Source organism: Exiguobacterium sp. s70 (genome assembly GCF_018618315.1).
Lineage (GTDB): Bacteria > Bacillota > Bacilli > Exiguobacteriales > Exiguobacteriaceae > Exiguobacterium > Exiguobacterium chiriqhucha.
The window spans coordinates 513,774-629,116 of the sequence record NZ_JACSLV010000001.1 but is presented as its reverse complement, the minus strand read 5'-3'; the positions used below and the strand labels follow the sequence as shown (position 1 = coordinate 629,116).

Sequence of the window (115,343 nt, the reverse complement as noted above, 5' to 3'; positions counted from 1 at the left end):
GTCCGACTTTATCGCCATCCTCTATCTCCGGCTCGACCGCCGCGAGATCGATGAACACATCACGAAGCTCGCCTATACGGATGAACAGACCGGGCTCATGAACTTGAACGGGTTCATCGAGCGGGTGGACGCGCTCCGCGAACAGGCACCGCACCAGCTCGGCTCATTGATTTATCTCCGGGCGGACGAGTTCCGTTCCGTCGAGACGGCAATCGGCATCCAGCGCGCGGACGACATCGTCATCGAACTGTCGGAACGCCTCCAACAAGTCGTCGATGCGTCGCTCTTGGCGCGCGTCTCTCAATCTGGCTTTCTACTGTGGACGCCTTACGGCGACCGCATCAAAGTGAAGGCGCTCGCCGATTTGATTTGTGAGACGGTGACGAGCGAGCCGTTCGCGGTCGGAGAGCTCGACGTCGTCTTGACGATGAGCGCCTTCATCTCGATCGAGGACAAGTCACGCTCGACGCTCGAGATGATGGACACGACCCGAATCACGGCCAATGATCGCCACGTGCAGCGCGGGGGGATCGCCTTCTACGAGGAAGAGATGGGTGAGAAGGCGACGGCCCGTCTGACACTCGAGATGAATTTGCGAAAAGGGCTCGCCTTGAACGAGTTCACGCTCTATTACCAACCGAAGATTGAAGCGGCGACTGGCAAGTTAAAAGGATTCGAAGGGCTGATGCGCTGGATCCATCCGAAACAAGGATTGATTCCACCGCTCGACTTCATCCCGCTCGCCGAATCGACCGGCGTCATCATCGCGCTCGAAGAATGGGCGCTCGAGGCCGCGTGCCGCCAGTTGAAGACGTGGCACGACGAGGGCCGGATGTATCAGCTCGCCTTGAACTTGTCGGCCCGTCATTTCCTATCGGACGGGGTCGTCGAAAAGTTGGGCCATATCGTCAAGGAGATGGGCGTCTGCCCGAACTACTTGACGTTCGAGATCACCGAGAGCGTCGGGATGGAGAATCAGCAGCACGTCATCGAGCGGTTCGTCGCGTTCCGGGAACAAGGCTTCTCGATTTCAATCGACGACTTCGGGACCGGCTTCTCGGCGTTCGTCTATTTGAAGCACTATCCGATTCATGAGATTAAAATCGACCGGCAGTTCATCCAAGTGACGGACAACGATCCGACCGGCAACGTCATCGTCCAGTCGATTATTGAGCTCGCCCGGGGGCTCGGGTTGAAGACGGTGTGCGAAGGGATCGAGACGACGGACCAGCGCGACACGCTCCGGTCGCTCGGCTGTGATGAGATGCAAGGCTACTTGTTCTCGCGTCCGCTCCCGATTGATGAGCTCGAGACGTGGATTGAGGACTATGACACGACGAAAAAGGATTCGCTCCGCTGAGCGAATCCTTTTTGTTATGCCGGTAACTCGATGCGAATCGTCGTCCCGGACCCACGCTCGCTCGTCACGGAAACGGTGCCGCCGTGCGCTTTGATGATGTCCCGGGAAATGGCCATGCCGAGCCCGCTGCCGAGCGCGTCGGTCGTGTTCGTGCCCCGGTAGTAGCGTTCGAAAATGTATGGCAGTTCGTTCGCGTCGATGCCGATACCGTCGTCTTGAATCGTGATCACATCATGTGCGACGGACACATGGACGGCGACCGTCTCATCGTTATGGAGCAGGGCGTTATACAAGAAGTTGAGGAGGGCCCGCTTCATGAAGTGCCGGTCGATGGGGCGCGTCTCGGCGTTCGTGCTCGTGAACGTGATGTCCCGCTCGGAGAACCGGGCGTCGTTCAACACGTCGATGACGAGCTCGCGGACGAACCCTTCGAGCCCGGTCTCGACCGTCTCGAGCGGGAAATCGCCGTGCTGGAGCCGCATCGTCAAATTGAAGTCGTCGATCAATTCCCTCATATACAACGCCTGTCGCTCGATGACCTCGGCGTATTGGCGCCGTTCGGAATCATTCAGCTCCTGGTCGTCGAGCAGCTCGGCGTAGCCTTGAATCGAGGCGAGCGGCGTCTTCAAGTCGTGCGAGACGTTGCTCATCCATTCTTTCCGGCGCAGTTCGAGCTCTTCGCGTTCCGACTCGTACGTCGTCAGCGTCTCGGACACGTCGTTCAAGTTGGCGAAGACGGGCCGATACATGCCGGGCCGTTTCGGTTCGACGGTCGAGAAGTCACGCGCCTTCAACTGGGCGATCCGTTCGGTCAGTCGATAGACCGGCTTCGTCAAAATCGAGCTGAACGCAAGGCCGATCAGCGCCGCGACGGCGAGGTCGACGATGAGCAGGATGAGACCGGCCTTTGAGACGTAGGCGAGCACGGACTGCGGGTCGAACATCGTGACGATGCGGCCCTCGGTCGCCTCGGGGAAGCCGACGAGATAGCTATAGTCCTCGAACTCCCCGATGAAGTAGAGGACGAGGTCGTCGTCCTTGTATTTGTAGATCTGAATCAACTCGATCGGTGAGTACGCGTCCGGTGCCGTCGCCGGCGCATCGATGTCACTGACGACACGGCCGGACGCATCGAGCACTTGCAGGAAGGCGTTGTTCGCCTCGAGTGCTCGAACCCCGTCCGGACTGATGACCGGTTCGCCGTCCTCGAGCGTCATATATTGATTGAACGTACGCGTGAACGTCTCGCCGGAGTTGCTTTCGACGTCATCGATGCCGGTCCGTTGATTGACGAGGAGAGCTACGAGAATAACGACGTTCAAGATGACGACGATGGCCACGATGGCCAGAATCGACACCAAATAGTTACCGGTCAGTTTCCATTTCACGTGTGACCGCCCCCTATGCCTCGAACTTGTAGCCGAGCCCTTTGACCGTCTTGATATAGGTCGGTTGGGACGGATTCGGTTCGATTTTTTCGCGGAGCCGGCGCATGTGCACCATGACGGTGTTGTCGGCCCCATAGAAATCTTCGCCCCACACTTGCGTGAACAGCGTCTCTTTGCTGAGAATCCGGTTCGGGTTGCGCATGAAGCAGGCGAGCAGGCCGACTTCTTTGGCCGTCAGCTCGAGGCGGACGCCGTCACGATCCACCTCGGTACCGTCCGCGTTCAACCGGAACGGACCGACGACCGTGTCAATCGGGAGCTCGGGTGCGTCATAGAGCGACACGCGGCGAAGTTGCGCCTTGACGCGGAAGGCGACTTCTTTCGGGCTGAACGGCTTCGTGATATAGTCGTCGCCGCCGATGGCGAGGCCGAGAATCTTGTCGACCTCGTCGGACTTGGCCGACAGAAACAAAATCGGGATGTTCGACGTGTTCCGGATTTGCCGGCACAGCTCGTAGCCTTCGCCGTCCGGCAACATGACGTCGAGGATGGCGAGATGGGGCGCGAACGCCGTGAACGTTGCGAGTCCGTCTCGAATCGTGTGGGCCGTCCGAATCTCGCGGAAGCCTTCTTTCTCTAACGCTTTTTGGATGAGCGTACATAAGTCTCTCTCGTCGTCGACGATTAAGATACGTGGTTGTTCCATGATCATCACCTCTCGTTCAAGCATAACACTTAAGCTTTTTGTAAGGTACGCGTGATTTTCAGTTAAGGTATGGCCTGTATCGTAATGGATAGAAAGAGGTGCTCATAATGAATCCATTACTACAAGTTGATGCTATCCAAAAGACATACACGACCGGAGGCCATGCCTTTAACGCGCTCGATGGCGTGTCGTTCACGATTGACCACGGCGAGTTCGTCGGAATCATGGGGCCGTCGGGAGCCGGGAAGTCGACGCTGTTGAACGTGCTCGCGACGATCGACACACCGACGGACGGGGACATCTTCGTCGACGGAGAGAATATCGCCAAGCTCGAAGAAGAGGCGCTTTCGGACTTCCGACGCGACCATCTCGGTTTCATCTTCCAAGACTATAACCTGCTCGACTCGCTCACGGTCCGAGAAAATATCCTGCTCCCGCTCGCCGTCACGAAGACGCCGATCGACGAGACACGGTCACGCGTCGACGCGCTCGCGCATCGGTTCGGGATCACGGCGATCCTCGACCAATACCCGTACCAAATTTCGGGTGGACAGAAGCAGCGGACGGCGGTGTGCCGCGCGCTCATCTCCAATCCGAAGCTCATCTTTGCCGACGAACCGACGGGGGCGCTCGACTCGAAGTCGGCGACGGATCTGCTCCAGACGCTCGCCGGGTTGAACGAGGCCGAGACGACGATCATGATGGTGACGCACGATGCCTACGCCGCGAGTTTTTGTCGACGGGTGCTCTACATCCAGGACGGACGGTTGTCGAAAGAACTGATTCGCGGCACGACATCGCGCGACGCCTTCTATCAGACGATTCTCGACGAGCTGAAAGGCGGTGCGTCCGATGACGCTGTTTGATCTCGCGAAGAAGAACGTCGCCCGCAACTTGTCACGCTATGCGCTCTACGTCGGGACGACCATCTTCTCCATCATCATCTATTTCACGTTCGCGACGCTCAAGCATAGCGATGAGATTAGCGGCATGGCCGAGACGTCAGGGCAGATTCGAAGTTTAATGAGCGCCTCGACGTTCATTCTGCTCGTCTTCGTCGCTCTGTTCATCGCCTACTCGAACGCCTTCTTTTTGAAAGGGCGTAAACGAGAGGTCGGGCTCTATTCGCTCCTCGGGGTACGCAAGAAACAAATCGGGACACTTTTGTTGTTCGAGAACCTCGTCATCGGCGCGGTGTCGCTCATCGTCGGAATCGGGCTCGGTTTGCTCGGCTCGAATGCGCTGTTACAGCTGTTGCTCCGCTTGATGAACAGCGACTTGTCGATTGGCTTCACGGTCGCGACATCGGCCCTCATCGAGACGACGCTCGTGTTCGTGGCCATCTTCTTGTTCACGTCGTTCCAAGGCTATCGGGTCATCTATCGCTTCAAGCTGATTGAACTGTTCCATGCTGATAAGAAAGGTGAGGACGTCCCGGAAGCGAGCCCGTTCATGGCGCTCCTTGGAGTGTTCGTCCTCGGCGCGGCCTATTGGCTCGCCTTGCAAGACTTGGCGACATCACCGCTCTGGGGATATCTCACGGCGGCGATGCCGCTCCTCATCATCGGGCTCACGATCGTCGGGTCGGGTCTGTTGTTCCATAGTGTCCTCATCTTCATCCTCGGCCGCCTGAAAGCGAATGAGCGCTGGTCATGGCGCCGGCTCAACTTGTTGACGACGTCACAGTTGTTATACCGAATCCGTGGTAACGCCAAGACGCTCACGCTCATCAGCATCATCAGTGCGACGGCAATCACGGCCGGCGGCGCCATCTTCAGCGTCTATTATTACGCCGAGCAACAAGTCACATCGTACGCACCGTACACGTTCGCCTGGCAAGGTGAGGCGCGTGATATCGATGCCGATGTGCTTCGTCAGACGACCGTTCTCGAGAAGACGGTTCGGGTCGCTGGGGAGATGGGGGAACGCGAATATGGCGTCATCGATGAGTCGACGTTCCGAGCCGTCGCGACCGATCTGGGCTGGGATACACCACCGGCACTGACACAAAATCAGGTCTATTTGATTGATCCGTTCTATGACGAGCGATTCTCAGAAAATGTGACCGAGGTCGGGCTCGATGGTGTGACACATGAAGTCGCTTCTCGCTACGACGAGACACCGCTCAACGTCATGACGTTCGGCGGCTTGCTTCTCGTGACACCGGATGACGTGTTCACGGCACTGTCGGAACCGGCAACGACGTATCAAGCCGTCTCCGTCGCCGATTATAAAGAACAAACCGCCTTGTCGGAGTCGTTGTCGAACGAAACGAATTTCTCGAGCGCGACGGCCTTATATAGCGAAGCGATGGCCGTGCACGGCGCACTGTTGTTCGTCGGCAGCTTCCTCGGACTCGTCTTCCTCGTCGCCACCGGCAGTATCATCTACTTCAAGACGATGACCGAAGCGGAAGAGGACCGGGCCAAATACGCGGTACTCCGAAAAGTCGGCATCTCGAAACGTGACGTGAAACGAACGATTCGCCAACAGATCGCTGTCGTGTTCCTAGCGCCATTCTCGCTCGGCATCGTGCACGCCTCGGTCGCGCTCGTCGCATTCTCGAGGTTGCTCGGAATGAATTTCACGGTGCCGGTGCTCGTCTGGATGGCTTTGTACAGCGCGATCTATGCGCTCTACTACGTGCTGACCGTACGTCGGTTCACGAAACAAATTTTATGAAGGAGAGAGAATGATGAAAAAAGGAATCATTGCGAGCATCGCGCTCATCATTGTTGTCATCGGTCTCATCAATCTCGATTGGCAACGGCTCGGGAAAGATCATGTCTACGTGCAAGTCGGGGAGGTCACGGAAGTGGAAGAGACGACGCTCGATTCGGGTGACGTCGTCCGCCGCTACGTCTACTCGACCGAGGGGCTGACGAAGGACGGCGATCCGCAAACGGTCACGTTCACGGCGGCGAAAGAGCTTCGGAGCAGGGCGTACTTGAAACTGTACGTCAAAAATAAGGATGAGGTCACGTCATACGACGAAGTGTCGGTCGCGGACGTCCCCGAGGCGGCACGGGAGAAGTTATGAAAATAAAGCACGATGTATCACACATGTGTGGGAATGATGTATCGTGCTTTTTCGCATATGTCACGAAGTAAGGCGCTCCATCGAAATCGACTTGCTCAGGGAAACAAGCGTATAATGAAATCACGAACACTTGAGAGAAAGGAAGCGGGTTATATGTTTGAGCAACTGACGATGAAAAAAGAGCAACTGGATCAAAACCGACCGCTGCCGACGTATACGCTTCAAAGTTTGAGAGCAAAACTCTTTTTAGAATGGACATACAACTCGAATGCCATTGAAGGAAATACGTTGACAATCAACGAGACCAAAGTGGTGCTGGAAGGTATAACGGTTGGCGGGAAGACGATGCGAGAACATCTAGAAGTGATTAACCATCAAGATGCTATTTCCTACGTCGAAGAGATTGTCCGACGTGAAGAGCCGCTGACGGAGTGGCAAATTAAAAATTTGCACCGTCTCGTCTTGAAAGGCATTGACGATTCGTATGCAGGCGTCTATCGGGATCAGCAAGTGTTTATTGCGGGGGCGGTCCATACACCGCCGCCCCCGTATCTCATTCAAGATCAAATGGGGCAGCTGATGCGGTGGTATGAAACTGAGACGGATACGATGCATCCAGTTGAACGGGGTTCTTTATTGCATGCTAAGTTTGTGGGAATTCACCCGTTCATTGATGGAAATGGTCGTACATCTCGGTTGTTGCTCAATTTAGAGTTGATGAAGTCCGGTTATCCGCCGATTGTCATCAAAGTCGAAAATCGCCTGAGTTATTACAATGCGTTAGATCGAGCGCATACGACAGGAATGTACGACGACTTTATCGCCCTTGTCGCGACCGAGGTCGAAACATCACTGGATTTATACTTGAGCGCGATTGCCCCTCATCCATCCAAGAACAGCCCTTCCTGACGATTCAGGAAGGGCTGTCTCATGTCCGCTTATCCAAGCGGGAGTTCGGTTTTCAATTCCAGTTGGAGTATGTACGCCAATTCTTTATGGGCTAGCTCGGAGAAGTTCGTCTTTTTGACGTGTGTCCGGGGCCGTAGTCCGCATTCCAATGCGATGTCGACGATTGTCCGAATCTGATTTTCCGTATAGAAGCGCTTGCGTCCCATCGTGAACGGGGTCGGTGGCAAGACGCCGTCGGTTTCCCATTTGATCAGCTGTTGCTGGCTACGGGGAATCCCGGCGACATGAAACGCACGGCTCAGTTCTTTGAGTGGATAGACGGTCAATGGGCGTTCGTTGTACAGGAACGGCTTCGCGTTTTCCGGGCGATAAGCATCCCAGTCAGTCGCATAAAACGTCAGGTCGGTGTGGTCGAAGTCGAGTTGAGCGGAAGGAATAGAAGTGTTGAGTGCGAAGTCTAAGCTGTTCATCTAGAGTATCTCCTTCTTCAAGTCAAACTGGTCATTTCGAAAATGCCCTCCTACGTATAGTAACCCATTTCTAAGCAATTAACTGCCAGTTTTTTCAAAGTGGGGAAATGAATTCATGGGACTTTAGGCGTGTTTTCGAAATTCGATTGACGTCTATTAAGATACCCTAATTGGTATGAGAATTCAAGGAATAAAGCCGATTTCGACCGATGAATGCGTCTTCATTCAGAATAGGTCTATAGTCGTTACGAAAAGGTTACAAGGCAATATGAGCAAACATTCACCAACTTCGGTTAATAGGGGCGAAGGAGGTGAGACATATGGCAGTGTATCGAGAATACGCAAGCGTCTTTTATCTCGACACGAAGCGGCTCGTTGACGACAAGGAAAAGCGTCAGCTCGTCCGGTTCGGTCCACTCGGTGCGCGGATGGAGACCGAGGAGATCAAGCAGTTCGGTGATCTGTTGATTCCGCTTCTCGCGGTCGAATCCGCCGCATACGTCGTGTCGCGTGAATTCCACGTGACGTTCTAATTGGAGGAACCCCTGATGCGTGTACCGAAGCGTCCCGCCGGAGCCTTGTCCGATGAGCGGGTGGGCCCATGAGCTGGCCCGAACTTATCTCGAACCTCGGCTTCCCGATCGTCGTCTCGCTCTATCTGCTCCACCGGATCGAGACGCGCCTTGAGCGCATGATTCAACTGCTCGAACGTCTCGACTCGACCTATCCATCTGAATTGTAATCCATCCCCGAAAGGAGCCATCCCCCATGGCCGTATTGACTGAAAAGAAAGCCACGCTCGTCTTGACGACGCACCACGATTTGAACAGCTTGAAACCGACGAAGAAAACGCAGCGCTTCGGTCCAATCCGGGCGGCGCTCACGGCTGACAATGCCGAGGCGTTCGGTCACCTCATGCTCGACTTGACCGAGCAAGAAGATTTCACCGTGTCGGTCGTTCGCGAATACGACGTCGTCTAATCACACCCACATCCAAGGAGGACTAACCCATGACTGAGACTAAAGTAGAAATCGCATTTTTGGACATGTTCAATAAAGTATCGCGCTTCCGTTTGAATAACGTGAAACAGCCGGTCGACGCGTTGAAAGTGCAAGCGCTCGCCGACTTCATGGTCGCCAACGACCCGCTCGGCAAGAGTGTCGTCAAATGGACAGAAATCAAGATGATCGAAGGTACACAGACCGTGTTGAACGTCCAATAATCCAAAGGCATCGTCTCTCAAAAAAAGAGACGGTGCTTTTTTCCTGTTTTGCTTCTAAAAATCACAAATTGAAGGTATATTTTTAATATATTGAATAAAAGGAAGGTATTGTAAATGAAGAAATGGCACTATGCAATTTTATTCGTCGCGCTGTTGTTCGTGATGTTCCCGATGGATCAAGCGAACGCGACTCCGAAGTTCGAGCTGGGCACGCTGCTCGAGCAAGAAGTGAAGACAATTGAAGGGTCTCCCTTCTATTTGGACTATCAAGACGGAGCCACGCGGCTTCATGATGTAGAACGACAGACCGTCGTACCCATCGATTACAACGGCAATCTGACGGCGGATCGGTCGCATGATGAAGATGGGGCGTATGGAGATTTCTATACGTTCAAGCCGAGCTTAGACGGTGAATCATTCATGGCGACGCATCATCGGACGGGGGATATGATTCATGTTAACCGGGATGGGTCGACGCGTACATTCAGCCCGCCGTTCGACACAGAGTCGATTCGACTTATCACGTACGATGCGAGTCGCGACATCATGTTGTGGGAGAACAAAGGCTCGAAGCAACTCGTGACGACTGATTCGGATGGCGTCACGAAGTGGGAGCGTACTCTCTCCGATCGTGAACAAGTGATATTGGCGACAAACACGAACGAACTCGTCGTTGCGGACACGTACTCGGACGTCCTGCTCCATCTGAATCCAGATACAGGCGAGATAATCGAGACAATCAAGATGCCGAATACGGTGACAGCGGTATTTGCTGAACCTACGACAGATCACATTCTGTTAGAAGGGTTTAGTGACTTACACGTGTACGATTGGAAGCAACGTACCATCACGACGCTTGATTTGAAAAATCAGTCGCTCTATGAAATCGAGTCGTTTACCTATCAGAATGGCACGTACTACGCGATGACTGAGTTCGATTATTTGGTCACCATTGATTTAGCCACAAGGACATTGACCAAACTACGACTGGATTCGTTCAATTCACGGCTTGACTATGAGTTGTTGCACGGGGGCTACTTGCTTCGAAACGACCAACGCTTATTGGCGGCAGAGCGTGCACATCTGATTCCAGGTCAGCTATACACATCGCTGAAAGCCACGAAACCGACTGGAGACGACAACTACTGGTTAGGCGAGTCGTATCAATTGATGGCGACTGTCGTGACAATCGATCGCATCTATCATAAGATCCCGGTTGCGGATTTGGGAGCGGATGTAGAAGTCATCAACGCGACGCGCTCATTCGACGAAGGATACACGATCCCATCGTTCGACGAGTCGTTCAGTTATGCCGTTCGATTCGGAAACCTCACAAGCAGCAGGGTCACCTTGAATCCGGTAACGAAAGTGCCGCTTCAAGTCGAGACGTCGTTTGCCAACGGGGCGGTCGGTGAGATTACAGGTATGACTGCGCCGAACATGACGGTGTATGTGACATGTGAAAACAACAAATACGCGAGCTGTGACGGGTCGGTCACGGCCGATGAGGCAGGACGTTTCACATTCTCACGCGGCATTCTCTGGGGAAATCAAACCATTACGGTTTGGGCAGCAGATCACGCGACGTATGACCAAGCCACAAAAGCATCGGTCAAACAGACGTTCCAGATGAATGAACCGACCGACACGAACATCGCCGAAGTGTTGACCGAGACGGCGATGGAAGGTGTGACGATTCGGACAAAACCACATGCCCGAGTCGAGGTGCGTCAATTGTTCTCACCGACAAACTATGAAGTTCGTGAAGTCCAAGCAGACGCATCGGGAGTCGCGAAGTTAACGGAGTACAATCGAGACAAGCCGATGTACTACCGTGTCATTTATCGCATTCTCGACACGAACAGTCAGTATGCGAATCTTTACGTATCAACAGATTATCCGGTGCCTGACGTCACGTGGACAAAACCACCGAAGACAGGTGATACGACTGTGACTGTTCATTATAACGGGACACTCTCTCCACTGCTCGCGGTGGCGCGAAATGGCCGAGATGAATCAGCAAAACGTCTCGTTCCTGGAACGAACGTCATCGCGTTGAAAGGACCACTCTGGGAAGGACAGACGATTCGACTCATCGCGAGTTTCCGCCCTGAACTCAGTAAAACGTTCGAACAAAAAGTGACGAGTGACGCACCGAAGACACTCAGCATCAAAGATGTGCTCGTCACATCGTCTACTTCAACGTTTACAGTGTTGAAAGATACACCGGCATACTTGAACTTCATCGTGAATGGGAAGCCAATCTCATACACTGAGGTTGGAAAAGACCGCTACCGGATCTCGGTGAAACCAGGCACTTCGGTCGTCGTCGAGTCGACGATTGGGTCGAAGAAGAAGCGGACGACGTACAAAGTCCCGACGGCTTCGTTGACGTCGTTCGCGCCGTCTGACGAAGTGAGCACGTGGAAAGGGAAGACACTCCCGAACGCCACAGTCACCGTGAAGGCGGGGACGAAAGTGATTGGACGGACGAAGGCGAACTCGACCGGTAGCTATCAAGTGAAGTTTGCCCGTCAGCGTGCCGGCACGAAACTCGTGTTCGAGGCGAAAGTCGGTGTGGCCCGTGACGCGAAGAGTGCGACCGTCAAAGCAGGCGTTCGTCCGACGGTGAGCACCGGCACAATCCGCTCGACGACGAAGTCGATTGCTGTTCGCACGAACGTCCCGTACGGCACGGTGACGATTTATAACGGAAAGACGCTCGTCGCGAAGAAGACGATCACATCGACTTCGACGAACGTGTCCATTAAACCGCAAAAACGTGGCTCGAAGTTGACGATTAAAGTCGTGACGCCGGCCAACCGAAGCGGCCAGACTGTAAAGTCCGTATTATAATGTAGAGAAAAGGTGACTGATTTTTCAGTCATCTTTTTTTATTTTGGTCAATCCCCTTTAGATTCCTCGACGTCAAGACGATATAGGAAGAAACGTTGCATGCGAGAGGGGAATATACATATGTCAGTGAAACAGAAGTGGATAGCGTTACGGAACCGGTTAAACGTCCGGCGCTTTCAATGGAAACCGAAACGACGAAAGCCAAGCACGCGTGAAGGAAAACGAGTGACCGGCAAGAACCTGACCATCCGTCAAAAGCTGTGGGGACTCGTCATTCTCGCGCTCCTCATGGTCGCAGGTGTCGGTGGCTACTCGCTCTTGTCGCTCGCCGATGCGAACCGTCAAGGCGATGACATTGTCAACAACTGGAACAAAGGGCTCGACTACGCCCACGAGTTGAACACGCTCGCGGCGAACTATCGCGCGCTCGAGCTTGAACACATCGTGACGGACGACGCGGCCGCGAAAGAAGAATTGATGACCGCGATGAAAGAGATTCGGACACGCATCAATGAAATCGCCCCGAAATATGAACAGACGGCGACGGGTGAGACGGACAAAGAACTGTTCGCCAACTTCAGCAAGCAGTGGGAGATGTATCAACGCGTGTCGGACAATATGCTGATCTTCAGTACGTCTGGCAACAACGGCATGGCCCGCTCGTATTACGATGCCCAGTCACAATCGACATACGATAATTTCACGCAACGCCTGACCGAGCTCGTCGACTACAACTCGGAAGGTTCACAACGTGTCGGCGCCGACATGGAACGTGAGTTTCAACAGTCGCTCATCGCGCTACTTGCGGTGACGATCGGTGCGGTCGTACTTCTGTTGTTCCTCGGACTGAGTCTATTGCGCTCCATCATCAAACCGATGCGGGTGCTCCAAGAGAAGTTCGACGAGTTGGCCTCACAAGGCGGTGACTTGACGATGGCGATCCCGGTCACATCGAACGACGAGATCGCGCAAGTGAGCCGCTCGTTCAACACGTTCCTCGCGACGCTACGCGACATCATGATCGACGTTGACAAGACGGCAAAAGTCGTCCTCGTCTCCTCAAAAGAAGTGGCAGCGGAAGTCATTGAACTGAGCCGTTACATGGAAGAGACGTCAGGCACGGTCGAGGAATTGACAGCCGGTATGGAAGAGACGGCCGCATCTTCGCAAGAGATGAGCGCGTCTACGACCGAGATGGGCAGTTCCATCGATTCCATCGTCGACTTGTCGAACGACAGCGCGGCGACAGCGGGCGACGTCGAACGTCGCGCCCACGCCATGCGTGAACAAGCCGTTGCATCGAAGACGGAAGCGAACGCCATCATCGAGCAGAAACGCATCGAGCTCGACGAGGCAATCAAAGGGGCGCAGTCGGTCGAACAGATCCGGGTCTTGACGAGCGCGATTCTCACCATCGCCGACCAGACGAACTTGCTTGCCTTGAACGCATCGATTGAGGCGGCTCGGGCCGGAGATGCCGGCCGTGGTTTCGCGGTTGTCGCTTCGGAGATTCGAAAGCTTGCCGAGAACTCGCGCCAGACGGTGAACGAGATTCAAGCGGTATCGCACACGGTCATCGATTCGGTCGCCCGGCTCAATACGAGTTCGGCCGATATGCTGACGTTCCTCGACACGAAAGTGCTCACCGATTACGACCGGCTCGAGGAGTCGGCCACTCAATATGAGGCAGATGCGACCGTGTTCGGACAAACGGCAGAGACGTTCGAGACGAACGCGCTCCAACTCCGTCATATGACCGATAGTATCCTCCACGTCATCCAAGAAGTCGCGACGACCGTGACCGAAGGGGCGGACGGGACCCAATCGATTTCGGAGAAAGTCCAACTGTCCGTCGAGCGGTTCAACGACGTGCAGGCACGGATGCAGGAGACCGAACAACGTGCGGTCGAACTATCGAATCGCGTGTCACAGTTTAAACTATGATGCTAGACCGTAGCCCACAGCTACGGTCTTTCTTGTGGCAAAAATGTGGAGTGGAAACTAGGAAATGAGGTCAATGTTGAAATAAATGTGCGAGAAGATTGGAAAACCGGTTCCGACATCCGATAAAACCCATGTAGTTCCAAAAAAAGAGAGATAGAGGTGGGAGAGGACACGTTCCTCGAAAGATTATGAAACGATTCAATCAACTGTCATTGACACAAAAACTGTTTAGCGGCATCGGATTGATTTTGCTGTTCGTCACGCTCGGCATGGGCTATAACCTATGGACGCTGCAAAATATGACGAGCCAATACGAAGACATGATTCGTGACGACGTCATGAAGATGAAAGCGGCCGACGACTTGTCGCTCGGGATGACACGCCAAGCGTACGGCGTACGCGGATATATTCTCGTCCAAGATGACGAACGGCGCGCCCAAATCGAACGCGGCGCCAAAGAAAAGAAAGAGGCGATCGAACAATTGCTCGCGCTGTCGAACACGGATGCCGAGACGAAAGAACTCGAGAGCATGCTCTCCTATGCGACCGGCTATGATGATTTGGCGCAAGAAGTCATCGTCGCGGCCGATAATAACGATCAGGACAACATCGACCGATTGACGCTCCGGCTCATGCCTGACGTGACGGCATCGATCTCGGAGACGGGCGAACGGTTGCAAGCCGAGACCGAAGCGACGATCGTCGAGAAACAACAGGAGCTCGAGCGGCTTGGCGGACAGGCGTTCCTTTACTCGACAGGGATTGCCCTCCTCATCTTGCTGCTCACGCTCGGGGCCGGCTATATGCTCCAGCGCATGGTGACGGTACCGCTCCGTCAATTATCGGACGAGGTCGGCATCGTCGCCGACGGCGATTTGACGCGCGCCGACCTTCAAGCGCTCACGCGCGATGAAATCGGTGAGCTCATGATTGGTTTCAACCAGATGAAAGGCAACCTTCGCGAACTCATCGACGAAGTGAGCCGGAACGCCCAAGAGATTACGGCCCAGTCGGAAGAACTGTACGCGAGCACGGAAGAGATGTCTTCGCAGACAGAAGAGACGACGCGGATGATCGAACAAGTCGTCGGGGAGACGGTCAACCAGGCAGCGGCTGCCTCGAAGAGTGGGCAAGCGGTCGCAGTGGCTGATGAAGGTGTCGAACGGATTGCCACATCGATTGGAACGATTAGTCAAGACGTCCAGACGAGTCTGAAGCTCGCCGAACGCGGCGAACAGACGATTCAACAAGCGAAGCAAGAAGTGCTCGCGCTCGAATCGGAGACGGTCACGACCGGACAGTCGATTACAGCATTAAAACAGCAGTCGGACGAGATCGCCCTCATCACCGAGGTCATCCAATCAATCACCGACCAGACGAACCTGCTCGCCTTGAACGCGGCCATTGAAGCGGCCCGGGCCGGGGAGCAAGGAAAAGGTTTCGCCGTCGTCGCTGAAGAAGTGCGGAAGCTAGCGGAACAGTCGAAACAATCTGCGTCTCAAATCGCCGGCTTAATCGAATCGATTCAAGTCCAGTCGAACGCGGTGCTCGAGCGTCACGCCATCAGCGCCCGCCGCGTTGAGACGAACACGGCGCTGCTCGAAGAAGCGACAGCGTCGTTCCAACAAATTGTCGGGCAATTGCACGCCTCGGTCGAGAACACGGAACAAATCCGGGTCGCCTCGAGCGAGATTGCGATGACGACGAAACAAGTCGCGACAGCGGCGATTCATATGGCGAGTGACAGTGAAGGCACGGCCGAGACGATGCGCAGCGTCGGAGAGACGGCCGACGCCCAGCTCGCGATGATTCAAGAGTTGAACGGCGTCGCCGAGTCGCTCGGCAATATGACCGGTGACTTGCAGACGCTCATCGGACGTTTCCAAACATAAGACGGACCGTCCTTTCCTGTTCTAGGGAAAGGACGGTTTTTGCGTGTTGTCAGGATTGACGAGAGGGTGTTACGGGAATTGCGGGAGAGAGACAACATCTCGACTAACATGAAAAGGGGACACATTATGAAATATACCGTCATCACAGGAGCAAGTTCAGGTATTGGCTATGAAGCAGCGAAATTGCTCGCCAAGCAAGGGAAGTCACTCGTACTCGTGGCACGCCGCCACGACGAGCTTGAGAAGTTGCGGAGCGAAATCAAGGCGATTGCACCGAAGAGCGATGTCATCATCAAGGCCAAAGACTTGTCATACAGCGAGAACGTATACGGGCTGTATGAATCGCTCGCCGATCTCGACATCGAGACGTGGATCAACAACGCAGGGTTCGGGGACTCGAATTTCGTGAAGGACGTCGAGGTCGGGAAAATCGAGAACATGATCCGCTTGAATGTGGAGGCGTTGACGGTGCTGTCGAGCCTATACGTCCGCGACTATCATAACGTCGAAGGGGCGACGCTGTTGAACGTCGCATCGGTCGTTGGCTATCACATCGCCAAAAAAGGCGTCACGTATAGCGCGACCAAATTCTTCGTCAGCACGTATACGGAAGGGCTTGCCCGCGAGCTCATGAACGATGGGGACAAACTGCGGGCGAAAGTGCTCGCACCGGCTGCGACGGAGACGGGCTTTGCGAACCGCGCCCGCGAAGAGGACGACTTCGACTATAGCCAAAACGTCGAGAAGTATCATACGGCCGAAGAGATGGCCGGGTTCTTAGTGCAACTGCTCGAAAGCGATCAAGTCGTCGGCATCGTCAACCACGAGGACTACTCGTTCGAGTTGCGTGGACCGATTCATCCGTATATGTGATCAAGTCAAACAAAAAAACAAACAGGGGTCCCGTCACCGACATGTGGTGGCAGGACCCCTGTTCAGATTTAATCAAGACGAGCGCATCGAATCCCCGTAGCCTCCGGTCAACCGGTGCGTGAGCCGGTGATACCAATAGCGGAGACGCAAACGGTATACATACAGTTTGGACGTGTTCGGCAAGACGACGTTGTCGATATAATCGGCGAACATGGCGCGGAACATGTGGTCCTCACTGTCGTCATACGTCGCACTCCACATGCCGTGCTCTTCGACCTCGAGCAACATCGCGATTGTCTCGTCATCGAGCTGATGGTTGTCTTCCGGCAACCGTTTGACGAGCATCTCGACCCGATGGCTGCAGATGGATGCATAAAGCGAGTGGGCGCGCGGGTTGCGCGGGTTGGCGTTCAAGTATCCGATGGCCACCTTGAGGAGCTCATCGTTCATCTCGAGTGGAATCTCATCATATACTTGGAAGAATTCGAGTAACATCGGCACCGTCTCTTCGTTGAATCCGGCGAGCCGGACGTAATGCATCAAGTGGAGACCGGCCTCCCCATAAAACTTACGATTGAAGTAATGGACGGCGATGGTGCGTTGGACGATCGGCACGTTCGGATAGCGTTCGACGGCCCGAAGGAAATGCTGCTCGGCCTCGAACAAGAAATTCGTATCGTCGCTCAAGATGCCATGGAGACAGTGGATCATGTAATGGTCGCCTTTTGCGCTCGCGGCTTCGAGCACGTCGCGGGCCCGGCCGAACTCACCTTCACGGATGAGCGGATACGCCCGCATCGCCGGAAAGAACGGGTCGTCCGGAAAGTTCGTCTCGCCGCGGACGACGAGCGATTCGATTGCTTCGGCGTTATAGTCGTCAATCATTTCTTCAAGGAGCATCATCTCGAGGAAGGTGCGTTGAAAGTCTGGATGGTGTAAATCGATGGTGTGTTTCATGAAGGTCCCTCCCGGCGTAAATGAGTGTTGCTTCATTATACCGAGCATTCGGACGGACGAGTAGAGTTATTTCAAAAAATGGGAAAAGAATAGGGAAGGATTTCCGAGGAAATGGAGGGATGGAGATGGTCACGTTCACGGGTTATATTGTCGAGCTCGAACCGACGCGGATGCGGGTCGCGACGAATCTAGATGCCGAGCCGTTCGATGGTATCGTGTTTCACTGGGAAGAGCCGCTTCGAGAGGATGAGACACCGCTCGCCGTCGGGCAACAGGTGCGCGTCGAGCACGATGAGAAGATGACCCGCTCGCTGCCGCCTCAGGCGACGGCGTATCGGGTCGATGTGCTATGATGAGACCGAGGTGAACGAAATGGGACAGTCGAATTTCTTATGGATGGGTGTCGTCATCGCCATCAGTGCGCTGATTGTCTGGTTGTTGCAGGACGTGATGCCATTTTGGATGTTGTCGATTATCCTGCTCCTATTCGGGGCCGCGGTCGGCAACTTGCAGCGACGCTCTCGAAACGACACGTAAAAAAAGCACGTCATCATTCCGATGGCGTGCTTTCTTCATCTTCAGTTTCAACTGCAGGCGGCTCGTCTGTGGCTTCTTCGGTCGCGTCATCGGCGACCGGTTTCTCCTTGACGACGGGCGGCGTCTCTTTCTTGTCAGGTTTAGCGGTGGCTTTCGGCTTGTCTTGTTTCTTGACCGGTGCCGCCTCCGCTTCTTTTTCTTGAACTGCCGGCTGTTCCGGCTCGACCGGTTCGGCCGGTTCGGTCACGGGGACGTCAGGCTCGGTCGGTTGCTCCGTGACGGGAGGGGCCTCCGATTCTTCAGCAGGTTGTTCCGGTTCGGCCGTAGGCTCTTCCTCGACCGGTGCCGGTTCTTCAACTGAAGGCTCGGTCGGTTCCGGTGTGTCTGGTGCTGCCTCGGCTTCCGGTGCTGGTGTCGGTTCGGGCGCGGGTTCCGGTTCAGGAGCTGGAGCTGTTTCGACCGGGTCCTCACGTTTCGGTACCGGTGTAATCGGTGCGACCGGTGCGAGTTCAGCGGCCGGGGCACTGCGTTTTGTCGTCGGTGGCGGGGCCGGTGTATCCGACTCGAGGAACGACAGTACGTCTTGTTCGAACAAGGCGACCGGGAGCGTCTTCGTCACCAAGTGAAGGCCGAGCACTCGTCCATTGGCCGTGACGATCGGGCTGCCGATGGCGCGGTTCGGTAAATCGAATTCGCGGCGATAGCTGTCTTCTTCGAACGTGAGCGTTCCTTCAATCTGTTCGTCCGGTGCGAGTGTCAACACCGATTCGTCTGGTCCGACAATCGCGTGACTGAACGAGAACGGGGTCGCTTTTACTTTTTCGATGCGGATGACGGCGATGGCGTCAGTCCGGCCGATGACCGTTCCATTCACCGTCTTGTCACCATGTTTCATCGTGACGCGGGTGATGCCGGCGACGTTATGGGCCGCCGTCAATATATCTTGCGGGCTAATCAAAAACCCGGTACCCGTGCCGACCGTATACAGGCTATCTTGCAACGTCTCGAGGTCGACGGTGGTGGCACCATCGGCTGAGACCGTGTCTTTCGTGATGTTCAAATCGACTTTGTCGGCGAGTGAATCACTCGAGCGCGGGCTGTCGGTAAGATAGGCGTTCGTTAAAAACGAGACGAATGCGATGAGTGCAATGACGATGGGGACAGCAATCCATTTCAAGCGACGTGGGCGATGGCCACACGTCGGACAAACAGTGGTTTTCGAGCGGGTCTTCGCTCCGCAGCGTGGACAAGTCACGGGATGACACCTTCCTTCATACACATAGATGATATGCCTATTCCTCATATGAAGCAGGGGTAAACAAATATTTGTTGGGGGCACACACATTTATCTGGATTTGGACTGACTTTTTTTAAAACGGGAATGGGTTAGAGTAACGTTTCAGAAAGGGGAAACCGACATGCAGCCCTTTTGGACGACCCGTGCCTTCCGTTCCTATTCGATGAGTCGAGCAATATGATATGCTGTTGAAAATGACAGTAGGGATGGGATTAGATATGAAGTTCGTCGTATTATTCGGTCCACAAGCCGTCGGTAAGATGACGGTCGGACAAGAGCTCGCCAGCATCACGGATTTAAAGCTGTTCCATAACCATATGACGATTGATCTCGTCAGTCCGTTCTTCAGTTATGGGACGGACGAAGGCCGCCGCCTCGTCCAGCTGTTCCGCCATGAGCTGTTCGAAGCGGTCGCGAAAAGTGACTTGGACGGAATGATTTTCACGTACGTCTGGGCGTTTGATTTAGTAGAGGACTGGGCGTATATCAAACAAGTGACCGACCTGTTCGAGTCGAACGGGGCCGATATCTACTACGTCGAGCTCGAGGCGGACATCGAAGAGCGGCTGATCCGCAACCAAACGGAGAACCGGCTGACACATAAGCCGACGAAGCGGGATATCGCCTGGTCGGAAGGTGAGTTGAAGCAGACGGCGACGCTCTATCGATTGAACTCACAGCACGGGGAACTCGACGTCGACAACTATTTGCGCATCAACAACACGCATCTCGATGCGGCGACGGTCGCTGAACGAATCAAACAACATTTCCAGCTATGACAAAAGCGAGTCCCGCATAAGGACTCGCTTTTGTTATGCCCACCAATCGGGGCGGTGATAGGAGGTGAGCAGGTCTTTCTCGACGAGATGTGCATCGAGGTAAGACGTGACGCTCGGGAGTATGGGATCGAGATCGGCCGGGTGGACCATGACCTCAATCGAGTCTCCAGGTTGAATCGCATCGAGCGTCTCTCGTGTGACGCCGTCACCGTAGAACGCGTCCTGAGACGCTTAGAGATGCGAAAAACATCGCCTAAATAAGTTGAATTGTGGTAAACGCGCTTCATACGCATCGAATAGCTGAATCAATCTTTACTCATCTTGGATGAGTGGATTCATCAAGCCGGCGGGATAGGCGTCGTGGTGCGAACCTGAGATAATCTCTTGAATCGCGAGTTGTTCAAACGTCTTCAAATTTGTGATGAATCCTTTGATTGGCAGCGGGAGTGACCCGATGGTGATTGGAAGCGGACCTGACTTCGTGATGATGGCGTCGTCAGGTGAATTTTGATGACGATACGGGCAAGATTCGTGAAGTTAACGAGCCAAGCGTCCGGGCAAATTACGGCCATCTCATTGGCGAGCTCAATCAAGACCAGAATCGTACGGAACGCTTTTACCAAGCCGGCTGGCACCGTTCATCGCCGTACAAGGGAAGCGCGGTCGAGTATCGTTCATCCCATGGCAGGTCGCACCGGGCATCACGAAAAACCAGGCCGAGCACTCGCTCTTTCAGACGTTGTCACAAGTCCATGACGTCCATGTCGCCAAGACGACGGAGGCGCTCGAGATTGCCCTCGCTGATGAGAAAGTGAGTGGGCTGCTCGACTGTCCACTCGGTACGCCGTGTTTCTATATCGAGACGGTGACCGAGGACGCCTCTGGACGTACGATTGAATATTCACGTTCCTACTTTAGAGGGGATAAGACGAGCTTCGTCATCGAGCGGAGCTATTCTTGAACACGCCACAGTCTGGCGTGTTTTTTTGTATGGATTAAAGGGGTTTCGCATCCGGCAGCCATGGATGTCTCTCATTCATTGAAACGAGAAGCTATGTTGCGTACAGTTAGAAGTAGAAAGGTGGGGGTAGGATGTTATTCAAAAAGAAAACAGCAGAAGAAGCGGCAGGAACGAAACGGTTTCACGTCAAGTTGACGGAACAACTGCCGGAACTCGGGCAAATCACCATCCTCGTCGATACGGCCACCGGCGTGAACTATATCCAGACATGGGTCGGGACAGGTGGTGGCATCACACCGCTACTCGATGCGAATGGTGATGTTGTCGTCGAGGAAGGGTACCGATCGTGATGTCACTCAGCACCAATCGGCTGACGTTACGGCGGGTGATAGCGGACGATGCGCCGCACCTGTTGGCGTATTTATCGAAACCTGAGGTCGTCCGCCATATGGGACTCGACCCGTTCACGTCGTTAGAGGATGCGTTAGAAGAGATTGCCTGGTACGATTCGATTCTCGAGGAAGGGACAGGTGTCCGCTGGGGCATCACGTTGACCGGGCAAGACGAGGTCATCGGCAGTTGCGGATTTTTGAACGTTTCAGCGAAGCACCAGAGGGCAGAAATCGGGTTTGAGCTCAGCTCGGATCATTGGGGAAGAGGTATTGCTGGTGAGGCGCTCCGAGCGGTCGTTCGTCATGGGTTCACACAACTCGGGTTCCATCGTATCGAGGCGCTCGTCGAGCCGGCGAATACCGCGTCACAACAGCTCCTCGAACGGGTCGGATTTACGCGAGAAGGGTTGCTACGGGGGTATGAGTTAACGCAAGGGAAATATGACGATTTGTATATGTATTCATTGCTTGAGACAGACAGCATGACATGATGGGGGACGACACCGATGCAGATTATTGAATTCAAAAACGTGAGTCATGGAGACATTTTACATAACGTGTCCGGTTATTTCCGGGAAGGACGCATCACGACGTTCGTCGGCCCGAGCGGTGCCGGCAAGACGACGTGCCTGAAGCACATCAATGGTCTGTTATCACCGGACGCCGGCGCGATTTACTTCAAAGGGGAGAACATCGATTCGATCGACGTTATCGAACTGCGCCAGCGAATCGGCATGGCGTTTCAAAGCGCGCCGATGATTGACGGGACGGTGTACGACAACATGAACTTGCCGAAAGCCATCTTCGGTGAGACGCTCGAACGGGAGCGGGCGGCGGACCTGTTACAGAAAGTCGACTTGGGCGGCATCTCGCTCGACCAACCGATCAAGACGTTGTCGGGCGGGGAACGGAGTCGTGTCGCCATTGCCCGGACGCTCGTCAACAAGCCGGACGTGCTGTTGTTGGACGAGATTACGGCGAGCCTCGACTATCGGACTGTGAAAGAGATTGAGAGGTTGATTGTGAGACTGCAAAAAGACTTCGGGGTCACCGTCGTCTGGATCACGCACGACTTGGATCAGGCCCGGCGTGTCAGTGATGACATGTGGTTTTTGCGAAACGGGGAATTGATTGAATTCGGCGACGCGACGTTCATCGACGAGTCCGACAATCCGATGATCGGTCGTTTCGTGAGGGGGGAAGAGCTATGACGTTCATCGAACTGATGACCTCATTGATTTTCGTCGCCATCCCGCTCGGTTTGGCACTGTTCTTAAAACTCGGGCTCGAACGCGACATCTTGATTGCGACGGTGCGGTCGATTGTTCAGTTGCTCATCATCGGCTACATTTTGACTTTCGTCTTCGAGAGCGACAGCCCGGTGTTCATGCTGCTCATGATTCTGTTGATGATTGGGGCGGCGACGCAGAACATTATCAAGAAAGGGGACGGCATCCCCGGCATCACATGGATGATTCTGCTCACGCTCGTCACGGTCGAGACGCTGACGATGGGCCTCATGCTCGGGCTCGGCATCATCCCGTTCGAGCCGGAGAAAGTCATCCCGATCAGCGGCATGGTCATCGGGAACTGTATGGTGTTGTCGCTCCTGTTCTTGAACAAGTTCAAAGACGAGGTCGAGCGGAGCGATGAAGTGATTGAGCTCATCTTGTCGTTCGGCGGCACACCGAAAGCAGCGATCGAGCGCAGTTTGAAGAGCGCTATCCGCACGAGCATGATTCCGACGGTCGAGGCGCAGAAGACGATGGGGCTCGTCCAACTCCCGGGTATGATGAGCGGTCTCATCATCGGCGGGGCCGACCCGATGGAGGCGGTGCTCTATCAATTGCTCATCTTGTTCCTCATCTTGACGACCGCATCCATCTCGGCGGTCATGGTCGGCTATCTCGCGTATCCGCGCCTGTTCAACCAAAAACTTCAGTTCGTCGGGTTGACGTATCGAAAGGGGAAAACGACATGATTCAAGGCATCCATCACGTGCAAATCACGATTCCGAAAGGGGAGGAAGCCCGTGCCCGTGCATTTTATTGCGGCGTGCTCGGTCTTCCAGAAATCGAGAAGCCGGTGTCACTTCAAGGACGGGGCGGGTTTTGGCTCGAGGTCGGCGACCGTAGCGTCCACGTCGGGACCGAGGACGGGGTTGACCGACTGTCGACGAAAGGACACGTCGCCTACGCCGTGACCGATTTGGCGGAATGGGGACAGAAGCTCGAGGCGGAAGGGATTGAGCGGCTCACGGGTATCCCGATTCCTGGATTCGACCGGTTCGAGTTCCGCGACCCGTTCGGCAATCGAGTCGAGATGATTCAAGCCCTCTGAATGGAGAGTGCCCGCTGTGGGTGCTCTTTTTTCGTTCAAGAGATGCCGAACAGTTCGATGACAGCTTTCCAATTGGAAGGATAGGCGTTGCTACCCCCATGCTGATGCAACAGTTTGCCGTGACGGTTCACAGTGAAGTTCCATTGTGTCCCGTCCATCGTGAAGTACCCTTTTTCCTCGAATACTTCAGGCCAGCGATGTGAGACGAGCGACACGAATCGCTCATGGACGCGGAAAGCATCTGTTTCGTTGTACCAACCGGAATGGGGAATCGCCGTGCTTAAGTCGAACTCTTCACGCCAGATGACTTCTCGTTTGACCGCGCCATCTTCAAAAAACGTGATGGTGGACTCGTTATGGACGCCGAAGCCGCCGACCGTGAACGTGACGGTGATGGTTGGTCGTTTTTTACGGATGGCATCGAGCGGGATGGTCGGCTCGAACGTCAATTTCGCTTCCCGGGATGCCTTGATGGCCAGCTGTTCGTCTACGGAACGCCTCGGACGTACGGATTGAAGCCATTGCTTTTTTGTTTGTTGATCCATGTTCATCATCCTTTCATCTCATCGGATGGGTTGATTATAAGCAAAATGAACATGAGGGGTATGTACAAAAATGAATCAGGTACGACGAAAGGGAGTGTCGATTGGGACACTCCCTTTTGAGGTGACGATTTAGTTTCAAGAAGGCGGAACGATTGTCCCTTGATGGAAACGCATCTTCCATTGGCCATCAACGTTCACCCAAATCGAACTGCGCAAGGCGATGCGTCCGGTGGAGTGGTCTTCGGTCCGATACGTGGCCAGGACGACGTCGTCTTGAACGGTCTCCAGTGAGAAGTCGGATAAGGTGATGTGAATCTCGCCGAGGTCCATCGTGGCGGCAGATGCCGTCCGATATAACATGCGTCCGGAACTGCCGATTTCAAAAAAACATCCGTGAGTAGACGGCGCAAATGCTCAGACGATGTGCGCACGTCGGTCGTCAGTAATGCCCGTTCCTGTTGTTCGATTAAGTCAGCCAGCATGTGGTTGCTCCTCCCGTTTTCCAAGATTCATGACGATGACGCCGAGCACGATGACAATCAGGCCGATGCTGTTCAAGGTCGACAGCACTTCCCCGTACACGAACACCCCAATCAGCCCGGTCGCGACCGTACCGAGCCCGGCCCAGACGCTATAGGCAATGCTGAGCGGGATGGTCTTCAAGACGATGCCCATCAACGTGAACGAGATGGCGAAGCTGATTAAGAGAACAAGACTCGGGAACAGATTGGTAAATCCGTCCGACAGCTTCAACATCGACGTCCCGAGCACTTCGAATGCAATCGATACTAGTAAGATTCCATAGGATTTCATGATTTCCCTCCTCATAGTTTCATCAAGACGAGCCCGATGATGACAAGCCCGATGCCCATGACGGTCTGAATCCGGACTTGTTCCTTGAAGACGAGGAAGCCGATCAGCGCCGTCGCTGCCGTGCCGACCCCGCTCCAAAACGCATAGGCGAAACTGAGTGGGATGGAAAGAAGGGCGAGCGACAACAAGTAAAATGCCGTCACGTAACCGAAGGCGACACCAAGGACGGGCAGGCGGCTCGTAGTCGTCGCGTTCAGCTTCAACATGCTCGAACCGAACAGTTCAGAGACGATGGCACCGACGAGATAGACGAAGCCCATATTACGATTCTCCTTTTGACAGCGCGTCGCACTTTTGTCGGATGATGCGGGCAGCCCGATTTTTGAACGCAGCGCTATAGCCATATGTCAACGCGAACCAAAACCCGTCACAGAGCAGTCGAAGCTCGAGCACGCGATTAGCGTCAGGACCATCCGCGGCGAACTGTTTATCCCAACGTTTGGCGGCGTCGTTCCAAAGCTTTCCGCTCGCATCTTCTTGTGATGAGATGAAGACGGCAATCAAGTCGGCATCACCATCGCTATAATCGAGCGTCGCGAGGGCGTAGGCGCGTGTGAACGGATAAGGACCATCTAACCCGGTTTGATGATGGACGATCCGATTTTCAAATTCATCGAGCGCCATTCTATTCATCTGCTGCAACAGGTTGGCCTTGCTTTCAAAGTGGTATAAGACGCCACCTTTCGTGATACCGGCGCGTTTGGCTAAGTGGTCCATCGACAGTTGTTGAATGCCCTCGGTTTGAATGATTTGTGCGGCGGTCCGCAGTAACAATTGTTTTTTACTCATGTGTGTCCTCCTCACTATACTGAACGGTCAGTATAGTGAGCGTATCAGAATAGAGTTGGGTTGTCGAGATGAATACATGAATGGGATAATTAGGAAAAGGGGGGAGAGATGATGGGTTCACATTTGATGCATTTCGTCATCGGGAATGAGGTGTTGGCGCATTTGACAGATGTCGATCGCACGGCTTTTTTGTTGGGAAATCTTGCGCCCGATGCGACGACGTCTAAACAAAACACCCACTATTACGCGGGACGGCATGAGGATATGACAAGACGGCTCGACCTTGATCAATATTGGGTGGACAGTGTGGACGAGAATCAATCGTTCCGCCTCGGCTATTATTGCCATCTCGTCGCGGACGAGATTTGGTTGCAGGGGTTTTATAAAGCCTGGCTCAAGCAAGTCATTACGAAAGACCCAGAAAAGCAGGCGATGTATTATACCGATTTTGATTCATATAACGCTCGTTTAGTGCAGCGATTGGACGCCTTCGATTTCGACGTGTTAACCAATGCCGCACAAGGCGAGCTGCTGGCACTCATCCTCAAAATCAAGCAAGATGCGAAGGCGAAAGAGGAAGGGACGTACACGATGTTTTTGCCACACCAGTTCGATGGCTACGTCGAAACGTGCATCCTTCGATGTCGACAGATGGTCCAACAGAAGAGTGGGGTGATTATATGATTCAACGACGTTATGCACCGCTTTACGTGACGTTTGGACTTTCTATTTTGACAATCGTGGCGCTGTTCACTGTGAACGGCCGCTTTTTCCCGGATTTGAACTTGATGACGGCCATATGGGTCTACATTGTTCTAGATGTCGCCCTGATTGCCACATTGATTTGGGGCCTGTTCTCAAAAGACAAGACGGTGCGTGTGTTCAGTCTCGTCGGGAATCTTGGATTGATTGTGCCGCTATCGATTTGGATTTTTTTGTTGGTGCTCGCTAACGGGATTTCGGAAGCGTAATCGGACAAATGAGAGTTACCGAATGAACTCTATTTACTTAGAAAGTGGACGAACGGTCCGCTTTCTTTTTTATTGGCATTAGATAGAAAGAATAATATTTCCATTTCCAATTTGAAAATTTGGCATTGCACAACCTATTTTTGTTTGTTATGCTTCTCAATGAAAACGACAATGATAATCATTATCAGTGAGAAAGCATCAGTATTCCTTACATAGAGCAGAAACGTGGACTAGTCGCGGACTCACTGAGAAGGTCGTCATTCAAAAACAGATACATAGGGAGATGGAAAGAATGGGGAAATGGAAAGCAGCAGTTATACTCACATCACTCGTCTTCACGCTAGCCGCATGCGGTAGCACGGACGAAACGAAAGACGAAGGAAGTGCGGAAGCCGAGACGGCACCGAAGACAGTTGAAATCACAGACGCACATGGAACAATCGACGTACCGGTCAATCCGGAGAAGGTCGTCGCGCTCGACAACCGAACGTTCGAGACGCTCTCGGATTGGGAAATCGACTTAGTCGCGGCGCCAGTTGGATTGATTCCAGCGGACTTGCCTTATAAAAACGATAAAGACATCGTAGACGTTGGGATGCACAATGAGCCGAACTTAGAAGCGATCGCCGGTGTGGATCCGGATGTCGTCATCGTCGGACAACGATTCGCCGACTACTACGAAGACATTAAAAAATTGGTCCCAGAAGCGGCCGTCATCAACTTGGACATCGAACTTCCCGAAGATGCGGGCACGCCAGGAGAAATCTTGGTCGAAGGCTTTAAGACGACGACACGTTCACTCGGCCAAATCTTTGAAAAAGAATCGGAAGCAGATGAACTCATCGCGAGCTTCGAAGCATCGATCGACAGTGTGAAAACAGCATACAACGGTGAAGATAAAGTGATGTCAGTCATTGTTTCAGGTGGCGATATCGGCTTCTCGGCGCCGAACACAGGTCGTGTCTTCGGACCGATGTATGACATCTTTGACTGGACACCTGCCCTCGAAGTAGCGAAAACGACAGGTGACCACCAAGGGGATGAGGTTTCGGTCGAAGCGATTGCTGAGAGTGACCCGGACTGGTTGCTCGTCCTCGACCGTGATGCGGCCATTTCAAGCATGGAAGATGCTGTACCTGCAGCGGACGTGATTGATAACGCACCGGCACTCCAAAAAACGAAAGCCGTGACAGACGAAAAAATCGTGTATGCGCCGAACGATACGTACATCAACGAGTCGATTCAAACTTATTCTGAACTCTTCAACGACATCGCAGCCGCGCTTTCGAAATAAGGGAGTCACGTTGTGCAAAAACCAATGACAGCAAGGGTTGAGACATTGTCTCAGCCCTCCTTTTCTAACATATGGACGAAGTCCTTTATCGTAGCAATGCTAGTGGTGTTCATATTGGCGGGCCTTTCGCTCGTGACCGGCGTCTATGACATTCGTCAAGAAGGTGGGTCGGACATGTTTTGGATCACTCGCGTCCCGCGTACGATTGCAATCATGTTGACCGGTGCCGCCATGGCGATGTCGGGACTGGTCATGCAACTGATCACGCAAAACCGTCTCGTCGAACCGACGACGACCGGTACACTCGAATGGGCGGGGCTCGGCCTGCTCGCTGTGTATCTGCTCGTCCCGGCTCCGACGCTCATGATGCGGATGACGGGGGCGATCGTCTTTTCATTCATCGGAACGATGGTCTTCTTCTGGTTTCTGCGCTCGGTCAAACTCCGCTCGTCGTTGATTGTCCCGATTATTGGACTCATGCTCGGGGCGGTCGTCTCGGCCGTGTCAACGTTTCTCGGTCTATTCTTTCAAGCAAGCCAGACGATTGAAGGTTGGTTCGTCGGGTCGTTCGCATCGGTGCAGATCGGACGTTATGAATACTTGTGGCTCATCATCCTCGTCACGTTCTTCATTTTCATCCTTGCGAATCGCTTGACGCTCGCTGGACTCGGAGAAGACATCGCGACGAGCCTCGGCGTCAACTACAACCGCCTCATCTTGATTGCGACGGGACTGATTGCACTCGCGGTCGGGGTCGTGGCGACGGTCATCGGCAATCTGCCGTTTCTCGGGCTCATCGTTCCGAACATCGTTTCGATGTTTCGCGGGGATGACCTGCGCAGCAACTTGCCGTGGGTATGCGTCATCGGGATGGGAACGGTCCTCGTCAGCGATTTGATTTCGCGGACGATCATCATGCCGTTCGAATTGCCGGTATCACTCATTCTCGGGACGGTCGGATCAATCGTGTTCATCGCGATTCTCATGAGACAACGGAAGACGGGAGGGGTACGATGAGCACACTTATTGAAAATAAGACGAAGCCACGGGAAGCGTATGATGTCGATGGTCGATCCGTGCATACAGAAGAACGGTGTGCGACGGCGTTCCGTTCGAAACGAGAACAGCGCCGCTACTGGCTATTCCTTGCCTTCTTCATCATCGGCGGATTGCTCTGTGCGTTCGGATTACTCGTCTATAACAATCCGGTCCCGTTCGACTCGCCGTCGTTCGTCCCGGTCGTCGAGCGTCGGATTGTCGCCGTCATCACGATGGCGATTGCCGCGCTCTGTCAAAGCATGGCGACGGTCGCGTTTCATTCGGTGACGAACAACCGGATCATCACGCCATCATTACTCGGGTTCGACGCACTCTACTCGACGATTCAGACAAGCATGATTTTCTTCTTCGGGGCAGGGGCGTTAATCGGTTTTTCGGGAACCGGTGCCTTTTTGACCCAGGTGGGCCTCATGGTGCTCATGAGTCTGCTCTTGTATGGCTGGCTCTTGTCAGGGAAATATGGCAATCTGCAACTCATGCTTCTCATCGGCATTATCATCGGGACCGGCTTGAACTCGGTGTCCTCGTTCATGCGCCGCATGCTCGCGCCGTCCGAGTTCGACGTCCTGCAGGCTCGCCTGTTCGGTTCGGTGATGCATGCCGATGCCGCCTACTTCCCGATTGTTATCCCGATTGTGATTGTCGTCGGGACGTTGTTGTATAGCTTCTCCAATCGCTTGAACGTCGTCGCACTCGGGAAAGACGTGGCGACATCGTTCGGGGTGAACCATCGCCGGAGCGTCATCTTTACGCTCGTCTTAATCTCGCTCCTTATGTCGGTATCGACGGCGCTGATTGGACCGTTGACGTTCTTCGGATTCTTGGTGGCGACGCTCAGCTATCAAGTGGCAGCGACGTACGATCATAAGTACGTGTTTCCGCTGGCGTTCGCGCTTGGGTTCTTCGTTCTGACGAGCGCGTACTTCTTTATGTATCACATTCTCAATACACCGAGTGTCGTGTCCGTCATTATTGAACTGTTCGGCGGCGTGATTTTCTTAGCGGTGATTTTACGGAAGAGGTCATTATGATTCAACTTGAACAAGTACAAAAAACATATACGGATGACGTCCAAATCGGACCGATCAATCTCGACATCCCGAAAGCTGGATTCACGTCGTTGATCGGACCGAACGGGGCAGGGAAATCGACGACGCTCATGATGATCGGCCGGTTGCTCGACTTGGACGCGGGTCAAATCCATGTCGCCGGCCTGGACGTGTCGAGCGCGAAATCGAAAGACTTGGCGAAAATCGTCACGATCTTACGGCAAGAGAACCATTTCGTGACGCGTCTCACCGTCCGTCAGCTCGCGGGCTTCGGACGCTTCCCGTACTCAAAAGGGCGGTTGACGCAAGAGGATGAACGGATTATCTCGAAATATATCGACTTCCTCGACTTGACGTCGCTCGAGCATCGCTATCTCGATGAATTGTCGGGTGGACAGCGCCAACGGGCGTACGTCGCGATGGTGCTCTGTCAGGAGACGGAATACGTGCTCCTCGATGAGCCACTCAATAACCTCGATATCGCTCGATCGGTCCAGATGATGGAGTACTTGCGCCACGTCGCTGACGAGTTCGGACGGACAATCGTCACGGTGCTCCATGACATCAACTTCGCAGCGAAATATTCGGACCGCATCTGTGCGATGAAAGACGGGAACATCGCCGCCTTCGGTACGGTCGAGGAGATTATGGATGCAGACATCCTATCTGACATATTCGAGACGAAACTGGAGATTATTCAAGGGCCATATGGGCCAATCGCAGTCTATTAAAGAAAGGGTGGGATTCGATGCAGATTTACTGGACACCAATTCAACAAGTCGTGGAGGAATCAAAAGACACCTACACGTTCAAACTTGAACTGCCGGCTGGCTTCACATGGGAAGAAGGGGCGCACACACACTTCGCGCTCGAGGGATTTAACAAGGAAGATCGACCGAACCGGACGTTGATTCGCCATATGTCGATCTCGACGTTGCCGCATGAAGGCGCAATCGGTATCACGACCCGGGTCAAACCGGAATGCTCGACGTTTAAATCAATCTTGCGTGACATGAACATCGGGGACAAGGTCGCCATCTTCAAGACGCATTCGAACGTTCCGTTGAAACGGGAGGGGAAGAACGTCTATCTGTTGTCGTCGGGTGTCGGCATTGCGACGTTCCGTCCGCTCGTGCTCGCGTATTTGGCGAATGGGGAAGGCGTGCCGCACCTCCACTCGTTGAACGTCGACTCGTCGAAAGAATATCTGTTTAACGATGTATTCGCGTCAACAGACGCCTTTACGGCCGAGTTTGTCGACAGTCGTCCAGACTATTACCAGAAGGTCGAGGCACTAGCGGCAGACCGGAATGGGCTGTTTTATGTGGTCGGCAGCGATGATTTCTTGCATGCGACAATTGCTGCGTTGCGTCAAAGTGGTGTTACGCCAGATCAAATCATGCTCGACAAGCATGACTTTCAATTTGAAGATTTCTTGAAAGCCTGACGCTCAGACCGAGGACACGTTCCTCGGTCTTTTTGTATGGCAAATCTCAACGAAGCGCTCGAACAGGTCGCGTCCGTCCGGTGTGCCAATCGACTCGGGATGGTACTGGACGCCATACGTCGGGTGTTCGGGATGCTCGAGTGCCATGATGACACCGTCCGTCGTGCGAGCGGTTACGATGAGGTCCGTCTCTTGGACGACGAGCGAATGATAGCGCATGACCTCGCTCGGATTCCCATCGAACAAGACGCTCGGTATTGTCTCGATCACGGACGTCTTCCCATGCATGACCTGCTCGGCCCGTCCGACCGTCCCCCCGAACGCTTCGGCGATGACTTGATGACCGAGACAGACGCCGAGGATGGGGATGGTGCCAGACAAAGAGCGGACGACGTCGAGCGACACACCGGCATCCAGTGGGCCACCTGGACCCGGAGAGATGATGATGCCAGCCGGATTGAGGTCGCGGATCGCGTCGATTGTCAGTTCATCATTACGGATGACCGTCACGTCGCTGAACCGGGCGACATCTTGATACACGTTGTACGTGAACGAGTCGTAGTTATCGATAAGTAGAATCATGCGAACACCTCCAAAAGGGATTTGGCTTTATGCAACGTCTCTTCATATTCTGACACCGGGTCCGAGTCGTAGACGATACCGGCGCCCGCTTGGACGTAGGCCGTATCTCCTTGAACGACCATCGTCCGGATGGCGAGAGCGAAATCATAGCCGCCCCGGACGTCGAGATACCCGACGGCCCCGGCATATACTTCGCGTTTCACCGTCTCCAATTCGTCAATCAGCTGCATCGCCCGAATCTTCGGGGCGCCGGAGACGGTACCGGCCGGGAGACAGGCACGTAACGCATCAATCGGATTCAAGTTGTCACGCAGTTCGCCCTCGACCTCGGAGACGAGATGCATGACGTTTTTGAAGCGCTCGACTTCCATCTGTTTCGGAATCGTGACCGAGCCGACTTTGGCGACCCGGCCGATGTCGTTGCGACCGAGGTCGAGCAGCATGCGGTGCTCGGCGAGTTCTTTCTCGTCTTGAATGAGATCAGCGGCGTGACGCACGTCTTCTTCGATTGTCTTGCCGCGGGGGCGCGTGCCCGCAATCGGATTCGTCGAGACGCGATTGCCCTCGACGCGAACGAGACTCTCCGGGGACGCCCCGAGGACGATTGCCTCGCCCAGATCGATATAGAACAAGTACGGACTCGGGTTCTGTTTCCGGAGCGTCCGATAGAAGTGGAACGGGTCGCCGGTGAACGTCGCATCGATCCGTTGGGACAAGACGAGCTGGAACACCTCACCGGCGAGGATGGCTTCTTTCGCCTGCAAAACGCGTTCGACGAACTCATCCTTGCCAGTCAATACGCGTTCACTCGTGCGGACGACAGGGGCGAGCTCGTGTGTCTTCGCCGTCTCGAGCGACCGTTTGACGTGGTGGAGTCGCTTCTCAGCATCAGCATCCCCGGTGTCGATCACGATGACCTGCTCCTCGACGTGATCATAGAGAACGACCGTCTCATATCGTTGGAACAAGGCGTCCGGCAAACCGCGAGTCTCGCTAGGTGTGTTCGGAATCGGTTCATAGACGCGTTGCATGTCATAGCCGATATAACCGACGGCACCACCGATGAACGGATAGGGGGCATCCGGCGTGTCTCGCGAAACCAGTTCTGATAACAAGGCGAGCGGGTCGTCCGTGTGCATCGTGCCGGATGCGTCGGTCACTTCGTTGCCATTGGCGCGAATCGTCTCGACCGGATTGGAGGCGATAATCGAGTAACGGCCATGCTTGCCTTCGGCGCGGCTCTCAAGTAACACTTTCCGTTCGCCTTCTAATCGATGAAAGATGGCCACCGGTGTCAGTTCGTCGCCGTTGATGATGAGTTGTTTCATGTGATCTCCTCCTTGAAATAAAAAAAGTCCCCCGCCCGACATGTCTAAAAAAGACATGAAGGACGGGGGACCCGTGGTGCCACCTTCGTTGGGGGAGCTCCCCCCACTCATCGCGAACAATCATTCGCTATCCTCGGTAACGGGAGGACCCGTCAGAGCCTACGTATCGGTCTGAACGCTCAAAAGCCCATTCACGTGAGACACGTCACCGGTTCGCATCGACCACCGGCTTTCTGGAGACGAATCTTCACGCTACTCTTCTTTCTCATCGCGAGTTCGTATGAATGTTATCGTTACTTTAACGGGCTGAAGTCAGAATGTCAATATTGAAACTGTCAGAATGATTAGGGCTCAGGAATGTTTTTCTGTCTGGCGCTCAGTTTTCCGTTTACTGAGAAACGTATAGGCTACGAGAAACGAGGGAATCGGGAAAAGCCAATTCCAAGACGATGGAGAAGTGAGCGTCCCGTAGTACGCGAGGCCCATCGTCATTTCAATTGCGAGATTGAGCACCAACGTGATGAGCGGGGCGATATAAGACTTTTCGAATCGTAATGCAATAAGGACACCGGTCCCGATGGTGAGGATAGGGACGATGACGAGTTGCCAGATGAACGGGTCGATCAAATCCATAAGCATAGTCCTCTCGAAATGGGATTAACTGTATATTGATAAGTATACAGGGAATAGAGGATAAGAAAAAGAATACTACCGATGTGGTTACATTCAATCGAACAATGAAGATGACCATTACAAGTGAGACGACTCGAGCATACGAGTATGTTATGATGGACGCGAAAGGTAGGTACATCAATGGAAACCATCAACTTAAAACAACTTTCTGACGAACGGGCCGAACTTCAAGTCAAGGGCGACCTGGACGCGATGCGCGGCATCATGCATGACGAGTTTCGTTACGTCGACTCGAGCGGACGTCAGTTCGATAAAGAAACATTTTTAGACCAGTTCGTTGACCCGGCGTCTGTCCAGTGGATTACGCAGGAGACCGTCACGTTCGACGAGACGGTGGCTGGTGAGATCGCGCTCGTGCAACTGTTGCTCGAGGAGCGTTTCATTCTCGGGACGAACGCTTACGAAGGCCGGTTCTGGGTGTTGCATGTCTATGTGAAACAAGAAGACACGTGGCTCTGGCAAGGCGGCCAGTCAACAATGATTCATGAGGTGTGAGAACCGTGAACTGCTTTGGGAAACCAAAGCAGTTTTTTTGTGAAATCATTTACCTGATTTATTAAAAATCCGTCATTGTATGAAGTCGAATTATTACAATAGAATTTGGTATTCGACCAATTAACTGTAAAACCTACATAATGGAGGAAAGTCATGAATCATTCATCGTATTTGAAATTGTTCTTAGCCGGTTCACTCATCGTCTCGCCACTCTTGCCGCTCCAAGCGCAAGCAGAAGGATCAACAGAAGAACCACCAGTCGTCGAGACGGTCGACGTCACAGCACCGCTCGCACCTGTCGTCTCGACGCCACTCCATACGTCGAAGTCACTTGTAATTGAAGGAGAGGCTGGCACGACAGCATTGATCGGCATCAACAGCAAAGTGTACACGCGTGTCGTCACGGAAGCGGGGACGGCTCAATTCAACATGAGCCCGCAATCGGTCGGCAAACGGATCTCGGTCAGCTTGCGTGATGCCGCGGGCAACGTCAGTGAGACGACGGAAGTCGTTGTCGCCGTCGATCCGGCCGCCCGTCCGGCGACGCCGAAAATCGGAACGGTCAATAACTCGGCTCGTCAAATCGTCGTGACAGGAACGCCTGGCGCGAAAGTGACACTCCAAGTCGGTGCAGCTTCGTACACGGCGCGCTATGATGCGAAAGGCGTCTATCGCCGCGCGACGGTCGCCCTTCCAATCGGAACGGTCATCCGTGCGACGACGGTCGATGCGAAAGGCGCGACAAGCGTCACGCGCTCGACAAAAGTCATTAAAGACGGTGTGGCTCCAGCGCGCCCGCGTGTCGCACAGAGCGTGACGACGACATCGACATCGATCACAGGGACGGCCGAGGCGTACGCGACGGTGTATGCTCAAATCGGGACGAAACTTTATAAAGCACCGGTCATGTCGACTGGGAAATTCGCGATTAAAATCCCAAAACAAAAACGAGGGCAAGCGATCTCGTTGTATGCGATTGACGGCGCTGGCAATAAAGGCGGCACGCTCAAACTCGGCGTCCAACATGCGCTCTATAACAAGTTCTATCGTTTCCCAGGTCCGGTGACGGTCCATCGTGAAGTGCTCGATAGCTATGGGGAGTTCCGTTATGCGGAGACGTTCGCGCCGGTCTTCTACGGTTCACCGTCGAAAGCGAGCATGCAGTTCTTCCTCAACATCGAATCGGAAGGTGGTTTCCTTGAAATGGACACGCTCCGCCTGAAAGTCGGCAGCAAGTCGTATAAAGTGAACCTTGATCAAGACGAGATCGAGTACATTGAATACGAGGATGGAACGGTCGCGGAATACGTTGAGTTCAAACCGGATGCGAAGCTCGTCCAATTCGTGAAAGCGAATGTTCGTCCCGAGAACCGAATCGTCGTGACGGTGGAAGGCAGTGAGGACGTCATCGAATGGCCACTCTATGCTGCGGAGAAACGTGCATTCATGGAATCACTCAGTTTCGTCGGTTATTAATCCCCATCAGTTTTAATCGCCCTTCATAGGAGAAGGGCGATTTTTTTTGTTCTCAAAAATAAGGAGCGTCGGTGTTGTGTGCAACAACAATCCCCGTAATTCAATATCCATTTACTGGATAAAATCAAACATTTCTGCGAAAAGCCCGTCATTTTTTTGTGTATCGTCCATTGGACTCACCTTCAAAAGTCCTATTCGAAAAGCGTAATCATTTATTTAAGAATCCAATAAAGAGATAACTGGTAACGAAATGGTTTATTAGAAAACGTTACTTGCATAATTATTTGGTTATAAATGGTTATTATTTATCTTATGTTGTAAAAACCAATAAAATAATTGGTAATTATATTTTAATCATCCGATTCATAAAAATCTAACCTGATGACAGAAGTCTGATCATAAGTTCGAATGCTGGTAGCGCTTACTTTGTTGATTTGATGCGATTTTATTACGCTGGTAATTAATCGAACGCAGAATATTTATTCTAAATAAAATCATGAAAATGCATTATCATTTCCCTTTTTCGCTAAAAAGTCGCTTGTTTCAACTGGAAACGTTATGTATATTATGGATGTAAGCAATCTGGGACGATGCATAGGCTAAAAGTCAATGTATGGTTTTAGATACCTGTTTTTGTATGACTCGAGTCCTATCGATGCTATACATAACTCGGGCAGTAAGGGTGTCTGAGGAGTGATCGAGAAGACCGAGAAAGTCGAAGACGCAGAAATCGCATTTTACCAAAGGGAGGATTTAAACAAGATGGCAAACAAAAAACAATTTGTCACAGCTGCGGCAGCGTTTGCAGTGACAGCGGCAGCAGTCGCACCAGCAATGTCGGCTTCAGCAGCAATGCCCGTCGTCAAGCTAGGTTCAGATTATGTACGCCAAGGCAATTTGGATGCAGCGCTTGACAAGAAGTATCATGGATCAGAGATCCACTGGTACAAGTCTTCAGTCAACATGAACAAATTGGGAGTCTTCCAAACGGCGGTTGGTTTCGTCAAAGGGAAAGGCATCAAAGTCGAGAAACGCATTCGCGTCTTGAACTATGCCCAAGAAGTGGTCGGACCGAAAGAAATGCTCGTCTTCGAAAAAGGGGAAGCCGTTTCAGGAATCCGCACACAGCCGGTCAAGTTCGCAGATCGCGTCTATATGAAACCAGGTTCATGGTCTGGTATCGACACATCGAAAGTCGGCGAGTTCATGGCGACTTTCACGTACACGAACAAAGCGTACGGAACGGTCTCAAAATCGTTCAAGTATAAAGTTGTTGAATCAGCTCCGATGGTGTCGAGCGTCAAGTTGCTCAATGCGAAGGAACTTGAAATTAACTTCTCGAAACCGGTAGACGCGAGCACACTCCTTTATAACGGCATGCTCAAAGATGGAACGGTCGAAATCGATCACATTCCAGACGCGCAACGCCTCAAAGGACTTCGCGGCACACTCTCGAAAGACGGCAAAACGCTCGTCGTTCGCGCCGAGAAGACATTCGATGGCCGCTACGCTGTGCTTGCTAGCTCGAAGATTGAAGGACTCGACGGTAAAGCGCTCGTACCGTTCAAAGAAATCTACACGTTCGAAGACAACGTACGCCCGGTCCTTAACGACCCTGAGTACCTTGAAAACAACCGCGTGAAGTTCACGTTCTCCGAGCCGGTAAACGTTGACTCGGAAGATGAGCTCGAGAAGAAACTCGAATTGAAAGATGCTTCTGGCGCTGGCTACAAAGTAGACGTCGACAAACTCTCATGGGACGGCAAATCGTTCATCCTTGACTTGTCAGATGCGCAATTCGTCGCAGGCAAAGACTACAAGTTGACGCTCGTCGGTCTCCGTGACTTCGCTGGCAACTTCATCTCGCCAAACCCAGTGACGAAGATCGTTCAGAAGAAAGTCATCGACGCGGTCAACCCTTCAGTCGTCGGCATGTCTTCGTCGAAACCAGGCTACCTCACAGTCACATTCTCTGAGGCTGTCTACGTGGACCGTTACAACCACGTCGCGAAAATCACGCTCACAAACGGCGAAATCGAAGCTGACCTTGATGACAACGCATGGCTCGATGAGTCAGGCAAAGTCCTTACTGTCCGCGACCACTCGTTCATCGGTCAAATCGACGTGAAAGTTTCTCACTTCCGCGACCTCGCTGGCAACTACGGCGCTGCGTCAACGAAATTGGTTAACTTCACGAACGATGAAATGGCTCCGACTGTGACAGACGCGAAAGTGGAAGTCATCGACGGCAAGAATCACCTCGTCCTCACGTTCTCTGAAGAACTCAAGCATGGTGCTTACAGCGACGGTAAGATGTACGGTTCGTACATCACGCCGAACGGTGTCGAGAAGAAAGTGGCGGCATGGACTGACGCTTCGTACTACTCGAAGAACCAAATCAAGACGCCAATCTCGGATCTTGAGCTTGGAAACTACTCGGTCAAACTTCCGGCTAACCTCGTGAAGGATGTCGTCGGCAACGAGAGCCTTGAGCAATCAATCAAGTTCTCAATCGTCTCAAGTCCAATCGAGAAAGAGAAGCCAACGTTCGATGGCTACTACTTCCAAGAGAAGGACAACAGCACGCTTTACCTCAAGTTCAGCGAGAAGCTCGACCCATCGTCACTCAACTTGGGCAACTTCTTGATTGAAGGCAAGGCAATCGCCGAGAAAGCTGTCTTCACGGATGAAGATCGCGACGTCATCAAGTTGACACTCAAAGAAGGCGCGATTCAAACGACTGGTAAATATGCGTTCGTGATCCAAAACATCAAGGATGTAGTGGGCAACGTCATGGATACAGTCTCGTTGAACGAGAAGTTCGCGGAGAACGACCTTCCAGGCTTGACGTCTGCGGTCCTCACGTCGAACAACGTATCGGGCGACTACGCGGTCATCACGCTCACGTTCGATGAGTCAATCGCGAAGTACTCAATCGAAGATGGCTACGAAGACTTCAAAGTCCTCGTTGGCGACAAAGATCTCTCGAAATCTGCGACAGTCACAGAAATCATGGGATCGCAGTCGAACCAAGTCCAAATCACGATTGACCGTGTGTTGACTCCGGCCGAGACAGCTCAAACGCTCACGCTCAAACCAGGCGCTGCGTTCGAAGTCCTCGACCTCGAGAACAACAAACACCCATTGTTCACTTCGGTGAACATCGCTAAGTAATTAGCGTTGACCTTCATTGACCCTCCCTTAGGGTTAAATAGAGCAAGGCCTTCGGGCTGCGCCATCTTGAAACCGGTAGCGTTTGACGCTACCGGTTTTACTATGTATGAAACTGCAATAAATACATATTAATCCCAATTTATTATGGAAATTTAAAACAAGTGCGGTATGATTATATTGTACTAGTTTTGGGTGAACACTTTATAATTTGGAGGGGGATTATGAGTCGATCACAACGGAAACAGAGGCAAAAGTTTCAAGTTTTCATCAGGACGTTTGTCCTGGTTTTTCTGGTCATGGCGGGCATCATTTACGAACAAAAACAAGAAGCCGAGGCCGATGAGGTGTTGCTTCCGTCCGTAACGGGAAGTGAATTAAGATTCAGCGGCATGGCGTTGCGGCTTGATCCGCAAGGGTTATACATACACGCGAACGGGAGCCATAAACCGCTTGGCTTTACCCAAGCCTATATTGAACCAACGCGGGGCTACATCGTTGTCCGACGCGATCGGGCCGATTCGGTCGTCTCCATTATCGCCGAACCGGATGAGACGCTCACGAAGCGGGGCATCACAATCGGGGCGTCCGGGGGTGGGACGGTGACGCATTTGTTTGTCTATCAGAACGGCGTCCAACTGAACATGGCTGATCCTGTGGATTATGCCAAGACGGCTGGCGTCTTCTCCAATATTTGGATGACCATTATCAGTCAGAGTCGATGAGTCGCCGGCACGACCGGTGCTCGTCTTTTTTAGAGTCAAAGAACGAATTTTCTATAGAATGAGGGGACAGCATGCAAGCTTATCAACGTGGATTTTTAATGACCGCTACCCGGCTACAACGTGAAGGATGGGAAACAATCACTTTGCCGAACGGCGATTTCTTTTATTATGACCCGCTCAGTCCGGTCGACTTGATTCAAGACGGTGCCCGCTGGCTCCTCGCTTTCGGGGACATCCTCGACATCCGAGCGCAACAGCGTGACCGACAGGGAGTGCTCGAACGATTGAACGAGCAAGACGTGGACGCATTTCATGAGGCGCTCGATTTCATGGGTGGCCGCTACATGTTGATTCGGGGTGACGACACGTCAGTGCGCCTCTATCATGACGCGACCGGGATGCGAGGTGTCTACTTCACGACGGACGCACCGCTCCGAGCGGCGTCGCATCTCGAACTGTTACAAGAAGACGTCCAGTCTGAGGCGCACCCGCTCTGTTCGGACGAATTGCGACAACATAACCATTATCACTTGCCAGGTCATTTCACGATTTATGCGTCGATTCGCATTCTCGTCCCGAACCATTTCGTGGACGAGACGAACCGGATGACACGCTATTATCCACGGCGTCCGCTCGATGCGTTGCCGGTCGAGGCGGCCATCGAACCGCTACGGACATGGTTCGACAATCAGCTCCATCAACTACTCGAGTCGGACGAACGCATGATTTTCTCGCTCACGGCAGGGATTGACAGTCGTCTATCGTTGGCGCTTCTCAAACCGTTCCTCTCGAACATCGAGACGTTCACGTATCAGAACGTGGCGGCAGGTCATCACGTCGAATCGCTCGATATCGATGTCGAAGTCGCAGCGATGATGGCGCGTGACCTTCAGTTTCGCCATCGCGTCATCCCAGTCGATGACCGAGCGTTCGAACAAGCCGAGGAGACGCGGGCATTCCGTTCGATGTTGCGGCAAAGCGTGACATCACGTCACGGCCATGCCCACGCGTACGAATATATGAAACTGTACAAAGACCGTCCGACGCGCCACTTGCGCTCGAACATCCTTGAAATCGGGCGAGCGTTTTATCGGAAGAACCGGACGCTGCCGGCCGAGTTGACAGTCGAAGGGGCGATTCGTTGCTATTCATGGAAGTCGCGGGAAGACGAGCGTGTTGTCTCGCTTTGGACGTCCTACGTGGCCGCGGTCAATTTGACGACTGAGACGCTGCACGGTTACGACCCGTACGACTTGTTGTATTGGGAGTATCGGATGGGCGTCTGGCACCAGCAAGTGCTCGCCGAGAGCGATGTCGCGTTTGAGACGTATATCCCATTCAACGCCCGCGCCATCTTGGAACTGTTCTTGACACCTGATTATGGGGACCGGTTATACGCCAAACTATTTTATGAAGTGATCGGGCACGAATGGCCGGTGCTCGCGTTCTGGGGTGTGAACAAGCGGGACACGATGCGTGACTATATGCATCCGACGCTCGACCAAGGGTGGATGGCGCTCGATGGGGTCATCACGAGCGGCCGTTTGGACGAGACGACGATCCCGTTGACCGTCCGGCGCTTGACGACGAACGTGTCATACCACCTCGAGGCGAACACGATGCAAAAAGGCGACCATATGGCGTACTCACAAATCCTGACGACGAAACCGGGACAGACGTATCGTTTGAATTTGAACGTGCTCAACCCGTTCGAGAAGCGGTCGTCGCTCGGCTTGGGACGGATGCGCTATGAGATTTGGGTCGACGGTGTGCTCTATTTATCCGAAGATATCGCCGCTTGGGGCGGACCGAACCAAGTTTGGGTCGAGTTCGCTGCGACGGCTGACGCGACGGAACTCATGGTCCGGACGGTCGCCCTTCGTGATTGTGGGCCGAACAAATGGGGCGCGGCCTCGAAGATGCAGCTCGAGGCGCTCCGTCTCCAAGAAATCGAGCACGGGCATTTGAAGGCAGGGGCGTCGAGTCCGTTCACCCAGCTTCATGAACTGATTGAAACCGAATAAGGTCTTTTTGCCTAACGTATTTAAATTTCCATGGAATCCCTCGATGTTGCAATCGGGGGATTTTTTGGAAAAGATACACGGAATTAACGAAAAATTAATTGTATTTACTAGTGGAATTGGATATGTTTAGAGAGGAAAGTGGTCTCTGAAACGATAGGTCTGAAGACGGAATAGGGAGCAAGGCCGATTATGATCCGTCAGACATTGTAAGCGCTAACATTCGTTTTAGTTCTGCTTCACCACATTTGAAAGGGGAAAATCAAATGCTCACAAGTAAAACGAACAAGTTGTACGCTTCACTCGCTGTGGCGGCCATCACCGCTTCATCGATCGTTCCGGCAGCGACAGCTGACGCGGCACCAAAAGTTAAGACGGTCAAACTGAAAGCCGACTTCGTCCGCGGAGGTGACCTCGAAGCGTCACTCGATAAGACATATCAAGGTGCCAACATCCATTGGTACAAGTCATCGGTGAAGTTGAACAAACTCGGTACATACCAAACGGCGAAAGGGATCGTGGTCGGCAAGGGGATTAAAGTCGAGAAGCGTGTCCGCGTCTTGAACTATCCGGTTGCTATCGAGCCGGCGGAAGCACTCTCGTTCAAACAAGGGGAGAACGTACCGAGCGCACTTCGTCTCGATGTTCGCTTCGCGAACGGAACGGTCGAGCGTCTCGTCCGTGTTCACGACATCGATACATCAAAAATTGGTTCGTTCACGGCTCATGCGAAATTTACGAGCAATGGCCGCACAATCGAAGCTGAACTTCCATATTCGGTCGGTGGGAACACGGTATCGTTCATGCACACGAACGACACGCACGCTTCACTCGACTTGGCGCCAAAACGCGCAACAGCGGTTAAACAAGTCCGCGCCGAGAAGCCGAACGCACTCTTGATTGACGCTGGGGACGTATTCTCAGGTTCACTTTACTTCAACAAGTTTGAAGGAATGGCTGACTTGAAACTCATGAACTACATGAAGTACGACTTGATGACACTCGGGAACCACGAGTTCGATCTCGGTGGCGACGAAGACGGCAACGCCGAACTTGCCAAGTTCATTCGCTACGCGAACTTCCCGTTCGTCAGCTCGAACCTCGACTTCTCAGCAGACACAGACTTGAACCCGCTCTTCCGTGACGCGGTGACAGACAAGCCATATAACGGTCGTCTGTATGAAGGTGTCATTAAAGAAGTAGACGGCGTCAAAGTAGGATTCTTCGGTCTCACGACAGAAGAGACGTCTGAAATCGCAAGCCCGGGCAACGCCCAGTTCCAAGACTACATCGCGGAAGCGAAAGCGGCTGTCGCAGCGTTCGAAGCAGCTGGCGTCAACCAAATCGTCGCTGTCACGCACTTAGGTTACGATGACAACCCAACAGTCGATAACGACCAAATCCTCGCGGAAGAAGTCGAAGGCATCGACGTCATCATCGGCGGACACTCGCACTCGCTTCTCGCAGCACCGGTCGTGAAGAATGCGGATACGGACAACCCGACGTTGATCGTCCAAGCGTATCAATATAGCCAATACCTTGGCACACTTGACGTCACGTTCGACCAAGACGGAAAAGTCGTCGCCCATGAGGGTGCTTTAATCGATGTGACGAAACTTGAAGCGGACGCGAAAGCGACTCAACTCCTCGCACCGTTCAAAGAAGAAGTCGATGAGTTGAAAAACCAACCGACTGGCGCCACGGCAACAGCTGCCCTTACAAACCCACGTACGAGCGACCCAGGCAACACGACTGGCGAGAGCGTCCGTAAGAATGAAACGGCACTCGGGAACTTGATCACGGACGGCATGCTCGCGAAAGCGAAGACATTCAGCCCTGACGTCATCGGTGCGATTCAAAATGGTGGCGGCATCCGTGCAGCCATCAACGAAGGTGAGATCACAATCGGTGAAGTGCTCACGACGCTTCCGTTCGGGAACACGCTTGCGATCGCTGACCTCACAGGGACAGAGATTTATCAAACGTTCGAACGCAGTGTCGGACCGCTTCCGAACGAGAACGGTGGTTTCCTTCACGTCGCTGGTTTGAAAGTGACGTACGATAGCTCGAAACCGTCAGGCGAACGCGTGACGAAAATCGAGTACATGAAAGACGGAGCACCGGTACTTGTGGAAAACGGACCAACGAAATATAAAGTTGCAACGAACGCCTTCACAGCGAAAGGCGGCGACGGTTTCGCGGAGCTCGGTGTTGCTTACACTGAAGGCCGAGTCCAAGACCTCGGTCTCTCGGACTGGGAAAACTTGCGCGACCACGTGGCAAGCCTTGTCACGGTCGAGCCGAAAGTGGAAGGTCGCATCGTCGACGTAGCAGCCGAATAAGCAGTCAAACTCTCCTGATGATTCAGGGGAGTTTTTTTGTTACAGGGAAGGAAAGTCGGGTATTACAAAAGAGGGGAATGGCAAGTCGTCCGATTGTCATCTGACTGAAATTGCTTGCCTATCTGATATTTGATACTATGACAGAGGGTGTAGGTGTGAAACCTACGATACGACATGATGAAAGAATGAGGCGAATTGAATGGATGTAAGACGATTATTGTCCGACGTTCAAGAGCACGCGAAATGGGTACGTGCAGAACGGGAACGGATTTCACAAAAAGAACCGCTAGATGAAGGCGATGTCATTCTCATCAATGACTTGCCGTCGTTGACGAAAAAAGCACAACTCCCATATTGGGATGACCAAAAGCTTGAGACGTATAACACCGGTCTCAAACAAGAATGGGATGCGGCGACCGCGCGTTTCCCGAACGACTTACCGGAATATCCAGCATCGAACGGGAGTGCTTATTATAAGAAGAAACTCATCGATGTGGCGTTCGTCGGACCGGTCGAACGGGCCGACATGTGGAATCACGTCTGTAACGTCCATACGTTCAAGACGGTCACCGAGTTTTTAGAGCTCGTCAATGCAGGTGTGAACATCGAGTTCCTCATGATTAGCCCAATCCTTCCAGGTGATGAGGCGACAAGTTTTGAACACATGGCGACACCGCGCTCACACTCGCGCCAATGGCTCGAAAAATTGATTAAGCAAGCCAACTATCGCGACATCCCGGTCGTGTTCCATACCGAGGCCGACACGAATCATTACGCGCGTTACGCATCACTCGCAGCGAAGTGTGACATCGTCTTTACGGCCAATGAAGAGCGGGTCCAAGATTACACCGAACTGTGCAAACATGACCGTGTCTTCGTCATCAAGCCGTTCGTCAACCAATTGCGTCACAATCCGATCGGCATGACACGCGCCCGTTTGAACGACGTGCTCGTCACGAATGAGTTCCCAATGCGAAAAGCGTTCATGGAAGACGTCGACAAATTGATGGATGGCGTCTTAGAGACGGACCACCGTCTCCACGTGATTAAATCAGACCGTGACAAAAACGAGGAAGTCGGCGAAGCGTACCGTCAATATCTCGTCGCGAGCGAGACGGACATGGACCGTTTGAAAAAGTCCGTCGATTGGGTCCTTCACGTCAACGAAGTGAAGAACAGCCCGACGTATAGCGCACAAGCGATTTACGATGCGCAAGCACGCGGTAACCTCGTCTTGACGAACTATAATATCGCCGTCAACAACGATTTCCCGAACGTGTTCATCGCGACGGGCCGTCTCGACGCCAAACAGATTTTGAACATGTTCAAGACCGAGGACGAGAAGTACCGCCAGCAATTAGCGGGCGTCCGTACGATCATGGCCGGACATACGATGCATGACCGGTTCGAAGAGATGTTGTTCGCGCTCGGACTTGAGACGGAAGCACTCGGGGCCCGTCCGGTTCTCGTCGTCGGCTCAGGTGTCGAGTCGCGTCTTCAAGCTATGGTCGACGACCAGACGTACGCCAACGTCCGTTTCCGGATGGCAGATGCCGTGACGGAGACCGATTTGCAGGAAGCGGCGTTCGTCGCGTTCTTTGACTCGGCTTATACGTATGAAGCCTATTATTTAGAAGACTTGATTAACGCTTTCAAATATACGGACGTATCATTCGTGACGAAAGCGGCCTACTTCGACGGCGAGACGCTCGTCTCGGGTCCGGAACACGATTTCGTGACGGACGTGACCGATGTCCATCGTTCCGTGTTCGTCGCGGAGCAACTGTCGCTCAAAGAAGTCGCAACACGGACGCTCAAGAGCCGGACGTTGCCGGGTTATGCCGTCGACCGGTTCGAACTCGTCAAAGGCGAGGTCGTCTTCCAACCGAACGCACCGCGCGACTACAAATTGTCTGTCGTCGTGCCGGTCTATAACAATGGTCGTTACTTGTACAACAAGTGCTTCTTCAGCTTGAAGCGGAGCACGATGTTTGACGATATGGAGATTTGGCTCGTGGATGACGGTTCGACCGACAACGAGACGAGCCGTTACGTCGAGCGCTTGGCGCGCGAACATGCGAACGTCTACACGTACTCGTTCGCAGACGGCGGCAGCGGCAGTGCCTCACGCCCTCGTAACAAAGGTGTCGAGCTGGCGACGACTCCATATATCGCTTTCCTTGACCCGGACAACGAGGCGGTCAACGATGGTTATCATGAGCTGTATCAGTTGATGACGCGCGAACCGGGACTCGATCTCGCCGTCGGCAGCATGTTGAAGCTGTCGAACCGCGAAGCGATGATCGAACTTGAAGGGCTCGAGAAAGGCGGCATCCGCATGATTGAAGACCCGCGTGCCTACCTGCTCGAGCACAACTTCAAAGTGCAAAGCATCCAGGCGATGGTCATCCGTCGCGACTTCATCGTCGACAACGGCTTGAAACAAGTCATCGGGGCGGTCGGTCAAGATTCGCTCTTCTTCCAAGAGATGTTCTTATCGGCCGAACGTGTCGCACTCGTCGACTTGACGATTCACGATTATTACGCGGCCGTGGCGGGATCGACCGTCAATACGATTACCCGTCGTTACTTCGAGAAATGTGTGTTGCGCGAGACGGCCCGGGCGAAGGCGTTCGAGCGTGAAGGTGTACTCGATGTCTATCGTGAGACCCGCTTCGAACGGTTCTTTGAGCTATGGTATCTCCAGTTCATCCGCCGGTCGCGGGACGAGGACTTCTTCGGCAACGCCGATTTGTTATATGCCATCTACGAGCAGTTCAAGCCGCTCGAACCGAAGAGCCCCCGCTTTAAACAGTTCATCGATCTGTATGAGAGCGGTCAAAAAAATGAATTGAAACGTCTGTATTTCGACGTATTCCGTTGAGGTGACAACATGAGTGAACAATTGAAACAAGAAAAGAACCTTCTCGAGATGCAGCTCGCTGAACAAATCGAGGAAAATAAACGACTTCAACGTGAATACCGCATCACGAGCCAACAATATCAACGTCTGTTGCATCGGTACGCCGAACTGCTCTATACGGTGGAATGGATTTCAAAAGAAGTCGATAAGGCCGATAAACGCTATCGCCAACTTAATCGTAAATATCAAAGTTTGACCCAGTCGAAAGTCGGAAAAGGATTGCTCGCAGCGCGTGCCGTCCGAAGCCGTGTCGGCAAAATCGTCAAACGGAAATGACCAGCCGGGAGCGACATGTGATGTGTCGCTTCCTTATTAGTGAAATCGAGGGGAATACCCCGTAGTTTGGAGGAAAGACATATGGGTTGGCAAACGAAAGCACGTCGGGCGGCACATCTCGGTGTCCAACGCTCGCGTCGCGTCGGGAAACGTATCATCAACAAGGCGCTCAACCGCGTGACATCTCGTCAAGCGGGACCAATCGTCCCGAATTGGTACACCGCCTCGGATGCGGTCCATCTAGAAGGGGCCGACGTCGTCATCTCACGCCCGGAAGCGGTCGTCTTGACGTATCGTCCGGACGAGAAAGAAGACACGATCGACATCAAAAAAGTGTTCTCAAAATCGAATCGGACGATGCACGTCCAGTTCCGCGCGAAGGCGGCCGGTGATGTCACACCTGCCATCAAAGTGTCGCTCTATCAACGGAACAAACATTCGCGTGACGTGTTCGTCTACAATCAGACACCGACCGATATCGCCTTGCTCGCGAACGAGACAAAAGTCCGCTTCACGGTCGAGACGGAAGGAAAAGGCTCGTATAGTGTCATCGAACTGAACGTCAACGGTGTCTCGCTCTGGGACGTCGAAGGAATGGCTTATCACATGCAGGATAGCGATTTCGACTATCGCATCGATTTGACGCCGAAACAGCTCGAATTGATTTCGGCCATCAACCGTGTCGTCGATTTTGAAGATGACAAACTGTTGTTGCACGGCGTCGGTGGCCAATACGTCCACTTCGGTGTCGGCGAATCGGCCCTCCCGCACGTGAATACGAAACGCGCCATCGACTTCCCGCTCGGGGATATGGATGATGACGTCTATCGTTTCTATTTAAAAGGGACGGTGACGGGCACGGCGAACGCCTCACTGTTCGTCGTCACGTATACGGCCGATGGACAAGATCAAATGATCGAGGTCCCGCTCGGACTGAGTGGCATCATCCGTCTGACACCGAGTCATACGACGGTCCGTTATTTCGTCCGCTTGTCTGGCCACGGTGAACTACATGGTTTGAAACTCGGCATGGTCCGCGAGAAGAGCGTCCGCCGTGAAGAGATTTTATCGCTCAAACCGTCGATGTGGACGGTGCCGACACCGGACACGATCAAATTGAAACATAAGCACGACCAGCTCGTCGTCAAGTTGAAGACCGGGGAAGGCAATCGCCGTTACATCTCGTATGCCGAGACGAATAACAGCTTCAAGCTGTTACCGGTCGACTTCTTGTTCGACGTCAAATCGAACAGCCGTTACCGGGTCACGCTCGACGGCGAGATGGGCGAAGGGACGAACGTCGTCCTCTATATCATCACGTACTCGACGGAAGGCCGCTTGAACATGCAGCAAGTCCAACTCGGCTCGGAGAAGATTTTCGAGTTCGAGAAAGAGGCGCGTCGTCTCCGCTTCGCGCTCCGTGTCGACGGCGACGGGGAAGCGGTCATCGACCGGATTCGCGTCACTGAAGAGATCATCAGCGACCGCACACGGAGCCCGGAATGGCTCGATGTGCGCGAGGCCCGTCTCTTCCGTGCCGTACCGCGTGAGCTACACGAATTGAAAGTCGCGGCCATCTTTGATGAGTTCACGACGGCTTCGTACCGTCCGGAATGTGACTTGATCACGTTCACACCGGATAACTGGCCGGCCGTCCTCGCCGATGAGCAACCGGACTTCTTGATGGTCGAGTCGGCGTGGAAAGGGAACGCCGGGGCGTGGGAGAAGAAGGTCGTCAAATACGGTACGAACACGTGGGAAGAGCTCGACGGCCTGCTCGAATGGTGCCGTCACAACAACATCCCGACCGTATTCTGGAACAAGGAAGACCCGATTCACTACGACCGTTTCATCGAGACGGCGAAACGGTTCGACTACGTCTATACGACGGACGAGAACCGGGTCGAGGATTACATCCGCGACTGCGGACACGACCGTGTCGGCGCACTCCCGTTCGCCGCACAACCGAAAGAACACAACCCGATTCGTTTACCGGGGACACGTGAACCGTACGCCTCGTTCGCGGGCTCGTATTACGCGAACCGACACGAGTCACGTCGTCAAGACATGGACCGTTTGTTCGCCGCGGCGGACCGCTACGGCCTCGTCATCTATGACCGCAACTATGAGATGAACCAACGCGGCGAGACGGATCAGCTCCAATTCCCGGAACAGTTCCGTGACTCGATTCGCGGCAGTTTGAAATATAACCAAATCGCGAAAGCGTATAAAGGCTTCAAAGTCATGCTGAACGTCAACTCGGTCAACGACTCACCGACGATGTTCTCGCGTCGTGTGTTCGAAGGCCTCGCTTGTGCGACGCCGGTCGTCAGCACGCGCTCCATCGGTGTCAAACAGATGCTCGGCGATTATGTCTTCCTCGATGAGGGTGACGCCATGCTCGACGAGACGTTCAAGAAACTGTTGACCGATGACGCGTTCTATGAGGACGTCGCCATGCGCGGGATGCGTCACGTGTTGACGTATCATACGTACACGCAACGTCTCGCCCAAGTCGTCGGGGCAATCGGTATCCCGTATCGTGTCGACCACGCCCGTGTGGCCATGGTCGCCATCGTCCGCTCGAAAGAGGAGATGGAGCGGGTCGTATCGATTTATGAAACGCAAGACTACAAGCATACGCACCTCGTCGTGTTCCTCGATAAGTTCGACGGCTATATCGACGTCTATAACGAGTACAACACCGAGACGATCTCGACGTTCATGCTCAGTTATTTGACGCAATATAACGCCTTATCTGAGATTTTGGACGGCTTCGAATGGATGGCGTTCGTGAACCGGGACGACTATTACGGCCCGTCGTACGTGTCCGACTATATTTTGGCGGCGCGTTATGCCGACGCCAACATCTTGACGAAAGGCGACCACTATACGTTTGATGGAGCGCTCGAGAAACAAGATGTGGATGCGAGCTATCGCTACGTGTTCGACGCCGTGCCGACGCGTTCGCTCGTCAAACCGGCGGCGCTCCGTTTCTACAGCATCCAAGAGGCACTCGACGTGCTGACGAACGATGCGTCGCTCCAAGAGTTGGCCCAGTCCGGCGAGCGGATCTTTAGCATCGACCCGTATCAATACGTCAAAGGCGGAGCCAATCTCTCCGACGAGATGGCCCAGGAGGTAACGTTATGACGAAAGCACCGCTTCGCGTCCTCGTCTATGGGGACGTGAACTTGAACTTGATTGACGGGTCGGCCATCTGGCTGACGTCCGTCGTCCATATGTTGAAACAAGACCCGTCGATTCACGTCGACGTCTTATTGAAACGCTCGATCGTCAAACCGGAAGTGACGGCGTCGATTCGTGAGTTGCCGAACGTCCGCTTCCTCGACGTATTTGGCGAGACGTCACCGAAGAAAGACGAACCGTACTATGAGAAGAAAGTACTCGAGCCGTCTGAAGCGGCCCAACTCATCCATGAGCTCATGATGAGCGGCTCGTACGACTTGGCCTTCATCCGTGGCTTCCAACTCGCCTATAACTTGTCGGCGTATAAGGACACGATGGCGAAGACGTGGACGTATATCACCGACTTCACCCACGACCATACGCAGGCGTCGGACGAAGAATTGGCCCGCTTGAAGCAAATCGCCTCACGCTCGGCCCGCATGCTCTGCCAGACGTCGGCGATGAAAGATTATTTTGAGACGTTCCTCCCGACGGAGCGACCGTTCCTCATCTTGAACCCGATGATTCCGAACGTGAAAGAGGCGACGCCATCGTTCACGAAACCGAACGACCGTCTCGTCTATACAGGCAAGTTTGCGCCGCTCTGGTATTCGAGCGAGATTTTGACGGCGTTCGCAAAACTGCGCGCAGCACATCCGACGGCCGAGCTTCATGTCGCCGGTGACAAGTTCAATCAAGACCCGAACAACCCGAACTTCCGCAAAGACGTGACACATCGACTCGGTCACGATCCAGGCGTGACATGGCTGAAAGGAATCCCGCGTCGCGACGTCGAGACGTTAATCGAGTCGAGTGCGGTCGGAGTATCTTGGCGCCATCCGGAACTCGACGCCTCGCTCGAACTGTCGACGAAGCTGCTCGAGTATGGTGCGCTCGGAAAGCCGGTGCTGCTCAACCGTAATCCGATGCATGAGCTCATCCTCGGGGCGGACTATCCGTTGTTCGTCAATTCAGAGTCAGAGTTCATCGACAAGGCGCGTCTCGCGCTCACGGACGCCACCATCTACCGTGAGGCCGCCAAGCGTCTGTATGACATGGCCCAGTATTATACGTTCACGAACACGCATGCGCGCCTCCGTGACGAGCTGTGGGCGATGAAGAAGTTGACGATCGTCTTCGCGGGCCACGACTTGAAGTTCTTGAAGCTGTTCATGCAGAAGTTCTCGGAGAACCCGCGCTTCAACGTGCTCGTCGACCAATGGGACGGCCATAAGATTCACAACGTCAATCACAGTAAGGCGTGCCTCGAGCAGGCCGATATCATTTTCTGTGAATGGGGACTCGGCAACGCCGTCTGGTACTCGGAACACAAGTTGCCGCATCAGAAGCTGATCGTGCGGATTCACCGTCAAGAGAAAGAGACACCGTTCCCACGTCAGTACAACTTGCATAACATCGACAAAATCATCCTCGTCTCGCCGTATATGCTCGAAGAGATGTACCGTCTGTTCCGCATTCCGCGCCACAAGATGACGATGATTTATAACGCCGTCGACGGGAAACGTTTGGCTCAGCCGAAAGTGAAACAAGATTTGACGTTCCACCTCGGTATGATCGGCGTCAACCCGAAACTAAAGCGACTCGATTTGGCGCTCGATTTGCTCGAGCAGCTGTTGCAACAAGATCGTCGCTATAAACTCTTCATTAAAGGACATCATCCAAACGAGATTTATTGGATCAATAAACGGGAAGATGAAAGAGCGTATTACGACAAGTTGCTCGCCCGACTTGAAGAGCCGCAGTTCCAGTCGAGCGTCCAGTTCGATGGACACGGCGATGATGTCGCCGAATGGCTACAAAAGATTGGCTTCGTCCTCTCGATGAGCGATCTCGAGAGCTTCCATTTGGCACCGGCCGAAGCGATGACGTCGGGCACGTATCCGCTCATCCGTCACTGGACGGGGAGCGAGACGATTTATCCGGACGCGTTATTATTGGAAGATGTGTCCGACGCCGTCGGCATCATCCGTTCGTACGCCGACGATTCCGATCGTCTGCTCGAAGCGGCAAAACCGCTTCAAACCTATGCATTTGAGCACTTCGCGGTCGAAACACTTGCTAAAAAGCTGGAACAGCTTATACTAGAGGCGTTGTCCGAAACTGAAAAACATTGATTTGTCATTAAAATGTAATTGCCCGGCTGATTTGTTCAAGAGTATAATGAGTATTGTTTTATTGTCGAAACTGAAATAAAATGATGGACATGCTCGCATCGAGAAATCGCAGGGCACACACACACTTGGAGGTTACTACAAATGAAAGTATGTACAGTAGGTCTTGGGTATATTGGTTTGCCGACATCGGCAGTCTTCGCTAAATACGGCGTCGACGTCGTTGGGGTAGACATCTCTCAAAACGTCGTAGATAAATTGAACCGTGGTGAAATCCACATTGAAGAGCCAGGTCTCGGCGAAGTCGTCGCAGACGTCGTCGCGCAAGGTAAATTCCGTGCGTCACTCTCACCGGAGAAAGCGGACGCATTCATCATCGCTGTCCCGACACCAAACAATGATGACGAGCACAAGTCGTGCGACCTCACATACGTCTTGGACGCGACACGTAAAGTCCTTCCATTCGTCGAGAAAGGCAACGTCATCATCGTCGAGTCGACGATCGCACCACGTACGATGGACGATTTCGTCAAGCCACTCGTCGAAGAAGCTGGATTCGTCGTCGGCGAAGACATCTTCCTCGTTCACTGCCCAGAGCGTGTCCTTCCTGGACAAATCTTGCATGAGCTCGTGCACAACAACCGCATCGTCGGCGGCATCACGCCTGCTTGTGCGGAAGCTGGCGCACGCGTCTACGGCACATTCGTCGAAGGCGAAATCGTCAAGACGGACGCGAAGACGGCTGAAATGTCTAAACTCATGGAGAACACGTTCCGTGACGTCAACATCGCCCTCGCGAACGAACTCGCTAAAGTTTGTAACGACCTCGATATCAACGTCCTCGACGTCATCGAAATGGCCAACAAACACCCGCGCGTCAACTTGCATAGCCCAGGTCCTGGCGTCGGTGGTCACTGCCTCGCGGTCGACCCATACTTCATCGTCGCGAAGTCACCTGACCTCGCTCAAATCATCAACTTGTCGCGTGAGACGAACGTCTCCATGCCAGCCTACGTGGCCGACAACGTCGAGAAGCTCGTTGCGGGCATCGAAGACGCGAAAGTCGCTGTCTTCGGCGTGACGTACAAAGGAAACGTCGACGACATGCGTGAAAGCCCAGCTGTCGACATCTGTGAGCTCTTGCTCGACCGTGGCGTGAACATCTCGGTTCATGACGGTCACGTCGAGAAGTCGACATCGAGCCGTTTCGACCTCGTCTCGAAAGAAGAAGCGATCGCAGGCGCGGACCTCGTCCTCGTCCTCGTCGACCACAACGAGTTCAAGACACTCGATTTCGCTGAACTCAGCGGAGCGATGCGTCGTCCGATGATCTTTGATACGCGCAACATCGTGAAGCCAGCTGGCGAAGATGTGGCAGTCGTTAACTACGGCAACTTGTACAAATTTACAAAGGAAACGAATCTCGTACGTTGATTCAAGGTGAATTCACATGTTTAAATCCGCGAAAGCTATTCTTTCAGAACTGCAGTCGAGTAAGTATCTGATCATGCGTCTCGCGACGTATGAGACGAAGAGCAACTATTCAATGCAGTACCTCGGATTTTTATGGGAATTCGTCACGCCATTGCTGCAAATCGCAGTCTATTGGTTTGTATTTGGATTTGGTATTCGAAGCGGCAGGCCGATTGATGGCGTGCCGTTTCTGCCATGGCTCGTTGCAGGGATTGTCGTCTGGTTCTTTATTGCCGCGGCAATCACTTCTACGGCTCGGTCTGTCTATTCGAAGATTGGGTTAGTTTCCAAAATGAGCTTTCCAATCTCAACGATTCCTGCTTACGTCCTGTTATCGTTGTTTTATCGCCATGCCATTTTAGTGGCGGTATCCTACGTGTTAATGTGGGCGTTCGGCTATCCGATGGGGCTCCATTCGCTTTGGTTCATATACTTGGCGATCAGTGCTCTTGCCTTACTTTACTCGCTAGCGTTAATCACGTCCGCACTGACGACCATCGTGCGCGACTTACAAAACTTACTGCAATCGCTCATGCGAATGCTCATGTACTTGACGCCGATTTTTTGGGTTCCGACCGGCCGTCTCGCAGAGGTTCTTCAAATCAACCCGTTGTACTATTTGATTGAAGGGTATCGTTCGATGTTCCTCGGGACCGATTGGCTCGCGAACAACTGGGCGTATGGTCTCTACTATTGGGCGATCGTGCTCGTCCTCTTCTTTGTCGGTTCGATGATCCATATGCGCTTCCGTCGATATTTCATCGATTACATTTGAGGAGGCTATCATGTACCAAGTTAAATTTGAGAACGTGTCAAAACGTTATACGTTATACAACAAGCCGACCGACAAATTGAAGGAGATTTTCCTCAATAAAACGAACGGTAAGCAATTCTACGCACTCCGGAACGTCACGTTTGAAGTCCCGCCGGGCGAAGTCGTCGGCATCATCGGCATCAACGGGTCAGGGAAATCGACGATGTCGAACCTGCTCGCGGATGTCATGCCGCCAACCCATGGTCAAATCGAGCTGAAAGGCAAGACGGCGCTCATCGCGATTTCGTCTGGCCTGAACGGGAACTTGACCGGGATGGAGAATATCGAATTAAAAGGGCTCATGCTCGGGATGACGAAACATGAGATTGCCGAGTTGACGCCAGAAATCATTGATTTCGCCGATATCGGTGACTTCATTCATCAACCCGTCAAGACGTATTCGAGCGGGATGAAATCACGCCTCGGGTTTGCGATTTCGATTAACATCGATCCGGACATCCTCGTCATCGATGAGGCGCTCTCGGTCGGGGACCAAACGTTCACCGACAAGTGTCTCGCCAAGATGAACGAGTTCAAGGATCAAGGTAAGACGATTTTCTTCATCAGCCACTCCGTGTCTCAAGTCCGACAGTTCTGTACGCTCGGACTTTGGCTCGAGTTCGGTGAGGTCCGTGAGTACGGACCGGTCGAAGAAGTCGCGCGTGAATATAACAAGTTTTTAAAATGGTTCCGTAACTTATCAAAAGATCAGCAAGACGCGTTTAAAGCGGATAAGTTGAAACGCCGGACAACCGTTGTCGAATCTACAGAGCTCGGCGAGACGTATATCTTGCCGCCGCTCACAGAAGAGGAGTTAGCGAATCGATGAAAAAAGTAATGACTGTCTTCGGGACACGCCCAGAAGCGATTAAAATGGCACCACTCGTTCTTGAATTGAAGAAACGTGAAGGGGTCGAACCAATCGTCGTCGTCACGGCGCAGCACCGTCAAATGCTTGACCAAGTGCTAGAGTTGTTCGAAATCAAGCCAGACTACGATTTAGATATCATGAAAGACAAACAAACGTTGTACGACGTGACGTCACGCGTCCTCAAAGGAATGGGAGAAGTCATCGCTGAAACGAAGCCGGACATCGTCCTCGTCCATGGTGACACGACGACGACGTTCGGGGCATCGCTCGCGGCGTTCTACAATCAAGTCGCGGTCGGGCACGTCGAAGCCGGTCTTCGCACGTACAACAAGTACTCGCCATTCCCAGAAGAGATGAACCGTCAGCTCACAGGTGTCATGGCCGACCTTCACTTCGCTCCGACGGAAACGTCGAAAGAGAACTTGCTTCGTGAAAACAAGCCGGAAGACAAGATCTTCGTCACCGGCAACACGGCAATCGACGCACTCAAAACGACGGTCCGCGAGGACTACTCGAACGAATTGCTCGATTCAATCCGTGAATCGGGACGCCGTCTCGTCTTGCTCACGGCCCACCGCCGCGAGAACCTCGGCGAGCCGATGCGCAACATGTTCCGCGCTGTGCGCCGTTTGATTGAGAAGTACGACGATATCGAAGTCGTCTATCCGGTCCACATGAACCCGGTCGTGCGCGAACTCGCCAACGAGATTTTGCACGATATCGACCGTGTCCACTTGATTGAACCGCTCGACGTCTTTGACTTCCACAACTATGCATCGATTTCGCACTTGATCCTCACGGACTCGGGCGGCGTGCAAGAAGAAGCACCGTCACTCGGTGTTCCGGTCCTCGTCCTTCGTGACACGACGGAACGTCCGGAAGGCGTGGCCGCTGGTACGTTGAAACTCGCTGGTGTCGAGGAAGAAGTCATTTTCGGTCTTGCCGATGAGCTTCTCTCGGACGCAACGGCTTACGAGAAGATGTCGAAAGCCTCGAACCCATACGGTGACGGGGAAGCGTCACGTCGCATCGTCGACGCCATTTTGGCAACAGACTTCTAATAACTTAATGTAAAAGAATAAGAGTTGTCTCGTACATGCGTACGGCAACTCTTTTCTTATAAAACGGAGGAAACGATATGGCAGTCAAAAGAATCCGCCCTGCGATTTATCATTATTATCCGCGCGGTTACCAAAAGGATCACTTACGGATGCGCGAAGAAGGGTATAAGACAGAGGTTACGTTCATGCCGGAGAGTGAGTCCGACTCGATTTACGTGCAACTGTTCGATTTGAAATTCGAGATTCCGCCGTCGCAAATGTTTTTGCCGGACGCGCAGATGGACCCTTGCCAAACGATTGGCCTCGATACGCATATTCACGTGCTCAGTGACAAGCCCGTGAAGCTCGAGATGTATTTCATGCAGTATACGAAGAAAGAACGCGTCTCGAATAAACGCTTCAAGTTGACGCTCAACCCGGGCGACAACCACATCGAGGAGTCGATTCCTCAAGTCGAAGGGGCAGAGTACTTCAAACTCTCTTACAAATATGTGATTGAGACGACGGAGCCTCAGACGATTCGACTCGATGATCTATACCTCTCGTTTGAGGAGTAATCTTGTAGGAAGGGACTAACTGATATGCTATTTAGTTCAACCGTCTTTTTATTTTATTTCTTGCCGATTGTACTCGGCCTGTACTTTATCTCACCGCGTCCCATTAAAAACACGATTTTGCTCGTCGCGAGTCTGTTTTTTTACGCCTGGGGTGAACCGCGATTTGTATTGATTATGCTTGCGTCGATCGCGATGAACTATGTCTTCGGACTGCTCGTCGACCGCGACCGTCATCATGAAAAGAAAATCAAGCTATGGATGACACTCATGGTGCTCGGGAACCTCGGGATGCTCGGAGTATTCAAATATACGAGTTTCTTTATCGAAAACGTCAACAGCGTCTTCGGTTTCTCGTTGAACGATCCGGAAATCCCGCTCCCGCTCGGTATCTCGTTCTTCACATTCCAAGCGATGAGCTACGTCATCGACGTGTACCGCAAGGATGGGCAAGTCCAGCGCAACATCTTTGACTTGGCCTTGTACGTCTCGTTCTTCCCACAATTGATTGCCGGACCGATTGTCCGCTATCAAACGGTCGCCGATGAGATTGTCGACCGTCGTGAGACGATTGATGACTTCGTATCTGGGATTCAGCGCTTCGTCATCGGTCTCGGGAAGAAAATGATTTTAGCGAACAGCGCTGGCTACGTCGCCGACCAGATTTTTGGCATGCCGGCCGGAGAGATGTCGACGACACTCGCCTGGATCGGGATTATCGCCTATTCGCTCCAAATTTACTTCGATTTCTCAGGGTATTCAGATATGGCCATCGGGCTAGGGCGTATGTTCGGGTTCCACTTCTTAGAGAACTTTAACTACCCGTATATCTCTCGTTCTGTTTCGGAGTTTTGGCGCAGATGGCATATGTCACTCGGTAGCTGGTTCCGTGACTACGTCTATATCCCGCTCGGCGGAAATCGCCAAGGCGAATGGAAGACGTACCGCAACTTGGCTGTCGTCTGGTTCTTGACTGGGATTTGGCACGGGGCGAGCTGGACGTTTATCGCCTGGGGTGTATACTATGGGGTATTCATCATGCTCGAACGTGCATTCCTCGGGAAATGGTTGAAGGCGATGCCGTCTTGGCTGTCGCTGTCATTCACACTGTTCGTCGTCATCATCGGTTGGGTCTTCTTCCGAGCTGACGATTTCCCGTATGCGATTGCTTACTTGCAGACGATGTTCGGCCTTCACGGCGGACCGCTGTTCGATCAACAAGCGCTCTACTACTTGGTCCAATATGGGGTCGTACTCTTGATCGCCATTATTGCGGCCACACCGATTCCACGTATCGTTGTCGGGAAGTTCTTGAGTCAAGAACTCGATGACACGAAAACGACGGCGACCCGCCGTATTGTCGGGCTCGTCCGGGTGAGCGGTGTGCTCGTGCTCTTCTTCTTGTCGATTTCGTATATCGTATCGAGCACGTTCAACCCGTTCATCTACTTCCGCTTCTAAAGAGAAAGGAGCAATATGATGCAGAAGCCATTAGATTCTAGAAAACCTAGCCCACGGCCGATTGAGAAAAAGCCGAAAGGGCTCGAACAATCCTGGTTCGCCGATTTTCTGTTGCTCGGTGTCTTTCTAGGCGTGCTCTTTCTCGGACTGGCCACGTATTGGTTCGGTCAGGATCGGGAAGTGTCGGTACTAGAAGGGCGTCAGCTTGCACAGCAACCGGACGTCTCGGTCAGTGCCGTGCGGGATGGTTCTTATATGGAAGAGTTCGAAAGCTACTCGAGCGACCAAGTGTTTCAACGTGACCGTTGGATGGGTCTGCAGGCAGGCTTCCAAAAGAACGTCTTCCAACAAAAAATCAATAACGGGGTACTCGCCCTCGACAACGGGGTGCTCATCGGTCCTGATGAGCCTGTACGCGGGTTCGATAACATGAAGCGTCTGTTCCCTGAGTTCGGGGCAGCGATGCAAGAACAGGATGTCCCGGTCTACTTCGCCTCTGCGCCGAGTAAGCCGGTCCATGCGGCGCAAAACGAGATGATTCCGGACTACGTCATCAGTGGCGACTTAGACAGTCGCGGCAATCTCCATGACGCGGTCGAAGGGGCCGACTTTGAGCTCATCGACCTCGGAGAGACGCTCTTTGAACAGCCGATGGAAGACATCTATTTCTATAACGATCACCACTGGAACGTGCAAGGCGCATTCCTCGGGTATCAGCAAATCATCGAGCGGCTCCAACAGGACTATGAGGACGTGCCAAAATTAGAGGCGTCCGATATGGAGACGTTCAAAATCGATCAGCCTTACTACGGCTCATACGCTCGTGAGATTTCCCTTCCATACGTCGAGAAGCTCGACTACTTGGAGTGGATGGAACCGAAAGACGGTTTCACGACCGAGGTATGCCGGAACGGGGATGATTGCGGTCATTCGGTCATCGCCCGCGAAGAAGCGGAAGAGACGAACCGATTCGCTGATTTCTATAAAGTGTTCATGAAAGACAACTACGCACAGTTGCGTATCGAGCAGAAAGATCCGGTCAACGACTTGCACGTGCTCGTCTTGAAGGATTCGTATGCAAACCCGGTGCTCGGCTTCCTCGGGGAGTCGTTCGGAACGGTCTCGGCGATTGACGTCCGCTACGCGGAAGGCAAAGTCGATATCACGGACTACGTCGAAGAGAACGATGTCGACCTCGTTTTGTTCATGCATAACGACCGCATCTCCGGAATGTCTGGGGATTACGAAGATAGCTTTTAACAAACTGCCAATCATCCACGCGATGATTGGCTTTTTTTGACGAGAACTCGCTATACTAACAAGTAGGCAGGTGAGAGAGATGAAACGACGAACCGCCGACGGGACGTATCGGTACGTCCTCGTCCTCGGCGCCAAAGTGAATGGCATCCGACCATCGAGCGCTTTGCGCTATCGGATTGAAGCAGCCGCTGCCTATGCGAACCAGTATCCGCACGTCGAACTGATCGCTTCCGGTGGGCAAGGTCCCGATGAAGGGATGGCGGAAGCGCGCGTCATTGCCCGGGAATTAATGGCCCGAGGGATTGACGAGACCCGCATCCATATCGAGGCGGAGTCGACGTCGACGGTGGAGAACTTTCAGTTGAGCCGCCCGATTTGGGACGGCGCGCCCGGGCTGACCATCGTCACGAACGACTTCCACGTCAGACGAGCCCGGCTCGTCGGGCGCCTGTATTTTGGACTCTCGACCGACGCGCTCTATGCGAAGACGCCGACGGCCACGAAACTGAAATACGTCGCCCGCGAACAGCTGGCGTACGTGAAACTGTTCATCAACTATATGCGCTGGAAATGGCGAGCATGACAAAAGGGACTTCATCGCGAAGTCCCTTTTTCGTGTTATAACGTACCGATGATCATCCCACCGATGACGCCGACGATGACGAGCGCCCACGGCGGCATCTTCCAATACGCAATCATGGCGAACAAGAAGGCGGCGAAGACGAAGTCGACCGCACCGTTGACGGTACTTGTGAAGATTGGCTGATAGAAAGCCGCAATCAAAATTCCGACGACAGCGGCGTTAACACCGATGAGTGCGCCCGCGACTTTCGGGTTTCGACGGAGCGCATCCCAAAACGGTAAGGCCCCGAGAATCAACAAGAACGCCGGCAAGAAGATGGCGAACGTCGCGAGCAGTCCGCCCGGCACACCATTGATGACCGTTCCGAGGTAAGACGCGAATGTGAAGAGCGGTCCTGGGACGGCTTGGGCAGCTCCGTAACCGGCGAGGAACGCCTCTTCGCTCAAGAAGCCGGTTGGCACGAGCTCACGCTCGAGGAGTGGCAAGACGACGTGACCGCCACCGAAGACGAGCGCCCCGGCCCGATAGAAGCTATCGAACAAGGCGATTGATTGACTTTCAATCGTCTCACGTAAAATCGGCAAGATGACGAGCAACGCACCGAACAGACCGAGTAGCGTCGCCCCGAGTCGTTTCGAGAGCGGGAACGACGCTGATTTGACGTCCAAGTTGTTCGGTTTGAATAGCAAGAATCCGGCCAGACCGGCGAGCAAGATGACGAGCACTTGGCTATAGGCGGTTTGCCATAACAGCACGCCGGCGAGCGCGAAGAACGCGATTGTGCGAGTCTTCGCATTCGGCGTTAATTTGCCGGCCATACCGAGAATGGCGTGGGCGACGATGGCGACGGCGACGACTTTCAATCCATAGAGCCAGCCGGCATCGGAGACGTCGAGTCCTGAGACGAGCAAGGCGAATAAGATGAGTGCGATGACGGACGGTGACGTGAAGCCGATGAACGACGTGATTCCACCGAGAATCCCACCTCGGACGATACCAATCCCGATCCCGACCTGACTACTGGCTGGGCCAGGTAAGAACTGACAGAGGGCGACGAGGTCGGCGTAGGCGCGTTCGTCCATCCATTTGCGGCGACGGACGTACTCCTCATGGAAATAGCCGAGGTGGGCGACCGGTCCGCCGAACGACGTCAGTCCGAGGCGGGTCGAGACGAATAAAATCTCTAGTAACGTCTTGAACGTTACCCGTTGTTTAGACATGTGATTCACTCCTTAATCTCTTTAAATAATTCATACGCTTTTTGACGGGCTTCCGCCAACACGACGAGACCTTTTTCGGTCGTCGTATAGTTCTTCCGGATATGGCCTCCGACGAGTTCATTTGTCCGGACGAGCAGGCCATCCTGCTCCATCGTGTGTAAAATCGGGTAGAGCGTGCCGGCACTGATCGAGTAGCCGTGCTCTCGAAGTTCTTCGACCATCCACGCGCCATATACCGGATGTTCGGCAGCATGATGCAAGATATGAATATGAATAAAGCCGAGGAACAGCTTGCGAAGGACGCGTTCTTCCACGTACATCATCTCCTTGAAATCGATTTTCGATATCGAATGTCGAAATCAGTGTAACAACCTAAGCAAATTTATGCAACCGTCGAACGTGTACCTTTACAAAAACTTCATGTAACCGATTCACAAGAATCGATTCGGCAAATATAGGGAATTCATAAAAAATGAGGTAAACTGAATAATAGAAGTAAGCAGAGGAGGAACCGACGTGGCAGACCTAAACCAAACCAAATTCCAATCCTTGTTGCGCCATATGCCCCAAGGCTACGTCGAATTTAAAGTGCTCTACGATGAGGCGGGGGAGCCCGTCGATTACGAATTCCACGAAGTGAACGAGGCGTTCGAGCGCATCATGAAGGCGAAGCGCGAACACTTTCTCGGGGGGCGCATCACCGACAAGTTGAAAGACTTTGAGTACAGCGAGCGGGAGTGGATCGTCCAAGTCGCACGGGCCGTGGATAGTGGGGAAGCGATCACGTTCGAACATTTCTCACGCCGCAACAAGGCTTGGTATGAGTTGTCCGTGTTCAGTGAACGTCCGGGGTACGTGTCGACGTTGTTCCATGACATTACGCCACACGTCCAAGAGAACAATGCACTGAAGCAACTCGTCAACGTGTCACACCGGTTCGTCACGACCGGGCGCGAACTATTGATGAACCAACATTTTCTCGATCAGATTCGTGGTTTCACCGGGGCCAAGGCCGTGACACTCAATCTAGTCGATGACGATGGCAATACGTACTCGACCGTTGCCTTGTCGGGCATCGATGAGCTGCTCGAACGCAGTCTCGACGTACTCGGCTTCCATCCGGTCGGACGAAAATGGCCGATGAGTCCAAAACGATTGAAGTTGTTAGAAGCGCCGAGCCCGATTATCTTCGACGATATTTTACCGCTCGTCGAAGGCGTGCTGCCGAAGCGACTCATCAAAAATATTTTGCGCATCTTTGACCTCGGTCAAGTCATCTTATTCAAAATCGAGAAGGATGGCGTATTTTATGGAGATTTGACGATCGTCATGCAAGGAAATAAACAAGCGAGCCGGCTCGGTCTCGTCGAGTTGTACATCGTGCACATCCTTGAACAGATGACGAAAGCAGACCGGCAAATCGGAGATGCGAAAGAATCGATGTTCGAAGGGTTTGCGACTGTCGATTTGGAATGCATCATGTCTTATAAAAATCATGAGATTTTCCATTTGAACGTGGCTTGGGAGCGCGTGCTCGGGTTTCCACTCGAAGAGCTCGAGAATATGGACTTCACGAGCCTCGTCCATCCCGATGACGTCGAGAAGACGAATGAAGCGTTCGCCTTGCTTGAGGAAGGGCAAGACATCTTCCGCTTTATCAACCGATACCGGACCGTCGACGGGGACTATCGCTCAATCGAATGGCATTCAAAGGCACAAGGCAATTATATATATGCCGTCGCCAAAGACGTGACGGAGCGGGTCCAGCTCGAGGAAGAACTCGCCGAGCGGGACCGTTTGCTCACGAAACTATCGGATCAAGTCCCTGGTGCCATCTATCAGTTTGAGCGCCGACCGGACGGCAGTTTCCATTTTCCGTTCTTTAGCCGAGGATTCGAAGTGTTGACCGGGATCACATTCGAGGAGATGAAGGACGACCCGGAGCTCGTGTTCTCGAAGATTCATCCCGATGACTACCCGAACGTGATGGCGAGCATCGAGGCGTCGTATGAGAATTTGACGATTTGGGACGCGGAGTTCCGTGTCATCACACCGGACGGGGGGACGACGTGGATTTTAGGATCGTCGCGTCCAGAGAAGCTTGGTGAAGGTCACGTCCTCTGGCACGGCTATATCGGCGATGTGACCGAGAAGAAAAAATATGAGATGGAAATCGAATACTTGAGTTATCACGATCAATTGACCGGGGTAAAAAATCGTCGATATTTCGATGAGGCACTGATCACATACGACGAACCATGCTATTATCCGCTCGCTTTGATTGTCGTTGATATTAACGGATTAAAGTTGACGAATGATGCGTTTGGTCATCTTGTCGGGGACCGTTTGTTGATTGAAGCGACGATGACGCTCAAGCGTGAGATTCGTGGCAAGGATACGGTCGCTCGAATCGGAGGTGATGAGTTCGTCATCATCATGCCGAACACGTCGCGCGACGAGGCAATTCTTCTATCAGAACGTTTGAGTCAGCTGTTTCACGATAAAGCGATTGAAGGCTTGCCGATCTCGGCATCGTTCGGGGAAGCGGTGAAAGTCGACGACTCGCTCTCCATTTCCGAAGTGTTCAACTTGGCCGAAGATCGAATGTACCACCATAAGGTTTCCGAGAAACAGAGCCGGCGACATTACTCGATTCAACTCATCATGCGGACGCTTTATGAGAAGATTCCGCGCGAGGAGGCCCATTCACAGCGCGTCGCCGAATTGTCACGACAACTGGGGCAAGCGATGAACTTCACGAGCGCCGAAGTGAACGAGCTCGTTACGGCCGCAACGCTTCACGATATCGGCAAGGTCGCGATTAGCAATGAGATTTTAGACAAGCCTGGGATGTTGACTGAGGCCGAATGGCGTGAAATTAAACGTCATCCCGAAGTGAGTTATAACATCTTGAGCACGGTGCCGGAGTATGGGCCACTATCCGAGATTGTACTCGCCCATCATGAGCGGTGGGACGGGAAAGGATATCCGAAAGGGATCAGCGGCGAGCAGATTCCGCTCGCGGCACGAATTATCTCGATTGCCGACACGTTCGACGTGATGGTGACGGGACGCCCGTATCGGAAAGCGAAGACGCTTGATGAGGCGCTCGCGGTCATCGAAGAAGAAGCGGGCAGGCAGTTCGACCCTGAACTCGTCGAGGTGTTCTTCAAGAAAGTCGTGCCGACGTTGCAGCGGTGATTGAAGCATTAGAAAAAGGAGAGCCATCGCGGCTCTCCTTTTTCATGTGAGCGGTCGCTTCTTCAACGCCCAGGCGACGACGAGGAAGACGACGAGCGCCATCCCGAGCAATATGAGAACCGAGTTGACCGGGAAACGGTCCTCATACATCTGGGCGACCCCGTAGTTGAACCAATACGTCGGCAAGAAGCGCCCGACGACTTGGAGCGTCTCCGGAAGCCACGTCAGACTGATGAAGGCGCCTCCGGTGATGGCCGCTGCCATCGTCACGGACGTCTGCCAAATGTTCGCTTTCTCCCGATTCGTCGCGAGGATGGCGATGAGCGACCCGATGGCGAGACAGACGAACAAATAGACGATGAACAACAACGTCAGGACAGGCAGATGAGCCAGAATGTCTTGTCGATAGAGAACGGCACTGAAGGCGAGCAACATGAGCACGTAGAGCAACCCGACCGCACAGAACGATACGAACAACGAACCGATGTAACGCCGCGGTGTGACCGGGGCGGCGAACAAGCGGGAATAGATTTTCTCGTCCCGGTCGTCGGCGACGAACAACGGGATGAACTGGAGAAAGGCCGACATCATGACGAACGACAGGAGACCGAGGAACGCCTGCGTTCGTGCCGTCGTCGCCACGCTCTGTTGAAACGGCTCGCTCGAGAGCGTATAGCCATTCTCCGTCTCAAGCTCGGTCAGTTCGTTGAAACGCTCTTCGTCAAAATCACTTGCAATCAGTAACTGCCGTTCACGAGACAGGTGCGAGTTGAGCGCTTGCTCGATCAACGCGGCGTCACTTCCTTCGGTCGCGCTGAACGAGAGACGCGGCGTCTCGCCATTCAAGAGCGCCTCGGTGAATCCGTCCGGAATCGTCAGGACGACGTCTTGTCCTTGCAGTAACGCTTCATCGGTCTCGTCCGTCTCGAGCGGTGTCACCGAACCGAACCGTCCCGCTTCTTCAATCACACGATTGGCGAGTGTCCCGCCATCCCGGTCGAGGATGCCGATGGAGACGTTCAACGCCGACGTCGAGCTGAGGAACGATAGAATCAAGGCGAAACCGAATACGGAGACGAACGTGAACACCCATAGCCCTTTTTTCCGCAGCATGCGCTTGGCGACATGTCTAAATAGCACCACGACGGTTCACCCCTTTCCAAAGCAAGAGACTGAGGACGGCGAACACGAGGAGATGCAAGGAGAGCCAACCAAGGCTCTGCCAAAACACGGTCGTATCCCCACCGCGCAGAAGCACCTGGAGCATGCCTTCCCGCATAAAGATCGGCATGAAGACGTATTGGGCCCACGGTGCCACGCTCAGCGTCACTTGATCGAAACCAGGGACGTAACCGCCGGAAAGGATCATGATGATGGCGACGAACCCGTTGACGATCGCATCTTTCGTACCGCGCGAGAGACGGGGCAGACTCGATACGAGAAAACCGAACGCGGTACCGTATAAGGCGAGGGCGAGCCAAGCGATAAACAAGAGCCCGAACTCGACATAATCGAGTGAGAAGCTGCGATAAACGAAGTGGCTGAACCAAAACACGAGCACGAGTTGCAGGAAGATGAGTGTGTATCGGCTCAAACTGCGAGCCAGGCGATATTCGATCCGTTTGACGGGAGCGGCTTGAATCCGGAGATAACTCCCGGTCATCGGCTTCTCCTCACTGAGCATGCCGGTAATGTAGAATGCACCGAACAGTGCCGTCATGATGGAAATCGTGACGGTGAAATATTCGAGTGATGTCGGGGTCCGACCCGACAAATCGACGCTCTCGCTGTCGATGAACGTCGTGGGCTCGAACGGGGCGGAAACACCTGCCTCAGCGAGCATAATCTGCTGATTGGCGACGTCCGTATATTGCCGGAGAATGGCCTCGATGACGTCAAATTCGATTGTCGACGGTTCCTCGTACAGCAGACGGACGTCGGGACCGTACAAATGGAGGATGACGTCGGCGTCGCCATCGTTCACGCCGGTTTCAGCAGCGGCGATACTATCGTACGGGACGAGATTGATGAATGCTTTGATGTCGTCGTCGGCGAGAAAAGTCTCGAGCGGCACCCGATAATCATCCGTCGACTGTTCGACGTAGGCGACGTCCGTGACCGGGAGCGAGAAGTTGCTATTGAAGATGGCCGACAGCATCGTTCCGAGCCCGAAGATGAGAATGATTGGGAAGATGAGCATCCAAAACAAGGTCGAGCGGTCCCGCAGTTGCTGTTTGACATCATATTTGATGAACGTCCATAGTTTCATCGTCATCACTCCCTAAGTGTCTTACCGGTCAGGGCCAGGAAGACGGTATTCAAGGATGGACGGTCGACCGTAATCGAGGTGAAGCGAACCCGCTCGTCATGAAGGACGTCGAGCAGCGGGGCGAGCGGGGTGTCTTTCTCGAGCGACACGTCGAGGAACGGTTCCTCGTAATCGACTTTCTTCACCCGTTCGAGCGATTCGAGTCGTTCCAAGAGGCCCGGAGTGAGGGCGTCGACTTTGATGCGGGCCGTCTCGAGCGTCATGACTTGATCTTTCAGCTCATCTTGCGTGCCCTCGGCGATAATCCGTCCCTCATCGACGATGGCGACACGGTCGCAGAGCATCTCGACTTCCTCCATATAGTGGGACGTATAGATGATCGTCGCCCCGCGTCGATTCAACTCACGGATGTTCTCGAGGATGGTGTTGCGTGACTGCGGGTCGATGGCGACGGTCGGTTCATCCATGAAGATAAGTTCTGGTTCATGCACGATGCCGCAGGCGATGTTGAGACGACGAAGGAGCCCCCCGGACAGTTCCGGCGGACGTTTCTTTTGGTGCGCGGTGAGTTCGACGAAGTCGAGGGCGGCCACGGTCTTTTGTTTGGCCTCGGCCGGTTTGAACCCGTACAGCTCGGCGAAAAATTGAATGTTCTCGAACACTGTCAGCTGGTCGTACACGGAGACGTGCTGCGGGACGATACCGACGTGCCGTTTAATCGTCTGCTCGTCTTTTGGCATCGAGTGGTCGAAAATCTGGATGGTACCGCTGTCCGCAGGATATAAGTTCAGCATGACAGAAATGGCGGTCGTCTTTCCGGCCCCGTTCGGTCCGAGTAAGCCGAACAACTCGCCGGCCTCGACGTGAAGTGAAAAGTCGTTCAAGGCAATTGTCTCACCGAACCGTTTCGTGACATGGTCGAGCGCGATGATAGACACGTGGACGCAACTCCTTTCAAATCAGGAACGTGAAAAAGCATACAATCTTTTGTTCCCGTTTGCAGGAACTTCCGAACCCAATGACGAATGAATTATAATAGTCGAATTATTCAGACAATTAATGGAAGTTGAAGTGAGGGATCGCGATGAAAGGGTGGCAGTTCAACAAAGAAGAGTCGAGCGAGAAGTTTCCAGATGAGATGGCGTGGGCGTTGTTTTGTACCGTCGAGCCGAAGCGGATGGATACGACACTCCCGTTTTATTATGACGAGTCGGTGTTCCGTTTCTCGAACGGGGCGGAGTCATTTTATTTTAAAATCTCCCCGAGCTATCACGAGTTCGAGGTGAACGTCAAGGACGCGTCGGGGGAGTTGTTGTACTATCAGCTGCTGCGAACGGTCGGGAAAGTCGAGGTGCTCGAGGATCGACGCGATCACGGCGAACTGTTGATCGTCATGAACGAGGACCGGAACCGCACGGTGACGACGATCGAGTTGACCGTCCGACCGCGTTTCCGGGTTCTTGTCAAAGAGCATTACGTTTGAATTTTCCTCAGAGTGGTACATGAATTAGACATGATACCACGAGGAGGAGATTCACATGAAAGACGGACTAAACAAAAAAGTTGATGGTTTGATTGATAAAGCGGCAGGCAAAGCGAAAGAAGCGGTCGGCAAAGCGACGGACAATCAATCGCTAAAGCGTGAAGGCCAGAAAGATCAAGTGAAGGGTACGGCCAAAGAGAAGACCGGCCAAGCCCAACAAAACCTCGAAAGCCTGAAAGACGAACGCCGCTAATACAAAACGGGAAGTCGCGACAACTGCGACTTCCCGTTTTTTCATTTGGTCAAAAAGACTTGGACGTGAATCGTCGAGCCTTGCGCGTTCTTGGCCGTGCCGACACCGAGGTGCGTGAAGTTCCCGTTCAAGATGTTGGCGCGGTGGCCGCTCGAGTTCATCCAGGCGTTCACCGCTGCGCCTGGGTCGTTCGACCCCATATAGATGTTCTCACCCCAACCACGATAGCTGACATCGTAGGCATCGAGCGTGTCACCTGGGCTCCCGTTCTCACGGAGCTGATGCGAGAACTGGCCCGTCCGTGCCATCTCGTCGGCCCGGACTTGGGCGACACGGTTCGCTTCGCTCGACGCTGCGAGTGCCGATAAGCCAGCCGTCTGACGCTCTTCGTTCGTCTCGGCCAAGACACCGCTCGCCGGGGCTTTGAACGTGATGTGTTTCGCCAAAATATACCCCGTCTTCGTGCCGATGTTCACTTTATACCAACGCGTCGTGCCTGTGTAACGATACGAGATCGTCTCAAGCTTCATTCCTTGGCGAAGAAACACGACGTTCGACGAGGTCGTGAGCGGACGCGATTTTAAGTAGACGCTCGATGGGGCGACGTACGTCGCCTTCGTGAACGCGACTTCGGCTGTCGATAGCTTGATATACGTGGCCGGAACGTAACCGTACCCCGTGCCCCATTGGATTTTGTACCAGCGGGCCCCGTTCGTCGTAAATGACGTCCGGACCATCATCGTGCCGTCGCGAACAATTTTACCTACACTCGTCGCTGAGCTTGACGGTGTTTTTCGGACGTTGATTTGACTGATTCCCGTAACGGAACCTTTCGTGTTGACGGCCGTCTCACGATATGAGGCTTCGACCGTGGCCGGATTGACGGTGAGCGGGGACGTCGGGGTAAATGTGAACGCAGTCGCTAAGGCGGCAGCGAGCAAGACTGAGGCAGATTTTTTCAAAATGGGAAGCTCCTTTTTCGATCATATAACCATATAATATATTGAATAGGGCGATAATGGGTATTAACATTTGATTACAAAAAGAGGCAGACTCCAGTGAGCCTGCCTGCTCCTTATTTATACAACAAATACTCTTTCCGAATCGGCAAGAACGCATCGCGCTCGGCATCGACTTTCGTCATGATCGCCTCGAGCGACTCGCCGGCGAGAATCATGTCTTTCACGTAGGCGTTCCCGGTCAGCTTCGTGATGAAGTCGTTTGAGAGGAACTCGAACTCGTCCGGATACAGGTCGTGCGCCGTCTTGACCATGGCGATACCGGTCTTGACCGCTTCGAACTTCGTCGGCTCTGTGACGTACACCTCGACGCCGTGCGACAGTTTGCCCGCGTTCTTCGAGAACGTCGGCGTGAACGAGGCGGCACGGAACGTGACGCCCGGAAGCTCGAGCGCGTTCAGCGTCTTAGCATAGTCATGCGCCTTCACGTAAGGGGCGCCAATCAATTGGAACGGTTTCGTTGTGCCGCGTCCTTCTGACAGGTTCGTCCCTTCGAACAGACCGGTCGCCGGATAGACGTTGACCGTGTCCGTCGTCGGCATGTTCGGTGACGGCATGACGAACGGGAGTCCCGTATCCTCGTACAGCATCGAGCGCTTCCAACCCTTCATCTTGACGACTTCGAGGTCGGCTTGAATCTGATACTCCGAATTGAACAAGCGTGCGAGCTCACCGACGGTCATCCCATGCTTGAGCGGAATCGGATAGAGACCGATGAAGCTCGAATAGGCCGTGTCGAGCACAGGACCTTCGACGCGGAGGCCACCTTGCGGGTTCGGCCGGTCGAGGACGACGAACGGGATGTCATTCTCGGCTGCTGCTTCCATCGCATACGCCATCGTATAGATGTACGTATAGAAGCGCGTGCCGACGTCCTGAATATCGAAGACGAGCACATCGACGTCTTTTAGCATCTCGGCCGTCGGTTTTTTCGTCGCCCCATACAGACTATAGACGGGTAGTCCCGTCACTTCGTCGATATATGAACTGATCGTCGATCCGGCTTGCGCATCACCGCGGACACCGTGTTCTGGTCCGTACAGTGCCGTCAATTCGAAATCATCGGAGTTATGGAACAAGTCGACGATGCTCGTCATGTTAGCATCGATTCCGGTCGGATTCGTGATCAGTCCGACTCGTTTACCGGCCAAGATTTCAGGATTGTCCATCAACCGGTCGACCCCGAGTTCGACTTTCGGTTTCTTCGGCTCTGACTTGGCATCGGCATCGAGCAACATGACAGATGACGTGACGAGCGTGAGGGCGGCGAGGCCGCCAATCCATTTCTTCATAACTTTTCCTCCTTCACGAATGTAAGCGCTTTACTACTTATTGGAAAGTGTACCATTCTGTATTTTTAATTCAATATAAAGTGAATAAAATAGGAAATTTTATTTCTGAATTTGATTCGTTGTACCTAAAAAGCCACCGGATTTCTCCGATGGCTGGTCGATTATCGTACGGCAAGTGCTTTCCATCCCGTCGCGCCCATGACAGAGCTAACTTGGCTTTTCGGGATGACAAGGCGACCGCGGTACGGGTCGTTGATGTAGAAGTTGTTCTTGTCATAGCCCGTCGCGAGCATGACATGATAATTGACGAAACCGGTGAATTTTTTGTTCGAAGCGGTATACCAATTGAAGTGACCGTAAGGCTGTTTAAAGTCGACGCTTGCCCAGACGATGACCGGATTGCCGAGTGACAGCTCGCGCTCGATTGAAGATAATCCTTGGCCGGACAAGTCTTTCACAGGCCGGTATTTGCTCGAGAAATTGATCATGCCTTTCGGATAAATGCCGTAGTTGCGATATTTGCTGAGCTTGCCTTTCGGGTCGCCTGTGAACATGACGTTCGGGTCGACCCAGCGGTAGAGCCGATTCTCATAGCGGGCGTTCCACATGCTTTTCGGCATCTCCCGATATAGCGTCTCGGCGCTGACGACGCGTCCTTTTTTCTCGAGCGCCATCTTGAGCGAGAAGAACTCGCAGCCGGACGGGTAGCCCATCTGGAACTGACGATAGAGCGGCACGCTCATCTTATAGGTGGAGAGCGGGTTGCTATAGGCGCCCCGGGCATCGAACGTGGCGTTGCCGATGCGTTTGTTCTTATACATGACGCCCGACAGATCGAAGAAATACCACTTGCCGTTGATGACTTGCCAATCTGTCTTCTTCGTCAAGGTCGGTGCAAAATATTCGTATTGCGTCGTATATTTCCAACCAGTCTCACGGACGCCGGTCGAGTGGAAGTAGTAGTAGCGAGTCCCGATTTTGTGTTTTCCTTGCAAACGATAGCCGTAAACGGGATGGAACCCGTACACTTTGCCGTCAATCGTCTGCAGGCCGTAGCGACGTTTTCCGTCCGTCCCGAAATAGTAATAGCGAGAGGCGACTTTTTGGACGCCGGCCAACCGATAGCCGTACGTCTCATGGAAACCGTAAACGGTCGTCCCAATCTTTTTCAGCCCGTGCTGGCGTACACCGCTTGTACCGAAGTAGTAGTGGCGCGTGCCGATTTGTTGCCAGCCGGTCGCGACCTGTCCATCTTTCAAGAGCAAGTATTTCTTGCCGTTAATCGTGTACATGCCCGACCGGATCGTTCCGTTTTCGAATATGTAATGCTTCACGCCATTGACGGTTTGCCAACCGCTCAACCGTTTCCCTTCAAGAGAGAACAAGTAGCGTTTCCCGTCCACGGTCAAAAAGCCGGTCGCCATGACGCCGTTCGATTTGAAGTAATAGAGACCGTCCGTGAGTTGTTGCCAGCCTTTCAGCTGCTTCCCGTCGGCGGCGAACAAGTAGGTCGCCCCGTCAATCGAATAGCGCCCGGTGACGAGCGCACCGTCTGTTTCAAAATAATATGTAGCGCCATCGATGGCTTGCCAACCGACGGCCATCGTCCCATCTGCTGCGAAATAATAGGTCTTGCCATCAATCACTTGCCAGCCGGTCAGCACCGTGCCGTCTTCTGTCGTATAGACTGTTCCCGTCGCCGTCGTTTGAAACCCGGCCGCGGCATGGACGTGGTCGTTACTGAGGATGATGCTCATACTGATGGCCAAACCTGCAACTACATGACTCCACTTCATAGGCGTCCCTCCGCAATCATTTTGCAAAATTGGTATTATTTTGTAAATTAAGTATACATGAGAAAAGCCGCCCTGACTCGGCGGCTAAAGGACTATTTTGAGAAATTGCTACATCAGGACGAACGGCTTATGAACAACAACCGTTTCGAGGCGACGAAGAGCGTCACACTGACCAGCAACAGGCTACTGAAAATCGGCCAGACAAGTAAACTCTCACCCATGAGCACTTCGGCCGATAACGAGCCGAGCCGCCATGGCATCCAATCCCACTCGAGCCAGCCGATGAGGAGTGACATGATGAAATGGAGCGCGAGCGTGATGACGAGGGCGACGAGACCGCTCTCGAGCAACGCCGCGAACAAGAAGAAAATTGACAGCTGGACGACGAAATGAAGCATGAGCAGTCCGGTCGCTACCAAGAAATCGCTGACGTCGAACGAATCGAACAGAACAATCGTGTAATAGGCAGCGCTCAATTGGGCCAGTCCGATCGCGACGACGGCAAGCAGTGAATAGTGCCCCCATTTGCTGAGGACGATGCGTGTGCCCGGAATCTTGAGCGACTTGAGCCAGGCGAGCGTACCGAGCGACCGTTCGTGACTGAACGTATGCATCGCGGACAACAGCACGACGAGCAGGCCGATTTGTCGCAACTGTTCGCTCGCCGACATGAGCACTTCTTCTGGTGACGGGGTCGGAATCTCGATGACCGCCCCGTCCGGCAGGTTGCCACCCGAGGCCAAAATGTCCGGGAGGAAATAGAGCGTGAGCGGTTGCATCGCCGCGAGCAACATCAAGGCGATCGGGACCCAGACGAGTCGCTTGTTGCGCCATGACTCTTTCCACTCTTGTTTGAAGATGGCCAGTCTCATCAGGCGTTCACCTCCAAGAATAGTGACTCGAGAGATGGATGCCCGACATGGAGCGATTGGAGCCTTAGGCCGCGCTCGAGCAACAGCTGCAGTAGCGCCCGTTCCGTCACGTCTTTCGCGTCCGTCTCCAGTTCCCATGTCGTCCCGGAGCGGGTGACGTGGCTGACACCCGGGAGCGTTCGCCACTCATCCTCCGTCACGACGTCATTGAACAGACGGACTTGAATCGAGGACTTCGAGCCGAGTAAATCGGTCACGGTCCCTTCCATGAGCAGGCGACCTTGTCGGAGCAGGAGTACCCAGTCGCTCGCTTCCTCGGCATCGGGGAGCACGTGCGTCGAATAGAGAATCATCCGCTCTCGTTTCAAATCGCTTAAGAGGTCGAGTACTTCCCGGCGGCCGCGCGGGTCGAGCGCCGAGACGGGTTCATCGAGCAGTAACAGCTCCGGGTCATGCACGAGCGCCTGGGCGATGCCGAGCCGTTGCCGCATGCCGCCGGACAAGTGTGCCGCCGGTCGATCGACGGGCTCGAGTCCGACCCGTTTCAACAAATGGACCGGGTCGACATTCGTGACGCCGGTCAACTCGGCCGCATAGCGAATCGTCTCGACCGGTGTGAGCGATGGATAGAGCGCCGGTCGCTGTGGCAGATAGCCGATACGGATGGCGTCATGCCCGACGATCTGTCCGGACGTCGGTGTCGTCACGCGGGCAATCATATTGAGCAGTGTCGTCTTGCCGGCCCCGTTCTCACCGAGGAGCGAGGTACAGCCGGGGCGGAGTGAGAAGCTGACGTCGTCGAGCGCGGTGAACGTGCCGAATCGTTTCGTCAGTTGAGTGACGTTCATCGCTTCGTCCGTCCCCATAGGAAGTAGACGATCGGCCCGAGAATGTTGATGAATAGGATGACGAGGAGCCATACCCATTTCGGTCCATTCGTTTCTTGCCGTTTGAGCAAATCAATCAAGGCGACGACGAGCAAGATGAGTTGCAGCACGAGCAATGGCAAGAGGATGAGCAATAAATTTGAGTCATTGGTAATGTCCAATTATGTTCCTCCTTCATAAATGAGTTCACTACTTCATTCCACATATAGGACCTATTTCCTGTATGGAACAGAAAAAAGCCCTTTCTCCGTAAAGAAAGGGTGACAATCATTTGACGATGATGACCGGGGCGAGGGCGCGCTTGGCGAGCTTATGGCTGACGCTGCCGAGCACGAACTCTTGGAACGTGTTCAGTCCGCGTGAACCGACGACGACATACTCGTATGGTTGATGGTTCGCATATTTGACGAGCTCGATGTCCGGCTCCCCACGAAGTTCGATATATTCATACTCAAGCCCGGCTGCAACGATTTGATCGAAGAGCGGTTGCAACATCTGCTGGCGCTTCGTTTCAAGATCGATTTTTCCGGTCGAGTTGAGTGCGGCTTCTTTCGATTCTTTGGCGCTGACGACATGGACGATGTCGATGGATGCGTCTGATGCCTTGGCGAGCTGGATCGCTTTCTCAAGTGCCCGCTTCGAGTGAGCAGATCCGTCTGCCGCTAAAAATACCTTTCCCATTGAAACGTCCTCCTCTTTCACACAATCTACTTTTAGTATATGCGATTTACTAGAGCCATGGATATAAAAAAGGGAGCGAACGTGAATGTTCACTCCCGAAGAAATTGAATTAATGGCCGGCGCTTGTTTCTTGTTGCTTCAAGTGTAGCGCGAGCGTATTGAGCAGTTTCTCTGAATCTTTGTTCAAGTTCAACAGTTCCGGCTCGATCCCGACTTCACGGTACTTAAAGACAACTTTATCAATGGCGCCGATGGCCGAGTCGTCCCAAAGATGCGTGTTCGAGAAATCGATTGTGACATGTTTGACACCGTCTTCGGCGTCTTCGGTCACATCGAACTGATTGACGAACTCGGACGTCGAAGCGAAGAAGAGCTGACCGTTCACGATGTAGCGGGCACGGTCGGCGTCCACACTGCGGTCAAGTTCGATTTTCGAGATTTTTGCGGCGAAGAGGATGGCTGCCGTCAAGATCCCGGCGAACACACCGAGTGACAAGTCGTGCGTGACGACCGTGACGAGCACCGTCACGAGCATGACGACCGTATCCGATTTTTGAGCAGTGCGCATCGCTTTGAGCGAGCCCCAGTCAAACGTCGCATACGAGACAAAGAACATGACACCGACAAGGGCGCCGACCGGGATGAGCATCAACACGTCACTCATCGTCATGATCATGATGAACAACGCGAGTCCGGCGACGAACGTCGACAGGCGCCCACGGGCACCGGACGAGACGTTGATGACCGATTGACCGATCATCGCACATCCTGGCATCCCGCCGAAGAGACCGGCGATGATGTTGGCGATACCTTGTCCTTTTGATTCTCGGTTCTTGTTCGAATCCGTTCCCGTCATGTCATCGACGATTTGTGCCGTCAACAGCGACTCGATCAATCCGACGAAGGCGAGGGAGATCGAGTAGGGGAGGATGATCATCAACGTCTCAAACGTCAACGGGACGTTCGGGAATAAAAATTCCGGGAGCGTTGCTGAAATCGTACCCATGTCGCTAATGTTTTTCGTCTCGAGCCCGAGCGTGACCGCCAGAATCGTCATGACGACGATGGCGACGAGCGGTGCCGGGATGACTTTGTTGATGCGTGGGAACAAGAAGATGATGGCGAGCGATCCAATGACGAGCGCCCAGATAATCCAGCTCTCACCTTCAAAGTTCGTCAATTGCGCCTGGAAGATCAAAATCGCCAAGGCATTGACGAAGCCGACCATGACGGCGCGCGGGATGAACTTCATCAAGCGGGCGATGCCGAAATAGCCGAGCGCAATTTGAATGATTCCGGCGAGAATCCCGGCAGCGAGTAAATACTGCAACCCGTAATCGGCGACGAGCGAGACGATGACGAGCGCCATCGCACCGGTCGCAGCCGAAATCATGGCCGGACGACCGCCGGCAATCGAGATGACCATCGCGATGATGAACGACGCATAGAGCCCGACCATCGGATCGACCCCAGCGATGAGCGAGAACGCAATCGCCTCAGGGATGAGGGCGAGTGCGACGACGAAGCCGGCTAGGACGTCGGCCCGGACGTTGCCGAGCCAATCTTGTTTAATCGTATTCAATTTTTCCAAAAGAACACACCTCTCTATATATTTTTTGACTTTGATCTCCGAGTCTCACGAAGATCAAACGCCGCATTATATGAGAGAAGTCGTTCGACCGACACATGTTTTCACAACGTGTTCCATCATACCGAACTTTTTATGAGAAGACAATTGCTCCGCATGAGAAACTATGGTATTTTCATAACGTAAAGGTTATATAACGGATTTGTTATACAGAGAAGGAGAATGACGATGCATACGGTAGATGATTTAAGTAAAGTGCTCAAAGTGCTCGCCGACCCGACCCGTTTGACGATGCTCAAACAAATGCAAGGCGGGGAGCAATGTGCCTGCAGTTTTGTTGACTGTTTCGACATTTCGCAGCCAGCCATTAGCCGCCACTTGAAGATGATGCGGCAAGCAGGGCTCCTGTTAGAGCGCCGCGACAAGCAATGGATTCACTATCGATTGAACGAGACGAGCCCATTCTACTCAATCGTCATCGATTTGCTCGACAAAATCGAGACGGTCGAGGCGAATTGTGACTGCGAAACGGACTGTGCGATTTAAGGAGGAGTCAACGATGAAACTTGAAGTATTCGAACCAGCCATGTGCTGCCCGACCGGACTTTGTGGTCCTTCAATCGATCCGGAGCTGACGCGGATTGCGACCATCCATTACGTATTAAAACAACGCGGCTTTGATGTGGCCCGCTATAACCTTGCCTCCGAGCCGAACCGCTTCGTCGAGAACGTCCATGTTCAAGCTGAAATCGCGAACGGCCTTGAGACGCTCCCACTTACGGTCGTCGACGGTGCCGTCGTCAAACGAGGCGCTTATATGACGAACGAGGAGATTGCCGAGTTGACAGGACTCCCTGTCGAAGCGTTCGCGAAACAAGATGGCGAAAAGCCGAAAGTCCGCATCACGCTTAAAAAATAAGGAGGCGGGTCATGATGAATCGCTTTGATTTCACGACAATCGAACCAACGCGCTATGTGTTTTTGACCGGTAAAGGCGGTGTCGGCAAGACGTCGACGGCTTCGAGCCTCGCGTTGACGCTTGCTGACCGCGGTAAGCGAGTCTTGCTCGTGTCGACCGACCCTGCGAGCAACCTTCAGGACGTGTTCGAGATGGAGCTCGACAAGACACCACGCCTCGTCCCGGGAACCGGTCTGTTCATCGCGAACTTCGACCCGGAAGAGGCGGCGAAGCATTACATGGAACGGATGGTCGGTCCTTATCGCGGTGTCCTTCCGGACGTGGCCATCCAGTCGATGGAAGAACAGCTGTCCGGCGCCTGTACGGTTGAGATCGCGGCGTTCGACCAGTTCACCGAGCTGTTGACGTCTGAGTCGGCACGTGAGACATACGATCACGTCATCTTTGACACGGCACCGACTGGTCACACGCTACGGTTGTTGACGTTGCCAAGTGCGTGGGACGAATTTTTAGAGACGAATACGACCGGTGCGTCTTGTCTCGGTCCGCTTGCTGGTCTGGCCGACAAGCAACTGCAATACAAACGGGCTGTCGAGACGCTCACCGACGGCAGCGAGACGACATTGTTGCTCGTCGCCCGTCCCGAGACATCGACGCTCGTCGAGGCGGCGCGTGCCGCGACCGAGCTTCACGCGATTGGCATCGAGCGGATGCAACTTGTCATCAACGGCGTCGTCGCATCAGACGAAGGGACGGACCGCTATACGAAACGGTTCATCGAGCGTCAACAACAGGCGCTCCGTGAACTTCCGAAAGGTGTCGCCGACCTCGAGACGTTCACGCTGTCATATGCGTACGAGAACCTCGTCGGTGTCCCGGCGCTCCGACGCTGGGTGAACGGGGAGACGGCCACCGTCCCAAATACACGTTATGACACGAGTCATTATGGCTCAATCGACCGACTCGTCGATGAAATCGAGATGGATGGCCCGAGCGTCATCATGACGATGGGGAAAGGCGGGGTCGGCAAGACGACGCTCGCCTCGCTCGTTGCCGTCGCGCTCAGTGAGCGAGGCCACGCCGTCCATTTGACGACGACAGACCCGCCCGCACATGTGGCTTTCACAATCGGCTTGGATGTCCCGGATACGTTCACTGTCGATGCGATTGACCCGAAAGTCGAGATCGAGAAGTACCGGATGGACGTGTTCCGGGAAGCGGGGGATCTGAACGACGAGCAGCGCATGATGCTCGAAGAGGACTTGCGTTCGCCGTGCACCGAAGAGATCGCCGTCTTCCGCGCCTTCGCTGATCAAGTGGCGAAAGCGAAAGACCGCTTCGTCGTCATCGATACGGCGCCGACGGGTCATACGCTTCTTTTGTTGGATGCGACTGAAAGTTATCACCGTGAACTCGAACGGTCGACCGGGGTCGTCCCGGAAGCGGTCCGCGACCTGTTACCAAAACTGCGCGATCCGAAACAGACGCACGTCATCATCACGACGCTGCCTGAAGCGACACCGGTTTATGAAGCCGAGCGACTCGTCGCTGACTTGGAACGGGCCGAGATTCAACCGTTCGCCTGGGTCGTCAACCAATCGTTCACACCGCTCGATGTGACAAGCAAGCTGCTGACGGCGAAAGTCGCGAGCGAGGCGCCTTGGCTCGAGCGTGTGAACGCCTATCCGCGACCGACGTTACTCGCATGGCAAGAACAACTGCCGGTCGGTTATCCGGCACTGTCACAACTACTCAAGGAGGAAGTTACATGAACATCACGAATGAAGCCATCGATTTTATGAAAGACGCACTGGTTGAAGAGGAAATCAAATCAGTTCGTATCTGTACGGAAGCCGGGTGCTGTGGACCGACGCTCGGTCTCCTCGTTGCGGCTCCAGAAGCGACGGATGACGTCAAAGACTTCAACGGCCTCACGTTCGCCGTCGCGAACGACGCCGAAGCGATGGCGGAAAACGTCACGCTCGACGTCGAGTCGACGGAAGACGGTGTCAGCCTCGTGCTTCGCGGCTTGCAACAGACTTGCTAAAAAAATAGAGAATTATTGGAGGAACTCATTGTGCAGTGGATTGCTAGTATTATCTTTTTGGTGACGCTCTTCCTCATCATCAAGCAACCGAAAGGCCTCGGCATCGGTTACTCGGCGATGGGGATGGCGGTCATCGCCCTTCTCACCGGGGTCGTCAATTTGGATGACGTCGGTACTGTCTGGGGCATCATTTGGAACGCGACGTTCACGTTCATCGCCATCATCATCATCTCGCTCATTTTAGACGAGATTGGATTCTTTGAATGGGCTGCCTTACATATGGCCCGCATCGCCAAAGGCGGCGGCGTCAAGCTGTTCGTCTATATCACGTTGCTCGGTGCGCTCGTCGCGGCGTTGTTCGCGAATGACGGGGCGGCGCTCATCTTGACACCGATTGTCCTCGCCATGGTGCGGGCGCTCAAGCTTCCGGATGCGGTCGTCTTGGCATACGTCATGGCGTCTGGGTTCATCGCTGATACGGCGAGTCTGCCGTTCGTCGTCTCGAACCTCGTCAATATCGTCTCGGCCGACTTCTTCGGCATCGGTTTCGCCGAATATGCGGCACGGATGGTGTTCGTCAACGTCTTCGCCGTCGCCGGAAGTTTGCTCGTCTTGTATTTGTATTTCAAAAAGGACATTCCGAAGCAGTACGATTTATCGAAACTCGTCGAGCCGGCCTCGGTCATCAAAGACCATAAAATGTTCCGCTTGTCGTGGGTCGTGCTCGCACTTCTCGTCATCGGATACTTCACAAGCGATATCGTCGGGATCCCGGTCTCGCTCGTCGCTGGGATTATCTCGTTATTCTTCCTTATCATGGCGAACCGTTCACCGGTCGTGCCGACCCGGTCCGTCCTACGCGGTGCGCCATGGGCGATCGTCTTCTTCTCGCTCGGGATGTATATCGTCGTCTACGGACTGCAAAACGCGGGACTGACGCAAGTGCTCGCCAACTTCATCGACTGGTTCGCCGTGAACGCCTTCAGCGCTACGTTCGGGATGGGCTTCTTGGCCGCCATCTTGTCATCGGTCATGAACAATATGCCGACCGTCATGATTGACGCGCTCGCCATCGATTTGACGAATACGACCGGTCAGATTCGGGAAGCACTCATCTATGCGAACGTCATCGGGTCCGATCTCGGTCCGAAAATCACACCGATTGGGTCACTCGCGACGTTGCTATGGCTCCACGTGCTCCGTACGAAAGGGCTTAAAATCGGTTGGGGTCAATACTTTAAAGTCGGGATCATCTTGACGATTCCAACGCTCGCCATCACCTTGCTTGGACTATACATCAGCCTACTACTTTACTAAGGAGTGTTTAATATGAAATTGGTCATCATCGGTTCAGTCGCCGCCGGTACATCGGTCGCGGCAAAAGCACGTCGTAACAACGAAGATGCACAGATTACGATTTACGACCGCGACTACGATATCTCGTACTCGGGTTGCGGCATTCCGTATTATGTTGGCGGCGAAGTCGAGTCGCGCGATGATTTGACGCCTCGCGATGCGGCATTCTTCAAGAAACGCTACAACATCGACGTCATGACACGTCATAACGTGACGGCAGTCGATGCCGACGCACAGACGGTCACGGTCGAGAACCTTGAGACGGGTGAATCGTTCACGGACAGCTATGATTCGTTGGTCCTCGCGACAGGTGCCTCGAGCATCATCCCGCCGATTCCGGGTGTCGATTCGGACAACGTGTTCCCAATCCGTAACATTCAGAACGCGGAAGCGACACGTAACTTCGTCGATGCGACGAACCCGAAGCATGCAACGATCATCGGCGCCGGGTTCATCGGCCTCGAGATGGCCGAGCAGCTCAAACTGCGCGGCGTCGAAGTTACGGTCATCGAGCGTTTCCCGCAAGTGATGCCACCACTCGATAAAGACATGGCGTGCCGCGTCGAGGATCACCTCGAGAAGAACGGGATCGAGCTCATGCTCGGGGAGACAGTGACAGAACTCGTCGGTGATGGTCATGTCGAACGCGTTGTCACGGAAAGTGGCAAGACGATTGATACGGACCTCGTTATCCTCTCAGTTGGTGTCCGTCCGAACACGGAACTCGCGAAATCGATCGGTGTCACAATCGGCGAGACGGGTGCGATCGCCATCAATGAGCGGATGGAGACGAACGTGAAGAACGTCTATGCGGCTGGCGACGTCGCCGAAAGCTTCTCGCTCGTCACGGGCAAACCGATTTGGCGTCCGCTCGGTTCGACGGCGAACAAGATGGGGCGTGCTCTTGGTGACCTCATCACAGGAGGCGACCTTGAACATCGTGGCATCCTCGGCACAGGCATCTTCAAAGTGTTTGGCCAAGCCGTCGCCCAGACCGGTCTATCGGAACGTGAGGCCCGTGACCTCGGGTATGACGTCGAAGTACTCCATAACACGAAGTCGGACAAGCCGGCTTATATGGGCGGGAAAGACTTGACGATTAAAGCAATCGGCGACCGGGCGACACGCCAATTGCTCGGCGTTCAAATCGTCGGCTTTGAAGGTGTCGACAAGCGCATCGACGTATTCGTCACGGCTATCACGTTCAAGGCGAAGGTCGATGATTTGTTCCATCTCGACCTCGCATACGCTCCGCCGTTCTCGACCACGAAAGATCCTGTCATGTACACGGGCATGGCGCTCGCGAACAGTATGAACCAATCGGCGCGACTCATCACACCGGGTGAGCTGCAGAAGCGGATCGATGCGGGTGAAGACATGCAGATTATCGATACGCGTAAAGCTTCGCAGTTCGAAAAAGCATGTGTCGACTGTGCGGTCAACATCCCGCTCGGTAACTTGCGCGAAGCCGCCAAGGACATGGACAAAGACAAGCCGACCGTCGTGTACTGCAATGGCGGGGTGACGGGGAACGCGGCCCAAAACGTGCTCCGCAACCTCGGATTCACGGACGTCTACAACTTGTCAGGCGGTAACAAGAACTATCAATTATTCAAAAAATACGGGAACTAACAAAACGGCGGCCTGAGTAATCAGGTCGCCGTTTTGTCATGGGATTCTAGAGCTAGCAGTCATTCCCTGTTCTTGAAAAAAACATTGTATTCCGAAAAGGAAACGTTTACAATTTTTGTGTAAGCGTTTTCCTAAAATCATGCTACAAGGAGGGACCCATATGGTCAACAAGCGATGGAAACAGGCATGGGCAGTTGTGCTAACGTTTGCACTAGTGCTCTCAATGTTTCCGATGTCATCGTCCGCTCTCGATAAAGGCAAGTCGACGCTCGTCGTCGTTCACTATCAAGAGGCGCCGGACAATCAAACAGATTGGAACTTATGGCTTTGGGCGAATAACCCAGATTATTTCCCGAATAAAGCCTTCGCCTTCAACGGCGAGGATGACTTCGGAAAGGTGGCGGCCTATGAATTTCCGGTCGATTCACCTGAAAAGCTCGGTCTCATCGTCCGTACGGACAACTGGGAGAAAGATAAAGGGTCGGAGAACGACCGCTTCATCACGAGCGATATGATTAAAGACGGCGTTGCCGAAGTATGGATCAAGTCAGGGGACTCGAAAATCTATACGTCGAACCCAGACGGGGAGACGGCAGCAACGGACGTGGATATGAAAGTTCATTACTTCCGTTACGACAATACATACACGGACTGGGGTCTTTGGACATGGCCAGACGGTGGCGAAGGTCAAAACATCAACTTCGATGAGACGGACGCCTTCGGCGGTGTCGCGAACGTGAAGTTTGCGAACCCGGACGCGAAGAAACTCATCGGACTCGTCACGAAAAAAGGCGAATGGGCCGAAAAAGACGGTACAGACCGTTTCGCGCTCAGCACGGCGAAAGAGATTTGGCTCGTCGAAGGAGATTCGACGATTTACTACTCAGAACCAGAAATCGATCGTTCACCGAAAATCGTCTCATTTGAGGCGGACACGTTCCGTCAAGCGGAGCTCATGCTCAACCGCGTCATCGATGAGAAGTTCTTGAGCGAATTGACGGTCGAAGGTGCGACCGTTGAATCGGTTGAGAAGTCAGGCGACAAGTCGGTCACCGTCCGTTTCAGTGCCGACATCGATTTGGCGACGGTCATTACGGCGAAGCATCCGACGTTCGGAGATAAAGTGCTCCAAGCAGGCGACGTCCTCCGGTCACCGGAGTTCGATGCGAAGTATGCCTATGATGGCAAACTCGGCGTGACGTACAAGCAGTCAAAATCACAATTCGTCCTTTGGGCCCCGACGGCACAAGACGTGAAGCTCGAACTATGGAACATGCCGAAAACGCGTCCAGCTTCGGATAAAGACTTGAAGAAGACGATTTCGATGAAGCGTGGCGAGCGCGGCACATGGGTCGCGGACGTCCGTGGCGATTTGGACGGCATCGGCTACACGTACAACGTCAAGCACGCGTCAGGCAGCGTCCGCGCGGTCGATCCGTACGCGACAGCAGTCGGTGTGAACGGGGACCAAGGGGTCGTCGTCGACTTGAACGAGACGAAACCGAAACGTTGGAACTCGATGAAGCCGAAATTGGCGAAACGGACAGACGCCATCATCTATGAGACGCATGTTCGCGACTTGTCGATTTTCGACGTCACGTCAGACAAGTACGATTCAGGGATTAAAAACAAAGGCAAATATCTCGGCGTCGTCGAGCCAGGCACACGCCTCCTCGTCAACGGCAAGAAGACAGCCACAAAGACTGGCCTCGACCATATGAAAGACCTCGGTGTCACACACGTCCAGTTCATTCCGGTGTACGACTATAACACGGCCTCGGTCGATGAGACGAAACCGGATGCATCATACAACTGGGGGTATGACCCGAAAAACTATAACGCGCCGGAAGGCTCGTATTCGACGAATCCATATGACGCGAAAGTCCGGATTCGTGAGATGAAACAAATGATTCAAGGGCTCCATGACAACAACTTGCGCGCCGTCATGGACGTCGTCTATAACCACATGTTTGATGCGCAGGCCTCGAACTTGCATAAAATCGTCCCAGGTTACTACTACCGTTACACAGAGGGCGGCGACTTCGCGAACGGAACGGGCGTCGGCAACGACACTGCGTCTGAACGCAAGATGATGCAGAAGCTCATCGTCGACTCGGTCGTCTATTGGGCGCAAGAGTACCATTGGGACGGGTTCCGTTTCGATCTCATGGGCATCCATGACGTCAAGACGATGAACCAAGTCCGTTCGGCGTTGAACAAAGTGGATCCAACTATCCTCGTCTTCGGCGAAGGTTGGGACCTCAGCACGCCGCTCGACCCGGCGAAGAAAGCGAACCAGAAGAACGCATACAAGATGCCAGGCGTCGCACACTTCAACGACAACATCCGCGACGGCTTGAAAGGCAGTGTCTTCATCGACACGGACAACGGCTTCATCAATGGTAAAGCCGGCCTTGAGAACCGCATCAAGACAGGCATCGTCGGTGAGATTGACTATAGCGCCGACATCAAAGGCTTCACGAAAGAACCGACGCAAGCGATCACGTACGTCGAAGCGCACGACAACCACACGCTCTGGGACAAGCTCGAACTCACGAACGCGAAAACGTCGGAAGCGGACCGCACGAAGATGCACCGTCTCGCGTCGAGCATCCTCTTGACGAGCCAAGGAACGACGTTCATCCATGCCGGTCAAGAGTTCATGCGGACGAAAGAAGGCGACCACAACTCGTACAAATCGCCAGACCGCATCAACCAAATGGACTGGAAACGGGCAGCCGACCGTAAGGCGGACGTCCAGTACATGAAGGGCTTAATCGAAATGCGTAAAGACAACCCAGGTCTCCGCATGACGAAGGCAGTTGACGTGAAGAAAAACTTGAAATTCTATAAAGCTGAAGCGAACGTCATCAGCTACTCGATCGATGACAAAGCGCCAGGCCAGAAGAAAGACTTGTTCATCACACACAACGCCAACGCTAAGACGGTCAAAGTAAAATTGCCGAGCGGGCAATGGAACCTCATCGTCGATGGCAAACAAGCGGGCACGAAGACGATTAAACGCGTCTCGGGCTCAATCGATGTACCGGCCTACGGCTCGGTCGTCGTGAAACAACGTTAAGCAACTTACCAGAGGTCAAACGACCTCTGGTTTTTTTATGTGTTCAAACGGTTCAATGTGCAATTCAGAAAAATCATTCCCATGATTATCCAATAAACAGGGAGATGTGATTATACGATTTTATATAATTTAAACAATTAGACACGTTTCAGCATGACATTCGTCACATGAAAGGGTGAAGTGCATGGGCTTTTTCCGGAATTGGAAACCAGTATTGGAAGTAAACGTTGAACAAATCGATCGAAATGAACGAATCAACCTTGACCCCCTCCTGATTGATCAATATCCTGACGCGGTCTACGTGCTAGACAGTGACATGAATTTAATAGATTCAAACGAGAAGCTATCCCTTTTGTTCCAAGGAAAAGAAGCACGCTTTTTAAAACCAGACACTTGGCTGAGCAAGCAGGAAATGGAGCGTGTCATCTCGTTTCATCAACGAGCTCTTCAAGGCGAGACGGTCCATTACGAACTGAAGGCCGTTAATGAGGACCAGAAACGAATCCACCTGTCCGTGACGAATACACCGCTTTATACGGGGCATGTCATTACCGGATTGTACGGTATCGTCAAAGATTTGACGACCCAGACGGAACTGCGCGAACGTTACAATAAGATGATTGTCAGTCGGGCATTATTTGAGCGGATTCCTGGGTTGATTTTGGTTGAACTCGACCTTGAGACGGGTGAGTTCTATCACTCTCCGCAAACGGGAAAGTTGCTTGGATTGTCACAACGGCAACTTGATATGATGGAGCGTGAACATTTTCGCAATTTGATTCACGAAGACGACCGGCCGACGTTTGCTGCAGCTGTCAATCGATTGATTCAAGATCCGAACGAGTTCGAGTATGAGACACAATTGCGTGTCTTCAATCCGAAGCGACAGAGCTGTTTAAACATGATTGTGAAAGTCGGAATGTCCAAAGATCGGAAAGCAATCACATGGGCGATGTTCGACGTGACGAACTTGACGAGCGTGGAAGCGGAGTTGACCGAGGAAAGGTCGAAAGTAAAACAGTTGTGCGAGATTGTCGATTCGGTCATTTTCGAGCGCTATTTTGAATCAAAACAGTTCAAGTTTTTGACGCCGGGCTTTGCGCACGTATTCGGGTATACGGAAGAGCAGTTCAATGCCCATCCGGATTACTGGCAAAAAGTCGTCGTCCCGGATGATATTCCAAAAATTCATCAGGCGCGGGAAATGACGCTGAGCGGAAAGTCTTCTACGTTCTCCTATCGAATATTTGCCAAAGGGGAAGTAAAGTGGATTGAAGAGAACCGTGAACCGATTTTTTCAGAGTCTGGACAAGTCATCGGGCTACGAACTCTCGTTAAAGACATCACACAATTGAAAGAGCAACAGGAAGAGATATTCCGTCTCGCCTCGCTCGACCCAATCACGAACATGCCGAATCGCGAGTCGATTACGGAGACGGTATACGAATTGACGCAAAAACAGGCCCCGTTCACGTTGTTCTCGCTGTCGTTTAATCGGATTGCGGAGATCAACCATACGTTCGGATTTGAGCTCGGGGATCAATGGCGCGTCGTGACCGTCAACCGTTTGAGTCGTTTATTACCGAAGGATGCAGTGCTCGGTCATTTGGATGCGGACAACGTATTGATCGTCATGCCGCGGCGGATGGAAGATGAGGACGTACTCGCGCTCGGCAATAAACTCGGTACGCTCTCGAAACACCGGTTCCGAGTCGATGTGTACGATTTGTTCGCCCGAATTTCCATCGGGGTCAGCCGCTATCCGGACGACGGGGCGCAAGCGAGTGAATTGATTCAACGGGCCTGTATCGCTATGAACCGGTCGGATCGCAAGGTGGGGAGCCAGCTCGAACTGTATTCGTCACAAATGGACATCGAGTCGCTGAAGCGCTATGAACTGCTTCGTGATATGCGGGGCGCTCTCGAGACGAAACAGTTCTATCTCATGTATCAGCCGAAAGTGAACGCCTGGACGGGTGAAATCATCGGGGCTGAGGCGCTCATGCGTTGGACGCATCCGACGTGGGGCTCCATCTCGCCGGCCGAATTCATACCGCTTGCTGAGGAGAGCAGCCTCCACCTCGACTTGACGAACTGGTTGATTGAAGAAGTGTGTCGCTACGTGATGATCCTCCCCAAAAAAATCCCAATCTCGATTAACGTGTCGGCTAAATATTTGTATCAAGAGCATTTCGAACGCGTGCTCGAAGATACACTTGACCGGTTCGATGTCCCGAAAGGCGCACTTGAGGTCGAAATCTCGGAGACGTCACTGCTAGAGGACGCCCAACAAATCACACAAGCGTTCGAACGATTGAACCGACTCGGCATCCCAATCGCCTTCGATGATTTTGGTAAAGGCTATTCGTCACTCGCTTACTTACAAGCGTATAGCGCCCAAACGATTAAAATTGACCGCGTCTTCGCCCATCGCGTCAGTCAGAATCGGAAAGCGCAAGGGATTGTTCGTAGCCTGCTCGTCATCGCCGAGGAGTTCGGCATGGATGTCGTCGTCGAAGGTGTCGAATTGATGGAGGACTTGCTGTGCCTGCGAAAGTTCGGATGCCATGTCATTCAAGGGTTCATCTTCAGTCGTCCACTCAAAGAGGTTGATTTTGAACAGGCGCTCGCGAGCAACGTGCTGACGCCGGTCGAAGAGACGATCGAAGTGATCCAACCATCGAATCGATTGATTCACGCCGGCATCACCATCACCCGTCTGCGCAATCGAGACGTCGCAGTCGGGACCTCTCCGATTCTGATTATGCGACGCGGCTTTAAGACGATTGCCTTTTACGGATCGATTCGGCTTCCAATCGATAGCGACCTCGGCTTGGTCATCATTCTAAACGACGGGAAAGACCCGTTCTCGATTCGGGTGAACCGACTGACGGAACTGGCCAACGGACTGTACCAGTACGAGGCGTCTTATGAACAGACGGTCGAACTCGAAAACAGGCTGACCAATCTCGAGAGCGAGAAACCGCGAGACTTTACGATTGAACAACCGAAAGACTTGGTCGTCGAGATCGAATGAGACGAGCGGACCGCACATCGGTCCGCTCTTTTTATGGCATCCGGGTAGAAAACGAGGAAGGTTTCCCTTAAGATGGGAGGGACAGAATGAAAGAGGAGATACATGAGATGGACATTCAGGCAGCCCGACACTTTTTCTCACAACTAGAAGGCGATCACGCAGACCGGCTCGAGGCGATTATCACAGAAATCGAACAGACGGGAACGTATACGCTGACGACCGACGAGTTGACGGAAGGCGCAAAGCTCGCCTGGCGGAACTCGAACCGATGCATCGGCCGTCTGTTTTGGCAGACGCTCACCGTCCGGGACGCCCGCGACGCAAAGACGTTCGACGAAGTGTTCGAGGCACTCGTCGACCACCTGCGCTACGCGACAAATGGCGGAAAAATCCGATCGACGATGACGGTGCTCCCGAACGAGTTCCGTTTGTTGAACGCGCAACTCATCCGGTACGCGGCGTATGAGACGGAGGACGGAATCGTTGGCGACCCGCTATCCTTGACGATTACGCGACAGGCCGAACGACTCGGCTGGAGCGGGACCGGGACCGAGTTTGACGTCTTGCCGCTGTTGATTACGGACGGTCGTGAGGTCCGGCTCTATGAACTGCCAGATGATGCGGTGCTCGAAGTCGAGATTCGGCATGAGGCGTGCGACTTGTTCGACGGACGCACGATCAAGTGGCACGCCGTCCCGGCCATCGCCGATATGGAGCTTGAAATCGGTGGCCAGCGTTTCACATCAATCCCGTTCAACGGCTGGTATATGGAGACCGAGATTGGAGCGCGCAACTTGGCCGATACGGACCGCTATAATCTCTTGCCGCTTGTCGGCGCGTCCCTTGGGCTCGATACGTCGAAAGAGCGGACGCTTTGGCGCGACCGGGCCCTCGTCGAGTTGAATGTTGCCGTCTTACAGTCGTTCGAGCGGGCCGGGGTGACGATTGTCGACCACCACACGGCGGCGAAACAGTTCAAACGGTTCGAGAAGAACGAACAGGACGCAGGTCGCGACGTGACCGGCCAATGGAGCTGGCTCATCCCGCCGCTGTCACCGGCCGCGACGCACGTGTTCCACCGCCATTATGATGACAAAATTGTGACGCCGAACTTGTTCGCGCGTTCGGGTTGTCCGTTTTCGGCGTTTCAAGCGAAGGCAAAAGAGGAATCTAAAGCCTAGAACCGAAACGAGAGGATGATGAACGTGGCAGTCCCAATTTGGAAACGTGCCGTTGCCAGTCAAATTGACCAACTCATTTTTCAAACCCCAGCGAAACTCGTCGAGAAGACGATTCGGAAGAAGTTGTTTCCTGGAAAAGAAGTGAAACGTTACTATTTGCCGACGCTCGTGACGATGGCAGGGGAAGTGTACTTCTTACTCAACAAAAATGGCCAGACGATTGGTGACCAAGTCGTCGGGATTAAAGTCGTCAGTCAAGACGGTCGACCGCTCTCGCTCGAACAAGTCGTGAAGCGGACGCTGTATAAAGATGTCGTCTATCCGGCCACGCTCGGTCTGCCGCTGTTAAAAGCGTTGCAACAGATCAAGTCGGGCAAAGACATGGAATTGCCGCACGATGAGTTTGCCCATACGAAATTGATTTCGACACGATGAGTCGAAGCCGAAGACAGCGCGACGATGAGTCGAGCTGTCTTTTTCGTGCGAATCAGTCAGAAAGGAAGGATTTCGAAAAATAAGGTATAATGAGTTAGGAAAAAATTGAACGACCATTGGAGGATTTTTGTTATGACCAAAATCGCATGGATTACCGATAGTATGGCCAATTTCTCGAAGGAAGAGGCGGCCCGTCTCGGTGTCGATATCGTCCCGATTCAATTGATCGTCGACGGCAGCGGCTACAGCGAAGTCGACTTGTCTCTCGAAGACTTGCACCGCTATATGATTGACCAAAAGAAAGAAGCGAAGACGTCACAGCCGATCTTCGGTGACTTCATCGCTCGTTATGAGCGTTTGAAAGAAGAAGGCTACGATTGTGCCATCGCCGTCCATTGCTCGAACGGCTTGAGCTCGACCGTGAAAAATTCGAGTGCGGCGGCCGAAGCGGCCGGCTTCAAAGTATACACGGTTGACTCGCACGCAGCGCTCGAGGCGCAACAAGAGCTCGTTCGTCTCGGTCTCGCCGCCGAAGCTGAAGGCAAGTCGGTCGAAGAAATCGTCGCCTTGCTCGAAGCGTGGCGTGATAAGAAGAACTTCTTCATGATTATCGGCAACATGGAAACGATGCGCCGCGGGGGTCGCGTGTCGTCAGGCGAGATGTTCCTCGCGAACATCCTCAATATCAAACCGATTATTACGCTCGATGAGACGGGGAAGGTCATCCCGTTCAAAAAAGCACGGTCGCTCAAGAAAGCATATGCCGAGATGGTGACCGAGCTAGAACGTCGTCACGCCGCGAACGGCATTCATAACAACCGTGTCTTCGTTCAGACGGCGCTCGCTCCAGAAATGCAAGACAATATTGTCGCGCTCATCCAAGCGAAATTGCCAAACATTGAAATCGTCAAGACACGTTTCTGTCCGTCGATTGCGGTCCACGCAGGCTTTGAAACGGTCGGAATTCTCTGGCTCGACGCGTAACCATAAAGGAGGGAGTTTGATGGAAGCTGTCACCACGCTCACGGCGTTACAAGACCGGATTGCGGACTCGAACCAATTGCTCGTCTACGTCTCGCATCCGACCTGTAGCGTCTGCCATTCGCTCAAACCGCAAGTCGAAGAGATGTTGACGGAGTTTCCCGATATCGAGGCGGTCGCCATCGATTCGGATCAAGTACCGGAGATTGCCGGCGCTTATTCGATTTTTACGGTGCCGGTCGTCCTATTTTTCCTCGACGGAAGGGAAACGCTCCGCCGCGCCCGGTTCGTCCCAATCGGCGAGCTGACCCATCAACTCGAGCGTCTCCAAGAGATGCGAGGCTAAATCCACAGACACGTGTCTGTGGATTTTTTTGATTGCCGGAGCCGGGCAGAGGGAATCAATAGAGTAGTTGCGTCACTATATGAGAATGGAGAAATGGGGAAACGCGGATGAATCTGATACGTCACTCCGAATGGGCCGACACGAAGCGCACGCTTCATCTCGTCTCGCAAATCTTAGGGAAAATCAAACTCGGGCTCGCCCCGAAAGAACCGCAATGGGCCCACGTTACATTGCCACTTACTGTGACCGGATTCTCGACTGGGCCGCTTTGGAGCGGGGAGACGTTGTTTGAGGTGGACGTCGATGTCGCGACCTCGGTGATCACCGTGCAAGTCGAAGGCAAAACGAACGCAATCCCGTTGACCGACGGGACGTCAATCAAGTCATACTACGACGCAATCGTCAGCGCGCTCCGTGGGTCTGGCGTCGAGGTCACCATCAACCCGAAATCGCAAGAGATGCGCGACACGTGGTGGCTCGACCGAGACGAGACGTCTCTCGTCTATGACGCTTCGGTTGCTCAGAAAGGTGTGCGTTTGTTTCAATACGCGGCGCGGGAACAAGCAACGTTTCTCGCTCCGCTCCGATGCCGGAAAGTGAAACCGGCTTTGTTTTGGGGCACGTTCGACGTGTCGTCAATTATCGTCTACGGGAAGTCCGAGCCGTTCCCGGAAGACAAACTAATCGAGAAGGCGGCGTTCGATGAGCACATGATTGAGTTCGGTTTTTGGCTCGGGGATGAGTCTGTCGACGTGCCGACGTTCTTTATCTTGCCGTATCCGTTTCAATACACCGAGCTCGCCTCGGAACGGCTTCAACCTGCGGATGCCTACTATGACGCCAAAATGAGTGAGTGCTTCTTGTCGCTGGAAAAGGGGAATCGGTCAAGTGACGTCCAAGCTTTCTTCCAGACATCGTTCGACCTGTTGAGTGAACAGCTCGGATGGGAAGGGTGCGCGCATTATTTTTTGCCGCTCGATATGCCGCCGCAACCAAAATAAGAGCCCACAGACGAAAGTCTGTGAGCCCTTATTTTTATTCTGCCGCGACTTGTGGCACAAGGTAAATCAAGCCGAACGGGTTATGGAGCAAGTTGTCGATTGACGTCCGCTCGTCTTCACCCATCTCGACCGTGAACGTCTTGCCGTCCTCGAACGTGAAGCTGTCTCCGTCTCCGAACATCGAACCACCCGAGATGAGGTGGAAGTTGAACGAGTGGACGACGTGAATCGCGTCTTCAATCTCGAGCGTGGCCGGTACGGCGACGTCGGCGTGACCGAACGCTTTCATGCCCCACGAGACGTAGGCATCTTCTTCTTCCGTGATGGCCGTCAGAAGCGAGTAGTCGAGGGCGAGGTCTTCTTCTTTCGACTCCTGCCATTCGTCTTTCGAGTAGGCAACACCAGCCGTCTCAACCATGACGCCGAGGCCGCCGGCGTTCAAGATGGCGTTGGCTGCACGGCGCGCCGCCGCGATGTCTGACACGTCATTGACGTCGACAATCAAATAGACGATGTGCGTATGGCGGGCGAGCCCTTTCGCGATTTTCGGCGTGAAGCCACCTGAACTGGCATGAATCATCGCCTCGGCGAGGGCAGGGTCGCGCTCGACGACTTCGACCGTGAACGCTTTTCCGGTCTCGTCTTCTAACAGCAACAGGCCGGCCATCGTGTAGCCTTCACTATGTAAACTGATTTGTTCGCTGACTGCCTCGGCTGACGACCAGTTTCCTGGGATGGCGAGCAATACTTGTGTACGGTTCATAAGAATCATCCTCTTCTTCTAATAGTCAGGCCCCTCACAGGGAGAGGCCCGGTCTCTTCTCTTATTATGCCCTATTTGGCGACAAATTATTCTTGATATGTCTTCAATACTTCTTGTAACGGGATTTGATCGATTTTCCGACGACTGATGAACGTACTCGCGAAGAAGAGGAGCGTCACCGCGCCGAGCGTATACAGCACGTACACCCATTCAAATTCGAGCGGCAGGACGAGGCCGTAATCTTCTGCGAACACGACGATGATGACCCGCAAGATGAGGAGGGCGATCGGGATGCTGAGGAGCGCAGAGGCGAGCGCGTACATGAAATAGCTGTTCAAAATCATCGAACGGACCTCACGACGGTCATAGCCCATCACTTTCAACAGCGAGATGACGTAATAGTTTTTCTCGACCGTGAGCGCCGTCAAGACGAACAGGATACTGAAGGCGATTAACGCCGACCCGCCGATCATGACGTTCATCATCAAATTCATATATTCATTGATGGACTGGGACTGCTCGATGAGGCCGCTCCGAGAGATGATGGTCGGATAGTCCGTCTCGTCCGGCCGTTCGGTCGCGTAAATGCCGTTGAACAACTCGTCCGTCGTCCCGTCCGACAACTGTTCGCTGAGCGCCGCACGCGATAGATAGACGGTGTCCCCCATATACTCATCCGCGATGCCTTTAATCGGATACGACAGCGTCTCGTCTTCGAGTTCAATCTTGAGGGTGTCCCCGGTCTCGAGTCCGAGCTTCAAGGCAAGCGAGGCGCTCACGATGACCTCGTCTGCGGCAGGCGTCAAGTCATTCCCGTCTTCGTCTATAAGCCGATCGAGCGTGTTTGTCGCATCGAGCCCTTTCAACGTGACGAGCTTGTCTTCGACGAACGCGAACGGATAGGTGAGGAACGGTTCTTGTCCGTCACGAAGCGTGGGCTGCGTCGTCGTATACGCCTCGTACGCATAGTCGGCCTCATTCAATTCCCCGACGGTCATCCGGTCGACGGCCCCGTTCATCATGAGGGCGAAGACGATGAGAAGGGTCGAGAACAGGATGCCGAGGAAGAAGATGATGAAACTGCCCGTGCTTTTGACGGCGTATAAATATTTGAACTTCGTCTTGCCGCGTGTGTTGCGGAGCATGCGGCTGACGATCCGACTGAGGCGGTTGAGCGATACGTTGTCGCGAGGTGACAACAAAGCGAGCGCGCTCTCACCCATGATTTTATAGATGACCGCCCCTGCGACGAGTGCGAAGAAGAAGAGCGGGGCGAAGACGGCCGTGAGAAAGACGAGCGGGCTTTGAGCGATGGTGATGGACGGCAACAGATAAAAGTCGAGATACAGGTTTTTGAGCGGTTCGGCGAAATAGAGCCCGAGAAAGTAGCCGATGACGAGCATGATGGTCGCGAACACCAAGATGAGTACCAGATACGGTATGGCAATTTGGCGTCGGTTATACCCGATTGCTTTCAATAGACCGATTTGTCCGCGTTCTGCCTCGAGCATGTTCGAAATCAAGATGGCGACGATGATGACGGCGATGGAGACGATGAATAAACTCAAGCCGAGCGCCATCGCTTTACCGGACGAGATTTCGCTATAGATGGCGCCGCTGCGCATGATGTTCTCCGTCTCCATGACCGAGATGACGAACGGGAGCTCGACGTCCGTCACGACCGTCCCGTCGGCGGCACCAGCCAAACGGAACGATTCCGTGCCGGTCACTTCCTCGTAAGCGTTGTCCGTCATGAGGAGAAGCGTCTGCGTGCCCGGGTCGAGGTTAAAGTAATTTTCATCAAACAGCGGCAACGTATAGTCCGGGAACAGGACGAACCCGCTCACCGTGAACGGGCTGCCGAGGTCAATCGTGTCGCCGATGGCAATGTCATTCTTCTCGGCGTATTTCGCGTTGATGGCGACCTCGTCGTCTCGTACGGGGCGCTTGCCCGCTTCGAGATACGAGAGGTTGATGGCGTCCGCTTCTTTCAAGACGAGTCCGCGGTGCTCACTCGAGCCGAACGGATAGTTAATCAGCTTTGAGGCACGCAGTTCGAGCGTCGCGTTGCCCATATCACGCTCGACGGCATCAATCCGCGCCGTGACCAACGCATCGAACGCCGCCTCGTCGACACGCTGCAAGTCCGATAGTGTATATCGACCTGAAGCGATGAAGTCGGCGAGGGCGGGGTCGGTTGCTTCTTCCGCGGTGACGCGGTTGAGCATTTCGACGGCAAAGTCTTCTTGATTCGATGACGCAAGATATTCCTCGGTCGGGACTTCGATGCCGCTGATGCCATAAAACATCATCGTGTACGTGAGCGAGCTCATGACGATAATGACGGCGATGGCGAGAAGCTGCATCCATTTACCGGCGAGCGTCTTCCATACATTTTTATAAAGCATCTGTCTCACCCCCAGTGGATGTCACGAGCAGATCGTTTAATCGGGTTATGCGTCAATTCAATAATTCGACCCGAGTTCATTTTGATGACGTCATCGGCCATCTCGCTGATGCCGGTGTTGTGCGTGATGACGACGACGGTCTTGTCATACTCCTTGTTCAACCGTTCGAGCAGTTCGAGCACCCGTTTCGAGTTGTCCTCGTCGAGCGACCCCGTCGGTTCGTCACAGAAGACGATGGACGGATTTTTGGCGAGGCTGCGGGCGACCGAGACGCGCTGTTGTTCGCCACCGGACAGTTGGTACGGATACTTGTCGCGGGCGGCCGTCAGTCCGACCTGCTCAAGCAATTCATCGATTGGGAGTGGGTTGTCAGATAAATCGGCCCCGATTTGAATGTTTTCATAGACGGTCAGGTTTTGGAGCAGATTATACTGTTGAAAGATAAAGCCGAGATGGTCGCGCCGAAACGCGGTCATTTGTTCCGGGGACAACTTGGTCAGGACGGTATCACCGAACGTGATTGTCCCGGACGTCACCGTGTCGAGTCCGCTGATGACGTTCAACAGCGTGCTCTTGCCGCTCCCGCTCGGTCCCAGGATCACGACGAACGCGCCGTCCTGAATCGTCAACTCGATGTCTTTAAGCGCCGCCGTCTCGACATCCCCGGTCTTATAGATTTTATTGACGTGCTCGATGTGAATCATGCCGATTCCTCCTTTGTCCGATGCTATCTTTTACCCGTTTCAGGCGCATTGTGGACGGGAATATGTGAAACTTCAAGGGAATTCGATTTTTGAAAAAATAGTGAAACCGCTTCACCTGTGATAAAATAATATTACCAGGTACTAATTTTGATTGAAGGAGAGCCCTAACATGAAAATTGCTTATATTACGGACAGCACCGTTGTCCTTCCAGATTCTATTCAGCACCACCCGGACATCCATATCGTCCCGCTCTACGTCGTCAAAGGGGATCAACCGTATAAAGATGGGGTCGAGGTCGATGCCAAGACCGTGTACGAATGGATTGATGCGGGCGAACGCGTCTCGACGAGCCAACCGGCCATCGGCGACTTCGTCACATTGTATGAAGGAATCAAAGATCAGTATGACATGGGCATCGCCGTCCACTTGTCATCCGACTTGAGCGGCACGTATTCGGCATCGGTCCAAGGCGCAGAGATCGCTGAGTTCAAATTGCTCGCGATTGACTCGCGGGCCGGGATCTATACGATGGGACTCATGCTCGAAGAGTTGATTGAACGTGTCGAACGCGGTGACGCGCTCGAGGACGTCGAAGCGTATATGAAACAACGTGTCGAGGATGTCCGCATCGAGTTGATTTTGCAAAACTTGACGCAGATGCAAAAGGGCGGACGTATCTCGAAGTCGAAAGCGCTCATCGGCAACATGTTGCAGTTGAAACCGGTGCTCCGTTTCGAAGACGGGCTCATCGTTCCATATCAGACGGTCCGGACGTATAAAAAAGCGCAAGCCCAGCTGTTCGAAGCACTCCGTCAAGCCATCGATTCGGGCGAGTGCACGGACGTCTCCATTTTCCACGGGAACGTGCCAGAGCTGGCCGAGTCGTGGAAACGTGGGCTCGGCGATAAAGCCAAGATTCGGGTCGACACGCTCGCACCGCTCCTCGGAGCACACACGGGGTCAGGCTCAATCGGCATCTCGTTTTTAAAAGCGAAGTGATGACAAGATCGTGACGAGAGTCACGGTCTTTTTTTCATTGTCAAAACTTTCAAACAACGGCTGGAATCTTCAACCAAGAACCTTCATACTGTGTAAGAATGATAACGGATAAGGAAAGGGGGGAGACGATGCGATTTCGGAAGTACCTCGTCAGGAGCTGGTTCTCGTGGTCGATCGTCTTCATGGGGATTCTCTCCTATATGTGGCTCGGTATCGGGACGTTCGATTGGTCGTTGTTTTGGTTCATCTTTACGCTCGGTGCCCTGTTCGTGATGAATCCGCTCAAGCGGCGGCACTTACACTTCACGTTCCATGAGATGTTTGTCTTTATGACGTTCTTCTTGTACGGTCTGCTCCCGGCCTTATTGATGGGACAGCTCCTGCTGCTCACATTCCAGGCCCGGACGTTCGCGAACAAAGTCGGGCGGCGACGATTTTTACATTTCTACCCGCTCAATACGTTGATTGAGGCGATGTTGCTCGTCTTACCAGGACTCGTCTACTTGCGGCTCGGCGGACAAATTGGTCCGAACGTCCATCTGCTCGAGCAAGGTACGGCGCTACTCGGTTTCTTCGCGATCTTGTTCCTCGTCCTCGGATTCAGTTTCCTCATGTCGCGGTTCTTGATCGGGGAACGGATTCCGCTCCCGATCATGTGGCGTCTGCTCCGGTTCGACTGGCTCGTCATCTCGCTCGAGCTATTGTTCACGATGGTCGCGATTGAGGCGTTCCAACTGTTCGGCTACACCGGACTGATGGCGACGTTCCTCATCTTGTCGCTCCTCAAGATGGGGCTGTCCAAAGCGACGGAGACCGAGGAGACGCAGTCGAAAATCGACCAAGTCGAGCGTTTGAAAGAACAGCTCTACCGGGTCGACAACGAACAACTGCTCATTGAGAAGTTTTGGAACGGATTAAGAGAAGTTGTCGAACTTGAACGTGGCTGGCTACAAGTCAATCGAACCGGCGACCGCACGTTCTATGACGTCAGCGGACGAAAGTCAAAACCGGTTGCCGACGCCTTTACACTCGAACGGCATCGAGATGCGGAAGAGCCGTACTTCGTGTACGATTCGCTCCATGAGTGGCATCCAGACTTGCAGGCACAACAGACCGAGTTACATCATTCGGCCCTCGTCATCCAGCCCGTGTCGAGCACGACGAACGCGGTCAGTTGCATGATTTCGACGACAGCGAACGGCGCGTATGAAGGGGCAATCGCTGTCGAGATTCATCGACTGTTGAAAACTTTATCTTGGTCGCTCGAACGGATTGACGAGCGGAATCGTCTCCAGCATGAGAGCCTGACCGACCCGATGACCGGACTACCGAACCAGCGGGCACTCAAACGATGGACGAAGGAGCGATTGAACGACATCGCCTCGTATCCGTTGTCCGTGTTCTTGGTCGACTTGGATCATTTCAAGGCGATTAACGATACGTACGGCCATGCGTTCGGGGATGAAGTGTTAATCGAGGCTGGGGCGCTGTTCAGTCGTCTCGTCCGAAGCGGCGACCTCGTTACGCGATATGGCGGTGAGGAATTCGTGTTCGTCTTTCCGCGCATGAACGAGGCGGCCGCTCTTGTGACGGGGGAGAAGATTCGTCAAGCGCTCCGCACTCATCCGTTCGGCTCTGAAGGGATTCGCGTCCAAGTGACAGCGAGCATCGGCATCGAAACAATCCATGAGTACGAAGATCTCGATACGCTACTCCGCCACGCCGACCGGGCCATGTATGTCGGTGCAAAATTCAACGGCCGGGACCGTGTCGCCCATTATCGCGATACGTCGACGGAACGGATTCAATGATGAAGGAGAACACCAATAAGCCGGTGTTCTCCTTTTTTGTCTAATCAACATGAACGAGGTTCGGGCACCAGACATAGAAGTTCGTTCAACAGATATTGATCGAACTTCCATGTCTTACACGGGACGTTGATGTACCGTGACGCGTTCGATGCGCTCGTCCGTCGGCGCCCCGACACTTGCAGGATAGCAATCCGACGGAGACCCAGCAGTGTAAGCGATGCGGCTCCTGGATTGCCTGCAGAAAGCGTGGGCGCCGAAAGGACGATGACGCAACATCTACAAAATAAAGGAGGACACCGGATACCCGGCGTCCTCCTTATGAATGAAAGATTATAATTTCTGATTGAAAATTTCTGACTCGACCGCGTGAATCGCAGCCGACCATGAACCGTAACGATGAAGAATTGCTTTTGTGGAGGGTTTGTTGTTTCGTTTTGCCCATTCGCGATACGCTTCGAAGGAAAGAGAGAAGCCCATCTCGTGAATCGCTTCACGGAGTGCGGTGGAGAGCTCTGATTTCGAGTACGTCACACTCGCTTCAAGTCCGGCTTCGGCGCAGGCGTCATGCCACGAACCGAACGTCTTGACGATATGGTAATGGCTCGGTGCTTTCGGATGGAGCTTGCGCCATTCCTGATACTTTTTGAGCGTGATAATCGATCCCATGTCGCGCGAGTAGAGGGCGAGTGTCTCGATGATATCTTCACGCGTGTACTTTGGCATTTTGTCCGGGAGATCGACAGTCGCCTCTCCGTGCCATTCATAGCCGGCGATCGCAAGCGCCTCGGCCCATGACCCGAACTGTCGGATAATCGACTCGGGAGATGGCCAGCTTTGTTCCATCGCGAAGCGACGATACACAGAGCGTCGTGGACGTTCCTTCAACAAGTCGCCGAGCAGTCGAATACAGTGAATCATCCTCTGCTGTTCGGTGGACAAGTGGTGGGATTTAGTGGATAGCGTTTGACTCAATGATGGTTCCTCCTTCCATGGACTCATATCTGAACCGACAAAGATGACGAAGTTGCTTCTACAATCATACTATCGGCCAGTTTTTACAATTTATAAGTGCATTGTTCAAGTTTTTTTAAACCGATTTTATGAACTGATAGGTCTAAAGTCCTGTTTATACTTTGAAAAAATGGTAACAGTTCTATTACAAATTTAATATTAAATGGGTTCAATTGTAAACAAAAAGTTTTATCGTGGCTAATATGTAATAATCTGTACGAAAAAGTACCCAACTGGCCAATGGGGTCATCACCGTCGCACCAGTTGAGTACTCTTCTATAATAAATTTAATTTTCAGACTAATCAAATGAAAGTTTTGAAAATAACGATTTTTTTTTGAAAGGGTGGTCAGTGAAACGGACGGTCTGCTAAAATAATGGAATTGATGTAAATAAGAAAAGAGGATATTACGATATGACAATATGGTTATTTTATCTCCTACTCGGCTTGATTCAAGGGTTCACCGAGCCGATTCCAATCTCATCAAGCGGTCATTTGGTCATTTTCCAAGAGCTGTTTGATATCGAGTTACCGGGGCTCTCCTTCGAGATTTTCGTGAACTTTGCTTCACTGCTCGCGGTGTTGACGATTTATCGGCAGGACGTCGTCCGTCTCGTCGTCAGTCTGTGGACGTTCTTGTTTAAAAAGGACCGCAGTGACGAGACGATGGTCGACGTCAAGTTCATTGGTCTCTTGCTCGTCGCCACGGTCCCAGCCGGTGTGCTCGGCGTCCTGTTCGGCGATTGGATTGGCGAGAAGCTCAGCGGCGTCGCCACGGTCGGTTATACGCTTATCCTGACCGGGGTCGCGCTCTGGTTCATCCGGAATATGCGAGGGAATAAAGGAGACGGCGGCATCACGCTCCGCGACGCCATCTTGATCGGTCTCGCCCAAGCGGTCGCGCTCATCCCGGGCATCAGTCGTTCCGGGGCGACAATCGTCATGGCGATGTTGCTCGGCATCAAGCAAGAGTCGGCGCTTCGCTTCTCGTTCTTCCTTTTCATCCCGATCAGTCTCGGGGTGACGATTTTAGATGGACCGGAGTTGTTCACGAATCCAGAAACACGTGATTTGTTCGGACCGCTCATCTTGGCGTTCATCGCCTCGTATGCACTCACGGCCATCTCGCTCAAATGGTTCCAACACATCATGGCGAAAGGCGAGCTCAAATACTTCTCGTTCTATTGCTGGGTCGTCGGACTCCTCGTCGTTTTATTCTTGGCTTGATTTACAAGGCGCTGCTCATACGAGCGGCGCTTTTTTTTGCGCATTTCGTTTTGCCATCCATTTATTTTTGCGCTAAAGTGGAAACGTACAAACAAATATTCCTTCGGGGTCGGGTGAAAGTCCCAACCGGCGGTGATGGGCGCGAGCCTTAAGTCCGTGACCCGGGCGCACGTGTGCGAACGGTGGATCTAGTGCGATTCTAGAGCCGACAGTATAGTCTGGATGGGAGAAGGAAACATGACAGGTCCATGCGACCTGTAGTTCGTCGTACGTTTTTCTGTAAAGAAAACGCTTATTTGGCTTGCCCAAATGACGATGAACGACTCCCACCGAGACCTTGAGGATCATTCCTTGAGGTCTTTTTGTTTGTACGAAACAAGGAGGGAGATTATGCAACAGTACATGCAACAAGCCATCCAATTGGCCAAATCCGCCTCATCGACCGGCGTCAATCCGCGTGTCGGAGCCGTCATCGTCAAGGACGGTCGGATCGTCGGGTTCGGCGCCCACTTGAAGGCGGGGGAAGCGCACGCCGAAGTGCACGCCATCCGCATGGCCGGGGCCGCCGCCTATGGCGCGACAATGTACGTCACGCTCGAACCGTGCTCGCATCATGGCAAGACACCGCCGTGTGCCGATTTAGTCGTGGAGTCGGGCGTCAAGCGGGTCGTCATCGCGATGAGCGATCCGAACCCGCTCGTGGCGGGACAGGGCATCGCTCGGTTGAAAGCGGCCGGGATTGATGTCGAGGTCGGACTGCTCGAGCGTGAGGCACGAGCGCTCAACGTGGCGTTCTTGCGTTCGCTCGAGACGAGACGGCCGTACGTTATCTTGAAGACCGCGACGAGTCTTGACGGCAAAGTCGCACTCGATACCGGTGACAGCAAGTGGGTGACCGGGACCGAAGCGAGACGGGACGTCCATGAACTGCGGTCGACGGTCGATGCGATCTTGACCGGTGTCGGCACCGTGCTCGCCGATGATCCGGCCCTCACCGTCCGGCTCGACCGCGAGACGACGCAACCGCTCCGGGTCGTGCTCGATCGTGAGTTGCGCACGCCGCTCTCGAGTCAGCTCGTCCGGACGGCGAACGATGTGCCGGTATTGCTCTACACGACGTCCGACGATCGAGTGAAGCGGGACGCGTTCACACAACGCGGCGTTGAGCTCGCCGATTACACGTCGCTCGACGCTGTGCTACAAGACGTCTACGTACGCGGCATCGGTCGCCTGCTCGTCGAAGCGGGACCGACACTCGTCACTTCACTCTTGGACGGACAGTTCGTCGACGAGTGGGTCATGTATCAGTCGCCACGCGTGTTCGGCGGCAAGGGCGGTTTCTACCGCTCGCATCATGACGGGCCGCTCGATGCAATCGAGCGGTATGACGTGCAAGCGGTCGAGACGGTCGGCACCGACATCAAGCTCATCATGCGAAAGGGGGAGTCCGATGTTCACGGGAATCGTTGAAGAAATCGGTAGTGTGAAGGCAGTGAAACGGAACGGGCCATCCCTGCGGCTCACGCTCGCCGGACAGGTCGTCCTCGAGGACGTGAAGCTCGGTGACAGCATCTCCGTCAACGGCATCTGTCTCACCGTGACGACGTTCGACCGTGACAGTTTCTCGGTCGATGTCATGCCGGAGACGCTCAAGGCGTCGAGTCTCGACGGGGTCCGCCCCGGTACGAGCGTCAACTTGGAGCGGGCGATGCCTGCGAACGGACGTTTCGGCGGTCACTTCGTCTCGGGTCACGTCGACGGTGTCGGGCGCATCGTTAAAAAACGGTCGCTCGCCAACGCTGTCTATGTCGACATCAGCTGTGAGCCATCGCTCCTCCGTTATATCGTCCCGAAAGGTTCGATTTCGGTCGACGGGACGAGTTTGACGGTGTTTGACGTCACGGAACGTGGATTCACGTTGTCGCTCATCCCGCATACGTACAGTGAGACGGTGCTCGGGATGAAGCAGGCCGGGGATACGGTCAATTTGGAATGTGACATGTTGGCTAAATATATGGAAAAACTCGTAAGTCAAAAACCGATGACGCTTGAATCGCTCGCGTCACAAGGATATGGGAAGGCGGGATGGTAATGTTCCATACAATCAAAGAAGCAGTCGAAGATTTAAAGATGGGACGCCCCATCATCGTTGTCGATGACGAGGACCGGGAGAACGAAGGAGACTTCGTCGTGCTCGCGGACAAAATGACAGCGGAGACGATGAACTTCCTCATCACGGAAGGGAAAGGACTCGTCTGCGCTTCTCTCGCTGAAGAAGTGTCCGTCCGGCTCGACTTGCAGCCGATGGTCGCGAACAGCACCGATCCGCACGGGACGGCGTTCACGGTCAGTGTCGACCACGTCGATTCGACGACAGGCATCTCGGCGAGCGAACGGGCCCATACGGTGCGCGAACTCGCGAACATCAACGCCCGTCCGGCCGATTTCCAACGTCCCGGTCATATCTTCCCGCTCATCGCCAAAAAAGGTGGCGTCTCGGTCCGGCGCGGGCATACGGAAGCGTCGGTCGATTTGGCGCGACTTGCCGGAAGTGAACCGGTCGCCGTCATCTGTGAGATTATCCGTCCGGACGGCGAGATGGCCCGGGTGCCGGACCTTGAACGTGTCGCACAAGCGCATGATTTAAAATTCATCACGATTGAGGAATTAGTTCGCTATATGGAGACGGACCTCGTCGAACGAGAGGCGGACGTCTCGCTCCCCTCGGTGAAAGGGGACTTCCGATTGATCGGTTATCGGAACGTCCTCGACCGGGAAGAACACGTCGCGCTCGTCAAAGGTGAGCTCGAACACGCACCGCTCGTCCGGGTCCATTCCGAATGTCTGACCGGTGACGTCTTCGGGTCCCATCGTTGCGATTGCGGGCCACAACTGGACACAGCGATGGCGAAAGTGGAAGCCGAAGGCGGTGTCATCTTGTATATGAGACAAGAAGGGCGCGGCATCGGGCTGCTCAATAAATTGAAGGCGTACGAACTACAAGAACAAGGGCTTGATACGGTCGAGGCGAACGTTGCGCTCGGACTTCATGCCGACTTGCGCGATTACCGGGTCAGCGCGGCCATGCTTCGTGACCTCGGCGTCACGAACGTCCGGCTCATGACGAACAACCCGGAAAAAGTCGATGCGTTAGAAGCGTGCGGAATCACGGTCATCGAACGTGTCCCGATTCTCGTCGGCGCCCATGCGGCGAACGAGAAGTACCGAATGACGAAACAACAAAAAATGAACCACTTTGGAGGAGAAGAATCATGATGCATACATTTGAAGGAAACTTGGTCGGAAAAGGCTTGAAAGTCGGAATCGTCGTCGGACGGTTCAACGATCTCATCACGATGCGCTTGCTCGACGGGGCGAAGGATGCGTTGAAGCGCCACGGCGTCGAACAAGACGACGTCGAAATCGCGTTCGTCCCTGGGGCGTTCGAACTCCCACTTGTCGCGAAGAAGATGGCGATGAGCAAGAAATATGATGCCGTCATCACACTCGGGGCCGTCATCCGTGGGGCGACACCACACTTCGATTACGTCTGTAACGAGGCGGCGAAAGGCATCGCCCAGGCGAGTTATCAGTCAGAAGTACCGGTCATTTTCGGTGTCTTGACGACCGAGACAATTGAGCAAGCAATCGAGCGAGCTGGAACGAAAGCCGGGAACAAAGGGTGGGAAGCGGCAACATCGGCCATCGAGATGGCGAACTTGATGCGCGCGTTTTAATTGGACGGGGGAGAGCGAACCAGCTCTCCTCTTTTTTTGTCGTTAGCGACGCATGCGTCCCGGGAAAAGGATAGGGTGGAAGGAGACGATGGTGATGTGGGAATGGGTGGCTCAACTGAGCCCGGCCATGCAGGCGTTGCTCGGGACGATGTTCACGTGGGGGATGACCGCGCTCGGGGCGGCCATCGTCTTCATGACGAAGTCGATTAACGAGCGGTTGATGGACAGCATGCTCGGGTTTGCCGGCGGTGTCATGATAGCGGCCAGTTTTTGGTCACTCCTCGCCCCGGCCATCGAAATGGCGGAACAAGACGCGATGCCGGCTTGGTTTCCGGCCACCGTCGGTTTTTTAGTGGGTGGTCTGTTTTTGTCAGTCGTCGACAAGCTGATTCCGCACGTGCATCCGACGTCTTCGATGGCAGACGCGGAAGGGATTCGTCCGCTACGACGGAAGCGTAGCACGTTGCTCGTCTTGGCGATCACGCTGCATAACATCCCGGAAGGACTGGCCGTCGGCGTCGCCTTCGGGGCGGTCGCGGCCGATTTCCCGTCCGCCTCGCTGACAGGTGCCATCGCGTTGGCCATCGGTATCGGCATTCAAAACTTTCCGGAAGGTGCCGCCGTATCGCTCCCGCTCAGACGGGACGGGCTCTCCCGGCGCAGAAGTTTTTTCTACGGTCAGTTATCGGGTATGGTCGAACCGGCGGCCGCACTGGTTGGCGTCTGGGCCGTGCTTGTTATGGAGCCGCTCTTGCCGTTCGCACTCAGCTTTGCCGCCGGGGCGATGATTTTTGTCGTCGTCGAAGAAGTGATCCCGGGATCGCAAGAGAATGGGCATAAAGATATGGCGTCGATGGCGTTGATGCTCGGCTTCACCATCATGATGATTTTGGACGTGGCATTAGGATAAGCCACAGAAAAGGAGCGGTGACATGTGCGTCATCGCTCCTTCTTTCAGATCAACGCCAAAACGACGTGTGACCGGCCTTATCCTCGATATTGAACGCGATGATGTCACGAAGCAAATCGTAGTCGACGGCTTGGCTCCACTTGATACGGAACAGCTGTTTCGTCTGCGTATAGCCCGCCTCCCGGATTCGCTTCTGGAACACCTCGAGCGGGACGGCCTCCGGCGCGACGGCAAAGTGTGCTTTGGCCACACTGAAGGCGATGATGAACGTCCCGTGATCGGTGAACATCGGCTGATTCCAGGCGATGCGTTCCTCGAGGTGCGGGAATGTCTCCCGGACCCACACGAATATGTCGTCCAGTTTGGCACGGTGTTCCGGGTCGTCCATCGTGGCTAAAAAATCGTCAAACGTCTCCATGAGAAACCTCCTTTGGTGAAAGAAAGCCCGACTCAGATGAGCCGGGCTGATGGATTAAAACGTCTCAGACGTCGTTTTTGCTTGCATGTGGAGCTGGATGTAATCCGGTCCGCCTGCTTTCGAGTCTGTACCTGACATGTTGAACCCGCCGAACGGCTGATAGCCGACGATGGCGCCTGTGCAACCACGGTTGAAATACAAGTTCCCGACGTGGAAGTTCTGACGCGCGTACTCTTGGTTCGAGCGGTCACGCGTGAGGACAGCACCCGTCAAGCCGTATTCCGTGTTGTTGGCGATGTCGATCGCTTCTTTGAAGTCTTTCGCTTTCGTGAAGGCGACGATCGGTCCAAAGATTTCTTCTTGCATGAGGCGTGCTTTCGGCGCGACGTCAGCGACGACCGTCGGCTCGATGAAGTAGCCTGTCGAGTCGTCGGCTTTACCACCGGCGACGATTTTGCCTTCTTCTTTGGCGACGTCGAAGTATGATGTGATCTTTTTGAACGCGGCCGCATCGATGACCGGTCCCATGAAGTGTTCGTTTTGCTCCGTGTTGCCGACCGAGAGTTCGTTCGTCAATTCGACGACGCGGTCGAGCACCGTGTCATACACGCTGTCGACGATGACGGCACGAGAACAAGCCGAACATTTTTGACCAGAGAAGCCGAACGCCGATTTGACGATTGACTGGGCCGCGAGTTCGAGGTCCGCTGATTCGTCGACGACGATCGTATCTTTTCCGCCCATCTCTGCGATGACGCGTTTGAGCCAGATTTGGCCGTCGTTCAATTTAGAGGCACGCTCGTTGATGCGTAAGCCCACGTCACGTGAACCTGTGAAACTGATGAAGCGTGTCTTCGGATGGTCGACGAGATAGTCACCGACTTCTGCGCCTGGTCCTGGGATGAAGTTGAGGACGCCTTTCGGAAGGCCTGCTTCTTCCATGACCTCGACGAATTTCGCAGCGACGATCGGTGTCGTCGATGCTGGTTTCAAGAGGATCGTGTTACCGGCAACGATAGCCGCGACGGCCGTCCCTGCCATGATTGCGAACGGGAAGTTCCAAGGGCTGATGACGATCCCGACCCCGAGTGGGATGTAGTCATAGCGGTTGTATTCGCCCGGACGGCTCTCGACTTTTTTACCTGGTTTGAGCTCGAGCATTTGACGTGCATAGTATTCCATGAAGTCGATCGCTTCTGCTGTATCCGCGTCCGCTTCGTTCCACGGCTTGCCTGCCTCTTTGACGAGGTAAGCCGAGAACTCGTGCTTGCGCTTGCGGACGATGTTCGCCGCTTTGAACAAGACGTCGGCACGGACGGCCGGATCGACATGGCGCCATGAGTCGAACGCTGTGAGCGCTTCTTGCATCGCACGCTCAGCGAGCTCTTGGTTCGCTTTCGAGACGTGACCGATGACTTCTTCTTTATTGGCCGGGTTGTAAGACGTGATTTTGCCTTCCGTCGTAACTTTCTCCCCACCGATTACGAGCGGATAGTCTTTTCCGAGCTCACCGTTGACTTTCTCGATCGCCGCTTGGATGGCTGCGGCGTTCTCTTTGTTTGTAAAGTCTGTGAATGGTTCATGTTTGTATGGAATCATTCTCGTTCCCCCTTAAAAGTGATCGTATATTGAAGCGCTTACGTCTGTATTGTATCTAAAATCGTGGTGAAATCCTAGTGAAACAATTTTCCAGAAAAGCGTGTCGTTTTCGCTCGAAATCGAGTCGTGGTAGGATGAGAGTACAGGACGACTTGCGAAGGGAATGATTGAATGAACAAGTGGATGATGCCGCTCGTGCTGACCGTGTTGCTCGCAGGATGCGGAACGGCGGACGAAACGCCGACGGAAGAGGCGGCCGAAGAGACGAAAGCGCCGCTCCCGGAAGCGGTCGAGACCTTGTATACGTCATACCAACAAGCGCTCGAAAACGGGGATGCGGCGGCGCTCAAAGCCATCGACTATGCGGGCGAGTTGACCGACATCCCGGCGACCGGTGCCGAGATGCGTGGCCTCACGCCGGGCGATATGTACGAGAGCTGGGTGAATGAGGACGGGGACGTCGCGTTCATCGTCCATGAGATGGAGGACGCGGACGGCAATGAACTGCCGAACCGACTCTCGAAAGTCGCTATCAAAGAAGGGGAGGACTGGAAACTCGTCGTCACCCCGGCTCTTATCCCGGCCGATGTGATTGGAGAAGTCGGCGACATGTTGACGGGAATCGAGGCGAACGAGTACGGCGTGAATGCAGAAGCAAATGCCCGTCTCGCCGAAGTGCCGGAAGACGAGGCTGGCCCGATTTATGACCAAGTGAACGCCCAGACCGACTACGTCGCGCTCGAGGCCGACAATAACGTCTTCTTGCTCATGGCCGAGACGCTCACCGTGCCGGAGAACCAAGACACGATGGCCGACTACTTCGAGGCGTACCGGACGTGGTATACCGACAATGAGGCGGCACTTAAAAAGGCCGCTGCAACAGAAGACCCGGTCGAGTATCTCGAAGTGCTCGAACCGCTCAAACAAAAATTAGAACAAGCGATCGACGGTTATGACGAGAATCTCGTCGACCCGTCGTTCGGATAAGGAGGAAATAACATGTTAGCACCGACATTCACATTACCGAACCAAAATGGGGACATGATCTCGCTCGAGGACTACCGGGGCCAGAAAGTCGTGCTTTATTTCTACCCGAAGGACGCGACACCGGGTTGTACGACCGAGGCATGTGACTTCCGCGATGCGACACCGCGATTGAACGGGGCCGTCGTCCTCGGCATCTCGGCCGACAGCCAGAAGAAGCACCAAAACTTCATCGCCAAACATGAGCTGCCGTTCGATTTGCTCGTTGACGACACGCATGAGGTGTCGGAGCTATACGGCGTTTGGCAATTGAAAAAGAATTACGGGAAAGAGTACTATGGCATCGTCCGTTCGACGTTCCTCATCAACGAGGACGGCTATATCGAACAGGAATGGCGCAGTGTGAAAGTGAACGGGCACGTCGACGAGGTCGTCGCGGCGCTCACGACATGAAACGAGACGGCTTCCAAAACGGGGGCCGTTTTTTTGTGCGCCTCGCATTACAATTTTATTTCAAATACTAAATTCAGAATCAGGTTAAGATAAAGCGCAAAAGTGGTATATTACAAAAATATTACACGACATCGGACCGGATTAATGCCTTGTCAACTTGACGAAGTTGAGAATGTTCTGAAAAATATGAAGGAATGGTGAACACCAGATTTACATAGGGGGCAGAGTAGCATGGAAAAGTTTGAAGCGGTCCTGACGAGTTTATCCAACCTCGTCTGGGGGCCACACTTATTGATTCTATTGATTGGGACGGGCGTCTATTTGACGTTCCGGCTCGGCTTTATCCAAGTGACGCGGCTCGGATACGGTTTGAAAGAAGCGTTCATCCCGAAACAGAAAACGGGAGCGGAAGCGGAGAAACAGAAAAAGCAACGTGGTGACATCTCTCACTTCCAGGCGCTCATGACAGCGCTCGCGGCAACGGTCGGGACCGGGAACATGGTCGGCGTCGCGACGGCGGTCGTCCTGGGGGGACCGGGCGCCATCGTCTGGATGTGGCTCTCCGGTTTCATCGGGATGGCGACGAAGTACGCCGAGGCGATTCTCGCCGTCAAATATCGTGTCGTCGATGAACGGGGCGAGATTGCCGGCGGACCAATGTATTACTTGGAGCACGGTTTGAAGAAGAAGTGGCTCGGTATGACGTTCGCCTTGTTCGCTGCGATCGCCGCGTTCGGTATCGGCAACGGCGTCCAGACGAACTCGATCAGTATGGCGCTCAATACGTCATTCGGGATTCCGATGCTCGTAACGGGCATCGTGCTCATGGTGCTGACAGGATTCGTCATCCTTGGTGGCGTCAAATCAATCGGGAAAGTCGTCGGTGTGTTCGTACCGGTCATGATTATCGGTTATGTCGGGGGCGGACTCGTTATCCTCGTCATGAACTTCGAGTTGATTCCGTCGGCATTCGCGACCATCTTCTCGAGCACATTCAGTGCGGAAGCCATCGGCGGTGGGGCGCTCGGTGCCGCGATTCGATACGGGGTCGCACGTGGCGTATTCTCGAACGAGGCTGGCCTCGGCTCGGCACCAATCGCAGCAGCAGCCGCGAAGACAGATTTCCCGGGACGGCAAGCGCTCGTCTCGATGACGCAAGTGTTGATTGATACGCTCATCGTCTGTTCGATTACCGGATTGACGATCGTCATGAGCGGTCAGTACACGAGTGGTCTTCAAGGCATCGAGTTGACGCAAGCATCCTTCGCGTATTTCCTCGGTCCGATCGGGGAATTGATCGTCACGATTTCACTCGTCTTCTTCGCCTTCTCGACGGTGATCGGCTGGTGTTATTATGGGGAACGGTCGGTCTATTACTTGCTCGGGGAGAAAGCCATCGTGCCATATCGGATGGTGTATATCGTCGTCGCCGGACTCGGCGCGATGACGACGAACTTGAATCTGATTTGGGCCATCTCTGATGTCTTCAACGGGCTGATGGCGATTCCGAACTTGATTGGTCTCTTATTCTTGTCAGGTATCGTCGTCGCCGAGACGAAGCGTTTCGAGCTCGAACGGCAAAAAGAACTGCGGCAAGCCGCTTAACCAAAAGGAAGCATCCTCACGCGAGGACGCTTCCTTTTTTCATACCTTGAATTGACCGATCAATGCGTTCAATTCGTCCATCTTTTGTTGGGATATTTCTGTGACGCGGTTCAATTCGCTGAAGCGGTCGACAGACATCGTCACTTTCTCGGCGATTTCCTGTGTGCCGAGCGCACCGTTGTTGACCGTGACAGCCACGTCTTGGATGACCCCGATCATATTCGACGTCAACTGCTCGAGTTCAATAGCGGCGACGGCAAACTCTGAGGCGGTCGCTTCGAACCGGCCGGCGTCCTCACTGTAATGCTCGGCCGCCTCTTCGAGTTGGTCATAGTCTTTCAACACGTTTGTATCGAGGAAACTGAGCATCTCGCTCGACGTGTCGTTCAAATGGTCGACGGAGTGGAGCACGGTCGTCGAGATGGCTTGAATCCGTTCGACGGTCGTCCGGCTCGTCTCGGCGAGTTTCCGAATTTCATCGGCGACGACGGCGAACCCGCGTCCCGCCTCGCCAGCCCGAGCGGCTTCAATCGAGGCGTTCAAGGAAAGTAGATTCGTCTGGGCGGCGATGTCTAAAATGTCGTTCGTGAGCGTCGCGATCTCCCGGACGGCTTTGGCGTCTTGCATCGCCTGCTCTAAGTTGACGCGCGTCGACGAGAGGACGTGGAGGGCGGACGCTTTCGCCTCGACGGCATGGTCGCGCAAGGCGACGGCGCGGGCATCGACTTGCTCGGCCTCGGCTTTTCGCTCGGCGGCCATCGTCACGATGTTGTGAAGCGTCCGTTCCATGTCAGAAGCCGACGCGTTCATCTCTTGGGCGCTCGCGGCCGTCTGTTGCATCCCGGCCGTCAAGTCCTCGGTCGTGGCGGCCGTCGTCGTCATGTACGTGTCGAGCTCGCGCAACTCATCATACATGAGACTTGACTGTGCGGTCACCCCGTGAGACACACCGTTCACTTGCAAAATCAATTGGCGAAGGTTGGCAAGGAATTGGTTGAAGTCACGGGCGAGTCCTGAAAACTCATCGCGGCGCTTCACCGGGATGGCCGTTGTCAAATCGCCTTGGCTCGTGGCCAGCTCCCGCATCTTCACTTTGAACTCATTTAATGGCTCAAAGATGGAGCGGAAGATGAATACCATCATCAGCACCGTGAAGATGACAGCAGCGGCCATGATGATCATGAGTGTGAGCTGGACTTGTTCGAATAGCGCCGCACCGGATTCCGTGTCAGACCGAATCTCATCGCGGTTCAAGTTGACGAGCAGACCAAGCGTGTTTGACAAGGCGTCAGCGCTTGGTGTCGCCGTGTCCCGGAAGTAGGCGTCGGCCGCGGCTTGCCCGTCCTCGTTCGAGACGCGCACCAACTCATCGATGTTCGTCTGGAATGACGTCCATTGGGTCGTCGCTTGATCGAACAATTCCTGATCGGCCTGTGTGATAATCGTTGACTCATATCCAGTCATTTGTTGTTCGAGAATCGTGACGGCTGTCTGCAAATCACGCTCGATGTTTTGCTTCATCACCTCGTCCTCGACCAAGGCGTGGCGGGTCATATGGCGACGAATCTCTAGCAACTGTTTGTCGACTTGATGGATTTGGTCCATCCCTGGCACCCACGAGACGGTCATATCTTGTTGGGCGGCCTTGGATGCATTCAACGCATAAAACGAGTAGCCGCTCACCCCGAGCAACAACACGAGCAAGACGGTGAACGCGACGATCAGTTTATTACGGATTGACATAGGAATCCCCCTCGAAAAAATAATGCTTCTTTCTAAGCATAATGAGATTAGGGGACGGACCGAATAGGCGTTTTTGGAAACGAGTCAATATTACGAGGACATTCCCTAAGTTTTCAAAAAAGACATCAAGATTGGTGAGATGGGATTTTCTTTTTTGTCTTATAAAAAAGTGGTATGATAATGGACGATGTATTGAAAACTGTTGGAGGTGGAACCTTTGGCTCGAATCACAGAAGCTGAAGTTCGGCACGTCGCCGGACTCGCCCGACTTGCGATCACAGAAGATGAAGTGACGCACTTCACGGAGCAATTGACAAAAATCCTCGAGTTCGCCGAGCAACTCGATGAACTCGATACGACGGGCGTCATCCCGACGACCCATGCCCTAGATTTGAAAAACGTACTACGCAAAGACGAGGTTCGTCCTTCACTTCCACGCGAGGAAGTCGAACGGATGGCACCTGATTGGGAGAACGGCCAAGTCCGTGTCCCAGCGGTCTTTGAATAAGGAGGCCCTTCATGAGTTTATTTGATCACGGTGTAGCCAAGCTGCATACGCTTATAAAAGAAGGCGAAGTCACGGTATCCGACCTCGTCAAAGAATCATTTGACCGCATCGAGGCGACCGACGAGAAAATCGGTGCCTTCTTGACGCTCAACGAAGACGCGTTCGAACAGGCGAAACGGATGGACGAGCTCGCCAAGACATCGGACAACCCGCTCTTCGGTTTGCCGATCGGCGTCAAAGACAACATCGTCACGAAAGGGACACGCACGACGTGTGCCTCGAAGTTTCTCGAGAACTTTGTCCCGGCCCATGACGCGACGGTCGTCGAGCGTCTCCATGACGCCGGTGCCGTCACAATCGGGAAGTTGAACATGGACGAGTTCGCGATGGGTTCATCAAACGAGAACTCGGCGTTCAAAGTCGTCCGTAACCCGTGGGACCCAACGCGCGTACCAGGCGGTTCGTCAGGCGGTTCAGCGGCAACGGTCGCGGCCGGCCAAGTC

110 protein-coding genes, 1 pseudogene, 1 riboswitch and 1 other annotated feature (2 of these 113 cut by a window edge) are annotated in these 115,343 nt (G+C 53.7%); of the genes and pseudogenes, 76 read left to right on the top strand and 35 right to left on the bottom strand.

The genetic code is table 11. The annotated features are described in order from the left end of the window. Positions 1–1,360 carry the 3' portion of a sensor domain-containing phosphodiesterase gene (locus tag KNP84_RS03195; protein ID WP_214714192.1) on the top strand. It extends 494 nt beyond the left edge of the window, so 1,360 of the gene's 1,854 nt are visible here — the last part of the coding sequence; its start codon lies beyond the left edge, outside the window; the stop codon is at positions 1,358–1,360. A 14-nt stretch (positions 1,361–1,374) separates the two neighbouring features. On the opposite strand, the gene KNP84_RS03190 is transcribed toward KNP84_RS03195, so the two are convergent. Together KNP84_RS03190 and KNP84_RS03185 are read right to left on the bottom strand one after the other, a co-directional pair. Continuing rightward, on the bottom strand, positions 1,375–2,748 hold the full coding sequence (locus KNP84_RS03190; RefSeq protein ID WP_215114406.1) for a sensor histidine kinase: 1,374 nt from the start codon (positions 2,746–2,748) through the stop codon (positions 1,375–1,377). Between the two features lie 13 nt (positions 2,749–2,761). Further along, positions 2,762–3,454 (bottom strand): response regulator transcription factor, encoded by a 693-nt coding sequence (locus KNP84_RS03185; RefSeq protein WP_215114218.1) that lies wholly within the window; start codon positions 3,452–3,454, stop codon positions 2,762–2,764. A gap of 107 nt (positions 3,455–3,561) precedes the next feature. Between KNP84_RS03185 and KNP84_RS03180 the strand changes: the two genes are divergently transcribed. From KNP84_RS03180 to KNP84_RS03165, 4 genes are all read left to right on the top strand, one after another. Further along, positions 3,562–4,320 carry an ABC transporter ATP-binding protein gene (locus KNP84_RS03180; RefSeq protein ID WP_215114217.1) on the top strand — a complete coding sequence of 253 codons (759 nt, stop codon included), beginning with the start codon at positions 3,562–3,564 and terminating at the stop codon, positions 4,318–4,320. After that, positions 4,307–6,136 carry an FtsX-like permease family protein gene (locus tag KNP84_RS03175; protein ID WP_215114216.1) on the top strand — a complete coding sequence of 610 codons (1,830 nt, stop codon included), beginning with the start codon at positions 4,307–4,309 and terminating at the stop codon, positions 6,134–6,136. Before KNP84_RS03180 ends, KNP84_RS03175 begins: the two co-directional genes overlap by 14 nt. Before the next feature lie 13 nt (positions 6,137–6,149). After that, a complete protein-coding gene (locus tag KNP84_RS03170) occupies positions 6,150–6,494 on the top strand; it encodes a YxeA family protein (RefSeq protein ID WP_215114215.1) in 345 nt (114 codons plus the stop codon). A 153-nt stretch (positions 6,495–6,647) separates the two neighbouring features. Then, positions 6,648–7,403, top strand: a complete 756-nt coding sequence (locus KNP84_RS03165) for a Fic family protein (RefSeq protein ID WP_215114214.1) — start codon at positions 6,648–6,650, stop codon at positions 7,401–7,403. 29 nt (positions 7,404–7,432) lie between these two features. On the opposite strand, the gene KNP84_RS03160 is transcribed toward KNP84_RS03165, so the two are convergent. Next, on the bottom strand, positions 7,433–7,873 hold the full coding sequence (locus KNP84_RS03160) for a MerR family transcriptional regulator (RefSeq protein ID WP_021066372.1): 441 nt from the start codon (positions 7,871–7,873) through the stop codon (positions 7,433–7,435). 320 nt (positions 7,874–8,193) lie between these two features. Here KNP84_RS03160 and KNP84_RS03155 point away from each other — a divergent pair, with 320 nt between their 5' ends. The 8 genes from KNP84_RS03155 (at position 8,194) to KNP84_RS03120 (ending at position 16,661) form a co-directional block, all read left to right on the top strand. Continuing rightward, positions 8,194–8,406 carry a hypothetical protein gene (locus tag KNP84_RS03155; RefSeq protein ID WP_215114213.1) on the top strand — a complete coding sequence of 71 codons (213 nt, stop codon included), beginning with the start codon at positions 8,194–8,196 and terminating at the stop codon, positions 8,404–8,406. A 68-nt stretch (positions 8,407–8,474) separates the two neighbouring features. Continuing rightward, on the top strand, positions 8,475–8,615 hold the full coding sequence (locus KNP84_RS03150; RefSeq protein WP_021066374.1) for a YvrJ family protein: 141 nt from the start codon (positions 8,475–8,477) through the stop codon (positions 8,613–8,615). A 26-nt stretch (positions 8,616–8,641) separates the two neighbouring features. Further along, a complete protein-coding gene (locus KNP84_RS03145; protein WP_021066375.1) occupies positions 8,642–8,854 on the top strand; it encodes a hypothetical protein in 213 nt (70 codons plus the stop codon). Positions 8,855–8,883: 29 nt separating this feature from the next. Beyond that, a complete protein-coding gene (locus KNP84_RS03140) occupies positions 8,884–9,096 on the top strand; it encodes a DUF2922 domain-containing protein (protein WP_021066376.1) in 213 nt (70 codons plus the stop codon). 114 nt (positions 9,097–9,210) lie between these two features. After that, a complete protein-coding gene (locus tag KNP84_RS03135; RefSeq protein WP_215114212.1) occupies positions 9,211–11,952 on the top strand; it encodes an Ig-like domain-containing protein in 2,742 nt (913 codons plus the stop codon). A gap of 120 nt (positions 11,953–12,072) precedes the next feature. Next, on the top strand, positions 12,073–13,896 hold the full coding sequence (locus tag KNP84_RS03130; RefSeq protein ID WP_215114211.1) for a methyl-accepting chemotaxis protein: 1,824 nt from the start codon (positions 12,073–12,075) through the stop codon (positions 13,894–13,896). A 188-nt stretch (positions 13,897–14,084) separates the two neighbouring features. Continuing rightward, positions 14,085–15,788 (top strand): methyl-accepting chemotaxis protein, encoded by a 1,704-nt coding sequence (locus KNP84_RS03125; protein ID WP_215114210.1) that lies wholly within the window; start codon positions 14,085–14,087, stop codon positions 15,786–15,788. Positions 15,789–15,914: 126 nt separating this feature from the next. Then, positions 15,915–16,661, top strand: a complete 747-nt coding sequence (locus KNP84_RS03120) for an SDR family NAD(P)-dependent oxidoreductase (RefSeq protein ID WP_215114209.1) — start codon at positions 15,915–15,917, stop codon at positions 16,659–16,661. 72 nt (positions 16,662–16,733) lie between these two features. On the opposite strand, the gene KNP84_RS03115 is transcribed toward KNP84_RS03120, so the two are convergent. Next, a complete protein-coding gene (locus KNP84_RS03115) occupies positions 16,734–17,618 on the bottom strand; it encodes a tetratricopeptide repeat protein (protein ID WP_021066381.1) in 885 nt (294 codons plus the stop codon). A gap of 125 nt (positions 17,619–17,743) precedes the next feature. On the opposite strand from KNP84_RS03115, the gene KNP84_RS03110 reads away from it, so the two are divergent. Together KNP84_RS03110 and KNP84_RS03105 are read left to right on the top strand one after the other, a co-directional pair. Continuing rightward, positions 17,744–17,971, top strand: coding sequence for a DUF3221 domain-containing protein (locus KNP84_RS03110; protein ID WP_215114208.1), 228 nt, complete (start codon positions 17,744–17,746; stop codon positions 17,969–17,971). Positions 17,972–17,990: 19 nt separating this feature from the next. After that, on the top strand, positions 17,991–18,155 hold the full coding sequence (locus KNP84_RS03105) for a hypothetical protein (protein ID WP_165569432.1): 165 nt from the start codon (positions 17,991–17,993) through the stop codon (positions 18,153–18,155). Between the two features lie 13 nt (positions 18,156–18,168). On the opposite strand, the gene KNP84_RS03100 is transcribed toward KNP84_RS03105, so the two are convergent. Further along, positions 18,169–19,410, bottom strand: a complete 1,242-nt coding sequence (locus KNP84_RS03100; RefSeq protein ID WP_215114207.1) for a hypothetical protein — start codon at positions 19,408–19,410, stop codon at positions 18,169–18,171. A gap of 260 nt (positions 19,411–19,670) precedes the next feature. On the opposite strand from KNP84_RS03100, the gene KNP84_RS03095 reads away from it, so the two are divergent. After that, the gene (locus KNP84_RS03095) at positions 19,671–20,231 is read left to right on the top strand and encodes an AAA family ATPase (protein ID WP_214800989.1); all 561 of its coding nucleotides are present in this window, start codon (positions 19,671–19,673) and stop codon (positions 20,229–20,231) included. Between the two features lie 312 nt (positions 20,232–20,543). On the opposite strand, the gene KNP84_RS03090 is transcribed toward KNP84_RS03095, so the two are convergent. Then, entirely contained in the window at positions 20,544–20,717 is a 174-nt protein-coding gene (locus tag KNP84_RS03090) for a family 4 glycosyl hydrolase (RefSeq protein WP_214763612.1), read from the bottom strand. Continuing rightward, entirely contained in the window at positions 20,642–20,803 is a 162-nt protein-coding gene (locus KNP84_RS15330) for a hypothetical protein (RefSeq protein ID WP_215188179.1), read from the bottom strand. The genes KNP84_RS03090 and KNP84_RS15330 overlap by 76 nt, the downstream gene beginning before the upstream one ends. A 56-nt stretch (positions 20,804–20,859) precedes the next feature. Between KNP84_RS15330 and KNP84_RS03080 the strand changes: the two genes are divergently transcribed. The 6 genes from KNP84_RS03080 (at position 20,860) to KNP84_RS03055 (ending at position 23,924) form a co-directional block, all read left to right on the top strand. Further along, positions 20,860–21,192: a GntR family transcriptional regulator gene (locus KNP84_RS03080; protein WP_251128866.1), complete on the top strand. Its 333-nt coding sequence runs from the start codon at positions 20,860–20,862 to the stop codon at positions 21,190–21,192. A 131-nt stretch (positions 21,193–21,323) separates the two neighbouring features. Then, on the top strand, positions 21,324–21,542 hold the full coding sequence (locus tag KNP84_RS03075; RefSeq protein ID WP_215114206.1) for a DUF6440 family protein: 219 nt from the start codon (positions 21,324–21,326) through the stop codon (positions 21,540–21,542). After that, positions 21,542–22,075: a GNAT family N-acetyltransferase gene (locus tag KNP84_RS03070; RefSeq protein ID WP_214718354.1), complete on the top strand. Its 534-nt coding sequence runs from the start codon at positions 21,542–21,544 to the stop codon at positions 22,073–22,075. The genes KNP84_RS03075 and KNP84_RS03070 overlap by 1 nt, the downstream gene beginning before the upstream one ends. A 15-nt stretch (positions 22,076–22,090) precedes the next feature. Continuing rightward, complete coding sequence (locus KNP84_RS03065; RefSeq protein ID WP_214718158.1) at positions 22,091–22,795, top strand: ABC transporter ATP-binding protein; 705 nt, start codon at positions 22,091–22,093, stop codon at positions 22,793–22,795. Continuing rightward, a complete protein-coding gene (locus KNP84_RS03060) occupies positions 22,792–23,565 on the top strand; it encodes an ABC transporter permease (protein WP_214751501.1) in 774 nt (257 codons plus the stop codon). Before KNP84_RS03065 ends, KNP84_RS03060 begins: the two co-directional genes overlap by 4 nt. Then, a complete protein-coding gene (locus KNP84_RS03055; RefSeq protein WP_138858932.1) occupies positions 23,562–23,924 on the top strand; it encodes a VOC family protein in 363 nt (120 codons plus the stop codon). Before KNP84_RS03060 ends, KNP84_RS03055 begins: the two co-directional genes overlap by 4 nt. A 35-nt stretch (positions 23,925–23,959) precedes the next feature. Here KNP84_RS03055 and KNP84_RS03050 read toward each other — a convergent pair whose 3' ends face one another. From KNP84_RS03050 to KNP84_RS03030, 5 genes are all read right to left on the bottom strand, one after another. Further along, complete coding sequence (locus KNP84_RS03050) at positions 23,960–24,469, bottom strand: hypothetical protein (protein WP_214832153.1); 510 nt, start codon at positions 24,467–24,469, stop codon at positions 23,960–23,962. A 135-nt stretch (positions 24,470–24,604) separates the two neighbouring features. Next, positions 24,605–24,829, bottom strand: coding sequence for a hypothetical protein (locus KNP84_RS15190; RefSeq protein ID WP_251131113.1), 225 nt, complete (start codon positions 24,827–24,829; stop codon positions 24,605–24,607). Positions 24,830–24,940: 111 nt separating this feature from the next. Continuing rightward, on the bottom strand, positions 24,941–25,282 hold the full coding sequence (locus KNP84_RS03040) for a DMT family transporter (protein WP_214826582.1): 342 nt from the start codon (positions 25,280–25,282) through the stop codon (positions 24,941–24,943). 11 nt (positions 25,283–25,293) lie between these two features. Further along, a complete protein-coding gene (locus tag KNP84_RS03035; RefSeq protein WP_214710875.1) occupies positions 25,294–25,602 on the bottom strand; it encodes a DMT family transporter in 309 nt (102 codons plus the stop codon). A 1-nt stretch (position 25,603) separates the two neighbouring features. Continuing rightward, positions 25,604–26,131 carry a TetR/AcrR family transcriptional regulator gene (locus KNP84_RS03030; RefSeq protein ID WP_214832151.1) on the bottom strand — a complete coding sequence of 176 codons (528 nt, stop codon included), beginning with the start codon at positions 26,129–26,131 and terminating at the stop codon, positions 25,604–25,606. Between the two features lie 111 nt (positions 26,132–26,242). On the opposite strand from KNP84_RS03030, the gene KNP84_RS03025 reads away from it, so the two are divergent. The 7 genes from KNP84_RS03025 to KNP84_RS02995 all read left to right on the top strand — a co-directional run bounded on the left by KNP84_RS03025 (position 26,243) and on the right by KNP84_RS02995 (position 31,951). Beyond that, positions 26,243–26,815, top strand: a complete 573-nt coding sequence (locus KNP84_RS03025; RefSeq protein ID WP_215114205.1) for a zinc dependent phospholipase C family protein — start codon at positions 26,243–26,245, stop codon at positions 26,813–26,815. After that, entirely contained in the window at positions 26,812–27,102 is a 291-nt protein-coding gene (locus tag KNP84_RS03020; RefSeq protein ID WP_021066410.1) for a hypothetical protein, read from the top strand. The genes KNP84_RS03025 and KNP84_RS03020 overlap by 4 nt, the downstream gene beginning before the upstream one ends. 292 nt (positions 27,103–27,394) lie before the next feature. After that, the gene (locus tag KNP84_RS03015) at positions 27,395–28,396 is read left to right on the top strand and encodes a siderophore ABC transporter substrate-binding protein (RefSeq protein WP_215114204.1); all 1,002 of its coding nucleotides are present in this window, start codon (positions 27,395–27,397) and stop codon (positions 28,394–28,396) included. A gap of 24 nt (positions 28,397–28,420) precedes the next feature. Then, positions 28,421–29,413 (top strand): ABC transporter permease, encoded by a 993-nt coding sequence (locus KNP84_RS03010; RefSeq protein WP_251131112.1) that lies wholly within the window; start codon positions 28,421–28,423, stop codon positions 29,411–29,413. Then, positions 29,410–30,486, top strand: a complete 1,077-nt coding sequence (locus KNP84_RS03005; RefSeq protein WP_214801018.1) for an iron chelate uptake ABC transporter family permease subunit — start codon at positions 29,410–29,412, stop codon at positions 30,484–30,486. The genes KNP84_RS03010 and KNP84_RS03005 overlap by 4 nt, the downstream gene beginning before the upstream one ends. Beyond that, entirely contained in the window at positions 30,483–31,235 is a 753-nt protein-coding gene (locus tag KNP84_RS03000; RefSeq protein WP_214835460.1) for an iron ABC transporter ATP-binding protein, read from the top strand. Before KNP84_RS03005 ends, KNP84_RS03000 begins: the two co-directional genes overlap by 4 nt. Positions 31,236–31,252: 17 nt before the next feature. Continuing rightward, a complete protein-coding gene (locus tag KNP84_RS02995; protein WP_214801024.1) occupies positions 31,253–31,951 on the top strand; it encodes a ferredoxin--NADP reductase in 699 nt (232 codons plus the stop codon). Positions 31,952–31,954: 3 nt separating this feature from the next. Here KNP84_RS02995 and KNP84_RS02990 read toward each other — a convergent pair whose 3' ends face one another. The 3 genes from KNP84_RS02990 to KNP84_RS02980 all read right to left on the bottom strand — a co-directional run bounded on the left by KNP84_RS02990 (position 31,955) and on the right by KNP84_RS02980 (position 34,494). Beyond that, a complete protein-coding gene (locus KNP84_RS02990; protein ID WP_029594898.1) occupies positions 31,955–32,533 on the bottom strand; it encodes an anthranilate synthase component II in 579 nt (192 codons plus the stop codon). After that, positions 32,530–33,861 carry an anthranilate synthase component I gene (trpE, locus tag KNP84_RS02985; RefSeq protein ID WP_215114202.1) on the bottom strand — a complete coding sequence of 444 codons (1,332 nt, stop codon included), beginning with the start codon at positions 33,859–33,861 and terminating at the stop codon, positions 32,530–32,532. The genes KNP84_RS02990 and trpE overlap by 4 nt, the downstream gene beginning before the upstream one ends. A 55-nt stretch (positions 33,862–33,916) precedes the next feature. Beyond that, positions 33,917–34,139: a binding site (T-box leader), on the bottom strand. 73 nt (positions 34,140–34,212) lie between these two features. Further along, on the bottom strand, positions 34,213–34,494 hold the full coding sequence (locus KNP84_RS02980; protein WP_051627691.1) for a hypothetical protein: 282 nt from the start codon (positions 34,492–34,494) through the stop codon (positions 34,213–34,215). A 180-nt stretch (positions 34,495–34,674) separates the two neighbouring features. Here KNP84_RS02980 and KNP84_RS02975 point away from each other — a divergent pair, with 180 nt between their 5' ends. From KNP84_RS02975 to KNP84_RS02890, 18 genes and pseudogenes are all read left to right on the top strand, one after another. Continuing rightward, on the top strand, positions 34,675–35,049 hold the full coding sequence (locus KNP84_RS02975) for a nuclear transport factor 2 family protein (protein ID WP_029594901.1): 375 nt from the start codon (positions 34,675–34,677) through the stop codon (positions 35,047–35,049). A gap of 153 nt (positions 35,050–35,202) precedes the next feature. After that, positions 35,203–36,525 carry an Ig-like domain-containing protein gene (locus KNP84_RS02970; protein ID WP_214835452.1) on the top strand — a complete coding sequence of 441 codons (1,323 nt, stop codon included), beginning with the start codon at positions 35,203–35,205 and terminating at the stop codon, positions 36,523–36,525. A 762-nt stretch (positions 36,526–37,287) separates the two neighbouring features. Continuing rightward, the gene (locus KNP84_RS02965; RefSeq protein WP_144060661.1) at positions 37,288–39,699 is read left to right on the top strand and encodes an Ig-like domain-containing domain; all 2,412 of its coding nucleotides are present in this window, start codon (positions 37,288–37,290) and stop codon (positions 39,697–39,699) included. Between the two features lie 296 nt (positions 39,700–39,995). Next, entirely contained in the window at positions 39,996–40,421 is a 426-nt protein-coding gene (locus KNP84_RS02960) for a hypothetical protein (protein ID WP_235045168.1), read from the top strand. Between the two features lie 71 nt (positions 40,422–40,492). After that, positions 40,493–42,445 (top strand): asparagine synthetase B family protein, encoded by a 1,953-nt coding sequence (locus KNP84_RS02955; protein ID WP_215114201.1) that lies wholly within the window; start codon positions 40,493–40,495, stop codon positions 42,443–42,445. 263 nt (positions 42,446–42,708) lie between these two features. Then, positions 42,709–44,784: a bifunctional metallophosphatase/5'-nucleotidase gene (locus KNP84_RS02950; RefSeq protein ID WP_215114200.1), complete on the top strand. Its 2,076-nt coding sequence runs from the start codon at positions 42,709–42,711 to the stop codon at positions 44,782–44,784. 199 nt (positions 44,785–44,983) lie between these two features. Next, positions 44,984–47,668, top strand: coding sequence for a glycosyltransferase (locus tag KNP84_RS02945; protein WP_215114199.1), 2,685 nt, complete (start codon positions 44,984–44,986; stop codon positions 47,666–47,668). A gap of 9 nt (positions 47,669–47,677) precedes the next feature. Continuing rightward, the gene (locus KNP84_RS02940; protein WP_021066429.1) at positions 47,678–47,983 is read left to right on the top strand and encodes a hypothetical protein; all 306 of its coding nucleotides are present in this window, start codon (positions 47,678–47,680) and stop codon (positions 47,981–47,983) included. 81 nt (positions 47,984–48,064) lie between these two features. After that, on the top strand, positions 48,065–51,136 hold the full coding sequence (locus tag KNP84_RS02935) for a CgeB family protein (protein ID WP_029594907.1): 3,072 nt from the start codon (positions 48,065–48,067) through the stop codon (positions 51,134–51,136). Then, the gene (locus KNP84_RS02930; protein WP_214714146.1) at positions 51,133–53,307 is read left to right on the top strand and encodes a glycosyltransferase; all 2,175 of its coding nucleotides are present in this window, start codon (positions 51,133–51,135) and stop codon (positions 53,305–53,307) included. Before KNP84_RS02935 ends, KNP84_RS02930 begins: the two co-directional genes overlap by 4 nt. Positions 53,308–53,448: 141 nt before the next feature. After that, positions 53,449–54,738, top strand: a complete 1,290-nt coding sequence (locus KNP84_RS02925) for a nucleotide sugar dehydrogenase (RefSeq protein WP_021066432.1) — start codon at positions 53,449–53,451, stop codon at positions 54,736–54,738. Positions 54,739–54,754: 16 nt separating this feature from the next. Further along, positions 54,755–55,552 carry an ABC transporter permease gene (locus KNP84_RS02920; protein WP_021066433.1) on the top strand — a complete coding sequence of 266 codons (798 nt, stop codon included), beginning with the start codon at positions 54,755–54,757 and terminating at the stop codon, positions 55,550–55,552. Positions 55,553–55,559: 7 nt separating this feature from the next. After that, positions 55,560–56,336: pseudogene (gene tagH, locus KNP84_RS02915) on the top strand (teichoic acids export ABC transporter ATP-binding subunit TagH); the annotation flags it as partial. An 80-nt stretch (positions 56,337–56,416) separates the two neighbouring features. After that, positions 56,417–57,523 carry a non-hydrolyzing UDP-N-acetylglucosamine 2-epimerase gene (gene wecB / locus KNP84_RS02910; protein WP_131471841.1) on the top strand — a complete coding sequence of 369 codons (1,107 nt, stop codon included), beginning with the start codon at positions 56,417–56,419 and terminating at the stop codon, positions 57,521–57,523. Positions 57,524–57,600: 77 nt separating this feature from the next. Continuing rightward, positions 57,601–58,080: a hypothetical protein gene (locus KNP84_RS02905; protein WP_214756249.1), complete on the top strand. Its 480-nt coding sequence runs from the start codon at positions 57,601–57,603 to the stop codon at positions 58,078–58,080. A gap of 24 nt (positions 58,081–58,104) precedes the next feature. Then, positions 58,105–59,538 carry an MBOAT family O-acyltransferase gene (locus KNP84_RS02900; RefSeq protein ID WP_215114198.1) on the top strand — a complete coding sequence of 478 codons (1,434 nt, stop codon included), beginning with the start codon at positions 58,105–58,107 and terminating at the stop codon, positions 59,536–59,538. 18 nt (positions 59,539–59,556) lie between these two features. Beyond that, complete coding sequence (locus KNP84_RS02895) at positions 59,557–60,798, top strand: DHHW family protein (protein ID WP_215114197.1); 1,242 nt, start codon at positions 59,557–59,559, stop codon at positions 60,796–60,798. Between the two features lie 79 nt (positions 60,799–60,877). After that, positions 60,878–61,381 carry a YdcF family protein gene (locus tag KNP84_RS02890; RefSeq protein WP_214801061.1) on the top strand — a complete coding sequence of 168 codons (504 nt, stop codon included), beginning with the start codon at positions 60,878–60,880 and terminating at the stop codon, positions 61,379–61,381. Between the two features lie 35 nt (positions 61,382–61,416). On the opposite strand, the gene chrA is transcribed toward KNP84_RS02890, so the two are convergent. Beyond that, positions 61,417–62,601, bottom strand: a complete 1,185-nt coding sequence (gene chrA / locus KNP84_RS02885; protein WP_215114196.1) for a chromate efflux transporter — start codon at positions 62,599–62,601, stop codon at positions 61,417–61,419. A gap of 5 nt (positions 62,602–62,606) precedes the next feature. Further along, positions 62,607–62,915, bottom strand: coding sequence for a PadR family transcriptional regulator (locus tag KNP84_RS02880; RefSeq protein ID WP_215114195.1), 309 nt, complete (start codon positions 62,913–62,915; stop codon positions 62,607–62,609). Between the two features lie 202 nt (positions 62,916–63,117). Here KNP84_RS02880 and KNP84_RS02875 point away from each other — a divergent pair, with 202 nt between their 5' ends. Next, positions 63,118–65,802, top strand: a complete 2,685-nt coding sequence (locus KNP84_RS02875; RefSeq protein WP_276691041.1) for an HD domain-containing phosphohydrolase — start codon at positions 63,118–63,120, stop codon at positions 65,800–65,802. Positions 65,803–65,844: 42 nt separating this feature from the next. On the opposite strand, the gene KNP84_RS02870 is transcribed toward KNP84_RS02875, so the two are convergent. From KNP84_RS02870 to KNP84_RS02860, 3 genes are read right to left on the bottom strand one after another with little or no spacing between them, the layout of a single operon-like run. Further along, complete coding sequence (locus KNP84_RS02870) at positions 65,845–66,945, bottom strand: ABC transporter permease (RefSeq protein ID WP_215114194.1); 1,101 nt, start codon at positions 66,943–66,945, stop codon at positions 65,845–65,847. After that, positions 66,932–68,071, bottom strand: coding sequence for an ABC transporter permease (locus KNP84_RS02865; protein ID WP_251131110.1), 1,140 nt, complete (start codon positions 68,069–68,071; stop codon positions 66,932–66,934). Before KNP84_RS02865 ends, KNP84_RS02870 begins: the two co-directional genes overlap by 14 nt. 5 nt (positions 68,072–68,076) lie before the next feature. Beyond that, positions 68,077–69,009 carry an ABC transporter ATP-binding protein gene (locus KNP84_RS02860; RefSeq protein ID WP_215114192.1) on the bottom strand — a complete coding sequence of 311 codons (933 nt, stop codon included), beginning with the start codon at positions 69,007–69,009 and terminating at the stop codon, positions 68,077–68,079. 146 nt (positions 69,010–69,155) lie between these two features. Here KNP84_RS02860 and KNP84_RS02855 point away from each other — a divergent pair, with 146 nt between their 5' ends. Both KNP84_RS02855 and KNP84_RS02850 read left to right on the top strand, forming a co-directional pair. Continuing rightward, on the top strand, positions 69,156–69,554 hold the full coding sequence (locus KNP84_RS02855; protein WP_029594918.1) for a hypothetical protein: 399 nt from the start codon (positions 69,156–69,158) through the stop codon (positions 69,552–69,554). 55 nt (positions 69,555–69,609) lie between these two features. Further along, positions 69,610–69,807 carry a CsbD family protein gene (locus KNP84_RS02850; RefSeq protein ID WP_021066447.1) on the top strand — a complete coding sequence of 66 codons (198 nt, stop codon included), beginning with the start codon at positions 69,610–69,612 and terminating at the stop codon, positions 69,805–69,807. Positions 69,808–69,848: 41 nt separating this feature from the next. Here KNP84_RS02850 and KNP84_RS02845 read toward each other — a convergent pair whose 3' ends face one another. The 8 genes from KNP84_RS02845 to KNP84_RS02810 form a co-directional block, all read right to left on the bottom strand. Further along, positions 69,849–70,769 carry a CAP domain-containing protein gene (locus KNP84_RS02845; protein ID WP_215114191.1) on the bottom strand — a complete coding sequence of 307 codons (921 nt, stop codon included), beginning with the start codon at positions 70,767–70,769 and terminating at the stop codon, positions 69,849–69,851. Positions 70,770–70,882: 113 nt separating this feature from the next. Further along, a complete protein-coding gene (locus tag KNP84_RS02840) occupies positions 70,883–72,118 on the bottom strand; it encodes an exo-beta-N-acetylmuramidase NamZ family protein (RefSeq protein WP_214835434.1) in 1,236 nt (411 codons plus the stop codon). Between the two features lie 161 nt (positions 72,119–72,279). Beyond that, positions 72,280–73,914: a C39 family peptidase gene (locus KNP84_RS02835; protein ID WP_215114190.1), complete on the bottom strand. Its 1,635-nt coding sequence runs from the start codon at positions 73,912–73,914 to the stop codon at positions 72,280–72,282. 113 nt (positions 73,915–74,027) lie between these two features. Beyond that, positions 74,028–74,786 (bottom strand): ABC transporter permease, encoded by a 759-nt coding sequence (locus KNP84_RS02830; protein WP_214835430.1) that lies wholly within the window; start codon positions 74,784–74,786, stop codon positions 74,028–74,030. Next, positions 74,786–75,634 carry an ABC transporter ATP-binding protein gene (locus KNP84_RS02825; RefSeq protein ID WP_131471867.1) on the bottom strand — a complete coding sequence of 283 codons (849 nt, stop codon included), beginning with the start codon at positions 75,632–75,634 and terminating at the stop codon, positions 74,786–74,788. Before KNP84_RS02825 ends, KNP84_RS02830 begins: the two co-directional genes overlap by 1 nt. Further along, positions 75,631–75,834, bottom strand: coding sequence for a PLD nuclease N-terminal domain-containing protein (locus KNP84_RS02820; protein WP_021066453.1), 204 nt, complete (start codon positions 75,832–75,834; stop codon positions 75,631–75,633). Before KNP84_RS02820 ends, KNP84_RS02825 begins: the two co-directional genes overlap by 4 nt. 106 nt (positions 75,835–75,940) lie before the next feature. Next, complete coding sequence (locus KNP84_RS02815; protein ID WP_021066454.1) at positions 75,941–76,354, bottom strand: universal stress protein; 414 nt, start codon at positions 76,352–76,354, stop codon at positions 75,941–75,943. 109 nt (positions 76,355–76,463) lie between these two features. Next, positions 76,464–77,945, bottom strand: coding sequence for a SulP family inorganic anion transporter (locus KNP84_RS02810; RefSeq protein ID WP_215114189.1), 1,482 nt, complete (start codon positions 77,943–77,945; stop codon positions 76,464–76,466). A gap of 225 nt (positions 77,946–78,170) precedes the next feature. Here KNP84_RS02810 and KNP84_RS02805 point away from each other — a divergent pair, with 225 nt between their 5' ends. The 13 genes from KNP84_RS02805 to KNP84_RS02745 all read left to right on the top strand — a co-directional run bounded on the left by KNP84_RS02805 (position 78,171) and on the right by KNP84_RS02745 (position 93,959). After that, the gene (locus tag KNP84_RS02805; protein WP_021066456.1) at positions 78,171–78,488 is read left to right on the top strand and encodes an ArsR/SmtB family transcription factor; all 318 of its coding nucleotides are present in this window, start codon (positions 78,171–78,173) and stop codon (positions 78,486–78,488) included. Positions 78,489–78,501: 13 nt separating this feature from the next. After that, positions 78,502–78,861, top strand: coding sequence for an arsenite efflux transporter metallochaperone ArsD (gene arsD, locus KNP84_RS02800; protein ID WP_029594925.1), 360 nt, complete (start codon positions 78,502–78,504; stop codon positions 78,859–78,861). 14 nt (positions 78,862–78,875) lie between these two features. Next, positions 78,876–80,633 (top strand): arsenical pump-driving ATPase, encoded by a 1,758-nt coding sequence (gene arsA / locus KNP84_RS02795; protein ID WP_353049097.1) that lies wholly within the window; start codon positions 78,876–78,878, stop codon positions 80,631–80,633. Then, positions 80,630–80,908 carry a Fe-S cluster assembly protein HesB gene (locus KNP84_RS02790; protein WP_214835424.1) on the top strand — a complete coding sequence of 93 codons (279 nt, stop codon included), beginning with the start codon at positions 80,630–80,632 and terminating at the stop codon, positions 80,906–80,908. The genes arsA and KNP84_RS02790 overlap by 4 nt, the downstream gene beginning before the upstream one ends. A gap of 30 nt (positions 80,909–80,938) precedes the next feature. Beyond that, positions 80,939–82,225 carry an arsenic transporter gene (locus KNP84_RS02785; protein ID WP_215114187.1) on the top strand — a complete coding sequence of 429 codons (1,287 nt, stop codon included), beginning with the start codon at positions 80,939–80,941 and terminating at the stop codon, positions 82,223–82,225. Positions 82,226–82,237: 12 nt separating this feature from the next. Next, positions 82,238–83,896 carry an FAD-dependent oxidoreductase gene (locus KNP84_RS02780; protein WP_215114186.1) on the top strand — a complete coding sequence of 553 codons (1,659 nt, stop codon included), beginning with the start codon at positions 82,238–82,240 and terminating at the stop codon, positions 83,894–83,896. A gap of 160 nt (positions 83,897–84,056) precedes the next feature. Further along, positions 84,057–86,978: a type I pullulanase gene (gene pulA, locus KNP84_RS02775; protein ID WP_215114185.1), complete on the top strand. Its 2,922-nt coding sequence runs from the start codon at positions 84,057–84,059 to the stop codon at positions 86,976–86,978. A 184-nt stretch (positions 86,979–87,162) separates the two neighbouring features. After that, positions 87,163–90,015 (top strand): EAL domain-containing protein, encoded by a 2,853-nt coding sequence (locus tag KNP84_RS02770; protein WP_285800455.1) that lies wholly within the window; start codon positions 87,163–87,165, stop codon positions 90,013–90,015. A 107-nt stretch (positions 90,016–90,122) separates the two neighbouring features. Next, positions 90,123–91,196, top strand: coding sequence for a nitric oxide synthase oxygenase (locus tag KNP84_RS02765; protein WP_285800454.1), 1,074 nt, complete (start codon positions 90,123–90,125; stop codon positions 91,194–91,196). Positions 91,197–91,214: 18 nt separating this feature from the next. Beyond that, the gene (locus KNP84_RS02760; RefSeq protein ID WP_251130230.1) at positions 91,215–91,631 is read left to right on the top strand and encodes an RDD family protein; all 417 of its coding nucleotides are present in this window, start codon (positions 91,215–91,217) and stop codon (positions 91,629–91,631) included. 132 nt (positions 91,632–91,763) lie between these two features. Beyond that, positions 91,764–92,615 (top strand): DegV family protein, encoded by an 852-nt coding sequence (locus tag KNP84_RS02755; RefSeq protein WP_215114182.1) that lies wholly within the window; start codon positions 91,764–91,766, stop codon positions 92,613–92,615. A 19-nt stretch (positions 92,616–92,634) separates the two neighbouring features. Next, a complete protein-coding gene (locus KNP84_RS02750; RefSeq protein ID WP_215114181.1) occupies positions 92,635–92,958 on the top strand; it encodes a thioredoxin family protein in 324 nt (107 codons plus the stop codon). A 107-nt stretch (positions 92,959–93,065) separates the two neighbouring features. Continuing rightward, positions 93,066–93,959, top strand: coding sequence for a DUF5996 family protein (locus KNP84_RS02745; RefSeq protein ID WP_215114180.1), 894 nt, complete (start codon positions 93,066–93,068; stop codon positions 93,957–93,959). Positions 93,960–93,993: 34 nt separating this feature from the next. Here the strand turns inward: KNP84_RS02745 and KNP84_RS02740 are convergent, their stop codons facing one another. The 3 genes from KNP84_RS02740 to KNP84_RS02730 form a co-directional block, all read right to left on the bottom strand. After that, entirely contained in the window at positions 93,994–94,722 is a 729-nt protein-coding gene (locus tag KNP84_RS02740) for a DUF4261 domain-containing protein (protein ID WP_021066469.1), read from the bottom strand. Positions 94,723–94,808: 86 nt separating this feature from the next. Continuing rightward, on the bottom strand, positions 94,809–97,130 hold the full coding sequence (locus tag KNP84_RS02735; RefSeq protein WP_215114179.1) for an ABC transporter permease: 2,322 nt from the start codon (positions 97,128–97,130) through the stop codon (positions 94,809–94,811). Between the two features lie 5 nt (positions 97,131–97,135). Further along, positions 97,136–97,834: an ABC transporter ATP-binding protein gene (locus KNP84_RS02730; protein WP_021066471.1), complete on the bottom strand. Its 699-nt coding sequence runs from the start codon at positions 97,832–97,834 to the stop codon at positions 97,136–97,138. A 169-nt stretch (positions 97,835–98,003) separates the two neighbouring features. On the opposite strand from KNP84_RS02730, the gene KNP84_RS02725 reads away from it, so the two are divergent. Together KNP84_RS02725 and KNP84_RS02720 are read left to right on the top strand one after the other, a co-directional pair. Continuing rightward, positions 98,004–98,834 (top strand): DegV family protein, encoded by an 831-nt coding sequence (locus tag KNP84_RS02725; protein ID WP_215114178.1) that lies wholly within the window; start codon positions 98,004–98,006, stop codon positions 98,832–98,834. A 128-nt stretch (positions 98,835–98,962) separates the two neighbouring features. Further along, positions 98,963–100,645 carry a GGDEF domain-containing protein gene (locus KNP84_RS02720; protein WP_215114177.1) on the top strand — a complete coding sequence of 561 codons (1,683 nt, stop codon included), beginning with the start codon at positions 98,963–98,965 and terminating at the stop codon, positions 100,643–100,645. Positions 100,646–100,975: 330 nt separating this feature from the next. Here the strand turns inward: KNP84_RS02720 and KNP84_RS02715 are convergent, their stop codons facing one another. Next, complete coding sequence (locus tag KNP84_RS02715) at positions 100,976–101,617, bottom strand: homing endonuclease associated repeat-containing protein (protein ID WP_235045171.1); 642 nt, start codon at positions 101,615–101,617, stop codon at positions 100,976–100,978. A gap of 453 nt (positions 101,618–102,070) precedes the next feature. On the opposite strand from KNP84_RS02715, the gene KNP84_RS02710 reads away from it, so the two are divergent. The 6 genes from KNP84_RS02710 (at position 102,071) to KNP84_RS02685 (ending at position 107,530) form a co-directional block, all read left to right on the top strand. Further along, complete coding sequence (locus tag KNP84_RS02710; RefSeq protein WP_214826654.1) at positions 102,071–102,883, top strand: undecaprenyl-diphosphate phosphatase; 813 nt, start codon at positions 102,071–102,073, stop codon at positions 102,881–102,883. Between the two features lie 95 nt (positions 102,884–102,978). Further along, positions 102,979–103,121: riboswitch (FMN riboswitch) on the top strand. Between the two features lie 152 nt (positions 103,122–103,273). After that, positions 103,274–104,353, top strand: a complete 1,080-nt coding sequence (ribD, locus tag KNP84_RS02705; RefSeq protein WP_215114176.1) for a bifunctional diaminohydroxyphosphoribosylaminopyrimidine deaminase/5-amino-6-(5-phosphoribosylamino)uracil reductase RibD — start codon at positions 103,274–103,276, stop codon at positions 104,351–104,353. Then, positions 104,334–104,975, top strand: a complete 642-nt coding sequence (gene ribE, locus KNP84_RS02700; protein ID WP_021066477.1) for a riboflavin synthase — start codon at positions 104,334–104,336, stop codon at positions 104,973–104,975. The genes ribD and ribE overlap by 20 nt, the downstream gene beginning before the upstream one ends. Next, entirely contained in the window at positions 104,975–106,159 is a 1,185-nt protein-coding gene (locus tag KNP84_RS02695) for a bifunctional 3,4-dihydroxy-2-butanone-4-phosphate synthase/GTP cyclohydrolase II (protein ID WP_215114175.1), read from the top strand. Before ribE ends, KNP84_RS02695 begins: the two co-directional genes overlap by 1 nt. Then, positions 106,156–106,620: a 6,7-dimethyl-8-ribityllumazine synthase gene (ribH, locus tag KNP84_RS02690; RefSeq protein WP_021066479.1), complete on the top strand. Its 465-nt coding sequence runs from the start codon at positions 106,156–106,158 to the stop codon at positions 106,618–106,620. The genes KNP84_RS02695 and ribH overlap by 4 nt, the downstream gene beginning before the upstream one ends. Positions 106,621–106,714: 94 nt before the next feature. Further along, positions 106,715–107,530 (top strand): ZIP family metal transporter, encoded by an 816-nt coding sequence (locus tag KNP84_RS02685; protein WP_215114174.1) that lies wholly within the window; start codon positions 106,715–106,717, stop codon positions 107,528–107,530. Positions 107,531–107,579: 49 nt separating this feature from the next. Here KNP84_RS02685 and KNP84_RS02680 read toward each other — a convergent pair whose 3' ends face one another. Both KNP84_RS02680 and pruA read right to left on the bottom strand, forming a co-directional pair. Beyond that, complete coding sequence (locus tag KNP84_RS02680) at positions 107,580–107,948, bottom strand: iron chaperone (RefSeq protein WP_215114173.1); 369 nt, start codon at positions 107,946–107,948, stop codon at positions 107,580–107,582. A 54-nt stretch (positions 107,949–108,002) separates the two neighbouring features. Beyond that, positions 108,003–109,547 carry an L-glutamate gamma-semialdehyde dehydrogenase gene (gene pruA / locus KNP84_RS02675; protein WP_021066482.1) on the bottom strand — a complete coding sequence of 515 codons (1,545 nt, stop codon included), beginning with the start codon at positions 109,545–109,547 and terminating at the stop codon, positions 108,003–108,005. Between the two features lie 171 nt (positions 109,548–109,718). On the opposite strand from pruA, the gene KNP84_RS02670 reads away from it, so the two are divergent. The 3 genes from KNP84_RS02670 (at position 109,719) to KNP84_RS02660 (ending at position 112,589) form a co-directional block, all read left to right on the top strand. Continuing rightward, positions 109,719–110,534 (top strand): nuclear transport factor 2 family protein, encoded by an 816-nt coding sequence (locus tag KNP84_RS02670; protein ID WP_215114172.1) that lies wholly within the window; start codon positions 109,719–109,721, stop codon positions 110,532–110,534. Positions 110,535–110,546: 12 nt separating this feature from the next. Further along, on the top strand, positions 110,547–110,984 hold the full coding sequence (gene bcp, locus KNP84_RS02665) for a thioredoxin-dependent thiol peroxidase (RefSeq protein WP_021066484.1): 438 nt from the start codon (positions 110,547–110,549) through the stop codon (positions 110,982–110,984). A gap of 231 nt (positions 110,985–111,215) precedes the next feature. Next, on the top strand, positions 111,216–112,589 hold the full coding sequence (locus tag KNP84_RS02660) for an alanine/glycine:cation symporter family protein (protein ID WP_215114171.1): 1,374 nt from the start codon (positions 111,216–111,218) through the stop codon (positions 112,587–112,589). Between the two features lie 39 nt (positions 112,590–112,628). Here the strand turns inward: KNP84_RS02660 and KNP84_RS02655 are convergent, their stop codons facing one another. Then, on the bottom strand, positions 112,629–114,332 hold the full coding sequence (locus tag KNP84_RS02655) for a methyl-accepting chemotaxis protein (protein ID WP_215114170.1): 1,704 nt from the start codon (positions 114,330–114,332) through the stop codon (positions 112,629–112,631). Positions 114,333–114,549: 217 nt separating this feature from the next. Here KNP84_RS02655 and gatC point away from each other — a divergent pair, with 217 nt between their 5' ends. Together gatC and gatA are read left to right on the top strand one after the other, a co-directional pair. After that, positions 114,550–114,840: an Asp-tRNA(Asn)/Glu-tRNA(Gln) amidotransferase subunit GatC gene (gene gatC / locus KNP84_RS02650; RefSeq protein WP_021066487.1), complete on the top strand. Its 291-nt coding sequence runs from the start codon at positions 114,550–114,552 to the stop codon at positions 114,838–114,840. Between the two features lie 11 nt (positions 114,841–114,851). Further along, positions 114,852–115,343, top strand: partial view of an Asp-tRNA(Asn)/Glu-tRNA(Gln) amidotransferase subunit GatA gene (gene gatA, locus KNP84_RS02645; protein WP_215114169.1) — the 5' portion only. It continues 951 nt past the right edge of the window; 492 of the gene's 1,443 nt are visible here — the first part of the coding sequence; the start codon lies at positions 114,852–114,854; its stop codon lies beyond the right edge, outside the window.

What these genes read in the sequence shown, in the direction of transcription:
- KNP84_RS03185 (WP_215114218.1), bottom strand. Translation starts at nt 3,454, where the DNA reads ATGGAACAACCACGTATCTTAATCGTCGACGACGAGAGAGACTTATGT.
- KNP84_RS03180 (WP_215114217.1), top strand. Translation starts at nt 3,562, where the DNA reads ATGAATCCATTACTACAAGTTGATGCTATCCAAAAGACATACACGACC.
- KNP84_RS03175 (WP_215114216.1), top strand. Translation starts at nt 4,307, where the DNA reads ATGACGCTGTTTGATCTCGCGAAGAAGAACGTCGCCCGCAACTTGTCA.
- KNP84_RS03170 (WP_215114215.1), top strand. Translation starts at nt 6,150, where the DNA reads ATGAAAAAAGGAATCATTGCGAGCATCGCGCTCATCATTGTTGTCATC.
- KNP84_RS03165 (WP_215114214.1), top strand. Translation starts at nt 6,648, where the DNA reads ATGTTTGAGCAACTGACGATGAAAAAAGAGCAACTGGATCAAAACCGA.
- KNP84_RS03160 (WP_021066372.1), bottom strand. Translation starts at nt 7,873, where the DNA reads ATGAACAGCTTAGACTTCGCACTCAACACTTCTATTCCTTCCGCTCAA.
- KNP84_RS03155 (WP_215114213.1), top strand. Translation starts at nt 8,194, where the DNA reads ATGGCAGTGTATCGAGAATACGCAAGCGTCTTTTATCTCGACACGAAG.
- KNP84_RS03150 (WP_021066374.1), top strand. Translation starts at nt 8,475, where the DNA reads ATGAGCTGGCCCGAACTTATCTCGAACCTCGGCTTCCCGATCGTCGTC.
- KNP84_RS03145 (WP_021066375.1), top strand. Translation starts at nt 8,642, where the DNA reads ATGGCCGTATTGACTGAAAAGAAAGCCACGCTCGTCTTGACGACGCAC.
- KNP84_RS03140 (WP_021066376.1), top strand. Translation starts at nt 8,884, where the DNA reads ATGACTGAGACTAAAGTAGAAATCGCATTTTTGGACATGTTCAATAAA.
- KNP84_RS03135 (WP_215114212.1), top strand. Translation starts at nt 9,211, where the DNA reads ATGAAGAAATGGCACTATGCAATTTTATTCGTCGCGCTGTTGTTCGTG.
- KNP84_RS03130 (WP_215114211.1), top strand. Translation starts at nt 12,073, where the DNA reads ATGTCAGTGAAACAGAAGTGGATAGCGTTACGGAACCGGTTAAACGTC.
- KNP84_RS03125 (WP_215114210.1), top strand. Translation starts at nt 14,085, where the DNA reads ATGAAACGATTCAATCAACTGTCATTGACACAAAAACTGTTTAGCGGC.
- KNP84_RS03120 (WP_215114209.1), top strand. Translation starts at nt 15,915, where the DNA reads ATGAAATATACCGTCATCACAGGAGCAAGTTCAGGTATTGGCTATGAA.
- KNP84_RS03115 (WP_021066381.1), bottom strand. Translation starts at nt 17,618, where the DNA reads ATGAAACACACCATCGATTTACACCATCCAGACTTTCAACGCACCTTC.
- KNP84_RS03110 (WP_215114208.1), top strand. Translation starts at nt 17,744, where the DNA reads ATGGTCACGTTCACGGGTTATATTGTCGAGCTCGAACCGACGCGGATG.
- KNP84_RS03105 (WP_165569432.1), top strand. Translation starts at nt 17,991, where the DNA reads ATGGGACAGTCGAATTTCTTATGGATGGGTGTCGTCATCGCCATCAGT.
- KNP84_RS03095 (WP_214800989.1), top strand. Translation starts at nt 19,671, where the DNA reads ATGAAGTTCGTCGTATTATTCGGTCCACAAGCCGTCGGTAAGATGACG.
- KNP84_RS15330 (WP_215188179.1), bottom strand. Translation starts at nt 20,803, where the DNA reads ATGGCCGTAATTTGCCCGGACGCTTGGCTCGTTAACTTCACGAATCTT.
- KNP84_RS03075 (WP_215114206.1), top strand. Translation starts at nt 21,324, where the DNA reads ATGTTATTCAAAAAGAAAACAGCAGAAGAAGCGGCAGGAACGAAACGG.
- KNP84_RS03070 (WP_214718354.1), top strand. Translation starts at nt 21,542, where the DNA reads ATGTCACTCAGCACCAATCGGCTGACGTTACGGCGGGTGATAGCGGAC.
- KNP84_RS03065 (WP_214718158.1), top strand. Translation starts at nt 22,091, where the DNA reads ATGCAGATTATTGAATTCAAAAACGTGAGTCATGGAGACATTTTACAT.
- KNP84_RS03060 (WP_214751501.1), top strand. Translation starts at nt 22,792, where the DNA reads ATGACGTTCATCGAACTGATGACCTCATTGATTTTCGTCGCCATCCCG.
- KNP84_RS03055 (WP_138858932.1), top strand. Translation starts at nt 23,562, where the DNA reads ATGATTCAAGGCATCCATCACGTGCAAATCACGATTCCGAAAGGGGAG.
- KNP84_RS03050 (WP_214832153.1), bottom strand. Translation starts at nt 24,469, where the DNA reads ATGGATCAACAAACAAAAAAGCAATGGCTTCAATCCGTACGTCCGAGG.
- KNP84_RS15190 (WP_251131113.1), bottom strand. Translation starts at nt 24,829, where the DNA reads ATGTTATATCGGACGGCATCTGCCGCCACGATGGACCTCGGCGAGATT.
- KNP84_RS03040 (WP_214826582.1), bottom strand. Translation starts at nt 25,282, where the DNA reads ATGAAATCCTATGGAATCTTACTAGTATCGATTGCATTCGAAGTGCTC.
- KNP84_RS03035 (WP_214710875.1), bottom strand. Translation starts at nt 25,602, where the DNA reads ATGGGCTTCGTCTATCTCGTCGGTGCCATCGTCTCTGAACTGTTCGGT.
- KNP84_RS03030 (WP_214832151.1), bottom strand. Translation starts at nt 26,131, where the DNA reads ATGAGTAAAAAACAATTGTTACTGCGGACCGCCGCACAAATCATTCAA.
- KNP84_RS03025 (WP_215114205.1), top strand. Translation starts at nt 26,243, where the DNA reads ATGGGTTCACATTTGATGCATTTCGTCATCGGGAATGAGGTGTTGGCG.
- KNP84_RS03020 (WP_021066410.1), top strand. Translation starts at nt 26,812, where the DNA reads ATGATTCAACGACGTTATGCACCGCTTTACGTGACGTTTGGACTTTCT.
- KNP84_RS03015 (WP_215114204.1), top strand. Translation starts at nt 27,395, where the DNA reads ATGGGGAAATGGAAAGCAGCAGTTATACTCACATCACTCGTCTTCACG.
- KNP84_RS03010 (WP_251131112.1), top strand. Translation starts at nt 28,421, where the DNA reads ATGACAGCAAGGGTTGAGACATTGTCTCAGCCCTCCTTTTCTAACATA.
- KNP84_RS03005 (WP_214801018.1), top strand. Translation starts at nt 29,410, where the DNA reads ATGAGCACACTTATTGAAAATAAGACGAAGCCACGGGAAGCGTATGAT.
- KNP84_RS03000 (WP_214835460.1), top strand. Translation starts at nt 30,483, where the DNA reads ATGATTCAACTTGAACAAGTACAAAAAACATATACGGATGACGTCCAA.
- KNP84_RS02995 (WP_214801024.1), top strand. Translation starts at nt 31,253, where the DNA reads ATGCAGATTTACTGGACACCAATTCAACAAGTCGTGGAGGAATCAAAA.
- KNP84_RS02990 (WP_029594898.1), bottom strand. Translation starts at nt 32,533, where the DNA reads ATGATTCTACTTATCGATAACTACGACTCGTTCACGTACAACGTGTAT.
- trpE (WP_215114202.1), bottom strand. Translation starts at nt 33,861, where the DNA reads ATGAAACAACTCATCATCAACGGCGACGAACTGACACCGGTGGCCATC.
- KNP84_RS02980 (WP_051627691.1), bottom strand. Translation starts at nt 34,494, where the DNA reads ATGGATTTGATCGACCCGTTCATCTGGCAACTCGTCATCGTCCCTATC.
- KNP84_RS02975 (WP_029594901.1), top strand. Translation starts at nt 34,675, where the DNA reads ATGGAAACCATCAACTTAAAACAACTTTCTGACGAACGGGCCGAACTT.
- KNP84_RS02970 (WP_214835452.1), top strand. Translation starts at nt 35,203, where the DNA reads ATGAATCATTCATCGTATTTGAAATTGTTCTTAGCCGGTTCACTCATC.
- KNP84_RS02965 (WP_144060661.1), top strand. Translation starts at nt 37,288, where the DNA reads ATGGCAAACAAAAAACAATTTGTCACAGCTGCGGCAGCGTTTGCAGTG.
- KNP84_RS02960 (WP_235045168.1), top strand. Translation starts at nt 39,996, where the DNA reads ATGGCGGGCATCATTTACGAACAAAAACAAGAAGCCGAGGCCGATGAG.
- KNP84_RS02955 (WP_215114201.1), top strand. Translation starts at nt 40,493, where the DNA reads ATGCAAGCTTATCAACGTGGATTTTTAATGACCGCTACCCGGCTACAA.
- KNP84_RS02950 (WP_215114200.1), top strand. Translation starts at nt 42,709, where the DNA reads ATGCTCACAAGTAAAACGAACAAGTTGTACGCTTCACTCGCTGTGGCG.
- KNP84_RS02945 (WP_215114199.1), top strand. Translation starts at nt 44,984, where the DNA reads ATGGATGTAAGACGATTATTGTCCGACGTTCAAGAGCACGCGAAATGG.
- KNP84_RS02940 (WP_021066429.1), top strand. Translation starts at nt 47,678, where the DNA reads ATGAGTGAACAATTGAAACAAGAAAAGAACCTTCTCGAGATGCAGCTC.
- KNP84_RS02935 (WP_029594907.1), top strand. Translation starts at nt 48,065, where the DNA reads ATGGGTTGGCAAACGAAAGCACGTCGGGCGGCACATCTCGGTGTCCAA.
- KNP84_RS02930 (WP_214714146.1), top strand. Translation starts at nt 51,133, where the DNA reads ATGACGAAAGCACCGCTTCGCGTCCTCGTCTATGGGGACGTGAACTTG.
- KNP84_RS02925 (WP_021066432.1), top strand. Translation starts at nt 53,449, where the DNA reads ATGAAAGTATGTACAGTAGGTCTTGGGTATATTGGTTTGCCGACATCG.
- KNP84_RS02920 (WP_021066433.1), top strand. Translation starts at nt 54,755, where the DNA reads ATGTTTAAATCCGCGAAAGCTATTCTTTCAGAACTGCAGTCGAGTAAG.
- wecB (WP_131471841.1), top strand. Translation starts at nt 56,417, where the DNA reads ATGAAAAAAGTAATGACTGTCTTCGGGACACGCCCAGAAGCGATTAAA.
- KNP84_RS02905 (WP_214756249.1), top strand. Translation starts at nt 57,601, where the DNA reads ATGGCAGTCAAAAGAATCCGCCCTGCGATTTATCATTATTATCCGCGC.
- KNP84_RS02900 (WP_215114198.1), top strand. Translation starts at nt 58,105, where the DNA reads ATGCTATTTAGTTCAACCGTCTTTTTATTTTATTTCTTGCCGATTGTA.
- KNP84_RS02895 (WP_215114197.1), top strand. Translation starts at nt 59,557, where the DNA reads ATGCAGAAGCCATTAGATTCTAGAAAACCTAGCCCACGGCCGATTGAG.
- KNP84_RS02890 (WP_214801061.1), top strand. Translation starts at nt 60,878, where the DNA reads ATGAAACGACGAACCGCCGACGGGACGTATCGGTACGTCCTCGTCCTC.
- chrA (WP_215114196.1), bottom strand. Translation starts at nt 62,601, where the DNA reads ATGTCTAAACAACGGGTAACGTTCAAGACGTTACTAGAGATTTTATTC.
- KNP84_RS02865 (WP_251131110.1), bottom strand. Translation starts at nt 68,071, where the DNA reads ATGAAACTATGGACGTTCATCAAATATGATGTCAAACAGCAACTGCGG.
- KNP84_RS02855 (WP_029594918.1), top strand. Translation starts at nt 69,156, where the DNA reads ATGAAAGGGTGGCAGTTCAACAAAGAAGAGTCGAGCGAGAAGTTTCCA.
- KNP84_RS02850 (WP_021066447.1), top strand. Translation starts at nt 69,610, where the DNA reads ATGAAAGACGGACTAAACAAAAAAGTTGATGGTTTGATTGATAAAGCG.
- KNP84_RS02840 (WP_214835434.1), bottom strand. Translation starts at nt 72,118, where the DNA reads ATGAAGAAATGGATTGGCGGCCTCGCCGCCCTCACGCTCGTCACGTCA.
- KNP84_RS02835 (WP_215114190.1), bottom strand. Translation starts at nt 73,914, where the DNA reads ATGAAGTGGAGTCATGTAGTTGCAGGTTTGGCCATCAGTATGAGCATC.
- KNP84_RS02830 (WP_214835430.1), bottom strand. Translation starts at nt 74,786, where the DNA reads ATGAGACTGGCCATCTTCAAACAAGAGTGGAAAGAGTCATGGCGCAAC.
- KNP84_RS02825 (WP_131471867.1), bottom strand. Translation starts at nt 75,634, where the DNA reads ATGAACGTCACTCAACTGACGAAACGATTCGGCACGTTCACCGCGCTC.
- KNP84_RS02815 (WP_021066454.1), bottom strand. Translation starts at nt 76,354, where the DNA reads ATGGGAAAGGTATTTTTAGCGGCAGACGGATCTGCTCACTCGAAGCGG.
- KNP84_RS02805 (WP_021066456.1), top strand. Translation starts at nt 78,171, where the DNA reads ATGCATACGGTAGATGATTTAAGTAAAGTGCTCAAAGTGCTCGCCGAC.
- arsD (WP_029594925.1), top strand. Translation starts at nt 78,502, where the DNA reads ATGAAACTTGAAGTATTCGAACCAGCCATGTGCTGCCCGACCGGACTT.
- arsA (WP_353049097.1), top strand. Translation starts at nt 78,876, where the DNA reads ATGAATCGCTTTGATTTCACGACAATCGAACCAACGCGCTATGTGTTT.
- KNP84_RS02790 (WP_214835424.1), top strand. Translation starts at nt 80,630, where the DNA reads ATGAACATCACGAATGAAGCCATCGATTTTATGAAAGACGCACTGGTT.
- KNP84_RS02780 (WP_215114186.1), top strand. Translation starts at nt 82,238, where the DNA reads ATGAAATTGGTCATCATCGGTTCAGTCGCCGCCGGTACATCGGTCGCG.
- pulA (WP_215114185.1), top strand. Translation starts at nt 84,057, where the DNA reads ATGGTCAACAAGCGATGGAAACAGGCATGGGCAGTTGTGCTAACGTTT.
- KNP84_RS02770 (WP_285800455.1), top strand. Translation starts at nt 87,163, where the DNA reads ATGGGCTTTTTCCGGAATTGGAAACCAGTATTGGAAGTAAACGTTGAA.
- KNP84_RS02765 (WP_285800454.1), top strand. Translation starts at nt 90,123, where the DNA reads ATGGACATTCAGGCAGCCCGACACTTTTTCTCACAACTAGAAGGCGAT.
- KNP84_RS02760 (WP_251130230.1), top strand. Translation starts at nt 91,215, where the DNA reads ATGAACGTGGCAGTCCCAATTTGGAAACGTGCCGTTGCCAGTCAAATT.
- KNP84_RS02755 (WP_215114182.1), top strand. Translation starts at nt 91,764, where the DNA reads ATGACCAAAATCGCATGGATTACCGATAGTATGGCCAATTTCTCGAAG.
- KNP84_RS02750 (WP_215114181.1), top strand. Translation starts at nt 92,635, where the DNA reads ATGGAAGCTGTCACCACGCTCACGGCGTTACAAGACCGGATTGCGGAC.
- KNP84_RS02745 (WP_215114180.1), top strand. Translation starts at nt 93,066, where the DNA reads ATGAATCTGATACGTCACTCCGAATGGGCCGACACGAAGCGCACGCTT.
- KNP84_RS02740 (WP_021066469.1), bottom strand. Translation starts at nt 94,722, where the DNA reads ATGAACCGTACACAAGTATTGCTCGCCATCCCAGGAAACTGGTCGTCA.
- KNP84_RS02735 (WP_215114179.1), bottom strand. Translation starts at nt 97,130, where the DNA reads ATGCTTTATAAAAATGTATGGAAGACGCTCGCCGGTAAATGGATGCAG.
- KNP84_RS02730 (WP_021066471.1), bottom strand. Translation starts at nt 97,834, where the DNA reads ATGATTCACATCGAGCACGTCAATAAAATCTATAAGACCGGGGATGTC.
- KNP84_RS02725 (WP_215114178.1), top strand. Translation starts at nt 98,004, where the DNA reads ATGAAAATTGCTTATATTACGGACAGCACCGTTGTCCTTCCAGATTCT.
- KNP84_RS02720 (WP_215114177.1), top strand. Translation starts at nt 98,963, where the DNA reads ATGCGATTTCGGAAGTACCTCGTCAGGAGCTGGTTCTCGTGGTCGATC.
- KNP84_RS02710 (WP_214826654.1), top strand. Translation starts at nt 102,071, where the DNA reads ATGACAATATGGTTATTTTATCTCCTACTCGGCTTGATTCAAGGGTTC.
- ribD (WP_215114176.1), top strand. Translation starts at nt 103,274, where the DNA reads ATGCAACAGTACATGCAACAAGCCATCCAATTGGCCAAATCCGCCTCA.
- ribE (WP_021066477.1), top strand. Translation starts at nt 104,334, where the DNA reads ATGTTCACGGGAATCGTTGAAGAAATCGGTAGTGTGAAGGCAGTGAAA.
- KNP84_RS02695 (WP_215114175.1), top strand. Translation starts at nt 104,975, where the DNA reads ATGTTCCATACAATCAAAGAAGCAGTCGAAGATTTAAAGATGGGACGC.
- ribH (WP_021066479.1), top strand. Translation starts at nt 106,156, where the DNA reads ATGATGCATACATTTGAAGGAAACTTGGTCGGAAAAGGCTTGAAAGTC.
- KNP84_RS02685 (WP_215114174.1), top strand. Translation starts at nt 106,715, where the DNA reads ATGTGGGAATGGGTGGCTCAACTGAGCCCGGCCATGCAGGCGTTGCTC.
- KNP84_RS02680 (WP_215114173.1), bottom strand. Translation starts at nt 107,948, where the DNA reads ATGGAGACGTTTGACGATTTTTTAGCCACGATGGACGACCCGGAACAC.
- pruA (WP_021066482.1), bottom strand. Translation starts at nt 109,547, where the DNA reads ATGATTCCATACAAACATGAACCATTCACAGACTTTACAAACAAAGAG.
- KNP84_RS02670 (WP_215114172.1), top strand. Translation starts at nt 109,719, where the DNA reads ATGAACAAGTGGATGATGCCGCTCGTGCTGACCGTGTTGCTCGCAGGA.
- bcp (WP_021066484.1), top strand. Translation starts at nt 110,547, where the DNA reads ATGTTAGCACCGACATTCACATTACCGAACCAAAATGGGGACATGATC.
- KNP84_RS02660 (WP_215114171.1), top strand. Translation starts at nt 111,216, where the DNA reads ATGGAAAAGTTTGAAGCGGTCCTGACGAGTTTATCCAACCTCGTCTGG.
- KNP84_RS02655 (WP_215114170.1), bottom strand. Translation starts at nt 114,332, where the DNA reads ATGTCAATCCGTAATAAACTGATCGTCGCGTTCACCGTCTTGCTCGTG.